Here is a 114916-nt window from a genome sequence, read left to right as displayed (position 1 = left end):
GCCGCGCCGGGGCCATTGTCGATGCCGAGCAAACCCGCCGTATCGAGGCTGCCATCGCCCTTGCCGGGCAAGAGGGCGCTCGTTTGGTGTGTGGTGGCCGACGCCTGACCCTCGACGGTTCGGACAACTACATCGAGCCGACTATCTTTGCCGGTGTCGAGGGCCGCATGAAGCTGGCGCGCGAAGAGGTATTCGGGCCCGTGCTGGCCGTCAGCGCCTTCGACACGGAAGAAGAAGCGGTGCGCCTGGCCAACGACAGCATCTATGGCCTGGCGGCCTCGGTGTGGAGCGATGACTTCAACCAGGTACACCGGGTCGCGCGGGCGTTGAAGGCCGGCACCGTGTCGGTGAACACGGTTGATGCACTGGATGTGACGGTGCCATTCGGCGGGGGCAAGCAGTCGGGCTTTGGCCGCGACCTGTCGCTGCATTCGTTCGACAAGTATTCACAACTCAAGACCACCTGGTACCAGTTGCGCGCCTAAGCGCCTGGCGCACTATTTGCCGTGCCTGTGAGATCGAGCGCCGCCCGCGCGGCGCTCGATCTCACAGGCGCTGCAAATCCACCGGCAGGCACCTGAACGGCCTAACCCCATACTAATTTCCGTAACCCCAGCAAAAAGCTCACGCGCACTCTACACTGCTCCGGATATCAGCCAAGGCAATGCGCCATACATGGAGTACCTGGGATGGGCTACGTGTCGAATGGTCGTGCCTCTGGAAACGCCGGATGGGGTATTTCACTGCAGTGGCTGGTGGCGCTGGCCATTGTGCTGGGTATGCTGCTGCTGGGCGCCGCCCTGGCCTGGCAAGGCTATCGCGGCATTCGCCAGACCCTGGTAGCCGCCGCAGGCGATTCCGCCTTGCAAATGGGTAAGACCATCGACGAGCGTGCCCGGCGCCTGATCGACCCGGCGCAAAGCAGTATCCGCCTGCTTGCCTACAACCCGGCCGCGCACACCCTGGCGCAGCGCCTGGAGCGGTTGCCGCAGCTGGTGGAAACGCTCGACGCCAACCGCATGCTCAGCGCCGCCTACCTGGGCTACCCCAATGGTGATTTCTTGCTGGTACGGCGCTTGCGTGACCCGCAATTGCTGCAACTTTTCAGCGCGCCACCAGGCACGGTGTTTCTGGTGCAAAGCGTCAACCGTGAGGGTGGGGCGGTACAAGGCGAATGGCGCTTCTACGACCGGGCATTGAACTTGTTGCAGACCCAGGCCAAACCCGAGTACCGCTACGATCCGCGCCTGCGTCCGTGGTTCGTCGAAGCCGCAGCACAAGCCACCACCGTGCTGACCCGCCCCTACGTGTTTTTCACCACCCGGGAAGTCGGCCTGACCATGGCCCAGCGCAGCGTCGACGGGGGGACCGTGATCGGCATGGACGTGTCGGTCAATGACCTGGCCAGCGAAACCCAGGACTTGCGCATGACGCCCGGCACCGAGATTGTCGTGGTCGATGACCAGGGCCGCGTGGTGGCCTACCCAGACCTGCAACGGGTGATCGTGCACGAGGGGCAGGGGGTGCGCCTGTCGAGCGTTGGCGAACTGGGTATTGCCAGCTTGCAGCACCTGTTTGCCGACCTGCCGGCAGGCACCCAGCCGCAGCCTTACCTGGTGGATGGCCTGACCTGGTACGGCATGCGCGTGCAACTGACCACCTTGGCCGGGCAGAACCTGCAAGTGCTGATTGCCGTGCCGGCTGATGAGTTGCTGGCCGGCGCACGCAAGGTGTTGTTCGAGCAGTTGCTCTGGACAGCGGCACTGATGGTCGTCCTGCTGGTGCTCGGCGGTGTGATTGGCCGGCGCATCGCTCGGCCGTTGCGGCGTTTGGCCGAACAGGTGCAGGGCCTGGCCGGTTTCGATTTCGGCCGTGAAGTGGGGGTGCATTCGCGGGTGACCGAGGTGCGTGAGTTGAGCCAGGTGCTGAGCCGCATGTCTGGCACCATCGGCAACTTCCAGGCGATTACCCTCACGCTCAGCCGCGAACGCGACCTGGAGCACATGCTTGATGGTGTTCTGAGCCACCTGGTGAAGGCCGCAGGGGTCAACGCCGGCGTGGTGTACCTGTACGACGACGAGCGTGCACTGCTGCGCCTGGCCGCCTCTTGCCGTGGCGAGCAGTACCCGGTTGAACTGGTCGTGGACAAAGGCGACCAGCAGCGCCTGGCCGTTGCGGTGACCCAAGCCCTGGGCTTGCACGAGCATAGCCTGGCCGTGGTGCTCAATGACCGTAGCCAAGCGCTGCTGGGCATTCTGCTGTTGCAACTGGACGAAGCGCCTGGGCGTGCGCAGGCAGGTCAGCCGTTCCGGCGCTTTGTCGAGGAGCTGTCCGGGGTGGCGGCAGTGGCCATCGAGACGCGCCAGCTGGCCGAAGCCCAGCGGCGTCTGATGGATGCCATGATCAAGCTGCTGGCCGACGCCATCGATGCCAAGAGCCCCTACACCGGCGGCCACTGCGAACGGGTGCCCCAGCTGGCGCAGATGCTGCTGGACCAGGCCGTGGCAGCTGACAGTGGCCCCTACGCCAGCTTCAGCATGACCGAGGCCGAACGTTACGAATTCCGTGTGGCAGCCTGGTTGCACGATTGTGGCAAGGTCACCAGCCCCGAGTACGTGGTGGACAAGGCGACCAAGCTTGAGACCCTGTACAACCGCATTCATGAAGTGCGCATGCGTTTTGAAGTGCTCTGGCGCGATGCCGAACTTACCTACTGGCAGGGCCTGGCCAGCGGTGCCGAGCCGCAGGCCTTACGTCGTGCCTTGAGCGTTGCCCAGGCCGAGCTGCAGGTCGACTTTGCCTTCGTCGCCCAGGCCAACATCGGCGGCGAGTTCATGCAGGACGCCGATATCCAGCGCTTGCAACAGATCGGCCAGCGCCGCTGGCTGCGCCATTTCGATAACCGCCTGGGTATCTCCCGTGATGAAGCGGAGCACCTTGCCGGCGTGGCGCAACCTGCGCTACCGGTAGCGGAACCATTGCTGGCCGACCGCCCCGAGCACTGTGTGCCCTGGGGCGCTCGCACGCCGCCGGTGGGCAAGGACGACCCGCGCAATACCTGGGGGTTCGACATGCGCTTGCCAGCCCACGCCAGCAACCACGGCGAGCTGTACAACCTGGCGATCCGCCGTGGCACGCTGAATGACGAAGAGCGGTTCAAGATAAACGAGCACATCGTGCAGACCATCATCATGCTCAGTTCATTGCCGTTCCCGCGCCACCTCAAGCGGGTACCCGACATCGCTGGCAACCACCACGAAAAGATGAACGGCAGCGGTTACCCGCGCCGGCTGGGCGAGCAGGACCTGGGCATTGCAGAACGGGTGATGGCGATTGCCGATATCTTCGAGGCGCTGACAGCGGCCGACAGGCCTTACAAACCGCCGAAGACCTTGTCCGAATCGGTGAAGATCATGGTGTTCATGGTCCGTGACGGGCACCTCGACGGGCAACTGCTGCAGCTGTTCATCAGCAGCGGGGTTTACCGCCAATACGCCGAGCGCTTCCTGCGCGCCGAACAGATCGACGAGGTGGATGTGGCCTACTGGCTGGAGCAGATACGCTGCCCGGCCTGAGCGCTACTGCTTGCCCAGGCGCTTGTACAAGGTAGTGCGCGAGATACCGAGTTCCTTGGCGGCGGCGCTGACGTTACCGGCATGGGCCAGCAGGACGCGCTCGATCACTTCCTGGGTAGCGTCGGCAAGGTTGCACGAGGTCACGTGCGCCTGGCCTTGCAGGTCGTCGGGAAGGTGCTGCAGGTCGATGCACGGTTCGCCAGCGGCCAGCACCCCGACCAGGCGCGCCACGTTGTCCAGTTGCCGCAGGTTGCCCGGCCAGTGGTAGGCCTGCAATTGGCGCCTGGCCTCTGCCGCCAACGGCGGGAAGCCTGGGCGCTGGAAAAAATTGTCGATCAGTTGCGCCTTGTCCAGGCGCTGTTCCAGGGCAGGCAGGGCCACGCGCAGGCCGTCCAGGCGGTAGAACAGGTCCTCGCGAAAGCCGCCGCTGCTCACCAGGCTGGCGAGGTCCTTGTGGGTGGCGGCGATGACGTGGGCCTTCAGCGCCACGCTGCTGGTGCTGCCAACACGGGTGATCTGCCGCTCCTGCAAGGCACGCAGCAGCCGGCTTTGCAGGGCCAACGGCATGTCACCGATTTCGTCCAGCAGCAAGATGCCGTCGCCGGCGGACTCCAGCAGGCCCACGGCGCCGCCTTTGCGAGCGCCGGTGAAGCTGCCTTCGGTGTAGCCGAACAGTTCAGCTTCGATGAGGCTCTCGGGCAGGGCTGCGCAGTTGATTGCAATGAACGGGGCCTGTGGGCAGCAGTGTTCGTGCAGCGCCTTGGCGAACACTTCTTTACCAGAACCGGTCGGCCCGGTGATCAGCACCGGCAGGTTTCCAGCCACGGCCTTGCAGGCATCTGCGAAGCGGGCGTTGACCCGCCGATCGCTGCCCAGCGCCGTGTGGCTGGCCCGCAGTGGCCGTGGCTTGGCGGCAGGCTGCGCCAATAGCCGGCCATACAGGCGAGAGCCGTCGGCCAAGGCCAGCAGCTGCGGCGAGCCATCCAGGCCGTTGTGGCCAGGGCGGTCGAACAGTTGCTCCAGCGTCAGCCCTTCAGGGCGGTAGCTGGGCACGCCCAGCAACTGCTGTGCGGCGCGGTTGGCTGCGTACACCGTGCCATCGTCGTGCACGGCCAGCAGCGCCTGCAGTGGCGAGCCGAGCAGCCTTGGGTCGTGTTGCAGCTCCAGGATGCGGCAGCCCGGCAGGCCGTGGAAGAAATTGTTTTCGGTCGCCAGCGCCGCATGTTTGAGGCGTTCGAGCATGGTCCCGGCATTGCGTGTGCCGATACCGGTCAGGTCCAGCGCCCCGAGCAGCTCGCCATTGACCCCGCGCAATGGCACGCTGACGCAGAAAAACTGGGCAAACTCCTGCAGGTAATGCTGGTTGCCGGCAACGATCGCCGGCAGGCCGTCCATCAGCGTGCAGGCCGGGGCAGTGGTGCCGACGTCGACCTCGCTGACCCGGCGCCCGGTGTGCAGGGCCGACAACGGGCCGTCGATGCCTGATGGCTTGCGGGTCTGGACAATGCGGTTATCCGGGTTGACGCAAAACAGCATCCAGTGCGAATCGCCAATCAGTTCCCATAACCGTTCCAGCTCTGGCTGCACGCAGGCAGCCAGTTGGCTGTCGGCCTCGGTCAGTGGCAGCACATCCAGCTGCCCGTGTGCCAGGCGCGGTTGCCACGGGCTGAGCCCGGCGGCCCTGGAACGCTCCCACGAACGCTCGATAGGTTCCGGCAGCAGCCCGGCGGGCAACGGCAGGCCTTCGGCGAACTGCTGGCGGGCGCTGTGCAACTGGAGTTGTAGGCGATCCATGGGTACACCTTGTGAGGGTTTACAGCACGCTGCTGACTGCGCACGTTGCGCCGCTGCCAGCAGCGCGTCAAGGCTGCCAAGCATCAGAACAGCAGCAGCGCCCGCAGGTTGACCCCGGTGTCCTCCTGGAAACCACCGACCACGCGGGTGTCGTGGGTCAACTGGCCGCTCAACTGCACGGTGCTGCCGACCATCTGCTGAAACTCCAGACGCACTTGCTGCACCTCGGTCTTCTGCCCCGTGTAGTCGCCCGACAGGTGCTGCTTGCCGCCTTCGCTGGCGGAGAAGCCCAGGGCCAGGCGCTGGGCCGGGTTGAAGTCGTAGCGCAGGTTGGTCTGCAACTGGTAGGTCGTGTCCTGGCGCAATGTCTGGCTGCCGCTGCCGGCCTTGTCGTTGCTGCCATAGAACACGGCATCGGCATACCACTCCATGGACCAGCGGCCCCACAGCGGTTCTACCCAGCCCAGTTGCAGGTCGCCTTTCCAGCGGTTTTCGCCCAGGTTCACACCGGCGCCGCGGTCGTATTGGCCCCACGGCAGGTACAGCAGTGGGGTAATGCCGAAGTAGCGGCCGCTGGCGCCCAGCCCAGGCTGGTTTACCAGCCAGAAGGTGGCACCGATGATCGGGTCGGCCATGCCGCTGTTGCTGCCCAGCGACTGCCCGCCAACCTTCACGTCGTAGACATGGCCGAAGGGCAGGAGTATTTGCGGGTCCACGGTGATGCCGGCAATCTCGGTGAAATGGATCAGACGCAGGATGCTGATGTTGGAGCGCAGGCTGGTGCCGTGTGTGGCGTCGGGCGCACCGTCGCCGTTGAAGCGGTCGGCGCGGCTGAATTGCTGGTACCAGGCGGCGACGTTGGTGCCTGGGGGCAGCGCCGTGTAGTCGCCGGCATTCACATCGACAGCCAGGGCCTTGGCTGAAACCAGCACGCAGGCCAGCATGCCCCAGGCAAGGCTGGAGTTCTTTGTCATGTCAGGGGTTCCCTTGTTCTTGTTATGGCGTGGGGCAGCCCTTGGCTGCCCCTGGGGGCGTTACTTCTGGATACGGATGATCGGTTTCAGCGTCAGGCCTTTTTCGCTGTCCTCGGCGGCCTGGTTGATCTGCTCGAAGTCATAGAAACGCACCAGTTTGTCGAAGGCGAAGCGGCCCTGCAGGTACAGGTTGACCAGCTCGGGGATGAACTTCTTCGGCACGCTGTCACCCTCGACGATGCCGCGAATGACCTTGCCGCCCAGCAGCAGGTCGTTGACGTCGAACTGTGCAGTGGTGCCCAGCGGCGGCGCACCGACCACCCCCAGTGCGCCACGGCTGCCAAGGGCATCCACGGCCTGGCGCAGCACTTCCGGGCGCCCCGTGGACTCCAGGGCGAACTGCACGCCGCCGCCGGTGATTTCGCGGATGGCTGCCACCGGGTCGGTTTCACGGCTGTTGACCACGTGGGTGGCGCCCAGCTCCAGGGCCAGCGCCAGACGCGAAGGCACCACGTCGACCGCGATGATGGTGGCGGCGCCTGCCACTTGCGCGGCCAGCACGGCGGACAGGCCCACCGCACCGCCGCCAAAGGCGGCAAAGGCGCTGCCCGGGGTGACCCTGAGCGAGTTGATCACCGCGCCGGCGCCTGTCTGGATACCGCAACCCAGCGGGCCAAGCAGCTCGATTGGCGCTTCCTTGGGCACCCGCACGGTGTTGTTCTCGCGCCCCAGTGCGTAGGTGGCGAACGACGACTGGGCGAAGAAGTGGTCATTCAGGGCGTAGCCTTGTTCATCCTGCAGCGCATGTTCGCCTTCGGGGCCAGCACCACTGAAATTGCGCCCGAAAAAGTCCTGGCAGTAGGCGGCCTGGCCGGCGTCGCAGGCCAGGCAGTGGCCGCAGTAGCCGTAGGTCATCACCACGTGGTCGCCCACGGCCAGGTTCTGTACCAAAGGGCCAACGGCCTCGACGATGCCAGAGCCTTCGTGCCCCAGCACCGCTGGCAGCGGCACGGGGTAGTACTGGTCGCGCACGATCATGTCGGTGTGGCACATGCCGGTGGCGACGATGCGCACCAGCACCTCATCACCTTGCGGCGCACGAATACGCGCCTGTTCCAGCACGAAGGGGGCGCCTTTGCCACGGGTGACGGCAGCTTGAATGGGGCGAAACAGAGGTGTTGTCATTGTTATTGTTCTCCGGGGTTACAGGGGGTAGGCAGGCGCTTGGCCCTTGAGGGTCAGCCATTGCCATTGGGTGAACTCTTCCCAGTTGGCGGCGCCACCGATGCTGCTGCCGTTGCCGGATGCACCCACGCCGCCGAAAGGGTTGATGACCTCGTCGTTGACGGTCTGGTCGTTGATATGCAGAAGCCCGGTGCGCAATTGTTCGCCCAGGCGCAAGGCGCGGCCGGTATCGCGCGACAGGATGGCGGCGCTCAAGCCGTAGTCCGTGTCGTTGGCCAGTTCCACGGCCTGCTCATCGCTATCGAACGGCACCACCACGGCCACGGGGCCAAAGATTTCCTCGTGAAATGCCGGGTTGTCACGCTGCACGTCGCTGAGCACGGTCGGCTGGAAGAACAGCCCGTCAGCCGCACCGCCGGTTGCCAGCGTTGCCCCGGCAGCGCGTGCGGCGTCGACGATGCGCAAGGCGTTGTCACGCTGGGCCGCGTTGATCAGCGGGCCTAGGTGTACCTGGCCGCTGGCCGGGTCGCCCACCGTCAGGCTGCGTGCCTTGGCCACCAGGCGCGCGACGAACGCGTCATAGATGCCCCGTTGCACCAGCACCCGGCCGGTCGACATGCAGATTTGCCCCTGGTGCAGGTACACCCCCCAGGTAGCGTTGGCGATGGCCAGGTCCAGGTCGGCGTCGTCGAGGATGATCAACGAGTTCTTGCCTCCCAGTTCGAGCGAGACTTTCTTCAGGTGGCGACCGGCAGCTTCGCCCACTTTGCGGCCAGCGGCGGTGGAACCGGTGAACTGGATCATCGCCACGCTGGGTGACGCAGTCAGCGCTGCACCGGCCTCTGCGCCGCCCGGCAGCACATGCAGCACGCCTGCCGGCAAACCTGCCAGCTCGAAGATGCGGGCGATGACATGGCCGCCGCACACTGCGGTGCGCGGGTCGGGCTTGAGCACGACCGCATTGCCCGTGGCCAGTGCCGGGGCAACCGCACGCATGGCCAGGTACAGCGGGAAGTTGAATGGTGAAATGACTCCGATCACGCCCAGCGGGCGGCGCCGCGCGATGCTCAGGCGGCCGGCTGTGGAAGGCAGTACTTCGCCTTGGCTGCGCGAGGGAAGGGCACAGGCTTCGTGCAGCGCTTTGATGCTGATGGAGGCCTCGAAGCCGGCCTTGGCCTGGGTCGAGCCACTTTCGCGAACGATCCAGTTGGCGATCTCGGCCTGGTATTGCTCGGCGATAGCGGCGGCCTTGCGCAGGACTTTGGCGCGTTCGTCGTAGGGCAGGGCATACCAACTGCGCTGGGCCGTGGCGGCCTCGCGCGCGCTGTGCTCCACCTGTTTGGCACCGGCGTTGGCCAGGGCACCCAGTGCCACGCCATTGCCAGGGGAGGTAACGGCGGTGGCGGGCAGCTCACCGGGTACCCAGGTACCGGTGAACAGCCGCTCGTTCCAGAGTTCGTTGGGCAGTAAGGTATCCACGCAAAGCATCCTGTGTTGTTGTGTTCACGGATGCTTGTTGCAGGGGGTGTGCCAAGGTGCAGCGGCCATAGAATTCAGGAGCTGCGGGCCTGGCGGTGTTCACAACCTGAACAATCGACGGTTTTGCGAGTGTTCATTTTCTGAACAGGGCGCTGCAAGCCTTTCGGCTTGCCTCACTCGTATCCTTGCGCCCCGGCAATATGCCGCCCGGCCACATAGCCGAAGGTCAGCGCCGGCCCCAGGTTGATGCCGCCCGATGGGTACCAGCCACCAAACACGCTGGCCATGTCGGTACCCGCCGCATACAAACCTGCAATCGGCTGCCCGGCCTCATCCAGCACCCGGGCATTGCCGTCGGTGCGCAGCCCGGCAAAGGTGCCGAAGCAGCCGGGCTGTACTTTCACCGCATAGAACGGCCCGTGCTCGATGGGCGCCACGCAAGGGTTGGGGCCTTTGTGCCCAGGGTCGCCTTGCTTACGGTTGAACGGCGTGGAGCCCCGGCCAAAGGCGGGGTCCTGGCCATTGCGTGCGTGCTTGTTGAAGTCGCTGACCGTGGCCCTTAACCCGGCCGGGTCAATGCCGCAGGCATCCGCCAACGCTTCCAGCGTGGCGCCTTGCTTGAGGTAGCCGCTGCGCACATGGGGCCCCACCGGCAACGGCGCGGGGCGGGCGTGGCCCAGCCCGTAGCGGCGCAGGAACCGATGGTCGCAGACCAGCCACGAACACACCGCTTCATCCTGCGGCACCGCCGCGACCATCGCCGATACATAGTCGTAGTAGCCATGCGCTTCATTGACGAAGCGCTTGCCGTTGGCCAGCACGCCGATAATGCCCGGCTTGCCGCGCTCGATAATGTGCGGAAAATGGCCGACGCTGCCGTCGCGGTGCGGCACCTGCGAAACCGGTGCCCAGGCCACCGGCGATTTCAAGTCGGTGGCAACCACGCCACCGGCAGATTCCCCCAGGCGCAGGCCATCGCCCGAGCAGCCCTTGGGCGGCAGCGCCAGGTTGTCGTGGCCGCTGGCATCGCGGGGGAACAATTGCCGGCGGCGGGCGTTGTCGTTGGGGAAGCCGCCTGCCGCCAGCACTACGGCCTTGGCGCGAATCAGCTGCTCGCCCTGCGGTGTGGCCACCCGTGCCCCGCGCACCTGGCCATCCTCGACCAGCAGGTGCTTGGCCGGCGCCGATTCTTGCAGGTGCACGCCCAGGTCCTGCGCCGATTTGGCCAGGCGCGCCACCAGCGCCACGCCGTTGACCAGGTGCATCGCCCGGCCGTAGCGGGCCAGGTGGTACAGGTGGCGGCCAAAGCGTTTGCACACATGCAGCAGGGCTTTGGGCGAGCGGGTCATGTTGAGAAAAGCAGCAAGGTCGGCGCCGGCCATGATCGGCATGCCCATGAACGAGGTTTCGCGCAGGGTCTTGCGCAAGCGCGGCAGCAGGGCGCCAACCTCGCGGGCGTCATAGGGCGCGGCGATCACCTGGTGCCCGCCCTGGGCTGCCCCCGGTGTGTCGCCATGCATGTCGGGTATACCGTTGCCGTCGGCAAACTGCAACGCCGTGTGCTTCTCGAAAAACGCCACCATGTGCGGGCACGCTTCAAGGAAGGCATCGACGCGCTCGGCGTTGTAGTTAGCCCCCAGTTCATGGCGCAGATAAGTGCGTGGCTGTTCGATGTCTTCTACGATGCCGGCCCTGCGCGCCAGTGGATTGCGCGGCGCCCAGGCCCAGCCACCGGACCAGGCGGTGGCACCGCCAAACACCGGTTCCTTCTCCACCAGGATCACCTTCTGCCCATGCCAGGCAGCCGTTACGGCCGCAGCCAGCCCGGCGGCGCCAGAGCCTATGACCAGTACATCGCATTCGGTTTCGAAGGGAGCGGAAGGCATCACGGGATTCCTGTATTGTTATTGGAACAAGGTTCCATATTCTTGTCGGCAGCGTCTCGGCCTGCAAGGGCAGGCGGGTTGTGCCAGGCAAGTACTGGGCGATCATCGGACATTCACAGTCGCTGGCTAGCGACGATGTGGAATCATCTTCTAGAATTCGCAAAAAAATCAGGGACCTGTGTCATGGCTGGTAGTCAGATCGAACGCGCCTTCAGTCTTGTAGAAAGCCTTGCCGGTGAGCCCCAGGGGCTACCGCTGCAAACCCTGGCCGAGCGCCTGGACATTCCCAAAAGCGCTGCCCACCGCATGCTCACCGAGCTGGTGCGGCTGGGCTATGTGCGACAAAACCGGGAAAGCAGCCGTTATCAGCTATCGGCCAAGCTGGTCGCGCAGGGCTTTCGTTACCTGGCCAGCAGCGGTGCCGACATCATCCAGCCGATTCTCGACCGCCTGGCCCAGGACAGCGGTGAACTGGTACGCCTGGGTGTGATCGAGGGCGTCCGGCAAACCTGGATCGCCAAGTCCCAGGGCGCCCGCTCCGGGCTGCGCTACGACCCGGACATGGGCCGCGATGCGCCGCTGTTCTATACCGCCTCCGGGCATGCCTGGCTGGCCAGCCTGAACGATGAGCAGGCGCTGCAGATGGTGTTGCGCCAAGGCATTGCCGACCCCGCTCAGTTCGGCCCGAATGCACCGCGCTCCACCGATGAGCTGCTCGCCTACCTGCACCGCGCCCGCGAGCGTGGCTACGCCTGGGTCGAGGAAACCTCCGCCATTGGCACGTCGGCCCTCGCCGCAGTGGTGCGCCGCCCGCAAAGTGACGAGGTCATCGGCGTGCTGAGCATCGCCGGGCCCAGCGCGCGCCTGGCACAAAGCCGCCTGCCCGAGCTGGCACCGCTGCTGCTGGCGGCGGCGGACGAACTGTCGGCTGCCAGCCGCGCCAGCGAGTTGTTCGCTTGAAGGCATAAAGCGGTCGATTACCGCACAGTCTGTTGCGCCGGTTCTTCTGAAAAGCTGAACCAGGTTCTAAATTGTTGATCGTTGATTCTGGAACTGAGTTTCAGAATTCACAAAACAACAATGACAAGAGGACAGGCTGTTGAACGCACCCCTTCGTATTGCCTTGATCGGCGCTGGCATCATGGGCCGCCAGCACTACCAGCACTTGCGCAATGTGCCGCAAGCCCAACTGTGTGCCGTGGCCGACCCCGGCCCACAGGCCGAAGCCTTCGCCGCCGAGTGCGGTGTGCCTTGTTTTGCCGACCATCGCCAGATGCTGGAGCGTGTGCGCCCGGAGGCGGTGATCATCGCCAACCCCAACAATCAGCATGTGGCCACCGCGTTGGATTGCGTCGAGGCCGGCGTGCCGGTGCTTGTAGAAAAACCGGTAGGCGTACATCTGGATGAAGTTCGGGCACTGGTAGAGGCTTCGCATCGGCGCAATGTGCCGGTGCTGGTCGGCCACCATCGCCGGCACAACCCGCTGATCGCCAAGGCGCACCAGGTGATCAGCGAAGGCAAGCTGGGCCGGCTGATCAACGTCACCGCGCTGTGGCAGTTGCAAAAGCCCGACAGCTATTTCGAAACCCCCTGGCGTCGCGAGCCAGGGGCGGGCTTTTTGCTGACCAACCTGATCCACGACCTGGATCTGCTGCGTCACCTGTGTGGTGAGGTGGTGCAGGTGCAGGCGTTCACCCGCAACGATGTACGTGGTTTTGCCAACGAAGACAGCGCAGCAGTGCTGCTGCAATTCGCCAATGGCGCGTTGGGCAGCCTGACGGGCTCGGACGCGGTGGCCGCGCCCTGGAGCTGGGAGCTGGACTCTGGCGAAAGCCCGATCTACCCGCGCCAGGACGGTCAGCCGTGTTACATGCTGGCTGGTACTCAAGGGGCGTTGAGCATTCCCCAGCTCAAGCGCTGGCATTACGCCGAGGCCGGTTCGGGCTGGCACACGCCGCTGCTGCAGTGCGAGGAGAGCATCCCCGCTGGCGAGGCGTTGACCCTGCAGTTGCAGCACTTCGTGCGGGTTGCCCGTGGTGAACAGGCGCCGCTGATCGATGCCGCCGACGGTGGCCGCACCCTCGCGCTGATCGAAGCGATCCGCCAGGCAGCCGAAAGCGGCCGGGCCTGCGCGCCCGAGCACATTGGCTGAAGCAACCTTACTCTTTACTGGTGACGATAAATGACTGATCGGATTTTCTCCCTCGCGGCCCTGACGGTACTCGAGCTGTCCCCACCGGACATGGTCGAGGCTGCCGCCCGCGCGGGTTACAGCCACGTTGGCCTACGCCTGGTGCCCGCTACCGAACACGAGCAGCACTTCCCGTTGGTGGCCGATGCCGACCTGCGTCGGCAGACCCAGGCGCGCCTGCGCGACACCGGCATCAAGGTGCTCGACCTGGAGATTCTGCGCCTCAAGCCGGAAACCTGCGTCGCCGATTTCGAACCGATCCTGGCGGTGGGCGCCGAGTTGGGGGGCACCGAACTGCTGGTGGCTGGCAACGACCCGGACGAAGCGCGGCTGACCGAACGCTTTGCCGCTTTGTGCGAGCTGGCGGCGCGCTACGGCATCTACCCGCACCTGGAGTTCATGCCCTGGACCGACGTGCGCGACCTGCGCCAGGCCATGCGAGTGGTGGCCAACGCCGACCACGCCAATGGCTGCGTGCTGGTGGATGCCTTCCACTTCAACCGATCCCACTCATCGTTGGACCACCTGGCGCAGTTGGCACCGCAGCGCATGCGCTATGCCCAGCTGTGTGACGTGGCCGGCCCAGTACCGGCCGACATGGACGAGATTCTGCGCCAGGCGCGTAACGAGCGACGCTTCCCCGGTGATGGCGATGCCGACCTGGTCAGCCTGCTGCGCGGCTTGCCGCCAACCGTGCCGCTGAGCCTGGAAATACCCACACGGCAGTTGCTGGAGCAGGGCATCAGCGGCGAACAGCGCGCGCGCATGGCGCTGGAGAAAGCCCTGGCGGTGTTGGCCAAGGTCTGATTTCGACCGGCAGCGCCCCCTTTTGTAGGAGCGGCCTTGTGTCGCGAAAGGGCCGCAAAGCGGCCCCAGATTCTCAGGCGTGTTGCAGAAATCGCTGGGGCTGCTTTGCAGCCCTTTCGCGACGCAAGGCCGCTCCCACTGTCATGGCCATTATCACCAGCCCAAAAAAAGGGCCCGCAAGGGCCCCGTAGAGAAAAGTGGCTAGCGCCCTCAGGCGCTCTCGACCTTGCGCGGTGCCATGAAGTACATCCACACCAGCGCCAGGAAGTACATGGCCGGGATCATGGTGAACAGCACGGCATAGTTGTTGTGGGTAGCGGTCAACACGCTGCCGACGATTTGCGTCATGAACATCCCGCCAATCGCCGCGCACATGCTGCCAAACCCGAACACCGTGCTCACCAGGTGCTTGGGTGTGTAGTCCATCACCAGGCTCCAGATGTTCGCCGTCCACGCCTGGTGCGCGCCCACGGCCAGCGAGATGGCGGCCACTGCAACCCAAAGGCCACTGGCGTTGGCGGCAAAGATGACGCTGAGCATGGTGCAGGCGAAGATCAGCATCGACACCAGCCGCGCAGTCGTGGCACGCACGCCACGGCCAATCAGCCACGACGACAAGATGCCACCACCGATGCTGCCAAAGTCCGCCGTCAGCCAGATGATGATCAGCGGGATGCCCATCTGGGTCACGTTGATGCCCAGGCTGTACTGCTGGTTGAGGAATGGCGGCAGCCAGTACAGGTAGAACCAGAACACCGGTGCGGTAATCGCATAGGCCACTGCAAACGCCCAGGTGCCACGCAGGCGCAGGATACGGCTGAACGGCACGCGGGTCGGCTCGGGCTCGTCGTCCTGCTGGATGTACTGCACCTCGCTCTGGCGCACGCTGGGGTGGTCTTCGGGGTTGTAGTACTTCAGCACCCACAGCACCACCCATACCAGGCCCAGGCTGCCCATGGCGATGAACGCGGCCTGCCAGCCCCACACGGCGAGGATCAGCGGCAGCAGGGCCGGGGTGACCATGGCACCGACGTTGGTGCCGGCGTTGAACAACCCGGTGGCAATCGCTCGCTCACCCGCTGGGAACCACAGGCGCACGGTCTTGACGCAAGCCGGGTAGTTGGCGGCCTCGGTCAGACCGAGGATGAAGCGGCACACCATGAAACCTGCCGCCGAGGTAGCCAGGCCATGGGCACCGGTGGCCAGGCTCCACAGCAGCACGGCGAAGAAGAAGGCGCGTTTGACCCCGACTTTGTCGATCAGCCGGCCCTGCAGCAGAAAGCCGATGGCGTAACCGACCTGGAACCAGAAATTGATGTTGGCGTAGTCCATCGCCGTCCAGCTCATTTCCTTGGCCAGCACGGGCTGCATGATGCCAAGGGCGGCGCGGTCGATGTAGTTCAGGGTGGTGGCGAAGAACACCAGGGCAAGCATGCCCCAACGGGTTTTGCCGACGCCGAAGGCGCCGCGAAGCTTGTCGCCGATCGAACCCTGGGACATCCGGGGTGCGGCGGGGGTGATCTTGGAGTGGTTCATAAACTGCTCGTTTCTTGAAATTGTATTCAGCTGCGGTGCTACGGGTACGTGACCGGTTCCCAGGCAGGGGGGCACGCAAGGCCGGTGCATGGTGAGCAGTGAAGGCGGCAGCGTCAATTCAAGAGACGGGCTACTGTTCGGTTACCGAACGGTTGCGTTGGCCTGCGGGCGCGGCAGGGATTCACGTCAATAAAGGGTAGAAGGCTTTGAGCCTTGTTGCTGGATGGGCGCAGTTTTGATGAGAAGGGCAGGCTGCCCATTACCCAGCAGCCGTTCAAGGGCTTCCGTTTACCGCGAGGGTTGTTGCAACAGCCACTCAAGGTTGCTCAGATGGAGTAACCCTATGAGTAGCCGTTTCGAAAATCAGGCCTCGCTGTGGTCATATTGAGCTCAAGCCACTCAATGCTCTCCCGGCCAGATACCCAAAGGTCATCCCCGGCCCAAGGGTAATACCGCCGCTCGGGTAGTGCCCACCCATCACGCTGTGCATGTCGTTACCCACTGCAAACAGCCCGGGTATCGGCTGCCCCGCGTGGTCCAGCACGCGGGCCGAGGCGTCTGTGCCCAGGCCGGCGAAGGTGCCAAGGCTGCCTGGCAGCAGTTTTACCGCGTAAAACGGCCCCTTCAGCAGCGGACGCAACGATGGGTTGGGCACTTGCAGCGGTTCGCCCTGGGCCTGGTTGTATGCCGATACTCCTCGCTGGAAAGCAGGGTCTCTACCTTGGGCTGCATATTGGTTGAAGCCTTCTACCGTGCGCTGCAACTGCGCAGCGTCGATCCCACAGCGCTGCGCCAATTGCGCCAGGGTAGCGCCGTTGTGCAAATAGCCACTGCGCTGATAGAAGCGGGTAGGGAAGGGAAACGGTTTGGCCCACCCAATGCCATAGCGCCGTTGCGCAGTGTGGTCACAGATCAGCCAGGCCTCTGGCCGCTCGCCTTGCGGCGTGGCGGCGAACAGCGCGTTCATGAAATCGTGGTAGCAATCGGCTTCGTTGACGAAGCGCCGGCCATCGCGGCGCACGGCAATGAACCCGGGCTTGGCGCGGTCGATCAAGTGCGGGAAATGACCGAAACCGCCATCGCGTCGCGGCACCCGCGACACAGGTGCCCACGCGCCACTATGGACCGCAGTGGTGGGTACCAGGCCACCGGCCTGTTCGCCCAGGCGCAAACCGTCTCCGCTGTTTTCCCTGGGCGCAGCGGAATAATGCTGGTCACCGTCCGGCGCGTGCGGCATCAGCTGCGCGATGCGCTGGCGGTCATGCGGGAAGCCGCCGCAGGCCAACACCACACCACGGCGGGCATGGATGACCTGGCCATCGGCGAACAGTGCGCCGCTGACCCGCCCTTCGCCCAGCAAGCGGCTGGCGGGTTTGTCGGTCAGCAAGTTCACGCCGAGGTCGAGGGCGCTGCGCAGCAGGCGCGCCACCAGCGCGTTGCCGTTGACCAATTGCAGCCCGCGACGGTGCAGCAGCAGGTCGCGCCCATGACGCAACAGGCGTTTGCCCACATGCAGCGCCGCCTTGGGCGAGCGGGTGGCGTTGAAGAAGGCGGCCATGTCGGCGCCCCCGGCAACGCCCATGCCGGCCAGGCTGACGATATCCAGCGGCGGGCGCAGCTTGTGCAGCCAAGGCCCGAGCAGGCGACCGTCATAGGGCAGCGCACACAGCGAGCGCCCGCCGCGTGCACTGCCATCGCCTTCACGCATGTCGGGCATACGGCTACCGCACTGGAACTGCACGGCAGTGTGTTGCTGGAAGAACGCCACCATCTCCGGGCCATGGCGCAGGAACGCGCGTTGGCGTGGGTCCAGCGCGCGGGTGTGGGTTTGCGCTCGTAAGTAACGCTCCGGGGCATCGTCGTTTTCAAGGATGCCCTCGGCGATGGCCAGCGGGTTGCGTGGTATCCACAACCAGCCCCCCGACCAGGCGCTGGTGCCGCCCAGCTGGCTGGCTTTTTCCGCCACGATCACTTGCAGGCCGTGATGTGCGGCGGTTACGGCGGCAGCCAGGCCAGAGGCGCCGGCGCCGATGACGAGTACGTCACAGTCGAGGGGTTGCATGGAAGGGGTCCACTCAGGCATGGGAAGAGGTGGCGTGCGGTTTATTGCAGCGGTGAGAAGCCGGTCGGCCGCAGCAGCCGCGATTGCAGGCGCTGTACCGCACCCAGCTCGCGGTTGCGCCGCGAGAACTCCGCCCAGCGCGGGTCTGCCGCCATGGCTGCGCGGCGAGCCATGCGCTCGTCGAGGCTGGCGTAGCCCCAGATGTGCACCACCTGGTTGACGTCGCCGAACTCACTGGTGAAAAAACCGACCAGGTTGCCCAGGTGTTCGCTTTGCACTTCCAGCGCATGGCTTTGGTACAGGGCCAGCCAGTCGGCCATTTTCAGTGGGTCGAGGGTGTAGGTTCTCAGTTCGTAGTACATGCTGGGGTCTCCGTGTGGGCAGTCGGCGCCTGCAGGCGCGCGGTGATGTGGTTGGCAGCGAGCCAGCCGAAGGTGAGGGCAGGGCCCAAGGTGATGCCGGGGCCGGGGTAGGTACCCTTCATCAATGAGTTCATGTCGTTGCCGACCGCATACAGCCCGGTGATGGGCTGGCCGCTACGGTTCAACACGTTGGCATCGGCGTTGGTCACCAGGCCGCGGGCAGAGCCGAGGTCGCCGGTGTGGATGCGGATGGCGTAGAACGGCCCACTGCTCAATGGCGCCAGGCAGGGGTTGGGCGTGTGTTGCGGGTCGCCCATGTAGCGGTTGTAGCGGTTGCTGCCTTTGCCGAACGCGCGGTCGATGCCATTGCGGGCATCGGCATTGAACTGCTCGAGGGTTTGCGCAAACACCTGTGGGTCGACGCCGATGGCCTGGGCCAGGGCTTGTGGTGTTGAGGCCCGGTACAAGTAGCCGGCGTCGATCAACGCCTGGTTGTTCACCGGCTTTGGCCGCGCCAGACCCAGCCCGTAGCGATTCATCGCTTCGGCATCGCAGACCAGCCAGCAACTGGCAATGCTGTTGGCGAACATGGTCTGCACAAAATGGTGGTAGGAGTCGGATTCGTTGACGAAGCGCCGCCCGGCCGGGTCGATCGCAATCACGCCAGGTTTGGCGCGGTCGGTGACCAGGTGGGGGAAGCGTTCACGCTCACCCCCGGCGTGGCGCAGTTCGGAAACCGGCGCCCAGAAGAAGTTGGCCGCCAGGCCCTCGCCCTCGGCTGCTGCCACGGCCTGGCAAAGGCGCAGGGCGGCACCGTCGTTGGCCGGCGGTGACATGGTCAGGTGCGGCGCCTCTTGGGGCGGTCTGTAGTTGGCGGCCAGTGCGCCAGCAGCGAACCCGCCCATTGCGCACACCACGCCACCACGAGCAGATACCCGCACACGACGGCCCTCGCGCTGTACAACTACGCCAGTGACTACGCCGCGCTCGACGATCAACTCCACGGCTTCGCTGCGCAACCAAAGCTGCGTGCCGTTGGCAAAAGCGCTGGTGGCGAGGCGGGCGATCAATGCATTGCCGGTGGTAAGCCGCGTGCCACGCGGGTGCTGCAGGCGGTCCCGCGCGTAACGCGCCATCAGTTTCAGGCAGTGCCACAGCGACCTGGGCGAGCGGCGAATGCTCAGGAAATGCTGGATATCCACGCGGTTGACCATCATGCCGCCGAACAGCAGCATCCCGGGCGGGGGCATCTGCAGGTCTTTGAAGCGTGCGCCGAGGTGCTTGCCATCGTACTCGACCATTTCCAGCGCGCGACCGAACTGAGTGGCACCGGGGGCATCGGGATAGTAGTCGGGCGAGTGTGGGCGCAGGGCATAGCGCAACTCGGTGTTCTGCTCCAGCCAGCGCAGCGCCTGGTGGCCTTGTTCGATGAAGGCGTTACCCAGAAGAGGGTCGTAGCCGTCGCCGATCACCTGCTTGAGGTAGGTGCGCATGGCCTCGGGGGAGTCCTTGGCTCCGGCGGCGCGGGCTTGATCGGTGCCGTATAGCCACACCGCACCGCCAGATATCGCCGAGGTACCGCCAAAGTGCTCGGCCTTTTCCACCACCAGGACCTTCAGCCCACGGCGGGCCGCCGTGGCGGCAGCGGCAAAGCCACCGGCGCCGCTGCCCAGTACCACCAGGTCGAAGCGGTGTTGCGTGTCGTCAGTGGTCGCCATGGTTTCAGATCTCCAGCGGCGTTACGCCCATGAAGGCGCCAAGGTGGCCGAGTTGGGCGAAGGCCATTTCCGGGCCGGTCTGGATCGCGCAGCCTACTTGGCGTGCGCGGTTCAGCAACGGGGTGATCTCGGGCGAAGTGACCACGTCGGCTACCAGGGTGTCGGGCTGTAGAGTGGCCACTAGGGCGGCGGACAGTGGCAGTTCCGCACTGTTGCCCATGCCGACAGGCGAGGCGTTGGCCACCAGGTCGAAATCTTCCAGCCCACTGAACTGCGTGCTGATCGTAAGCCCGGGGAAGGCGCTGCCGAGCAATTCGCACACCGCACCCATGCGCGCTGTGCTGGGGTCGCTGAGGGTGATGCTGGCAATACCTGCCTCGCCCAGTGCATAGGCGATGGCACTGCCAACACCGCCGCAACCGATCACCAAGGCCCGCTTGCCCGCTGGCTCGAAACCATGCTTGCGCGCAGCGCCCAGGAAGCCTGCGCCGTCCACGTTGTCGCCCAGCAGGCGCCCGTCGCGCTCGCGACGTATCACATTGACCGAGCCCAGGGCCGCTGCGCGTTCGCTCAGGCCGTCCAGGCGGTTGGCCAGGGCCTGCTTGTACGGCACGGTGACCACACAGCCGCGCAGGTTCTGCCAGCCGCGCAGGGTGCCGGCAAAGCTGTCCAACGCTGCCTCATGCAGGTCGATGGGCAGCATGGCGAGGTTGCAATTGTTGTGGGTGAACCAAGTGTTGAAGTTTTCCGGGGACTTCACCTGGGCGATGGGCGAACCGACGATGGCGACCAGTTCAGTGGAACCACGAATCATGCTGACCTCCTTATTGGCGTTGTTATGGCGGCAAGGGTGGGCCAGAGGGGCGTGGGTAACAATGCGCTCATCGGGTATTTAGTGCGATAATCGCAACCATGAGCCGGTTATCGCAGTAATCGGCTGTTTTTGTCCCCTGCTTGCGAGCCGAATGCATGAGCACACCCGCTATTCACCCCCGTGACCTGATCGCGGGCTTGCAGAAAGGCCTGGCGCTGATGCAACTGTTCAGTGCCGAGCAGCCACGCCTGAGCGTGCCCCAGGCAGCCAGGCTGTCCGGCCTTACGCCCAGCGCTGCACGGCGCTTTCTGCTGACCTTGGTACATGAAGGCTTTGCCGAAACGGACAGCCGTGAGTACTGGTTGACGCCCAAGGCCTTGCGCCTTGGCCAGGCGTATGTCGACTCGGCGCAACTGCCGCGCATGCTGCGGCCGATTGTGGAGCAGGTAGCGCGGCAGACGCAGGAGCATGTATCGGTGGGTACCCGCGATGGTGACGAGATCATCCACCTGGTGCGCAGCCGCTACAGCCATGTGGCGTCGTTGTCGATCAGGCCGGGCTCTCGGGTGCCGATGCATTGCACGGCCGGTGGGCGGGTTTGGCTGGCCTGGCTGGATGAGGCGGACCGGGATGAGTACTTCGTGCGTAACCCGCTGCGTGCGTTGACGCCTTACACGCAGACTGACCGGGCACAGCTGGAGGCTGCGTTGCAGCGGGTGAAGGCGCAGGGTTTCTGCATCGTTGATCAGGAGTATGAAATCGGCATGCGGGTACTGGGTGTGCCGTTGCTGGACCGGGCCGGTCAGTTGAAAGCAACGCTGACCATCACGACCCATGCATCACGGCTTAGCGTGGATGAGGTACGGCTGCGCTACTTACCGGCACTGTACGAGGCGCAGGCGCTGCTTCGACCCGTGCTGGATTGAAATGGCCCGGCGGGGGCGTTTCATCGGCTTTTTACAGGGCTAACCCACCCATCAGGCGTTCCCCTGCACCCACTGCACCAGCCGCTCGCCATCGTAGGCATTGTGCTGCCAGGCCAGTTCGCCGGCAGTCTCGCTCTCGCCCTTGAGGATCGCCTGCACAAAGGCCTGATGCTGCTCCAGGATGGTCTCGGGGCTGGTATGCATCAGCAGGTTGGTGGTGTTGATGACCCAGCGCACTTGCTGCTGTACCAGTGCGTACTGGCGGATCAGACGCTGGTGGCCGGTACCTTCGATAATGGCCTGGTGCAGGGTGAAGTCGCATTGGTTGATGGCCTTGCGTGTCCCTTTGGCACAGGCCTTCTGCAGCGCCAGAAACGCCGCTTCGATCGCCTGCAGCACCTGCGCATCGCCTTGCTTGGCCACCAGTGTGGCGGCCAGCCGTTCCAGGCTGCCACGCAGCGTCCAGATTTCCCAGATGTCGTCGGCTGTCAGCTCAGCCACTTGCCAGCCCACATACGGCGTCTGCACCACGATCCCCTCTGTCGCCAACCGGTTTAGGCCGGTGCGCAAGGTGCCGCGGGCGATGCCCAACTGATCGGCAAGTGCCGTTTCGGTAATGCGCTCACCGGGCTTCAGATGCCCCGACAAGATCGATTCACGAAGGCTTTCGGTGGCTTGTTGTTCTGCAGAAAGCTTCGAAACCGGCCGAAGCTGGATGGATTTCATAGACACAGGTCCTGGTGGCGATACGCCCACATATAGCATTCGCCGCCGTTGGCTGTACACCCGGCCGCTCGCACGCGCGCACGGGTTGAGCAGAAACCTTTGGCACGCAGCAGCCAACCTGCTGAAATTACTACCGTTAATTGTTGATTGTTGACAATCAGCAATGTTCGGCCTAGCGTTTCACCGAGCCAGGCCTGGCCAGCGAGACATAACAACAACGACAGCAGTACCTATTCATCAATGCCTACAACTAGAACAAACGTGCATACAAGGTGAAAACATGAAAGAGGCGATCCTTGATGGGGCAGAGCGTGCGCCGGCCCATCAACTCGATGCGATTTACCGCAAGATGTCACTGCGGCTGATTCCGTTTCTGTTCGTTTGCTATGTGCTGGCCTACTTCGCCAGGATCAACGTCAGCTTCGCCAAGCTGGACATGCTGGCTGACCTGCATATCTCCGAAACCGCCTACGGTCTGGGCGCGGGTATTTTCTTCCTGGGCTACCTGGTGTTCGCCGTGCCCAGCAACATGATGCTGGAGCGTGTCGGTGCGCGGCGCTGGATCGGTTTCATCATGGTGGCCTGGGGGTGTCTGACTTCGCTGATGATGTTCATCGAGCAGGCCAGCACCTTCTATGCCCTGCGTTTTCTGATTGGTGTGGCTGAAGCCGGGTTCTTTCCGGGCATCATCTTCTACTTCACGCGCTGGTTCCCCAGCGAGCGGCGCGGGCGGGTCATTGCCTTGTTCATGGCTGCTATTCCGCTATCGGGGATCATTGGAGGGCCGCTGTCGGGCTGGATCATGTCAGCCATGCGGCATGCACCCATGGGCGTGGCGAGCTGGCAATGGCTGTTTCTGTTGTATGGCCTGCCCACTGTCGTGGTTGGTCTGTTGGTCAAACGCTGCCTGCCAGACAGTTACCAGGACGCGAACTTCCTTAGCGCGGCAGAAAAGCGCTTGGTGGGGGACGAACTGACCAGGGATGCCATGCGTCGACCGTCGAGCGCGCAGCGCAGGTCGCTGAGCAGCTTTCTGTTCTCACCGGTGATCTGGTATTTCAGCCTGGTGTACTTCCTGATCGAAATGGGCGAGTACGCCCTGGGTTTCTGGATGCCGACCATCATCCGCAACGCCGGCTTCGACGACTTGCAGTCGGTCGGCCTGCTGACGGCCATTCCTTACCTGGTCGCCAGCGGCGTGATGATCTACATCGGGCGTTCGGCCGACCTGCGCAACGAGCGCAAATGGCACCTGGCGATTCCACTGTTCATTGGCATGGTTGGCCTGATCATCGCTGCGCACTTCGCCCACAGTGGCGTGCTGGCCATGCTCGGGCTGACCTTGGCCACCTGCGGGGTGATGGCCTCCTTCCCTATCTTCTGGACCGTACCCACTGCGCTGTTGGGGGCCAATGCCGCCGCCGGCGTGGCGCTGATCAACTCGATCGGCAACCTGGCCGGCTTTTTCAGCCCGTTCCTGGTGGGCTGGACCGTGGACTTGACCCATAGCACCGACCTTTCGCTGTACGTGGTGGCGGGTTGTGCGTTCCTCGGCGCGGTGCTGTTCGTGCTCGTGCCTAACCGTTTCGGCAGCAGCCAATAAGGAGAAACGACCTATGCAAGCCGTTCAAAGCCTGGAGCAAGACCTGTACAACCAGCCTGAAGTCGCGCGGTTGCGCGAGCAACTGGCGCTGGCCCTGCGCGCCGCCGCCCACCATGGCCTTGCAGAAGGCGTGTGCAACCACTTCAGCGTGACCTTGCCGGGCCGGCCCGACCTGTTTCTGCTCAACCCGCGCGGCCTGATGTGGGAAGAAGTGCAGGCTGACGACATCGTCATGGTCGATGACTTCGGCAAGCGCCTTGCGGGGCGTCATGAAATCGAACCGACGGCGATGTTCATCCATGCCGCGATCCACCGTGTGGCGCGCAAAACCTGCGTACTGCACACGCACATGCCGCACGCCACTGCGCTAAGCCTGACCGAGGCCCGAGCCCTGGACACCACGCTGTCGCAGAATGCCATGCGCTTTCACGACCGCCTGGTAATCGACGACCAATACAACGGCTTTGCCCTGGACCATCGCGAGGGGGAGCGTATTGCCCAGGCCATGAATGGGGCAGACATCGTGTTCCTTGGCAACCACGGAGTGGTGGTGTGTGCCGAGCGCATCGATCATGCCTATGACGACCTGTATTACCTGGAGCGGGCGTGTGAGGCGGAAGTGCTGGCGCGCTCGACCGGCCTGAAGCTGAAACCGGCCGACCCGGGCATGGCGCGGAAGGTGGCGGAGCAGGTCGAAGGCGAGCGCTTGCAGTCCGAACTGTTCTTCCTGGCGCTGGGGCGCAAGCTCAAGTAACCCCGGTGCCCCTGTAGGTGCGAGTGAACCTGCGCCTACAGGGCCCTGTCAGGTGGTCAGAACAGGTTGAGCGGATACTCGGTGATTACCCGTACTTCATCGATCTGCCCGCCGCGGTCCGAGCTGCGGTAGCTGGCCTGGCGCACGCGAAACGACAGATCCTTGGCCACGCCAGCCTGTACCACGTAACGCAACTCGACATCGCGTTCCCAGGCCTTGCCATCCAGGTCGCCGCCACTGCCGTTCTTGAAGTCGGTGCCTTTCACGTAGCGGGTCATGAAGCTCAGCCCCGGTGCCCCGTAAGCGGCCAGGTTAAGGTCATAGCGGGCCTGCCAGGATTTCTCGTTCTCGTAGTCGAAGTCCGAGTACTGCACCGAGTTGGCGAAGTTGTACACGGCGTTGCCATCCGGCCCGTACACGTAGTCGCCGGTGCCGGACACCTTCTGGTAGGCGAGGGTGAAGGCATGCGCGCCCAGCGTCCAGGTGCCGCCCAGGCTCCAGATGCGGTTGTCCAGGTCGCCACTGCGGGCCTGACCGATGCTTTGGGTGTCGTAGGCGTTGAAATCCAGCTTCAGTGACTGGCTGGCGCCCAGCGGCAACAGGTAGCGGGTGTTCACGTAGTACTTGCGAAAGTGCTCGGCAGTCTTGGCGTAGTACAGGTTGCTGGAAAGCCGCTCATTGAAGCTGTAGACCCCACCAATGTAGTCGACTGCGGTCATGCGCCCGCTGTCGCGGGACGACTGGTTGCGGTTGGTCAGGCCGGTGAAGTGGCCCGCATCCAACTGCAGGTTGCGGATTTCCTTGCTGGTGAGCGAGAAACCGTCGACGGTCTCTGGCAGCAGGCGGCTGTCGGAGGTGGCCAGCACCGGCACCGCCATCACTTGTGTGCCGTATTTGAGTACGGTGTTGGACGCACGCACTTTCAGCGCCGCACCGGCCTTGCCGATGTCCTGCTTGGCGCCGTGGCTGTCTTGCTCTAGCAGACCAGTGCCGCCACCGGTGCGGCCATCGCCGGTGTCGAGCTTGAAGGCGTACTGGCCGATCAGGTCGATACCGAAACCCAGCGTGCCTTGAGTGAAGCCGGACTGAAAGGTGCCGATGAAACCCTGGGCCCATTCCTCGCCGTAGTTCTGCCGGGCGCCGCTGGCGCGGTTATCACGCTGCATGTACATGTTGCGTGCCTTGATCGACAGCTTGCTGCCTTCGATGAAGCCTGCCGATTCGGATTGCTCGCTGGCCTGCAACAAGGGGCTGGCGGATGCCAGCAAAAGGGCGGTGACACCGAGTGGGTTGATGCTCATTTCATGCTCCGATTGCTTGTTCTAGTTAAGTGGCAGCGTGATGCAAGGGGTGCCTGAGCCGTTTTTCGGGCGTGCAGAAGCCCTATCCGCGCCTTTGCAGGGCAGAGCGACTTTGCGGTTATTGGTGGCTCAAGCGGGTGGTGCGCCCGCTGGCCGGCACCTGGGGGGCCGGCAGCGGGTCAGGGGGCCTCGGCCTATCGCTCGATCTGGCGATTCCAGCGGGCGTTCCATTCCGGGCGTTGGGTGTTGACCTGGTCCCAGTCGATGGTCACCGCCGTTTGCAGGTAGGTTTGCATGGCTTCGACCTGGCCACGGGTCTTGTCGCTGGTCGGGGTGTTGGGGTTGGACGGGATCTGGTCACCCAGCTCCAGCGCCGGTGCTTGCGCCTCGGGGCTGAGCAGGAACTCGGCAAGCTTTTGTGCAAGCTCGGGCTGGTCGTTGTTGGCGGTGACGCACTCGGCCTGGTTGAGCACCACGGCGCCTTCTTTCGGTGCGGCATACTCCACCGGGATGCCCTTGAGCTTCAGCGCGGTCACCTGGGTAGGGGTGAGCGGGAACAACGCGGCTTCGTCGGTTTGCACCATTTCCGACAGCTTGGCCGAGTTGGGGATGTACTCCAGCACGTTCGGGCCAACGTTTTTCTTCCACGCAGTGAAGCCTGGGTTGACGTCGGTATCGCTGCCGCCGTGCAAGCGGTTGTACATCAGGAAACCGTGCAGGCCAAAGGTGGACGAGGCCATCGACTGGAACACCACCTTGTCCTTGAAGCGCGGGTCGGCCAGGTCGTTCCACGAAGTGGGCGCTGCCCAGCCCTTGGCCTTGAACAGGCGGCTGTTGTAGGCAAGCCCGGTCACGCCCAGGCTGACGGCGGCGGCCTTGTCCTTGATCAGGGCCTTTTCCGGCAGTTGGGCCAGCGTCGGGTTGGGCTTGAGCGTGCTGCACAGGCCCATGCCGATGGCGCGGTACATGATGCCGTCATCCAGCACCATCACATGGATCGACGGCTTGTTCGGGGTGGCCTGGACCTTGGCCAGGATGTCGGCCGAAGTACCGGGGACGATCACCACTTTCACCCCGTTGGCCTTCTCGAACTGGGGCAGGATATTGTCGCTGAACAGCCGCTCCATGGTGCCGCCGTTCATGCCCAGGTACAGCGTGGGTTGAGCCATGGCGGGCAGGCAGGCGAACAGGCCGGGCACGGTGCAGAACAGGGCGAGCAAACGTTGCTTGTGCGTCATGACAGGTTTTCCTTGTAGTGGTGGTTGGGCTGAAAACGGTCGATGGAAAAGGCTGCCAGGCTGATTGCCGGCGCGCCATGGAGTACGCATTGCGCCAGGGCCTCGCCAGCTGCCGGGCCAATCTGGAAGCCGGCGCCGGCAAAGCCGAAGCCATGCAGCAGGCCAGGTTGCAGCAGGCTCGGGCCGAGCACCGGTTCGTCATCGGGCAGGTAGCCCTCGGTGCCGCTCCAGGTGCGAATGGCCTGGGCGCCGGCCAATGCCGGGTACAGCTCGGTGGCGTTGCGCAGGATATCGAGTACGGCGGCTTGCCCAGGGCGCGCGGTGGTCGCGGTCAGGGCGAAGCCACGGCCACCGCCCAGCACGCAGTTGCCGCGTGCCACCTGACGGGCGTAGATGCCACCGCCTTCGACCCCGGTGCTGGCGGTCATGAACAGGGGGAGCGGCTCGGTGACCAGCATGGCCGGGTGGGCTGCGCTCAGCGGCACCGGCTCGCCGTATTGCTCGGCCAACTGCGCCGACCAGGCGCCAGCGCAGTTCAGCAGCCAGGGCGCCTTGAAGCACTGGCCTGAGCTGGTGCGCACAGTGAAGCGCTGGCCGTCGTGGTCCACTTCCAGCACCTTGCACTGCTCATGTACCTGGGCGCCGCTGTGCCGGGCGGCCTGGGCGAACGCGGGTGACACCAGGCGAGGGTTGGCGTGGCCATCCTCGGGGCAGTACGAGGCGCCAACGGCGATATCGCCCACCCAGGGGAAGCGCTGGCGCAGTTCGCGGCGCTCCAGCAATTGCAGGCGTAGGTCAAAGGCCTGGGTCCGCCGGGCATAGGCTTTCAAGGCGTCGAAGTCGGTTTCGCTGCGTGCCAGCTTCAGGTGGCCGCTGCGGGCGTATTCGCCATCGATGCCGATCCACTCGCGCAGTTGCCCCCAAATGGCGTGGGCACGCATCGACAACGGCAGTTGCGCCAACGAGCGGCCCTGGCGGCGTACACCGCCGTAGTTCACGCCGCTGGAATGCGAGCCACAGAAGTCGCGCTCCAGCAGCGCCACCTGCTGGCCACTGCGGGCCAGGGTCAAGGCGGCGCTGCTGCCGACGATGCCGCCGCCGACGATGATGGCATCCACTTCGATCAGCGTCATGGCTTGATCTCCAGGCCGAAGGGCAGGGGCTTGATCGGGGCCTGGCCGCGCAGGCGGCCGACCTGGTCAATGGGGCGACCGCTTTCGCAGGCGATCAGTTCGGCGGCGGCTGCACCGCACACGCGGCCCTGGCAACGGCCCATGCCGACCCGGCACATGGCCTTCACCCGGTTTATTTCCCAGTGCCCGGCGCGCACGGCGGTGCGGATTTCGCCAGCGCTGATCTGCTCGCAGCGGCAAACCGTGAGCAGGTCCGGCGCTTGCCGGGCCCACTGCTGCGGGAATGGGAAGGCTTGTTCCAGGCCTTGGCGAAAGCGTTGCAGGGTGGCCAGGCGCTTTTCCAGCTGCTGCTGGCGTTGCGGGTTGCCAGGCTTGCCCAGGTCGGCCAGCAGTGTCAGGGCGGCCAGTTCCCCGGTCATTTCCGCGCCGTCGGCACCGAGGATGCCGGCGCCGTCGCCGGCCAGGTACACGCCTGGGCTGCTGGCGCGGCCTTGGGCATCACGTACCGGTAGCCAGGCGCGGTTGAGGGTATTCCAGGCAAACTGGCAGCCGAGCAGGTCGGCCAACTGGGTTTCACTGCGCAGGGCGTGGGCGAACGCCACGGCGTCGCAGGGCAGGCTGTGCTGCTGGCCATTTCGTGCCCAGCGCACACCGCTGGCGCGGTGCTCACCATTGATACCCAGCAGCGTCACACCCTGATGCACCGGCACGCCCTTGGCGGCCAGCCAGGCGCGGTAGTACAGGCCCTTGGCGAAGGTGCCTGGCTGCAGCAGCAGGCGTGGCAGGGCGCGTACCTGGGCACTGAACGGCGATGTATCGAGCACGGCGCTGACCGTGGCGCCGGCCTTGGCGTACTGGTAGGCCACCAGGTACAGCAGCGGCCCGCTGCCCGCCAGCACCACCCGCTCACCGATGGCGCAGCCCTGGAACTTCAGGGCAATCTGTGCGGCGCCCAGGGTGTACACCCCGGGCAAGGTCCAGCCAGGGATAGGCAACACGCGGTCGGTGGCGCCAGTGGCGACGATCACTCGGTCGAAGGCCAGCCGGTCGGCCAACTGGCCCTGCTGCAAGGTGTCCAGCACCTGCTGCTCGGCGTTCCACACCAGGGTTTCCGGGCGGTAGTCGATCTGCCCGCGCAACTGCTCAAGTGTGCTGTGCAGGGCCTGTGCCTTGCCGGCCTCAAAGCCATACAAGGCTTTGGCCGGGCGGCGAAAGTTGGCCGGCTGCTGGCGATAGATCTGCCCACCGCCACGGCTGGCTTCGTCCAGCAGCACTGGGTGTACGCCGTGGGCCACCAAGGTTTGCGCGGCGCGGATACCGGCAGGGCCGGCACCGATGATGACGATTGCACTCATGGTCGGCGCCCCGGATCACGGCTCACGCAGTGGCCTGGCTCAAGGAACGTCGAGCAGGCGCGCACCCGGCGGCCGTCCTGCAGGCGTACCCAGCAGTCCTGGCAGGCGCCCATCAGGCAGAACCCGGCGCGTGGCTCGGCGCTGAAGTCACTACCGCGCAGGTGCTCCGAATGGGTCAGGATGGCCGTCAGCAGGGTGTCGCCGTGCATGCCCTGGGCCGGCTGGCCGTCGAGCAGGAAGGGCACAGGCTCGCGGTCGTGTTCGGCCACGCGCTTGAACAGGGGCATAAGGGCATTCCTTGTCATTGCTTGCCCACCAGCACGCGGTCCAGGCCGTATACCCGGTCCAGGGCGATCATGGTCAGGGCGGTGACGGCGATCACCAGGGCCGAAACGGCGGCCATCATCGGGTCGATCGACTCGGTGGCGTATACGTACATGCGTACAGGCAGCGTTTGGGTGGCGGGCGAGGTGACGAAGATCGACAGGGTCACTTCGTCGAAACTGTTGATGAACGCCAGCAGCCAGCCACCGGCCACGCCCGGCAGGATCATCGGCAGTGTCACTTTGCAGAACAGCGTGATGCGGCCGGCGCCCAGGCTTTGTGCGGCCTGCTCGGCGCTGCGGTCGATGCCGATGGCTGCAGCCAGTACCAGGCGCAGCACGTAGGGCGTGATCACCACCACGTGGGCGAACACCAGCCAGGCAAAGCTGCCATTGACCCCCAGCAGGGCGAACAGCCGCAGCAGCGCTACGCCCAGCACCAGGTGCGGGATGATGATCGGCGACAGCAGCAGGCCGTTGACAAAACCTTGGCCAGGGAAGCTGTAGCGGGTCAGCGCCAGGCCCGCCGGCACGGCGATCAGGGTGGCCAACGAGGCCGCCAGGGCGGCGAGTTTCAGGCTGTTGTAGAACGCGTCAAGGAAGTCGGCGCGCTCGAACACGGCGCTGAACCAGCGCAGCGAGAAGCCAGCGGTGGGCAGGCTCAGGGTGTTTTCCGGGGTAAATGCCACCAGGCACACCACCACCAGCGGGGCGAGCATGAACAGCATCACCAGGGCGTGAAAAGACAGGGCCAACGGGCCGTTACGGGTCATCGGTTCAAACTCCAAGTGCGCGTTTGTAGCGGCGTTCGACCAGCCGGTTCCAGCTGAGCATCACCAGCAGGTTGATCAGCAACAGGGCGACCGCGATGGTGGCCCCCATCGGCCAGTTCAGTTCGGCCAGGTACTGGTCGTAGATCATGGTGGCGACCATCTTCAGTCGGCGCCCGCCCAGCAGGCCGGGGATGGCGAACGAACTGGCAGCCAGGCCGAACACGATCAACGTGCCCGACAGCACACCGGGCATGATCTGTGGCAGCACGATGCGGCGGAACACCGTCCACTGGCTGGCGCCCAGCGACAGCGCGGCCTGCTCGGCGGCCGGGTCGAGCTTTTGCAGCGAGGTCCACACCGGGATGATCATGAATGGCAGCATCACGTGGACCAGGCCGATGATCACCGCAAACGGTGTGTACAGCAGCTTCACCGGCTGCCCGCCGAGGGCCGTGATGCCTTGGTTGACCAGGCCATCGGCACCCAGCAGCAGGCTCCAGCCGAATGCCCGCACCACCACCGAAATCAGCAGCGGAGTCAGCACCAGGATCAGGAAGATCGAGCGCCACGGCGCACCCATGCGGCTGAGTACCATGGCCTCGGGGATACCGATCAGCACACACAGCAAGGTGACCAGGGCACTGATCCAGAAGGTGCGGAAGAAGATCTCGTAGTAATAGGTGTCGGTCACCAGGCTCAAGTAATGGCTGAGCGTGTACTGGCCGGCCTGGATACCCGTGGTGTAGTCGAACGCGTTGAACGACAGCAGCACGGTCAGCCCCAGCGGCATCACCAGCAGCGCCAGGAACAACAGCAGGGCGGGGCTGCTCAGGCCGTAGCCCCAGGCGTTGCTGCGCAGTTTTGCGGTACTCATGCCGCCACCTCAGCCGCGTTCAGTACCCGCAGCAGGGCATCGTTCCAGTCCAGGCCAACGTGCGTGCCTTCCTCCAGCGGTGCGTTGCCATCGTTGGCACGAACCACGGCCAGGTTGCCCAAGGCCGTGTCGACGCGGTACAGCCACTGGCTGCCGAGGAAGTAGCGGCAGCTGATGCGGCCCGCCAGCTTGCCGCTGCCGGCGGCGCCAAGGTTGATCTTTTCCGGGCGCAGGCTGAGGGTCAGCGGGCCTTGGGCTGCAGCCTGCGGTTGCCCGCCGGGGCCGGTTACGCCTCGCAGGCGGTTGGCCTTGCCGACGAAGTCGGAAATGAACGGCGTGCCTGGGTGTTCGTAAAGCCGGTAAGGGTCATCGACCTGGGTGATACGCCCGGCTTCCATCACCACCACCCGATCACTGATCGACAAGGCTTCGGCCTGGTCGTGGGTGACCATCAAGGTGGTGATGCCTACCTCGTGCTGAATGCGACAAATCTCGAACTGCATTTCTTCACGCAGGTGCGCGTCCAGGTTGGACAGCGGCTCGTCCAGCAGCAGCACCGGCGGTTCGATCACCAGCGCGCGGGCCAGGGCTACACGCTGACGCTGGCCGCCGGACAGTTCCCGTGGGTAGCGTTCGGCATGTTTGTCCAGGCGTACCAGCGCCAGGGCCTGGTCGACGCGGCGGGCGATGTCGGCATTGGCCACCTTGCGCATGCGCAGGCCAAAGGCGACGTTGTCGCGCACGGTCATGTGCGGGAACAGCGCGTAGCTCTGAAACACCACCCCCAGGCCGCGGCTGGCCGGTTTGGCATGGGTGATGTCACGGCCATCGAGCACGATGCGCCCGCTGGTGACTTCGACGAAGCCGGCGATCATCTGCAGGGTGGTGGTCTTGCCACAGCCGGAAGGGCCGAGCAGGGAGACGAACTCGCCTTTTTCGATGGACAGTGACGAGCTGGCCACTGCCTCCGTGGCGCCATAGCGCTTGCAGAGTTTGTCGATCAACAGAAAGGTCATGGCTGTGCTCCATCGCAAACGGAACCGGGGTCAACCGGCAGTTTCAGGGTGGGCAGAGCGCCAGCGGCGAAAAGCAAAGCTTTTACGGACGTTGGCGCTCGCTTCTGTGGCGGCGGCCGATGTTGTGATATCGCCCTATGGACCGGAGAGTAGGGCAATGATTAGGATGGCGACAAAGGGTAATTTCACTGAGTGACAGCTATTTTGAAATTATTCCACTCATTGGAATTTCTTAGGGTTAAGTGAAAAATGGATTCCGATAAACGAAATGAACAAGGCAAGGAAGTCGGCGTCACTGCGGTGTCCCGTTTGTTCGCCGTGTTGCGTGCGCTGGGTGATTGCGCTGGCGAGGGTGAGAAGGTTAGCCAGCTAGCACAGCGGGTTGGCCTGGCGCAGCCGACCACCCACCGTTTGCTGCGCAGCCTGATCGAAGAGGGCATGGTGGACCAGTGTGCGACCAGCAAGCGCTACCGCCTGAGCCTGGATTTCTTCGCCCTCGCGGCCAAGGCCGGGCAGGCTGGCAACCTACGCGATGTGGTACGCCCGAGCCTGCTGAGGCTTTCGGCTTCATTGGGTGATTCGCTGTTTTTGCTGGCACGTTCAGGGTTCGACGCGGTGTGCCTGGACCGCAGCGAAGGGCCGTACCCGATCCGTACCTTCACCGGTGATATCGGTGGCCGCGTGGCCTTGGGCGTGGGGCAGGGCAGCCTGGCGATCCTGGCCTTCCTGCCCGAGGAGGAGCGTGACGAGGTGATCCGCTACAACTTGCCGCGCTTGAAGGACTTTCATCATTACGACGAAGTGCTGCTGCGTGCCGAGATCGACAACGTGCGCAGCCTGGGCTATGCCGGGCGCAATACCGGCGTGCTCGACGGCATGGCCGGTTTGGCGGTGCCGATCCTTGACCGTAATGGCCATGCGGTCGCGGCCCTGAGCGTGGCGACCATCAGCGACCGCCTGGGGCCCAACCGCATGCCGACCGTGGTGGCATTGCTCAAGCGCGAGGCAGCGGCGATTGGCGAGCGTATCAACCCGTTTGATCCGGTGTTGCGCCGGCCTTCTCATGTGTTTGGTTAGTGCCAAGGCATTGCCGCATCGCCAGAACAACAGTTGGGGCCGCCCTGCGGCCCCAACCAATAGCAGGCCTACTCCACAGCCTCTGCAACACCCTGGTCTTCCCCCAGGAAGCCACCGCTCTGGTGCTGCCACAACCGCGCATAGGTGCCATTCTTCGCCAGCAGTTCGGTGTGGGTGCCTTGCTCGATGATGTGCCCTTCATCCATCACGATCAGCCGGTCCATGGCGGCGATCGTCGATAAACGGTGGGCAATGGCGATCACGGTCTTGCCTTGCATCATTTCATCCAGGCTCTCCTGAATGGCCACTTCCACTTCGGAGTCCAGCGCGCTGGTGGCTTCGTCCAGCAGCAGGATCGGTGCGTTCTTCAGCATGACCCGGGCAATGGCGATGCGCTGGCGCTGGCCACCTGACAGTTTGATGCCGCGCTCCCCCACCAGTGTGTCGTAACCGCTGTTGCCCTGGCGGTCGCTGAGCTGGCCGATGAATCCATCGGCTTGGGCGTTGGCTGCAGCGGCGCGGATCTGCGCCTCGGTTGCATCGGGGCGGCCATAGGCGATGTTGTCGCGAATCGTTCGGTGCAACAGCGAGGTGTCCTGGGTCACCATGCCGATAGCATTGCGCAGGCTGTCTTGCGTGACCTTGGCCACGTTCTGCCCGTCGATGCGGATTTCCCCCTTGTCCACGTCGTAGAAGCGCAGCAACAGGTTGATCAAGGTGGACTTGCCCGCACCGGAGCGACCCACCAGCCCGACTTTTTCGCCTGGGCGAATGTTAAGGCTGAGGTCGTTGAGCACCTGGCGCTCGCCGTTGTAGTTGAAACTGACCTTGTCGAAGCTCACCGCGCCACCGGTGGTGACCAGCTCGGTAGCATCTGGCGCATCCTGCACCTTGGGGCCGCGGGTGAGGGTGGCCATTCCGTCCTGCACGGTGCCGATGTTTTCGAACAGCGAGGTGATCTCCCACATGATCCAGTGCGACATGCCGTTGATACGCAAGGCCATGGCGGTAATTGCCGCCACCGCCCCGGTGCCGACCTGGCCCTGGTGCCACAGCCACAGTGCATAGCCCCCGGCGCCCATGATCAAACCCACCACCAGCGCCTGGTTGACGATTTCGAACTGGCTGACCAGGCGCATCTGACGAAAGCCGGTCTGCTTGAAATCTTCCATGGCCGCACGGGCAAAGTGCGCTTCGCGGTTGGAGTGGGAGAACAGCTTCACCGTGGTGATGTTGGTATAGGCGTCGGACACCCGCCCGGTCATCGACGACCTGGCGTTGGCCTGCTCCTGCCCGACTTTGCCCAGGCGCGGTACGAAATACAGCATCGCCAAACCGAATAGCACGACCCAGGCGATGAATGGCAACATGAGTTTCAGGGCGAAACCGCCGGCCAGGGCAATGATCGCGATGAAGTACACGCCAATCCCAGGGAGGATTTCGATGAGTGTGAACAGCACATCGCGCACTGCCAGTGCTGTCTGCATCACCTTGGTGGTGACCCGGCCGGAAAACTCGTCAGAGAAGAACGACAAGCTCTGGCGCAGCATCAAGCGGTGGAAGTCCCAACGCAGCCGCAGCGGCAAGTTGATTGCCAGCACCTGGTGTTGAACCATGGTGCGCAGCGCCACCAGCCCGACGCTAACCAGCAGGACGATGCCGATGCCCCAGAGTACGCGGCTTTCGTCGGGGCCGACGGTGCCGCCGGCCTGCCACGCCGAAAGCAGGTCGACCACCTGGCCGAGGAAGGCGAACAGCCAGGCTTCATAGATCGATACCCCGGCACTGAGCAGTGCCAGCGCCAGGATGTAGCCACGGGCGCCGCGGGTGCAGGCCCACATGAAGCGCACCAATCCCATTGGCGGCGGTGGCACCTCGTCGGGCGGGAAGGGGTCGAGCCTGCGCTCAAAGATACCAAGCATGCTTGTCTCCGGAATATCGATTTTTACTTAACCGGTAACCATACAGCACAGCGCGGGATTCGCCTTCAGCAGCCAGCACCGATGCAGGCAAAGTGCATCACATCAAGCGCTGTGCAGGGCGCCTGCGGGGCGTCTGTTAACAAAACTTTGCAATTGATTACATTTTCGTCTGATTGCAAATTGCCTTGGTGCTGTAGGATTGACGCGCTTTTATCTTTCGTGATGTTTTTGTCGTTTTATTGACGTAGCTCATGAGGCTTCATCAGCGGGCATGTCACATTCTCCTTTCAAGCCCTTTCGATTTACTTAGCAGAGCCAGTGTTTTGACGTATGCAATGCCGTTGTTGGCGATTTCCGGCCTGAGCGCCGAGAGTAGCCAGCTTCATCAGCAAGGATTGTATTGGTTAGCCTGTGACGCCACCGAAGACGCCACTTTGCTATGCCGCCAGGTGGTCGAAGGCATGCCCGCTCATACCAGGGCAGCCCTGATTGCCGAAACGCAAGCCATGGATGACGTGCTGGGTGCGCTCGACGCCGCATGCGGCCCGGCCGAGCTGGCGCTGTATGAAGCCAACCCGCGTGCCATCCGCTACCTGTTGCATGATCTTTCCCGTCTCGATGCCCCTGGGCGTGTGCTGGTGCTGCTGGCACCGGCCGATGCCTGGGCGGGCACCGAAGTCGAGCACTGGTGCAATGCCCTGCGCCCCGCTTTGGTGGCCGAGGCAGCGCTGCTGCTGGTCATCAGTGGCGGGCAGGGTACCGCCCTGGTCGAGCGCCTGCGTGCAGTCAATCAAAGCGTGGACGGGTTGGCCCAGGTGTACCGTGGCAAAGGTGGGGTGCGCTACCTGCAGCATTTCTGGAGCAACCCGCTCGGCAAGGCTGGTGCGTGTGAACTGCAACTGGAGCGCCGTAATGCGGGTTTTGCCGTTACCGGAGCGCCGCAGGTGCCAGCCGACACCGGTGGCGATGAGCTGCTGTACCTGGCCCAGCGCCCAGTACTGGAAGGCGCACCCGCGTTCTCCGAGCACTGGCAGGTCTGCGAAAGCCTTGATGAACTGAGCGCCAAGGCCAGCCGTGCGGTCTCTGCCACGGTAATATTCGCCATCGATGGTGGGCAGCGCCTGGACCACCTGGCGCGCCAGCTGCACCGCCTGCGCCAGCGGCGTGGCAATGCCTTGAAGTTGGTGGTGCGCGAAATGGCACCCACCCTGCGTTACCAGGACGAACAACTGCTGCTGGCCTGCGGCGCCACCCAGATCGTGCCGTTCGGCGCCAGCTTGTCGCGCTTTTTGACCATGGTCGAAAGCATCCAGGGCTATGTCTGGCGCCGGAACCTGCCAAGCGACTTCGATGCCTTACTGGCCCGCCTGCGGCCGCAGGCCATCTGCGGGCTGGTGGCACCCCGGGCATTCGCCGAAGCGGTGCAAACCATGTGGCAGGGTGTGCGTCACGGTGAAATCGTCCACCAGTTACTGGTGCTGCACCCGGCGCCTGGGCTGACCCCACTGCAGGCTTGCTCGCGCACGGCGTTCCGCCGTGATGGCGACATTGCGTGCGTGGTTGGCGAGGTGTTGTTCCTGTTCCTGTTCGCCTGCCGCTGCGAAGGTGTCGAACAAGCGCTGGATCACATCTTCCAACTGTCGTGGAAAGAGCTGTTCATTAGCCAGGAGGTGCTTGCCGACCTCGACAGCCTGGCCGCCCCGGCGTTTCTCGACAGCAGCTTGCCACAGCCACCCCGGGCCGATCCGGTGGTGCAGCGGCAGGCACAGGCGTGGCCGGCACTGGCCCCGCGCAAGGTCGCTCTGGCCAAGCGGGGGGGGCGCATGAACTTCGTGCAACTGCTGCAGGTGGTCGGCATTACAGCCCTGGTCACATTGGGCCTGGCTTTGTTGATGTTGCGCCTGTGCGCGGCCCTGCGCACTTGGTTGCGCCGTCGCCTTTCCCCCCGTTACCTGAAACCACTGGGCGTACGCCACCGCGCTGTACGCCAGGACCCCCAGAATGACTAATACCACCGTCACCCTCCCGGTACTGGCCCGCTGGCCTGGACTGGGAGGGTGGAACCTCTATTTTTTTGCCAAATTTTTGTTGGTCGCCCTTGGCATGCTCGACTTCCAGGCATTGCCAAACCTGCTGTTCGCTGCGTTTCTGCTGATCCCGTTGCCGGGCAAGTGGCTGCGTATTGCCCGGCAACTGCTGGCGGTACCCATCGCAATCGCGCTGTTCTACCAGGACACTTGGCTACCACCCTTCAGCCGCCTGTTGGCGCAGCCGGGGGTGCTGGATTTTTCGTGGGACTACCTGCTTGAACTGCTGGGCCGCTTCGTCAACTGGAACCTGTTGGGCGCGCTGACGCTGTTGCTGGTGGGTTACCTGTACCTGCGCCATTGGCTGCGCCTGAGCACCTTGAGCCTGCTGGGGCTGGCCTGGTTGGCAGCTGGCGGCTTGCCATCGCTGGGGGCGGGCCAGGCGCCCGGCGTGGTGACGAGCACCCCGGCCGAACCGCTGCCCACCACCGCAGCCGCTGACAATGCCACGCTCGACAGCTGGCTTGAGCGCTTCTTCGCCAGCGAGCGCGAGCGGGTAACGGCGTTTCCTGCCGTGAATGCCGATGAACAGCCGTTCGACCTGCTGGTGATCAACATCTGTTCGCTGGCCTGGGATGACCTGTCCGCCGTGGGGCTGCGCGACAACCCGTTGCTGTCGCGCATGGACGTGGTCTTCGACCAGTTCAACTCGGCAACTTCCTATAGCGGCCCAGCCGCCATTCGCGTGCTGCGTGCCAGCTGTGGGCAGTCGTCGCATGCTGGCCTGTACCAGCCTGCCCCGGAGCAGTGCCTGTTGTTCCAGAACCTGGCCCGGCTGGGTTTCCAGAGCAACACTTTGCTCAACCACAGTGGCCGGTTCGACAACTTCATCGGTGACATTACCCAGCAGCGCATGCCACAACCGGGCATGCGCAATACCGACTTCCCAAGGGCACTGGTGGGCTTCGACGGCTCGCCGATCGCCAGCGACCTGGAGGTATTGCGCCGTTGGTGGGGGCAACGCAAAAGCACTGCGAATGAGCATGTGTCGCTGTTTTACAACAGCATCAGCCTGCATGACGGCAACCGTATCGTCACCGCCGACGGCGGTACCCGCGTGGCCGACTACGCCACCCGCGCCAATCGCCTGTTCGGCGAGCTTGGCACCTTCCTCGACGAATTGGAGCGCAGTGGCCGCCGGGTAGTGGTGGCCATTGTTCCAGAGCATGGCGCTGCGTTGCATGGCGACCGCATGCAGCTGTCGGGCATGCGCGAAATCCCCACGCCGTCGATTACCCATGTGCCAGTCGGGCTGAAGTTCATCGGCATGGGCCAACCTGCCCGCAGCGAGCCGCTGCGGGTCACGGCAGCCACCAGTTACCTGGCGTTGTCCGAGCTGATCTCCCGTGTGTACGCGGGCCTGGGCCAGCAGCACGTGCTGGATGTGCCCGGCCTGCTGACCGACCTGCCAACCACCGAACAGGTTGCCGAAACCGCCGGCGCGCAGGTGCTGAATTACCAGGGGCGCGCCTACATGCGCCTGCAAGGCCAGCCTGACTGGCAGCCCATCCCCAAGGAGCGCCCATGATCACTGGCAAGGCAGACCCGTCCGACCGCAGCGACGACATCGCCCAACTGCGCCAGCACCTGGACATGCCCGAGCTGAACTACCAGGACATCTCGATGCTGGTGGGCGTTCAGCAAGCCCTGCAGCGCTGGCCGTTGCTGGGTGAAAGCTGTCGGGCCAGCAGCCAGGACGGGTTGTACGCGGCTGTCAGGCAGCGCGAGGGCGTTTCGTCATGACCAGCCTGGCCCTGCACGGGGTGCGCGGAGGCCTGGGGCGCAGCGCCTTGTTGGCTGCGCTGGGCTATGCGCTGCAGGGTATGGGCGAGCGGGTGCTGCTGATTGACCTGTGCCCAAGCAATTTGCTCGGCCTGCACTTCAACCTGCCGCTGGATACGTCCGAGGGCTGGGCGCTGGCCGAGCGGGAAGGGCGGCCGGCCAGCGATGCTGTGTATGAGGTGCTCGATGGCCTGTGCCTGCTGCCGTTCGGCAACCTGCCTGGCAGTTCGCGGCACCTTGTGCCTGACGCGCTGGCATGGCGTGCTCGCCAGGCCGAACTGGCTGAGCAGTTCGATTGGGTGTTGTTCGACCTGCCGCAACCGTTGGCCGACAGCGCTGGCAACGGCATCGAGACCGATGTGCGGGTACTGGTGGCTGAGGCCGAAATGGCCAGCCACCTGCTGCTCGGGCGCCGACCGGTTGAGCACTACGACATGCTGCTGGTCAATCGCTACGACCCGGCCAGCCGTTTGCAGAGCGACCTGTTGATGGTGTGGCGCGACCTGTTCGGTGAGCGCTTGCCGATCCAGGTGGTCCACCGCGACGAAGCCTTCCTCGAAGCCCTGGCGTGCAAGGCGCCGCTTGGCCATTACGCCCCGCAGAGCCTGGCCTGCCGGGACGTACAAAGCCTGGCGGTACGCTGCCTGACGAGGCGCGGGCCGTGACCTTGACTCCTCTGTCGGCCTATACGTGGTTCACCGCCCGTGGTGCGCGGCTACCGGTTGCCTGGCTGTTTACCTTGGGCGTGTGGCTGGCCTTTCTGTTCCTGCGCCTGGAGTCACCCGCCTGGCAGGCATTGCTGGCCGAACGCCAACGCCTGTACCCGCAGCTTTCAGGCAAGCGCCCGAGCCTGGGTGACCCGCTACGGCTGCTGATCCAGAGCCTGTGGTTGCTGGTGCGCCGTCAACCGGTGGCACGCACAACAGGGCCTGGCCGCCGAGCATGGGGCGCAGTGCGCTTGCGACTGCGGGGTGTTGGCCAGGTTGGGCGCCATTACCGAGGGCTGCTGATCGATGCACTGCATCGGGTGCCCGCGCGCTACCGCGCCAGTGCTTTCAGGCACGAAGCCTCGGCACGCCTGCGCGGCCTTAGCGTGCTCGCCCGGCGGGTGTTCTACAGCGTGTTGACGGTGTGCGCCGCAAGCCTGGCCCTGCTGTGCGTGACTGAACCGTTCGGCTACCTGGCGCAACTGATGTTCATCTGCCTGTTGCTGGGCATTGCCATGCTGGTGCGACACATGCCGGGGCGCTTCCCGACCCTGATGCTGATCGTGCTGTCGACCATTATCTCGTGCCGCTACCTGTGGTGGCGCTACACCTCGACCCTGAACTGGAACGACACCACCGACCTGGTGTTCGGGGTGATTCTGTTGGCAGCCGAAACCTATTCGTGGTTCGTATTGATCCTGGGTTACATCCAGACCAGCTGGCCGTTGCAGCGCAAACCGGCCAACCTGCCGGCCAACCCGCAGCACTGGCCGACTGTCGATTTGTTGATTCCCACCTACAACGAAGACCTGTCGGTGGTGCGCACCACGGTACTGGCCGCGCTGGGCCTGGACTGGCCGCGCGAGTGCCTGCGCATCTACATCCTCGATGACGGCCGCCGTGATGCGTTTCGTGCTTTTGCCGACGAAGCCGGGGTGGGCTACATCGTGCGGCCCGACAGCAAGCACGCCAAGGCCGGCAACCTCAACCATGCGCTGGGTGTGACCGACAGCGAGCTGATCGCCATCTTCGACTGCGACCACGTGCCGGTGCGCTCCTTCCTGCAAATGACCGTGGGCTGGTTCCTCAAAGACCCGAAGTTGGCGCTGGTGCAGACACCGCACCATTTCTTCTCGCCCGACCCGTTCGAGCGCAACCTCGGCTCGTTCCGCCGTCGCCCCAATGAAGGCGAACTGTTCTACGGCTTGATTCAGGATGGCAACGACATGTGGAACGCGGCGTTTTTCTGCGGCTCGTGTGCCGTGCTGCGCCGCACCGCATTGGAAAGCATCGGCGGTTTTGCCGTCGAGACCGTGACCGAAGACGCCCACACCGCCCTGCGCATGCACCGCCAGGGGTGGTCGTCGGCTTACCTGAGCATTCCGCAGGCCGCGGGCCTGGCCACCGAAAGCCTGTCGGCGCACATTGGCCAACGCATTCGCTGGGCCCGTGGCATGGTGCAGATCTTCCGCACCGACAACCCGTTGTTCGGGCGTGGGCTCAGCCTGTTCCAGCGGGTGTGCTATGCCAACGCCATGCTGCACTTCCTGGCCGGCTTGCCACGGCTGATATTCCTGACCGCGCCGCTGGCGTTCCTGTTGCTGCATGCCTACATCATCTACGCACCGGCGTTGATGATTCTGCTGTACGTGCTGCCGCACATGATCCACGCCAGCCTGACCAACTCGCGCATGCAGGGCAAGTACCGGCAAACCTTCTGGGGCGAGGTGTACGAGACCGTGCTGGCCTGGTACATCGCCCGCCCGACCACGGTGGCGCTGTTCGCGCCGAAAAAGGGCAAGTTCAACGTCACCGCCAAAGGCGGCCTGATGGAGCAGGCGCAGTTCGACTGGCGTATCGCCCAGCCTTACCTGTGGTTGGCGGCGCTCAACGTGGTTGGCCTGGGCTTTGCCGTGTGGCGCCTGTTCACCGGCCCCACGGCAGAAATCGGCACGGTGATCGTCAGTTCGCTGTGGGTGATCTACAACCTGCTGATCATTGGCGCCGCCGTTGCCGTGGCCGCCGAAGTGCGCCAGGTGCGCCGTGCCCACCGCGTGCAGATGCGCTTGCCGGCGGGGCTGGTACTGGCCAGCGGTCATGCCTACCCCTGCACCCTGGTCGATTACTCCGATGGCGGTGTCGGCCTGCAGGTGCAGCAAGGCCTAGAGCTGAAACCGGGGGAACAGGTACGTCTGCTGCTCAATCGCGGCCAGCGTGAGTTCGCCTTCCAGGCGTGTGTCACCCGTACCGTCGGGCAACACGTGGGCCTGGTGTTCCACGCACTTGACCAGCAACAGCGCATCGATCTGGTCCACTGCACCTTTGCCCGTGCCGATGCCTGGCTTGGCTGGAGCGAGCAGCATGAGGTGGAGCGCCCGCTGCGCAGCCTGATCGATGTACTGAAGCTGGGCGGTGTCGGTTACCTGCGCCTGTTCGAGCACATGCCACCCTGGCTGAGGGCGCGCTTGCGCCCACTGCGTACGCTGGCGCTGTGGTTGGCCAGCTATTGGCCCCGCACACCGCGGGCAATCCCTTCCATGAACCCTGTTGATCGAGACGCATGATGACTGGTTATCCCGCGCGTGCCTGGGGCCTGGCGATGGCGCTGCTCGCCGCCTTGTCGCAGAGCGCCGCTGCTACCTCCCAAGCCCCGCTTGCCGAGCCCGCAATACCTACACCCACGGTACCGAACTGGCCGGTTGCGAAAACCTTCGAGCAGCTTGGGCATGCATCCGACAGCCTGCTGCTGGGTGTACGCAACAGCGAGCATATCGAGTTCGGCTTGCGTCGCGACCGCCTGGCCACCGAGGCCAGCTTGCAACTGGACTACACGCCTTCGCCGGCGCTGCTGCCGAACCTGTCGCACCTGCGTGTTTACCTCAATGACGAATTGATGGGCGTGGTGCTGGTGGAGAAGGACCAGCTGGGGCAACGCGTGCGCCGCCAGTTGCCGCTGGACCCGAAGCTGCTCAGCGACTTCAACCGAGTACGCCTGGAGTTCGTCGGGCACTACACCGATATTTGCGAAGACCCAGCGCACAGCGGCCTGTGGCTGAACCTGAACCGCAAGAGCCAGGTGCAGTTGCACGAGCAAGCCCTGGTGCTGGAAAACGACCTGGCGTATTTCCCGTTGCCATTTTTCGACGCGCGCGATACCGGCAAGGTGGAGTTGCCGGTGGTGTTCAGCGGCGTGCCGAGCTTGGGCGAGCAGCGTGCGGCGGCCATCCTGGCGTCCTATTTCGGCAGCCAGGCCGGTTGGCGCAAGGCCAGCTTTCCGGTGCTGTACAACCAATTGCCTGCCCGTGGCGACAAGCCTGCACCGAGCATCGTGTTTGCCAGCAACGACCGCCGCCCGGCGCTGCTCGCCGACCTGCAGCAGTTCCCGCTGGTCGATGGCCCGGTGCTGCAGATGATCGACCACCCCGACGACCGCTTCAGCAAAGTGCTATTGGTGCTGGGCCGTAACGACGACGACCTGGTCAAGGCGGCCTCGGCGCTGGCGGTTGGCAACAACCTGTTCCGTGGCGCGCGGGTGAAGGTGGAGCAGATGACTGCCTTGCAACCGCGCCAGCCCTACGATGCGCCGAACTGGACGCGCACTGATCGGCCGGTACGTTTTGCCGAGCTGCTGGATTACCCTGAGCAACTGCAAGTCAGCGGCCTGCAACCGCGACCTGTGACACTGGAGCTCAACCTGCCACCCGACTTGTTCGTGTGGCGTAACCAGGGCATTGCGCTACGCACCCTGTACCGCTACACGGCGCCGGCGGTGACCGATGAATCGCGCCTGAGCATCAGCGTCAACGACCAGTACATCACCAGCATGCCGCTGGTGGGCAATGACCGGCGCGGCGGTACGCTCGAGCAAATGCGCCTGGCCGTGCTGTCCGCTGACAACACGGCAGTGACCGAGAAGTCGCTGGTACCGGCGCTGAAGATTGGCGACCGCAACCGCATCCGCTTCGATTTCAGCTTTGCCAGTACCCTGGGCAGTGCTCAGCGTGACCGCTGCCAGACCTCGCTGCCGGTAGACGTGCGCGCAGCGATCGACGACAACTCGACCATCGACCTGTCCGGTTATCACCATTACATCGCCATGCCCGACCTGCGTGCCTTCGCCCGCAGCGGCTTCCCGTTCAGCCGCATGGCCGACCTTTCCGAGACCCTGGTCATCATGCCGGCCAAACCCACGGCGATGCAGGTTGGTACGTTGCTCGACACGGTTGGCGGGCTAGCCGGGCAGATCGGTTATCCGGCGCTTGGCCTGCAACTGATCGATGACTGGAAACACGCCGCAACGGCAGACGCCGACTTGTTGCTGATCGGCAACCTGCCCGAGGCTTTGAGCGATGCGCCCAACCTTGGCCTGCTGCTCAGCGCTCAGCGTGACTGGCTGCTGCAGGGGCGCAGCGCAAGGTTACCTGGCGGCCAGCGCTTCGATACCGAGCCGGTGGCTGCGAGCAGCCGCGTGGCAGTCAGTGCGCAGGCGCCGATTGCCGCCATCACCGGCCTGAAATCGCCATTTCACCAACAGCGCAGCGTGGTCGCCTTGTTGGCCAACAGCGACGGCGATTACGCGTTGCTGCGCGATGTGCTTGGCGATGTGGGCAAGCTCGATGCGGTGGCAGGCTCGGTAACGCTGGTGCGCAGCAGTGGCCTGAGCAGCCAGTTTGTGGGCGAGCACTATTTTGTCGGTGCGCTGCCGTGGTGGCTGCTGCTGTGGTTCCATTTGTCCGAGCACCCGGTGTTGTTGGCGGCGATCGCGGCGGTGTGCGTGGTGCTGTTCGCTTTCTTGCTGTGGCGAGCATTGCGCTGGGCCGGCAAGCGCCGCTTGGGTGAGGCGAGGTGATGATGCGCCAGATGCTGGTAGGGTTGGTCGCCCTGGGCCTGCCCGTTTTCGCCAATGCCGAGGCGGCGTGCTCATGGCCTGCCTGGGAACGTTTCAAGGCCGAGCTGGTGAGTGCGGACGGCCGGGTGATCGACCCGAGTGACGCGCGCTTGATCACCACGTCGGAAGGGCAGAGTTATGGGTTGTTCTTCGCCTTGGTGGGCAATGACCGCGACGCCTTCGCCCAGTTGCTGCGCTGGACCGGCAACAACCTCGCCGAAGGTGACCTGGCCAGGCACCTGCCGGCCTGGCTGTGGGGGCGTAACGAGCAGCAGCGATGGCAGGTGCTGGACGCCAACAACGCCAGCGATGCCGACCTGTGGATCGCCTACAGCCTGCTGGAAGCAGGGCGCTTGTGGCAGCAGCCCGCATACACGCAACTGGGCCAGCGCCTGCTGTGGCGTATCGCGGCGCAGACCGTGCGCAAGCTCCCAGGCCTTGGGGTGATGCTGCTGCCAGGTGACTACGGCTTCGAGGACGCCCAGGGTACCCGCCTGAACCCCAGCTACCTGCCGCTGCAGCTGTTCGACCGCTTCAGCGAGGTGGACCCCTTGTGGGGAGAGCTGGCGGCCAATACGCGGCGTTTGTGGTTGGCTTCGTCGCCAAAGGGCTTCGCCCCGGACTGGTTGCTGTGGACACCGGCCGGCAAGCCAGCGGCAGACCCGCAGCATGGCAGTGCCGGTGATTACGACGCCATTCGTGTGTACCTGTGGGTCGGCATGTTGGCCAAGGATGCGGTGCAACGCAACGAATTGGTCGCCCATTACGCGCCGATGGCGGCATTGACCCAGCGCCAGGGGCTCCCCCCCGAGCGCGCGGACGCACGCAGCGGCGAAGCCAGCGGCCAGGGGCCGGCCGGCTTTTCTGCGGCATTGCTGCCATTGCTGGCAGCCTCGCCGGCGCACGTGGCCGGCTTGGCGGCCCAGCGTCAGCGTTTGCGCGATCAGCCGGTCGAGGCCAAGGCGTATTACAGCCAGGTGCTGGTGCTGTTCGGCCAAGGCTGGGATGAGGCCCGTTATCGTTTTGACCCGCACGGCCGCTTGTTGCCGGCCTGGAGCGCGCCATGCAACGAATGATCGGCGTGCTGATGCTGGCGACAGTCACCTGCCAGGCAGCGGCGCAACCCAAGGATGCCGATGAGCAGCGCCAATGGCTGCTGGACCAGGTACGTCGCGGCGAAGCGCTGCACCGTGACGACCTGGTCCGTGATGCACTGGGCCGGCTGCAGTTGCTGGAACCGCGCAATCCGGATGTATTGCTGGCAGCCTTGAGCCTGGCACTGCGCGAAAAGAACAGCAGCGCTGCCGAGCAATTGGGCGCCCGGATCAGTGCCGTGGCACCTGGTAGCCTGCAAGCACGCCAAGCCAGTCGCCTGCTTGAGCTGCAACACCCTGAGTCTGCGCGGCGCTTGCAGCAGGCGCGCCTGTTGGCGGTGACCGGCCGCTATGAAGAGGCACTGGCGGTGTACGAGCAGCTGTTTGCTGGCGAGCCACCCAGCCTGGAGTTGGCCCTGGACTACTGGCGCGTGCGCGGCAATCTGCCGGGCCAGCGCCCTGGGGCGATTCGCCAGTTGCAGCGGTTGGATCAGCAGTACCCAGGCAGTGCCGGGCTGCGCCAGACCCTGGCCGGTTGGCTGTTCGCCGAAAAGCGCGATCGCGAGGCTTTGGCCTTGCTCGATCAGCTGTCACGCGACCCTGGTGCACGGGATGCTGCGGCCCAGCGCGAGTTCGATTACTTGGCGGGGCAAGCGGTGAGTGCCAGCAGCGCGGTGGCCTGGCAAGCCTTTGTCCAGCGCTACCCCGCTTCGCCACTGTTGGCGCAGGCCAGCGAGAATCTGCAACAGCAGCGCAAACTGTTGGCCGACCCGGCCTGGCAGGCTGGTCAACGGGGCAAGGCGCTGCTCGACAAGGGACGTCATGCCGAAGCCGAAGCACAGCTGCGCCGGGCGCTGCGCCAGTACCCAGACGATGCCAGCCTACATGGGGCGTTGGGTTATGCGCTGATGTCGCAAAAGCGATACGACCAAGCCAATGCATCTTTTCGGGCTGCGACTGACAAGGAACAGGACAGCTACAAGATCAGCAAATGGAGCGATATGGTGTCGGCAAGCCGATACTGGGCGGTAATCCAGAGCGGGGACCGTGCGCTTGCTGCAAACGACCTGCCAACAGCGCGCTCACGCTATCAGCAGGCACGCCAGCAGCGTCCAAACGATGAGTTCGCCTTGTTGGGCCTGGCCGATGTGTTAATGGCCGAGGGCAATACAGTTGCTGCCGAACGGCAGTTTCTGCAGGTCCGGCGTATGGCGCCGGATAACGGCATTGCCGTGCGTGGCTTGATGCGCGTTTACCAGGCGCAATCGCCAGACAAGGCGCAGGCCCTCCTGGACAGCCTGCCAGCACGTCAGCAAACGCAGTTCGCCAGCCTGCGCCGCAGCCTGGCGCTGGCGCGCTTACGCCAGCAAGGGGATGAAGCCTTGCAGCGCGAAGACTGGTCGACGGCCAGCCAGGTGCTGAACCAGGCCGCGTCTTTGGCCCCTGATGAGCCTTGGCTGGTCTACCAGTTGGCCAATAGCCTGCGTCATCAGGGGCGCACCGCCGAGGCCGACGCAGCCTTCGCCAGGGTGGTGCAGCACCAGCCACATGACCCGGCAACCCGCTATGCCCACGGTCTGTTCCTGGAGTCCAGCGACCGTGATGCCTTGGCCCTGGACAGCCTGGGAGCGATACCGCAGCCGGCCTGGACCCCGGACATGCACGCGCTTGAGCAGCGTATCCAGCGGCGCATGACCCTGGCCTCGGCGCAGCAGTTGCAGGCGCAAGGCCGCAACGCCGATGCGACAGCCTTGCTTGAAGCCAGCCTGGCGCGTGGCGAAGCCAGCCCGGATGACCTGATGCTGTTGGCCGACTGGGCCGCCGCGCTTGGTGAGCCTGGTAAAGCGCGGGGCTATTACCAGCGTGTACTTGCCGTGCAACCTGGCCGAGCCGATGCGCGCCTTGGGGTGATGGAAAGCGCAGTGGCCGAGGGTAATCTGGCGCAGGCTCGGCACATGCTGGGCGTGCAGGTGCCACAATTGGCTGCCGATGACAGTAATGCCCAGCGACGCCTGGCGGCGGTCTGGGTTGCCTTGGGCGAACACCAGCAGGCGGCCAGGCAGCTCGACCGGGTCGCAGCGCAGCAGACGCGCCCCGATCCGTTGTTACGGCGCGACGCCGCCCGCCTGGTAGTGCAGGAGGACCCGCAACGGGCGCTGGACCTCTATGCGGCAGCCATGGCTGATGCACAGTTGTTGGACCGCGCTGCGCTAGCACCACGGGATGACCGTGCATTGACGCTAGCCAGCCGCGAGCAGGAGGGTGACGACTGGCTGGCGCGCAGCCTGCGCAGTGACGTGGATGCCCTGTATCGCCAGCGCAATACCCACGTGACGCTGATGCACGATTACGGCTGGCGCGCGGACGACGGTACGCCTGGCACTTCCGAACTGAGTAAGCATTCGACCTTGTTGCATGTCGATACCCCTTGGCAGGACGGCACTGCCTTTGCGCGGATAGAGCGCATCGGCATGGATGCAGGCGCGTTCGAGCAGAACGATGAGGGGCGCTACACCCCCGACTTCGGCAGCTGCCAGTTCGTTGGCCAGACCGCCGACGGCAAAACGCTGCCGGCGTGTACGGGCGGTTCGCAGACAGCGAACGGCAGCGTGCTGGCGTTGGGTTGGCAGGGCAGCCGCTGGGCGTTCGACCTGGGCACCACCCAAGGCTATGCCATCAACAATTGGCTGGGCGGCGCAACGGTCAACGGTGACCTGGGCCAGGTTGGCTGGTCGCTGACCGCCTCGCGCCGGCCGATGAGCAATTCCCTGCTGTCGTTCGCCGGGGCACGCGACCGCCCGACGGGCGTGCGCTGGGGCGGGGTCACCGCCAACGGTGCCACGCTGGGCCTGAGCTGGGACCAAGGCGGCGACAACGGGGTGTGGGCCAGCCTGGGGCACCATTGGCTGTACGGCGAGAACGTGGCTGACAACCAGCGTACTCGGGCCATGGCGGGCTATTACCACCGCGTAGTGGAAAAGGCCGACGAGCGTGTGCGTGTTGGCCTGACGCTGATGCACTGGCGCCACGACAAGGACCTGAGCGGCTACAGCCTGGGGCAGGGTGGTTACTACAGCCCGCAGCGCTACAGCTCGGTGGGCGTGCCGGTCAGTTATGCCTGGCGCAACTACGATTGGTCGGTGCTGCTGGAAGGTTCCGTCAGCTGGTCCCAGGCCCACAGTGACAGCAGTCGCTTGTATCCGCACGCGCACGTCAATCGCAAGGTGCTGGCGCAGCATGGCGTTGACTCCAACATCGATGCCATGACTGAAGCCAGCGACAGCAGCGGCTTGGGCTATCGCGTGCGTGGCCTGTTCGAACGGCGCCTGAGTGATCAGTGGGTGCTGGGCGGCGGCTTCGACTGGCAGCACAGCGATGACTACGCGCCTAGCCATGGCATGCTCTACCTGCGCTACCTGTTCGAGCCATGGCGCGGCAACCTGGCATTGCCGGTAACGCCGCTGGAACCCTACAGCGAGTGGCGTTGACTGCATCGACATGGCCAGGGTTGACAGCAGCCCCGACGCACCACCATTATCCAGCCATATCTACGCAACGGGCTTGCCAGCATGTCCATATCCAACCACGCCATTTCCGCTTCGGGCTTCATCGCCCAGGCAGGCGCGTGCGTTGCCGTTGCCAAGAAATCCAAGAAACAGCCGCTCATCTGACCGAGGCGCGCTGTCTCGTCAGGTGGGCTGACGAGACAGAAGGCGCCAGGTATCCCTGCCAGACCACTTCGACTCTTCATCCTCTGACGCTGACTTTCGGTCAACATCAGGAGTTTTTGCATGTCGAATTTCCGTGGTATCTGGATCGCCCTCGTCACGCCAATGCGCGACAACGAAATCGATTTCCCTGGCCTGGAGCGGTTGGTGAAGAAGCTGCTCGAAGACGGCGTGGCCGGTTTTGTGGTGTGCGGTACCACGGGGGAGGCGGCGGCGTTGTCCAAGGCTGAGCAACTGGCCGTGCTGGATGCCGTGTTGGCCTGGGTTGAGCCGGGTAGGGTGGTGATGGGCCTGTCGGGTTACAACCTGCGCGAACTGCTGGGCTTGCAGGCTGAAATCCAGCAGCGTGACATAGGCGGGCTACTGGTTCCCGCACCTTGCTACATCCGTCCTTCGCAGGCCGGTATCGAAGCGTTCTTCGCCACCGTGGCCGATGCTGCCAGCGTGCCGGTGATCGTCTACGACATTCCTTATCGCACCGGCGTGCGCATCGAGCGTGAAACCCTGCGCCGCATCGTGCGCCACCCGCGTATTGCGGCCGTGAAGGACTGCAGTGGTGACAGCGAGACCACCATGGCCCTGATCGAGGACGGCCACGCCCAGGTGCTGGCCGGTGAAGACCTGCAGATTTTCAACAACCTGTGCCTGGGCGGTGCCGGGGCCATTTCAGCCTCCGCGCATGTGCGCGCCGACCTGTATGTGCGCATGTTGCAGCAGGTCGACCGCGGCGATTGGGCGGCTGCGCGTGGCACGTTCTACCAGTTGCTGCCGTGGATCAAGGTGGCCTTTGCCGAGCCGAACCCGGCCGTGGTGAAGGCGGCGCTGCAGATGCAGGGGCTGACGACCGACGAACTGCGTGAGCCAATGCAATCATGCAGCCAAGCCATACGCGACAAGCTCGCAGGTGTCCTGGGCCTGTCCGCTGCCTTGTAGGAGCAGCCTTGTGCTGCGAAGAGGCCCACGCAGCCCACGGAAAAGCCAGGTATCAACCTGGTTTTTTCGCTGCTAATGAGGCTGTTCGACCGCCCTCGATAGTTGAGAGCTTGTATGTCGAGCTTGCAATCGTGTTGGTAGTCACCGAATATTTTACTTGAAGGATGGGATGTCAAGCGCCATGCATGATGGAAATCAAGGAAGTGTAATGACTGACGATCTTATGAATCCAGTGGGTACAGATGGCGAGGAAATAAGTGAAAAACACTTCTCCCGTCTATGTCTAGCGCAGTACGAAGCCGAAACCATCGCGTACTTCAGTAATCAATTGGCACCCCCGGAGCTGGACTGGGTATCGCTTAGGGAATCCGTTGAGCGAGGTGTTCTCAGCCTGGGCTTTGACGCGACCCATGCGCTTTCAATAAGGCAGTATTTGTTGGCGAAGCTGAAAAAAAGCGAGGGTGATTTAGAGGCGCTTGAATTTTTTCGTGAAAAAGTCGAGTGGTTTGTAAACGATAATTGGTCGGATTTTGAAAAGGCGCTAGCAGATAAAGCGTTATCTTGTTTTCGTAAAACTAATAGTGAATTCTTTGGGTTTGCATCGCTACTCGACGAATGGCCATTACTTGTGAGCAGCCCAGCGCTCCTCGATCAAGCGGTCGCCTGCTATGTCGATGATTATTCCAGTGGAGTGTGGCAGCTGCAGGGTTTAGCCATGCTCTGCGGCAACCCGGTTTACCTCCGCCCACTTTTGATCAGGGCATTGACGCTCACTGATCGCAACCCGTCATCCGCTGACAATGTTCAAGCGTTTTCGAATCTTGCGTATAAGTGGACTCCGAAATGTCCGTGGGTTCAACTTCTGCTTCTTCTGTGGGGTGACAGAGAACATGTCAGCGTGGCATTGCCGGCGGACGTGACCTTGGCCTGGGAGAAACTCTCATTTGTCCGGTTCGATCCACACGGCCCGAGGCCGAAGCTCAGGCTGAATAGCCTATGCGCAGAATCAGAGGCCGCTTGGCGTCGTCAGCTCAGAGACGCTGTTGGAAACAATCGCTCGTTAAGAATGGCGGTGACCGAACTGCTTTTATGGTTCGGTCATGTTGACCATGATCGCGCTATTATTTTTGCAGTACTTGAGGTTTGGGGCAATCAAGTGGGTGAGGCCTTGTCTGAGATGGCGAGCCACCCTGACTCACTGGTAAGGCTACGCGCCGAAGCCGTGCGCGGCTTGATCGAACAAGCCCCCGACGCCGCTCAGCTTCTGCAGCAGGCCCAATCTATTCGACTGAACCTGTCGACATCTTCCAACTGTGGCGCTCCCCCGAGGACTTGGTTGGCGGACGCAACGATCGAGCGTCTGATCGAGGCTGAGTTCGAAGCAGGTGCGGCCAACTACAGTCACTGGGTTCCAAAGACTGGGGGCAGTGGAGAAGAAACCCATGTGGCGATGCTTTTCGAAAAGCTCGCAGCAATATTCAAAAACATAAACGATCAAGTCTCATTGCTTGCCAGTCAACGCAAACAGAATGAACACCTCGAGTTTGAGCTGAGCTATCGGATCGTCGGGAAATTCGAAGAGGGTAATCCTCATTTAGCTGCGAAGAAATTTTCAACAGATATATGCCTTGTTTTTGAGGCGCATGACCTGGGGAATCAGCCATTCACGAGCCGCGCTTCGCTCATTCAAGCAAAGCGCCTCCATGGCGGGCATGTGGTTGGCAAGTCTGGTTCTTATCCCATTGACTTTTCACAGCTCCAGAATCTTATTTTACAAACGCCATCAAGCTATTTACTGCTTTTGGGTCCGTGTGCAGTGGCACCCATGCCCGTGATTCCGGTGCGATTGTATCTGGATCTCATTGCCCGAGGGGCATCCCCTACAGGTATCAGCCCTGATTTCGCGTCTAATATTGGTAAAAGCCTGGCCAGCTGGTTGCTTTATGATGTGATTGGGTTGTGGGCCGGGGACCCGAATCCAAAACTTTTAGATAAAGCTAAGGGCTGTGCGGGAAGTGAGCCTTACATTCTTGCGAAGCTAACCGCGAGAAATGTAAAAGTTATTATTTAGGTAATACCCAAGGAGGGAATCACTCAGCCCAGCAGGTTATGTGAGGTTGCTGAGGAATGGTGAGCATGGCGGGGGTTTGCGATGCCTGCACTGTTTTGCAGGGTGCCAGAGCTTTGCGATCTGGCAAGGGCTTTGCCCCTCGTTTCGCGGCACCCTGCACCATCCTTCAGCCTCCAGTTATTGGTTACAACTGTGCGTGCACCTCACTCATCGTGCGCCACCCGCGTATTGCGGCCGTGAAGGACTGCAGTGGTGACAGCGAGACCACCATGGCCCTGATCGAGGACGGCCACGCCCAGGTGCTGGCCGGTGAAGACCTGCAGATCTTCAACAACCTGTGCCTGGGCGGTGCCGGGGCCATTTCAGCCTCCGCGCATGTGCGCGCCGACCTGTATGTGCGCATGTTGCAGCAGGTCGACCGCGGCGATTGGGCGGCTGCGCGTGGCACGTTCTACCAGTTGCTGCCGTGGATCAAGGTGGCCTTTGCCGAGCCAAACCCGGCCGTGGTGAAGGCGGCGCTGCGGTTGCAAAACCTGATTGCAGACGAGTTGCGCCAGCCGATGCAGGCGTGTACGCAAGCCACTCGGGACACGCTGCAACGCGTGCTGGGTTCACTCGGCGCCTGAATCGGCAACCGCGGAGTCTCTACCTGCGCCCTTGCTTACGCTAGCCCGCGGCAAGGGCGCCGACAGGGGGTAAGCGTTAGCTCTGTTTCCATTTGCTCCTCAGGTTTTTTATGGAGGTGCGCAAATTGGCGTTTTGGCCATCGGGCGTCAGTAAACAAACGGAGCCATGGGGTAAACCGAACACCTTCTCGATAGTGGTTTGAATGGTTTTGACCGAGGCATCGCTTCGAGCCACCTTGAAACGCGTGCCGATAGGCTTTTTATCCAGCGCAAGCGCGTTGTCCTCTTCAACGCTTATTTCGAGCTGCCACCGGAAGGGTTTGCTGCACAACGTTCTGCTGGGCTTGCTGACGCGTTCGATTTTTACCTGGTAACCGTCAAATTCAAGGTCGTAGACGATATGGTCTTCAATCCTTTTCACATTGACTGAGTTCCAGGTGGTCCAGTCGACCGACCTGGTGAGAACCTCAATGTGACAAGTTAATGGCTTCTTGTGGTCGTGGTGCAACATCAGCGAGTCTGCCAAATCCAGCCTGCTGCGAGCAGAGTCGGCGATGACTTCATTTTTTGCATTAAAGCAAGTGATCTTTGAGTGGGCGGGCCATTGAAGCATTTTTCAATTCCATGTGGTGTCTATCGGTTACTTAAAGCTCAGCCATCAGTGCGGCGACGATTTTATCGTGCCGAACCTGGATTGCATCTCGGTCCCACAGGCCGCCGGCGCTGACGAACGTAGCGATTTCCCGCTGCTGGAAGGTGTGCTTATAGGTCGCCAGCTTTTCGCTGAATGGGATGTTCCCCACTGCACAGTTGTGGGGTTTGGACAGCAGCAAGTAATTGCCGAGGCAGTTCAGATATTCGCCCTTGAACGTTTCGTCGTAGGTACCGTAACCATGTGGGCGAGCGGCGGGCTCGGTGCTGGGCGCGATATGCTCCAGCTCTGGACGCTCGGTGTCGTTGCTGCGCCGTGGCGCGTAACCGCGCTGGCCTTGTCCTTCCAGGTGGACTTCATACTTCCAGAGCAAATGCCTGGCGATGGAATGCCGGATATTCCATTCTAAAGCCTCTGTCAGCCTTTCATTGTTCCAAAAAGCCCACCAGCCGCTGGTTACGGTCTTGAGGTACTCGATGCGCGCGAGGATAGGGGCTATCGCCGGCGCGTCGCTGGTAAAGGCCTCGTAGACATCATTGATGCGTGACGTGATATCCGCACGGGTACCAATCAGGCGATGACGGATGATCAAGCTTTCAAAAGCGACGCACAGCGCGTTCCTGTCCGGCAGGGGAAGGCCAAAACGATAGGCCTTGAGAATAAAGGGCAATGCAATCGCGATCCCGCCCAAGCTCACCAGTGAGTGAATCGGAAAACTGCTTCGCTCGTCATCGCCGAAGAACTCTGACAAATGCTCGAAACTGATGGCCAGCGAGCAGGTAAAGTCTCGCACAAACTCAAGAGGCGCCTCAGCTGCGAGCATTTTCTCAATCCGCTCCAGCGCGCCACTCTCCCACAGGGTATTGAAATGGACGCGCAAGGTGTACTGCAGCACGTCGTCTTCGTTGATGCGGTATTCAATGGCTGAGATCGACTTGTAGATGGTCTCGAAGCGCTGCTGGACCTCTTCGATCAGGCTGTCTTTCGCTTGCTGATCTTCGCCATGAAGGTGGATGGCATACATGAACTGCGCCTTCACCACCTCAAGGTTGGACGGGCGCTTGCCGCGGTTGTTCTGGAAGATGAACATCTGAATGGCTTCTGCCTCGTCCCGCACCGGGTGCGTACTGCACGAAGCCTGGGACACTATCCGCAGCATGTCCGTCAGGTACGCTTCAGGCTGAGCCCCCAGCTTCTTTTTGAAGAAGTCGAACCCATTGATGAGTCGCTGGGCAGATGTGGTGAGCGAAGCAGGAGCGACAGTTCTGGATTGGTTGATTACATAATCGACAAAGATCTGGTTGTCGTATTCGACCGTCTTCAAGCGGATCTGACTGTCCCGTCTGATCATGTCCTTGTAGCAGTCCTGCTCATCTTCGGTCAGGGCGCGTTTGGCTTGCAAGCACGCGAACAGTGCCGCCAAAAACAGCGTGATCGTGGTCAGGCGCTGCTGGCCGTCGATGACCCGATACTCTCCCTGCGTCTGTTCGAACAGGAAATGGCCGAAGTAATAAGGGCTGCGGGAGTGGCTGTTGCGGTAGGCTTCCAGGTCGGAAAGAAACACCTGTGTCTGGCTGGCGCGGGTCGAACCTTCAACTGGCGTATCCCAGGCATAGGCGCGTTGATAGGCAGGCACCACGATGCGGTTGTTGGCCAGCATGCTGCGAATGGTTGACGAGGCGTCCACGGGGTATGTCCTTATGGGTGGTGGCGTTTTGCCTCATCATCGCTTGAATCAAGTTTTTTTGCATGCCTGGGCACTACATTTCGCGCGTCTCAGGCAGCACCTCGTACGCCTGCCTTGAGGTGTTCGGCGATGCCGCTCATAGCCTGCCGAAGTGGTCGCGCGCCTGATTGACGCGCACCTTGCTTGCTGACGGTGGTATCAAGCAGCCGTAGCCACGGCCGACCTGGCGTCGCCAATCAGGATATCTTCAAAGAATGCCCCGACCGGCTCGGTAGGGTGGCACAACTGAATCTCCAATACCCACACCACTTCGCTGGGCACGATTCCCACCTCGGCCAGCTTGTCCTGGCCATACAACACATGCGGGAAGTCTGCGATGCGGTGCCCGGCCAGGTTGCGCTCCAGCTGCCAGCCTTTGGCCTGGGCACTGCGCTCTGCGAAGTCATAAAGCTCGCGACCGGTCAGCCCACGCCCCCAGGCCTGGCGGGTTTCGTCGAACACTTCATGCAGTGCCTTCACGCAGGCGTGGTGCAGTGGGTGCTGGCCAAACACGAAGGTGTCGCCATAGTCGCCCTCATAGCCATCCCACACCGGGCCCACGTCGACCACGACAATGTCTGTGCTACGTAATACGCGCTGCAGATCAATGCCTTGCCGGGGTGTGCGTACGGTATCGTCGCCAAAACGGATGTAGGTGGGGTGCCAGGTGTGCGACGCGCCCATTGCCTGCAGGGTTTGCGCGGCCATCTCCAGCGCCTGGGCGGTGGTCATGCCGACTTGCAGTTGGCTGGCAATAGCGGCCACGGACCGTACCGACTGCTCGCGGGCCGCGAGCATGCCGTCCAGCGAGTAGCGTGGGCCGACCTTTTCCAGTTCAGGGTGCAGCGTGCTGGCTGCTGAGGCCTGGGTGGCCGCCGCGCCGCTGGCGACAAAGGCCTCGGCGACAAAGCGATGGGGTAGCACGCCCGCCGCAACGCATTGTTCGCGCGCCTGGCTGATCATCGCGGGATTGCCGCAGGCATAGACCTGGGTTTCTTCCCAGTGGTGGGGCTGGCCGAGCGCGACCTGCTGGATGCGTGCCTGGCCCGCGAGTACCGGGTACCAGCGAAAGTGTGGGTGCGCCCCACTGGCCTGGTCGAGAAACGCGTGGTCGTAGAAATCGGCCGTCGATGAGCCACCCCAGTACAGGGCCACCTCGGCGTCGCGAGCCAGGGCAGTCAGCAACAAGGGCTTGATGCCGGCGTAGCCTGTGCCGGTGGCCAACAGCACCAGCGGGCGTTGCTCATCGTGCTGCCAAGTACAGGCGCCCAGCGGGCCTTCGAGCTTTACCGAAGCACCTGCTTGCAGGGTGGGCAGCAGACCTTCGGTGAACAGGCCACCGCTGACCTTGCGGATGTGAAACACCAACTGCCCTTGCTGCTGGGCAGGCAGGTTGGCAATGGAGAAACAGCGGCTGTCGCCGTTGTCCAGCCGGAACCGCACGTACTGGCCGGCCCGGACGTCCAGCGGCTGAGCAGGCTGCAGCACCAGTTCGACGATATCGTTGCTTAGCGCGCGCTGGCCAACAACCTGAGCGTGGGTTTCCAGGGTTGGGGTGTCCAGCGACCAGCCCGGAATTTCCAGGCGCATGTCGCTGCAGGCATGGCTCTGGCACAACAGCATTTCGTCTGGAGCCAAGGGATAGGAGGGGGCCGGTGTATCCGCATCCCGCTGTTTATCCTGATACTGCCCCGACACTACCTTGACCTTGCACGAGCCGCAGGCGCCGCGGCGGCACGAGAACGGTACCGGCAGCCCGCTGGCGAGCATGGCATCGAGCAGCAGTTCGTGGCTGGCGTCGAAGGTTTTGCCCGAGGGCGACAATTCGATGACGTGACGGCTTTGCATGAACACCTCGGGGCAATTGGAGGTTCGATTGTTGCTATAGTCCAGGACCAGCAGAACCTCCAGTTTTGGATAATTCATATGGTCCAGCTTCGTAAATGGCAGCCACTGCTCAAGCTCGATGGGGCGCAGGCTTCGTACCGGCAGATCGTCGAGGGGCTGGTGGCCGCGATCAGCGAGGGCCGCCTGCGCCCTGGCACGCCGTTGCCGGGCACGCGGGAGATGGCGCAGTTGCTGAACGTCAACCGCAAGACAGTGATCCTGGCCTACGAGGAAGCCGAAACCAAAGGCTGGCTGCAAAGCGTGCAGCGTCGGGGCACCTTCGTCAGCCAGCAGTTGGCGCCTGGCACACTGGTCGCGCCGAGTGCCGCCAGGCCGTTTGCCCTGGCGCTGCCCGTGGAGCCCGCCGTTGCCTACTTCAAGGCGAACGAGCAGGCTGCGGCGCAGCAGGGGCGGCCAGGGGCCTTGTTTTTCGACAACGGCGCCTGTGATCACCGGCTGCTGCCGCAGGCTGTTTTGCACCGCTATTACCGCAATGCCTTGCGCAGCAGCTTCACCAGCAACAGCGTGCGCCACGGCAGCGATTGCAGCAGCCTTTACCTGCGCGCCGCCCTGGCCGACATGCTGCGGCACAATCGCAGCCTGAACGTTGGCGCCGAGCATATCTGCCTGACCCAGGGGGTGCAGATGTCGCTGTCGCTAGTAACCAGCGTGTTGCTCAAGCCAGGTGACGTTGTGCTGGTCGAGCGCCTGAGCTATCCCCCGGCGTGGGAGATTTTCCGTCAGCTGGGTGCCCGGCTGGTAACCGTGGACCTGGACCATGAGGGTTGCCGTGTCGATCAGATCGATGCCCTGTGCCGGCAGCACAAGGTGCGAATGATGTACATAACGCCCCATCACCAGTTCCCGACCACGGTCAGCCTGCCCGCCGGGCGCCGGCAGCAGTTGCTGGAGCTGGCGCGACAGCATGACTTCTGCGTGGTCGAGGAAGACTACGACTACGAATACCACTTTTCTGGGCGGCCTTACCTGCCTTTGGCCAGCGACCGCCAGCAGCGCCATGTGATTTACATCGGCACACTGTCCAAACCCCTGGGCAGCACGTTCCGTTGCAGCTACATCGTCGCACCGGTGGAGGTAACAGCCGTGCTGGAGCGCAGGGCCACGCTTACCCTGGGGCAGGGCGATGCGGTGATGCAGCGGATGCTGGCGGACTTGATCAATGATGGCGAACTGAAGAAACACTTGCGCCGGGTCAACCGCGAGTACCGTCGGCGCCGCGAAACCTTGCTGGCGTGTTTGCATGGCGCGTTCGGCGAACAGATCACCGTACAGGAACCCGAAGGTGGGTTGGCGCTGTGGGTGAAGTTCGCCGATGCGATCAACGTGGATCAGCTGGTCGACAACGCGCTGGAGCTGGACCTGGTGGTGCGCAGTGGGCGGCAGTTTTCGCCGTTTGGCCATGCCGAAAATGCGTTGCGCCTGGGGTTCGCTTCGCTGGATGTGGGTGAGATCCGGTTGGCTACCCAACGCCTGGCGGACGCAGCGAAAGCGATTGGCAAGGCGCGGTTTGTGTAGACGCGACACGAGGCCGCTCCCACCGGTCTAGGTGCGCTGCCAGACTTCGCCCTGCTCGCTGACTACCCAAGGCCTGTCTGCCGCATTGATCAGTACCCCGCCAACCCAGCGCTGCGCGGGGTTGTGATCAAGCCAGTGCGCTTTTCCTGCAAGCACTTGCTCGGCAAGCGCGGTCAGCCGCAATGGCCGTTGTGCCCAGGCTTCTCCAGGGCCCTCCAGCAGCAGCGGCTGTGGCGCATGGATCAACGGTTGCAGCAGCACATGGAACATCAGGTCACCCAGGTAAGGCAGCGGATCGTCCTGCATCATCAACTGGCCAAACACGCGGCCAGCCGGTAGCTCGCCACGAGAGGCCAGCACGCCTAACAACAGGCGTTCGGTAAGGCTCAAACCATCATTCGCTCCCGGTAGCTCCTGTAGCTGGCGCGCCAGTGCCCGGCCCAGCAAAGGCAAAGCCGTGTGCTGCTGGCCGGCGAGCGCCGCCCAGGCCTGTGGCGCCGGCGCGGTATAAGCCGCCCATGCCTGGCGTGCCAGGGCCAGGGCATCTTCACCCAGTGCACGTCGTTGTGGCCACAGCCAGGCCAGCAGGTCAGGCGCCAGTTGCCCGATGCCGATGAAGCGCTCGACACCGGGCACTTGGTCAGCTTCGATCAGTTCCAGCCGGCGTGGCAGGCCGGGGAGGCTGGCGAGCACGCGAATCAGGAACAGCTGGTCGTAAGCGTCGGCCTCGCACCACAGTACCAGCTTGCTGTCTGTGCTCAGGCCGGCCAGCGCCGCTCGCTGTGCGGCCTGGCGCTGTTCAACGTCCTCCGCCCGCAGGTTGAACGCCTGCTGCACGTAGTCTCCACGCACCCGCCAGTACCGTTCCTCGGGCAACGCCGGTACCGGGCCCATGACCATGGGGTCGTCGAACATCTGGAATGCACCGGCAAACCCGGCGGTGCGCAGGCTGTGGGCGATGTCGTTGCCGCAGCGCCAGTGCTGCACGGTGGCTTCGTCATCGGCGGCAAAACCGGGGTGGCGTGCGGCAAAGGCCACGGCGTCGGCATGTGCCTTGAGCTTTGGCCAGCTGGCAAAGCCGGCCTCGCGGGCCACCAGCCATTGGGTATCGGCAAGCCGGTAGTCGGGGCCGGGCAGGCCGAGCGTACGCAATTGCTCGCGGGCGTCTTCGGCCTGGTGATTGTTCAGGGCGTTCAGCAAGCGCTTGGCGCGTTTGCGCAAGGCGGGCAGGTCGAGCAGACCGTGCTGACGGGATGCATTGATGGCGGGCATGCCAACTCCTTTGGGGCTCGGTCCGCCGACAAGCCGGGAGCTGGTATGGGAATGTGTTGACGCATGGCTCGGGCAACCCCTTCGCGCGGACCGCAGGCGCAGCCAGCGCCCAGGCCCCGACTTTAACGGTGCAGCACACCGGGTTGCAAACGATAGTTTTCCCATGGCTTGCCGCGCGTCTTATAGTGGTGGGCTTTTCTCAGTCGAAGTCAAAGGAGTGGCTGACATGCGTGTACGTACCCTGCTGGCGGCAATCGGGGCCAGCCTGTCGCTGTCTTCGGCATTGGCCGCGCCCGGCCAGCCAGAGACCGCGCTAAGCGAACGTATTTCAGTGCAGGTCGAAGGCGCTGGGCCGGACGTTATCCTGATCCCGGGGCTGGCCTCATCGCGTGAGGTATGGGCGGGGCTCGCCAGCACGCTGCGCCAGCAGCACCGCTTGCACCTGGTGCAGGTCGCAGGTTTTGCCGGCTCGCCAACGGTGCCCGCTGTGGACGGGCGCGTGGCCGCTCCGGTGGCCGAGGCGGTAGCCGACTACATCCGCCGCCAGCACCTTGAGACGCCGGCCATCATTGGCCATTCACTGGGCGGTGAGGTCGCGCTGATGCTGGGTGCACGCCATCCTGAGCAGGTAGGCCGGCTGATGGTCGTCGATGCGCTGCCGTTCTACACGTTGCTGATCGACCCCAGGGCAACCGCCGAAACGGCCGCACCGCAGGCTGCCGCATTCCGCGATGCGATGTTGGCGGCCCCTGCAGCGCAGGCCGAAGCGATGCAGCGCACGGCCATCGACCGGTTGGTCAAGACCGCAGCGGCACGGCCTGCACTCATTGCGGCGGCGCTGCACTCGGACCGCAAGGCCGTAGCCGATGCCACCCATGAACTGATGACCACCGACCTGCGCCCGGAGCTTGGCGCTATCCAGGCGCCGATAGAGGTCGTATACGCCTATGACCCTATGTATGGCGTACCTGCCTCCAGCGTCGATGCAACCTTCGCCAATGCCTATGCCGGCACGCAGGGCATCAGCTTCAAGCGAATCGATGGCAGCTTCCACTTTGTCATGCTGGATCAACCCCAGGCCTTCACTGAGGCGGTGGTCGACTTTCTCGGTCGCTGAGGCTGGCCTCGGCGCAATCTGTTCGGTTACCGCCCATAACCGCATCCCGGTGCCTCAAGCCTGCGCCAGCTACTCCGATAGCAGCACACCCACCGTCGAATCATCGACCAGAAGTGGTGCCAACAAGGAGTACTGCCCGCATGCTTGCCAACCTGAAGATCCGCACCGGAATGTTCTGGGTGTTGTCGCTGTTCAGCCTGACCCTGCTGTTTTCCACCGTCAGTGCCTGGTGGGCAGCAGTGGGCAGCGACCAGCAGATCACCGAGCTGGACCAGACGGCGCACCAGTCGGACCGGTTGAACAATGCGTTGTTGATGGCGATTCGTTCCAGCGCCAATGTGTCCTCGGGCTTCATCGAGCAGTTGGGTGGCCATGACGAGAGTGCTGGCAAGCGCATGGCATTGTCGGTGGAGCTGAACGACAAGAGCCAGGCGCTGGTCGGCGCGTTTGTCGAAAACGCCCGTGAGCCAGCCCTTCGCACGTTGGCACTCGAGCTGCAGGCTACCTTTGCCGAATACGCCAAGGCGGTTGCCGGGCAGCGAGAGGCGACCCGTCAGCGTTCGCTGGAGCAGTACTTCAAGGTCAACAGCGATGCCGGCAATGCCATGGGCCGGCTGCAAGCGCTACGCCAACAGTTGGTGGGCGCACTGAGCGAACGTGGTCAGCAGATCATGCAGGAGTCCGACCGGCGTCTGGCCCGTGCGCAGTTTCTGAGCCTGTGCCTGCTGGGTGTGACTTTGCTGCTGGCGGCACTGTGCTGGGCTTTCATTGCCCAGCGTGTGCTGCTCCCGCTGCGTGAAGCCGGTCGGCATTTCCAGCGCATTGCCGGTGGCGACCTGAGCGTACCGGTGCAAGGGCAGGGCAACAACGAGATCGGCCAGCTGTTCCATGAGCTGCAGCGCATGCAGCAGAGCCAACGCGACACCCTTGGGCAGATCAATCACTGTGCCCAGCAGTTGGATGCCGCCGCCACGGCGTTGAATGCGGTCACCGAGCAAAGCGCCAACAACCTGCGCCAGCAGGGGCAGGAGCTGGAGCAGGCCGCTACCGCCGTGACCGAAATGACCACGGCCGTGGAGGAGGTTGCGCGCAACGCCATCACCACCTCGCAAACCACCAGCGAGTCCAACCAGCTGGCTGCGCAAAGTCGCCGGCAAGTCGGTGACAACATCGACGGCACCGAAGCCATGACCCGCGAGATCCAGACCAGCAGTGCGCATCTGGAACAGTTGGTCGGGCAGGTGCGGGATATCGGCAAGGTACTGGAAGTGATTCGCTCGGTGTCCGAGCAAACCAACCTGCTGGCGCTCAATGCTGCCATCGAAGCCGCCCGCGCCGGTGAGGCCGGGCGCGGCTTTGCGGTGGTGGCAGACGAGGTGCGCACGCTGGCCTACCGCACGCAACAATCGACCCAGGAAATCGAGCAGATGATCGCCCGCGTGCAAGCTGGCACCGAGGCGGCGGTGGCTTCGATGCAGGCCAGCACCAACCGGGCGCAATCGACACTGGAGGTGACCCTGGCCTCGGGGCAGGTGCTGGAGGGCATCTACAGTGCGATCGGCGAAATCAACGAGCGCAACCTGGTCATTGCCAGTGCGGCCGAGGAGCAGGCCCAAGTGGCGCGGGAGGTAGATCGCAACCTGCTGAACATCCGCGAGCTGTCGCACCATTCAGCGGCGGGCGCGCAGCAGACCAGCGAGGCGAGCAAGGCGCTAGCGGGCCTGGTGGGGGAGATGACGGCGTTGGTGGGGCGGTTCAAGGTTTGAGTGATGGCGGCCACGCCAGCAAGTAACATTAAAACAAGGTGAAACTTATTTAAAGTTCTGCTTGCTGGTTGACTTCGATACTACGCTTGAATAAAGTTCGACCGGCCCTGGGCAAGGGCCTTACTTTCAATCACTGAAGAATTCAATGGACACAGTATCTAGTCGCTGCCTGACCACCGCCGTACGGCCAGGTCAGGCACTTGAACCGGAACACCGGTCCCGACGCCTCGGTCGGGCAAGCCGCGCCAGAGCCTGATGCTCCGCCGTAGCTTGCCGCCGCCGGTGTCCGCCGGTTGGAGGCAAGCTCATGAACCTCACTTCATTCGTTTCATATCGCCTGCTCGCCTGCTTTGCGGCGCAGCAGGCCTGTGCCTGGCCGCGCCGCCTGCACGGGTACCCTGATGACAGCCAGAACCCCCCAAGTAGATGCGGGGCGCTGGCGCGTTAGCACGCCGGAACCCCCAAAACTTCTCACTGAATAAAAGATATCAAACGGTATCGTTGTGCTCGAACTTTTTAAATGAAAAGTTTGCGGGGGCGTATGGCCTGTTGTTTATGACAAAGGAATAAAACCATGGATTGCGCGAGTAGAAAGTTCGCTGCCGAAACAACTTCCGACCCTCGGCAGCGGACAGATTTCTGTCGGAAAGAACCCGTATTCATCTGCGACCCGACATGCCTTCGTTCACCGCCTGAGTGAAACGTCTGTGTGTCGTGCCGCCGCAGCGGCAGGAGCACAGCAACATGACTGTCAAACACCGCGACACCTCATCGGCCAAGACCGAACGCGAAACCCGCTTGTCCACGCGTGCCGCCCGTGAAGCGCGCAATGGCCTGGCTGTCACCCTCGCCAACCTCGATGCCTGCGAGCAGGGCCTGACCGAGCACGAAGCCGCCAAGCGCCTGGAGCGCGACGGGGCCAACCAGGTCGCCCACGACCCGCAACCGCATGCCCTGGTGCAATTGCTCAGGGCCCTGCACAACCCGTTCATCTATGTACTGCTGACCCTGGCCGGGATCAGCTTCGTCACCGACTACTGGCTGCCGCTTCGCGCAGGCCAAACGGATGATGCCGACCTGACCAAGGTCATCATCATCATGACCATGGTCAGCCTCAGCAGCGTGCTGCGCTTCTGGCAGGAGTACCGCTCGACCAAGGCCGCCGATGCGCTCAAGGCCATGGTGCGCACCACTGCCACCGTGCTGCGCCGCGAGCAGGTCGGGCAGGCCCCGCGTCTGCGCGAAGTGCCCATGGACGAACTGGTGGCCGGCGATATCGTGCAGCTTTGCGCAGGCGACATGATCCCCGCTGACATTCGCCTGCTCGAATCACGTGACCTGTTCATCAGCCAGGCGGTGCTCACTGGTGAAGCGCTGCCGGTCGAGAAGTACGACACCCTTGGCCATGTCGCGCAGAAGTCCGCTACCGGGGGCAGCGGTAGCCAGGACAACCTGCTCGAGCTGGCGAACATCTGCTTCATGGGCACCAACGTGGTCAGTGGCCGCGCCCGCGCAGTGGTGGTCGCCACTGGCCCACGCACCTATTTCGGCTCGCTGGCCAAGGCCATTGCCGGCTCGCGCAGCCAGACCGCTTTCGACCGTGGGGTGAACAGCGTCAGCAGCCTGCTGATCCGTTTCATGCTGGTGATGGTCCCGGTGGTGTTCATGCTCAACGGTGTGGTCAAGGGCGACTGGGGCGATGCTTTCCTCTTCGCACTTGCCGTGGCCGTGGGCCTGACCCCGGAAATGCTGCCGATGATCGTCAGCGCCAACCTGGCCAAGGGCGCCGTGGCCATGGCCCGGCGCAAAGTGGTGGTCAAGCGCCTGAACGCCATCCAGAACCTGGGCTCCATGGACGTGCTGTGCACCGACAAGACCGGCACGCTTACCCAGGACCGTATCATCCTCGAACACCACGTGCGCTTTGACGGCCAGCGCGACAGGCACATCCTCGAGCTGGCCTGGCTCAACAGCCATCACCAAAGCGGCATTCGCAACCTGATGGACCAAGCTGTGCTGCATTTCGCAGGGCAGGACCGCCAGTTCCAGGCCCCCTACGCCTATGCAAAGGTCGACGAGCTGCCGTTCGACTTCATCCGCCGTCGCCTGTCCGTGGTGGTGAAGGATGCCCTGGGCGACCACCTGCTGGTAAGCAAAGGGGCGGTCGAGGAAATGCTCGCCATCGCCACCCATGTGCAGGAAGGCGACGGTGTCATTAACCTCGATCCGCGCCGCCGCCAACAGCTGCTGGCCAGTGCCGACGCCTTCAACCAGGACGGCTTTCGCGTACTGGTGGTCGCCACCCGCCAGATCCCGGCGGCCGAAGGCAAGGCGCAGTATCACGCCGACGATGAGCGCGATCTGGTGATCCAGGGCTTCCTGACCTTCCTCGACCCGCCCAAGGAAACTGCCGGCCCGGCCATTGCCGCTCTGCGGGACATGGGCGTGCGGGTCAAAGTGCTGACCGGCGACAACCCGGTGGTGACGTGCAAGGTCTGCCGTGAAGTTGGCCTGGAGCCAGGCCTGCCATTGCTCGGCCAGGACATCGCGCGCATGGACGACACCACCCTCACGCTGCAGGTCGAAGAACGCACGGTCTTCGCCAAGCTCACCCCGCTGCAGAAATCACGCGTGCTCAAGGCCCTGCAGGCCAATGGTCACACGGTGGGTTTTCTTGGCGACGGCATCAACGATGCTGCGGCCCTGCGCGATGCCGACGTCGGTATCTCGGTAGACAGCGGCACCGACATCGCCAAGGAATCGGCCGATATCATTCTGCTGGAAAAGAGCCTGATGGTGCTTGAAGAGGGTGTGCTCAAAGGCCGCGAGACCTTCGGCAACATCATGAAGTACCTGTGCATGACTGCCAGCTCCAACTTCGGCAACGTGTTCTCGGTGCTGGTGGCCAGCGCGTTCATCCCATTCCTGCCGATGCTGGCGATTCACCTGCTGCTGCAGAACCTGATGTACGACTTCTCCCAGCTGTCGCTGCCTTGGGACCGCATGGACAAGGAATTTCTCAGCAAGCCACGCAAATGGGATGCGCGCAACATTGGCCGCTTCATGCTGTGGATCGGCCCTACGTCGTCGATCTTCGACATCACCACCTTTGCCCTGATGTGGTACGTGTTCGCGGCCAACAGCGTCGAGACGCAGGCACTGTTCCAGTCCGGCTGGTTCATCGAGGGGTTGCTATCACAGACCTTGGTGGTGCATATGCTGCGCACGCGCAAGGTGCCGTTCTTCCAGAGCACCGCCGCGCTGCCAGTGGTGCTGGCAACGGGGCTGGTGATGGCGTTGGGTGTCTATATCCCGTTCTCGCCGGTGGGGGCGATGGTTGGCCTGGTGCCACTGCCGTGGGCGTACTTCCCTTGGCTGGTTGCCATCCTGCTGGGCTATTGCGTGGTCGCCCAGGCCATGAAGGCCCTCTATATCCGCCGCTTCGGGCAGTGGTTCTGAACCTGTGCAGCAGCTCAGCCTGGCTGCGTCGCCAGGCTATTGCTGACGTTGCGTCCCAGCACCAGCACGGTGACGAAGCCACAGCCCACCAGCGCCGTGGCCAGGCTCAACAGCACTGCGGTGCCCATATGGTCGACCACTTGCCCGCCGAAGAACGAGCCCACGGCAATGATCACCTGGAACATGGCCACGAACAGCGGCATGCCGCGTTCGACATCCTTGGGCGCCACCACGAACATCCAGATATTGGCGCAGGCCGGGAACGCACCGAAAGCAAAGCCCCACAGTGCGATCAGCATCGCGGCGCCCGTCATGCTGGTGGCGAAGTGCGGGAACAGGGCGGTACTGACTGCGATCATGAGCGCGACCAGCATCAGGGTATGTCGCACGCTGCGGTTGGCGGCAAAGCCGGCGAAGATGTTGCCCATGAAACCGGCCGCGCCGTACAGCAATAGCAACGAGCCGATGGTCGGCCCGTCGAAGCCGGCATTCTGTTTGAAGAACGGTGCAACATAGGTGTACGCCGCAAAGTGCGCCAGGCCGATCAGCAAAACAGCGATCAAGCCGACCCGTGCTTGCGGGTTGACGAACAGCGCTGGCAGGTCGCTGATGCGAATGGCCTTTTCCGGCATCAGCCGTGGCAACAGCAATACCTGCGCCAGCAGCACGGGTACGCCGACCAGGGCGGTGACCAGGAAGGTCATGCGCCAGCCCATCAGGCCACTCAGCCAGGTGCCCACGGGTACGCCCACTACCGTCGCCAGGGTTACCCCCGCCATGATGATGGAGTTGGCCTTGGCTACGCCCATGCCGTCAGGTGCCAGCCGCCCGCTGAGGGCGATGGCGGTCGCCCAGAAGCCGCCGATACTGACACCCAGCAGCACGCGGCCGACCAACAGCAGGTTGAAGTCACCGGCGTAGGCCACGATGGCGTTGGCGATGATCATGATCAGTGTCAGGCCGATCAGCAGGTAGCGCCGGTCCAGCGCCCCCACACCCACCGAGATCAAAGGCGCGGCCAGCGCGGCCATGATACCGGGCAGGGTCACCATCAGGCCGGCAAGGCCGGCACTGATGCCAAGGTCGCTGGCGACATCGTTGAGTACCCCCACCGGGAGGAACTCACTGGTGACCAGGGCGAAGGCGCCCACGGCGACCGAGAGGATGGCCAGCCACTGCTGCGTGACACTCTGTTGATTATGTTCGGGAAGGCCACGAGAGGCCTGGCGGTTGCTTGGCATGGGGTTCGGTTCCATGAGGGATGTCGCCTGTAGCAGGCGCAGGAGCGGGGGGATTTGCAGGCGATTATAGAGACGGCCTGGTCAGGCCGACAGGCAGGCCGCTCGATAGTAATCATCAGCGCCATCGATGAAAGGCCTTGCGTAGAGCGCCCGCGCTCAGCGACCACGCCCTACCAGTGCCGCCCCTGCGCAGGCCAAGGCAATGGCTGTTATGCCCAGCCACTGGGTCAGTGCCAGCACTTCACCGAGGATCAACCAGCCTGCTATCGCCCCCGCAGCGGGCGAAGCGCTGAGCAGCACGCCAAAAATACTGGGCGGCAAGTGCCGCATGGCATACATGTCGAGCAGGAAAGGCACCGTGCTGGAAAGCAGCGCTACGCCCAACCCGACCATAAGCACCCATGGCGCCAGCAACTCGGCACCGGCGTGGTTGACACCAAGTGGTACGCCCAGCAGCGCGGCAAACAACATCCCGGTGCCGACTGCCTGTTTGCCGTGAACCGCCACTTTGCTGCCAAGCATCACATACAGCCCCCAGGCCAATGCAGCCGCGAGCGCGTACATCACCCCGCGCGGGTCGAGGCCCTGACTGCCCGTGCCCCATGGCAGCAAGGTAAGCCCGGCGACCGACAGGGCAATCCACAGCAGGTCGATCCGCCGCCGGGAAGACAGCAAGGCCGCGCCCAGTGGGCCGATGACCTCGATGGACACCGCGATGCCCACCGGGATATAGAGGAATGCCCGGTAAATCAGAATATTCATCAGCCCCATCATTACGCCATAACCCAACAAATGAAGCATGTTGGCCTGGCCCCAGATGCGCCAAGGGCGCAGCACCGCCAGCAAGATGACGGCGGACAAGCCCAGCCGCAGGGCGACAACGCCTTCGGGGCCGATCAATGGAAACAAGGTTTTTGCCAAGGCAGCACCGGTTTGCACCGAGACCAGCGCGGCGATGGCTGCGCCGACAGGGGCGAAGGTTCCAGCAGTTTTTGCGTCCACGCGTGGCTCCAGCATCGGTCGAGGCGACATTTTAGTGCTCGGCCTGCGAAGCAATTACTGTGAAAATGGGCCTCTGACGAGTGAACTGCTTTCTTTGGAACCCGAAAATGAGTGACTGCGCCAACCGTCCGCTGGACGGCTTCGATCACGCGATTCTGCGGCTGCTGCAGCAAGACAACAAAACCTCGCAGCGCGCCATTGCCGAGGAAATCGGCCTGTCCACACCGGCTGTACAGCGGCGTATTGCACAGATGGAGGCGAGCGGAGTGGTCACTGCCAACACCGCAGTCATTGCCTCGGAGTGTGTTGGCCAGATGATCACGGCCATCGTCGAATCACGCTTGCGGGACGATCGCTCGCAGGTGATGGACCGCGCCAAGCGTTATTTCGCCAATGTGGCAGAGATACAGCAGTGTTACTTCGTCAACGGCGGGGTGTCGTTCATCATCGTCATGCTTGCCCGTGACGTGGCGCATTTCGAAAAGCTGGTGAGGCTGCATTTTGCCGATAACGAAGACATCCTGACTTACCGCACGTTGATCGTTCTGGACAAGGTCAAGGTCGGGTTGTCTGTGCCGCTTTGAATGTTTCGCGCGACTGAAATCACTCAGCGCGGCAAACCAATGTTCCGGGCGGCGTCCAGTACCAGGCTGCGCAGCCACTTCTGGTCCAGAGGAAATCGCGTGGGGCACGATTTGCAGGTGCTTTGGGGCTCTTCCAACGCATGACGCAGTTAAAGGCCGATGGTGCCCAGCGGCAGCATCCTGGCAGGCAATCGCGGTCGTGGACACGTCAGTTCTCCTTGCTATGGATGCGGCATCGTCGGCGCAAGACCAGGCCTCTACCTGGCATCACGGCAGCACCTGCTTGCTGCCAGGTTGCCGGTCATGCCGGGACGATACCGCCCAACACCATTTGGGTGACCGTTCGGGTGGCGCGGTCAAAGTCAGCCTTGTCAGGTTCGGCTACGCCTCTGAGCTGCGACATTTGCCAGGCCAGATTGGTGTAGGTGCGTGTCGACGACCAGATGAAGATCATCAGGTGCTCAGGATCACAGGGCGCCAGCCGGCCATGGTCGATCCAGTTGCGCAGGCAGGCGACGTTGCGCTGGGCTTCCTCGTGCAGCAGGTTCTTGCATGCCTCTGGCAGATGCTTGCCCCCTGAGAGCAACTCCTGGCTGAACACGGCGGCGCTGAACGGGTGCTCGCGAATGATGCGGATGCGGGCTTTGATATAGGCCCGCAGGCCTACTATCGGGTCGTCGCTTTTGCGCAGCGCTGCCGAGGCCCTCACCAGCGGATCAACGAAGCTCGTCAGCACCTGCACGTACAGGTTCTCTTTGGATTGAAAGTAGTAGTAGAGGTTGGCTTTAGGTACCCCGGCACGTTCGGCAATATCATGCGAATGAGTGGCGGTGAAGCCGGTCGTGGCAAACGCTTCGCTGGCAGCCTGCAGAATCAGCTTCTGATTCCTGCGCCGAATGCCGGCATTTCCCACGGTGTGATTGGTTGCGCCGAGCAGAGCGTCAGCGCCGTTGTCGGACTCGTTCAGCATTTCGATTTGCAGGCACATCACGGCTTCATCTGGCTTTACGGGTATCGGTGTATATAAAAGTATATAGCGATTGACGTGCTTTTTCCCGGTCCTTTACGCACGTAGCCATTGAAGTGGTGCGATGCTGTCTTTCTCACTCGCGAGCCTGGGTGCTAGAGTTGCCGGCCATGGATCGCTGCACCGGTAATCGGCCCCTCATTGCCTGGGCATTGTATTTCAGTGTCCTGTTCAACGTGCTTTGCTGTGGCCTGGGTCACGGGCAGGCACTGGGCTTGGCGCTCAATGGCTTGGGCGGCGGCTTCTGCAGCCTGGCCAATGACATCTCCACCTCACAGGCCCAGCAACACGGCACATCGTCCACGGCGGACTGGAGCAACCTGTTCGCCTGTCCAACGTGTACGGCGAACTTCCTTACCTTGGTGTTCCTCCTGGGGGGCGCCTGGTTGCTCAGCTGTGCGAACCCAAGGCGGTTTTGCAGCGAGGTGCGCAGCCAGGCGCCTCCACGCTATTGCTGGCCCACGGCCAACCCCCGAGCTTCTCCTTTTTGACGTTGCCGGCGCCTAGGCGCTGATGCGGGCTCGCGCCTGCGTATCGAGCACGATGCCTGGCTGCGCATGCCCGTAGCAGGCGCTGCTATCTGCAACGTCGGTCAAGGATCAACCCTCTCATGACGGTACTGACCTGCGCCAGCCATGCGCCTCGGCATCGCTGGCTTTCGCTTTATCCGCGTGCTCCCCCCTATCTACCTGTCAGAACGGTCCCGAAACGCACACTACCCGCCAGGAATCAAGGCGGGGCCTGTTCAAGGCTATCTGATGCATGGAGCACATGATGTCTCGCCCTTTGGCCACTTCACGCTTTTGCCCCCCGGCTCGCGCTGCACGCTTGAGTGAGTCTCGCTTGCCGTTTCCCGATTACCCCTGCAACGCCCGTACGTTCGTCAAGCTGGACGCGCGACTACTGCCGTACTGGCACACGTTGTTCGACGTGTGCCCAGGCTTGCTCAAGCTAGACCCGCCGGAAGGTCTGGAACTGTTCCGCTGCTTCATGACCTGGGCTTATCGACATCACCCGGCCTTGGATTGGAGCTATTACATCAGCGTCTGCCGTTGGCTGCTGGGCTCACCCTACAAGGCACAGGTAACCGAGACGCACATCGAGGCATTCATGGTCGCGGCGGCTGCCTTATGGATAGCTGCCGACATGTCTGAGGCGCGTGGCCTGGTCCTGGCGTGGCAGCCAATGGCGGATGTGGTGGTGGAATGGAAGCCGGGCATGCGGCCAACCCCCTTCACAGTGGAGCAGACGAACTGCTTGCCCCCTCCGCCCTGGGAGTTTTCCTGGAGCCCACTCAGTGGTAAAGGCCCGGACAGTTTTCGCCGGTGGTTGCCCGTCCCGGGCGCACTAGCGGGGTCAAGGGGGTGATGCGGCTGCGACAATCTACCGCAGCATGGCAGTGGCGCCTGGCATGGCGGACGGCAGCCCTGGGCTTGGCTTTCAGGGTGCGACAGCCTGTCGCAGTTCGGGGGTGCAAGTGGCAAGTGTTAAGTTCAAATCTGGCGTGAAGCGGGTGGCTGAAAAGTTTCAATACAGGCACGCCCCACGACCAAGCCCGGTAACTGCAAGGGCGATATCAATGCATGAAAAGGATATTTTATGCTACAGCAACGAATTACCAGCGATGCCATCGTCACACCCCTGCGCGTTGCAGACGCGCAGGCGGTATCGCAGTATAAAAATGAAGACGTTGTACTGAAGTTTTGCAAGGAGTGGGATGTCACGCGCGAGGAGGCAGAAGAGCTCTTCGAGGAAACCAAGAAATTCCTGTTGCTGGCTGCGCAGTGCCAGCGAGAGTGTTTCAGTGTGTCCATTTACTATCAGTTTCAAGTGATTGATGAAATGTGGCATACCTTTCTTCAGTTCACCGACCACTATTATGCGTTTTGCAATGAATACATGGGTGGGTTTCTTCATCATTTTCCGTTCTCGCGGAACATGCTGAAAGAGGAAATAAAGCACCTGGCCAAGCACAACATGACCTTTGCAACGCAGAAACAACAGGATTTTGCTTTCCAGTTGCGCAAAACCCAGCAAGTGCTGGGCGACGATACGGTCATCAAGTGGTACGGCGAGTATGCGCAGAAGTTTAGCATCGAAAGCCTCAATGCTCGACGTAAGCCGCTGATGCTGGACGACCTGCAAACCGACGAGCAAGGGCGGGTGAACGCAGAGATGCTGAAACTTCCGAAGGAGCAAATTCTCAAGTACATACTGGATCGCAATGTCGTGCTCAACAATGTGTGCGGTTGCTCCGGCAAGGGCTGTGGCGCCGGTTGCATGTGCAATTCCAATCGTAACCATTGATGGACGGGTCGCCCACCCTTGGGTGGGCGATCGACGACAACGAGTGCTACCGTGACCGAAATCGAAAAGCGTACACTTAAAACCGGTATTGCCAGGCAGGTGGGGATCGCTGGCCTGACATTGCTCGCCTCGCTGCTGTTCGTGTCATTCGGTTTGATGATGCGCTTTGCAATCGATCATCCTGAATCAGTCGCGAGCCTTGCCGGCCTGGTTGCATTCTGCGCGGGCTTCCTGGCCATTCGCCTGGCGATGCCCTGCAGCTTTGCCCTCGTGGAGTGGTTGTCACACGGCTACTGCATCAGGGTTGAGTCGCTGCTCAGGGCGGCGTACCTCGACAAGCTTGGCCGCATCTACCTTGAACAACTGGAACAGCTCAACAGGAGCGAGATGGTGGCTACCTATGAAGCCGCCATGTCATCGGTCAGTGCTTATATCAGGGTTATCTGGGGTGAGGCGTTGCCCATCTTATTTCAAACCGTGTTCGTCATTGGCTGTGTCAGCTTCTATTTTGATGGCGTGATTGCAGGCAGTTTCACTCTGGTGGTTGCCACCTATATGGCGGTGGTCATCAAGATGACCAGTGCACGCTTTCCGTTGATCAAGCGAGTTGCAATCACGCAAAAGTATTTGAATGGCGTGCTCCACAGTGTGATCGCGGCAGGGCTCTGCGAAAAACTGTTCAATGCAGGTGGCAGGTTGAAGCATAGGCATGGGGTGGCCGTAGACCGCTACCTCTCAGCGCAGCAGCGTGTTCGCCAGGTATTCTTCAGGTTCGGCATTGTCACCACCCTCGTATCATTTACCGGGAGTGCAATGGTATTGGCGGGGGCCGCATTCAGATTCAACCAGGGCTACGCCACGATGGGCAGCCTGATCATGCTGGCCACGTTTCTTTTTCAAGTATTTCTGCCCTTGAACCGTATCGGTGTGCTGTGGCGCACACTTAACAAGGCGCGCATCGATTTCGTCGTACTTGAGGAATCGCTTGGCCGTATGGCAATGCACGCCGCCGCGGTGCATCACGATCAGCCCGCCGACCCTGCAAGTATCGACATTTCCCTGCACCAACTTTGCAAGAGCAAAGGCGGCAGGCCCATCCTGCAAGGCGTCAGCGCGAACGTGCCTTGCAAAGCAGGCCTGCCCACTTTCGTGACGGGTACCAACGGCACGGGGAAAACGACGCTTGCGCGCCTTATCGCCGGGGTTGACCGCCCTGACAGCGGGTGCATTCGTTTCAATGGCGTCACCCGGCAGCCTGAGCGTTATGGTTTGACGCCCGACTGGATCGCCATGACCAGCCAAACCATGGTCTTTATCGGTGGTACGGTTGCCGAGAACCTTGAGACCTTTCTGGGCCCCGTAGACCTGGACGCATACGCCGTACTGGCAAGTACCCTGTCATTCGACAAGCCGCTGGCGTATGAGGTGGGTGAGCAAGGGCAGAACTTGTCAGCGGGCGAGCGACAGAAGCTTGGCATTATCCTGGCTTTGTTGAAGAAGCCCGCGTTGCTCGTCATGGACGAGCCCACCACCCACCTTGACCCGGCGTCGGTCACAGGCTTGCAACGCCTGGTTGAACAAAAGGCCTTGATCTCCCGCGTACTGATTGTGACCCATGACAGCCATTTCATGAGGCATTTTGACTGCGCGCCGAGATTCGGCTTGACGCAAGGCACCCGCACCACAGATGCTGAAAAACTGATATAGGGAATATTAATGGACCGCATGGATTTTGCGTTACCTGAAATGGACTTCTTCATTCGCTCGGCCTTTCAGAAGAAACCCTTCGTATTCGAGTCGGTCACGGGCCACCAGCTGGTGGGCTGGGGTGAAATCAACAACCTGCTTGAGAAGGATATTCTCGATTACCCCAGAATACGCCTGGCGAACGATGGCATCCCCTCCGAGCGTGGCTTCAAGGGGTTTGTAACCTATACCCTGACGGTGACAGGTGAGACCTCGCCGCATATCAACCGTTACAACCTTCTGAAGCGTTTGCAAACCGGTAGCACATTGATCATTGATCGCTGCCAGGCATTTTTTGAGCGCGCTCAACAAGCGGCAAGCTACTTGTCTACACACCTGCGTTGCCGGTCCGGGGCAAATCTTTATTGTGCCTGGAGTTCAACGCCAAGTTTTGGTGCGCACTTCGACAACCACGATGTAATTGCAGTGCAGATCGAAGGTGTGAAACGGTGGGAAGTCTATGCGCCCACACGTCCCTATCCACTGTTGAATGACAAGAGTTTCGACCAAACGCCTCCCGCCGGCGAGCCCATGCTGTGCCATACCTTGACGCCAGGCCAGGCCATCTATGTACCTGCCGGTTATTGGCATAATGTGTTCACTGAAACTGAGCGTTCGATGCACATTTCCTTCCCTGTTGTACGGCCCCGTAAGATTGACCTGATCAGGATGGTCCTGGAGCGCCTGGAGGCGTCGGCGGAACTGCGCGAACCCATTGCCCACGGCAGTGATGCTATTGGCAATGCCAGGTTGAGTGGGGTGCTTTACGCCTGCCTTGCGAATATTGACATTGATGAGTGGGAGGCGGCAATTGTCGAAGACTGTATGCAGGGAAGAGATATAAAGTTCAACCTGCCTGATATAAGGACCCGAGATGCCTGAAATTTCACTTTCACCGGAAGCGCGAGCGCTCATGATTGGCAAGTTGAAGGCGTATTGTGCCGATACCTTTGAGTTGCAGTTGGGGCAGTTTGAGGTTGAGTTTTTCCTCGATTTCATCGAAGAGGTCTGCGGCCCGGCGTTTTACAACAGTGGCGTTGAGCAAGCGATAAAAACCTATGCGGCATGGAGCGAGCGGGTTCAGGAAGAAATGGACCTGAAGAGGATACTGTGAAGATCTCATCAAATTTGTCGTTGATGCGCAAAGAGTGGTACAACGCTTTTTATACACTGAATATCGAGCAGTTGGATTACTTGGAAGCGGACTGGTTCTTCTCGACGAACGGCATAAAGTTCATGTACAAGAAAAACCAGTTACATAAACTTTCTGTGCTCCGTGGCCAGGACGCGTCAGCTTTTTCTCAGCACAAACGAACGGAGTCGAATGTCGAAGTGCGAGAGCTGGGTAACCTTGCAGCTGTCAGTGGTGTGGCATTCATTGTCACGCCGCAAGGGAGCAAGCAGATAAATTTCGTCGAGAGCTGGATCAAAATCAACGACAGTTGGAAGTTGCAATTTCAATCATTCGAAGGTGAAGGCTGACGCAACAGATCAGGCCAGCACAGCGTGTTCAATCCTGTGCTGGCAAGATCGTTGCGCACTACTCCGTCAGCGAAAATACGGCGAGCTAAGGCGTTACCAGCACATCACACTGCGATTCGTCCAGTACATGCTTGGTGACGCTACCCACCAACAGCTCTTCCAGCGCGCTCGTACCCTGCTTGCCGACCACGATCAGGTCGCATTCCAGCTCCTGTTCCTGCTCGGCAATGCGCCAGCCAGGGTCACCGTGCACCACGATCTGCCGTGCATCGGCTACGCCGGCAGCTTCGCTCAATGCGGCCAACTGTGCCACTGCATCCTGGCGGATGACATTGCGGTAGCGGGTGAGGGTGTCCTGGTCGATATGGGCGAAGCGCACGCTGCCTTCGAACGGGGCTTCGTACGCATGCAGCAGGATGATCTCGGCCTGCGGGGCAATGGCCTTGGCCAGTTGGATCGCGCGCAGCGAAACAGGTGAAAAATCGACGGGAACCAGCACGGTGCGGTAGGCGTCACGAGGTGCCGGCTTGACGACCAACAACGGGCAGGGCATGTGGTTGAGCATTTTTTGCACGGTCGAGCCCAGCAGCAGGCGCCGCGCCACGCTCTGGCCCTTGGCTCCGCACACCAGCAGGTTGCTGTGTTTGTCCTGCACTACCCGGGTGATTTCCGTGATCACCGAACCACTGGCAACCTGCACACCCGCAGAAATGTCGTAGCGCTGGAACAACATGGCGGCCAGTGCGCGGGTTTTTTCGCCGGCGCTGTCCAGTACCCGTTTCAACAGGTCGTCATCAGGCGCCACCAGTTGCTTGAGGCGCTCGAAGGGGGCCGGGTTGGCAACGTACAGCAGGTCCAGTGCGGCCTGCTGCGTGTTGCTCAGGTAGGCAGCGCGCTCTGCTGCGTTGCGGGCATGGGGGGACAGGTCGGTGGCGACCAGTATGTGTTTCAGCGGGCTCATGTGGGGCTCCTTTTCCAAGGCCGCGCACAGTGGTCGAAGGCAAACCTTGAACAATGTGCGCCTGGCGGTGCTTGAGTCATTCCTTGCGTGCAGCCATCGTCGCGCGAACCCGGCGCGAGGGCTTGATTTGGGTCAATGGAGTGTAGGTGCAGCGGCGGATCATGCCAGCAACAGCATCCGCAGCACCCCGGTCACGACAATGGCGAACACCACCACCGGCAAGAGCGAAAACCGTGTGGCTGCGTACACCGTGAGCCCCAGCGCAATCAGGTCGGCCGGCTGCCCGGAAACGAACTTGGGAGCGATCACGGCAATCAACACGCAGCCGGGCGCGGCGTTCAGCACCTGGGTCAGCTGTGGCCCCAGGGTGCGCTTGCGCAGCAGCAAGAAGCCCAGCGCACGGGTCAGGTAGGTGGCCACGGCCATGCCCAGGATGGTGACCAGCGTCGAAACGTCCATCATGGCTTGGCCCACAGGTAAGCGCTCACCAGGCCAGCCACGGTACCCGCAAGCACGTACCAACCACCGGGGATCAGCAGGTAGAACAGCGCTGCGGTGAGCAGGCTGAACAGCCATGGCACGGCGGCATGTACGCCTTTCCACATGCCTTTGAGAAGTACCAGGAAGACTGCCGCGAAGGCCATGTCGAAGCCATAGCTGCGAAGGTCGCCGAGCAGCGGCCCGGCCTGCGCGCCCAGGCTGGTGAACGTGACCCAGGTGGCCCACAGGCTCAGCGACACGCCCATGAAATAGCGCAGGCTGAAGCCACCGCGCTGGCGCGCATCGGCCAGGCCCATGGCCCAGCTCTCGTCACACATGAAGAACAGCGCCCCCAGTGCCTTGGGTAATGGCAGGTGGCGCAGGTACGGCGCCAGTGTCGCGCCCATCAGCAGGTGGCGGCTGTTGACCAGCAAGGTCATGGCGACAATCACCAGGATTGCCGGCGGTGAGGTCCACAGCTCGATGGCGGCGAACTCCGAGCCGCCACCGAAGTTGAGGCCGGTCATCAACGCCACTTCGCCGGCTGCCAGCTGGTGCTGGGAAGCTTGCGCGCCCAGTACCAGGGCGAAGGGGATGAAGCCCAGCAGCACCGGCAGGGCGGCAACGGCGCCCCGGCGCAATTCGCTTTGCGGTGTGGTGGCAGGGGGGTCGTTCAGTACAGGTTCAAGGGTATTCATGGTCACCTCCAGTGGAGGAAAATTATTCCAATGAATCGCTGAAATTGGCTTGCGTAGTTGCACTGATACGCAGAGCATTTGGCATCTGCTACCGAATACTTAAAAAAAGAGAACGTTCAATGCCAATCAAGCTCGATGCCATCGACCGCCGCATCCTGCGCGCGCTGCAGCGCGACGGCAGGTTGCAGAATCAGGAACTGGCCAAACAGGTGGGGTTGTCTGCTTCGCCGTGCCTGCGACGGGTGCGGCTGCTGGAGGAGGCTGGGGTGATCGAGCGTTATGTGGCATTGCTGGACCCGGCCAAGGTCGCGCTGGGCCTGACCCTGTTCGTGCGCGTATGGCTGAAGCGTCAGGACCAGGACACCACCGATGAGTTTGTCGAGGCCGTGCGCCAATTGCCCGAAGTGGTGGAGTGCCATGTGATGGCGGGCGACTGCGACTTGTTGTTGCGGGTGGTGGCGGCTGACCTGGAAGCCTATCGGCGCTTTCAGATCAAGCACCTGACCAGCCTGAGCGTGGTGCAGAACGTGAAGACCGAAGTACCGATGGAAAAAATCAAGCTGACCACCGAGCTACCGGTGTAGCTGCGCGGGTGCCAGCCATCACAGCCCCGCGCTGGCGCGCACCATCGCGTAGGCCTGGCGCACCAGCGGGTTGACGGTGTTGGCCCGCACCCACAAGTGGTAGGTGACATCGGGTAGCGCCGGCAGGCCGTCGCTTTGGCCGAGCACACGCATGTCGGGGCCGACCATCTCCTGGCTGCGCGCAGTAATGCCCAGGCCGGCGCGCACCGCTGCCTTGACGCCGATCAAGTTGGACGCCAGGTACGCCTGGCGCCAGGCGATACCGGCCCGTTCCAGGGCCTCCAGGGCCAGTTTGCGGTACAGGCTGGGCTCGTCCACCAGCACCAGCGGCAACGGCTCGCTGGGCAGGTGCTGATACTGCGCCGCGCATATCCACCACACCGGCGAGGTACGCAGCGCAAAGCCTTCCAGGCCCGGTGCGGTGCGGGTTGAAATGACCATGTCGACCTTGCCGCGCTGCAAGTCTTCCATCAGGAACGGGCTGCGGCCAACGTCGATTTCCAGGCGCAGGTTGGGCGCCGAGCGGGCGATGTGGCTGAGCAGTGGCGGCAGGATGGTGTCGGCGATGTCGTGGGGCGAGCCGATCCGCAGCACGCCGCTGGGGCCATCCAGCCGCAGGCCCGCGAGCGCCTCGTCATTGAGCGCGAGCATTTGCCGGGCGTGGCGCAGCAACTGACGGCCAGCGTCGGTCAGCGACTTGTGGCGGCCTTGCTTGCGCAATAGCGGTACACCTACCTGTTGTTCCAGGCGTTGCATGTGTTGGGTGACCGAGGCCTGGGTGCGGCCCAGGTTGCGGCCGGCTTCGGCGAAGCTTGAATGGTCGGCGATGGCGACGAACGTACGAAGCAGGTCGAGGTCGAGGGTGCTCATGGAGTGGGCCAGGCAGCGTTGGGGGAGAGGGGCGCACAGTGCTTTTACATTAATGATGCACGGCTAAAGATAATGAATATTTATCTATTGTTGGGTGCTTGATCAAGAGGCTATCTGTGTGACCCCTATTTTTCGGGGCTTATACCCATTTTGAAAGTTTTCCGTTCATTCAGTGTTATAACGATAGGCGATATTTGAATTTCCCCTCATCCCTGCAACTTTCTAGCATGCGCGCTCATTGGCCGGGTGTTCCGGCTGCCGGGACGAGGAACCCCCATCATGTCGCTGTCCACCATTGCCCGTCGCGGGCTGCTCGCATCGTTGCTGGCCACCACCACGCTGGCCGCCAGCGGCCTGGCCCAGGCCGATGCCACCCTGGACAAGGTCCAGCAACGCCACAAGCTGGCCGTGGGCGTGGTGTTGTCCGGTGGCCCGTTCGGGGCCATCGACCCAGCCACCCGCGAACCGGTCGGTTTCAGCGTCGACCTTGCGCGTGACCTGGCGCGCCAGCTGGGCGTGGCGGTCGACCTCATTGCGGTGCAGCCGGCCAACCGTGTGCAGTTCCTGCAGCAGGGCAAGGTCGACCTGCTGATCGCCAACATGGAATGGACCCCCGAGCGCGACAAGTTGCTGGGCCACGTGCCCACGCCGTTCTACCGCGTGGGCGGTACCGCGGCGCTGGCCAAGGACAGCCCGATCAACACCTGGGCCGGGCTCAAGGGCCAGCCGGTGTGCACTTCGCAGGGCAGCAGCTACACCCAGGCGCTGGTGGAGCTGGGTGCCGACATCAAAGCCTTCAAGACCTCGGCCGAATCGCTGCTGGCCCTGCGTGGCAACAACTGCGTGGCTGCCGTGCACGATGCCACGCTGATCAACCCGCTGCTGGCCAAAGGTGGCGAGTGGAGCGGCTACCGCGCCCTGGCCCCCGAACTCAACCCGGCGCCATCGGTGATCTGGACGCGCCTGGGTGAGACCGACACCCAGCAGCGCCTAGACCCGTTCGTCAAGCAGTGGCACCGCAGCGGCTGGCTGATCGAGCGTGAGCAGGCCAACCACATCACCCCGGCCTCGCCGGCGTTGGTGGAACTGCGTGCCAAGTTGCAGGGCGAAGGCGCCTGATGAGCGAGGTTCTGCACGGGCTGGTCGGGCAGCTCGCCCGGCTTGGCCTGAATTACGGCTTTCTGTTCGAACCTACGCCAGCGGCAAACTGCTCGAGGGCGCGTTGACCACGGTCTACCTGTGCCTGTTCAGCGTGGTCGGCAGCCTTGTGGTTGGCGTCTTGCTGGCGGCGGCGCTTACGTCCGCACGTCGCTGGTTGGCCTGGCCGGCGCGGGCCTTTATCGAGGTCACTCGTAATACGCCGACGCTGGTGCAGTTGTACTGCGCGTTCCTGGTGCTGAACATGCTGATCAACCAGAGCCTGGGCAACGCCAACCCGATGACGCCCTTTGCCTGGGTGGTGCTGGTGATATCCCTGCACAAAGGGGCGTTTCACGCCGAGGCCTTGCGCGCCGGCATCGAGGCGGTGCCGGCAGTGACCCTGGAGGCGGCCAGCTCACTGGCCTTCAGCCGCCGCCAGCAACTGCTGCAGGTACAGCTGCCGCTGGCCGTGCGCTTTGCCTTGCCGGCGCTGGTCAACAACCTTATCGACCTGGTGAAGATGACCGCCGTGGCGTCGGCGATCGCTGTCAACGATATTACCTATGCCTCGATCATGATCTGGACCCAGGGCGACAATGTCATCGAACTGATGATTCTGATCCTGGCGTTCTACGGCCTGCTCAGCTTCGCTGTCAATTGTGCCGGTCGCGCCGTGGAAGCGCGCCTGAGGATGCCGGGTTATGGCCATTGAGAACCTCGCCACACTGTGGCATTGGTCACCGACCCTGGGGGCGGGCCTGTTGCAGAACATCCAGATCAGCGTTGGCGCCATTGGCCTGGGCACATTGCTGGGCTTGCTGATAGGCGTTCTGTCGCTGTCGCCCTTGGCGCCACTGCGCGGTGTCGCACGGCTGTGGGTGCAGGTGTTCCGTAACGCGCCGTGGCTGGTGCTGATCTACTTCACCTCGTACGTGTTCCCGTTCGAAATCCAGGTGGCCGGCACCTGGCTGGCCTTTCCCGACTGGCTCAAGGTCACGATCGGCCTGGCCCTGCCTGCCAGTGCCAACGTTGCCGAGATTTTCCGTGGTGCGGTGGCTTCTATCCCGGCTACCCAGTGGGAGGCTGCGCGTTCGCTGGCCTTCAGCCGCGTGCAGATCTTCCGTTCGATCATTCTGCCGCAGTGCCTGCGGCGCATGTTGCCGCCCTGGATGAACTTGTACGCGGTAGTGACCATGGGCACCGCGCTGGCTTCGCTGGTGGGGGTGCACGACCTGATCGACAGCGCGCAGATTGCCGCCAACACCGTCAACCGCAGCGGCTTCACCGTGCTGGTGTACTTCAGCGTGCTGGCGTTGTTCTTCGCCTACTGCTACCCCATTGCCCGCCTGACCCAACGCCTGGAGCGCCGCTATGCCTTCTGAACCCTTGATCCAGTTGCGCGACGTGCACCTGGCTTTTGCCGACAACCCGGTGTTGCGTGGCATCGACCTTGATGTGCAGGCGGGCCAGGCGGTGTCGATCATCGGCCCGTCCGGCTCGGGGAAGTCGACCATCCTTCGCTGCATGACCGGCCTGCTGCGGCCGCAGCGTGGCAGCATCTGCATTGGTGGTACCCAGGTCGAGCGTTTGCGCGGCGAGGCGGAGCTGATTGCCCTGCGCAAACAGGTGGGCTTCGTCTTCCAGCAATACAACCTGTTTCCCCATTTGAGTGTGCTGGACAATTTGCTGATCGCCCCGACCAAGGTGCTTGGGCGCAACCGCGCCGAGGCCCGCGAGCAGGCCCTGGCGCTGCTCGACAAGGTGCGCCTGGGCCACAAGGCAGCAGCCTTCCCAGGTGAGCTGTCGGGTGGCCAGCAGCAGCGTGTTGCCATTGCCCGTGCCTTGGTGATGCGGCCCAGGTTGATCCTGTTCGATGAAGTGACCTCGGCGCTGGACCCAGAGATGGTTGGCGAAGTGCTGGCGGTGATCCGTGAGCTGACCGAGGAAGGCATGACCTGCGTGCTGGTCACCCATGAAATGCGCTTTGCCGAAGAGATCAGCGACCAGGTGTATTTCACCGAGCATGGCCGGATCGTCGAGCATGGCAGCGCCGAACAACTGTTCCGCGCCCCGCAACACGAGCGTACCCGTGCCTTTCTGCAGCATGCGCTGGGTGAGGGCGGCCAACGCCCGAGCCGCCCGGCGCCCGATGTTTTCAGCAACCTGGGGCGCTACAGCCTCAGCGTGTGACCTCCGCTAGCCAAGAAGAGAAACCGATAATGTCCCGTGAATCCGTGATCCAGCCGTTTCTGGCGCAAGTGCGCGCTATCCATGAGCGTGGTGTCGACCGCGCCGCCCTGCAGCAGATCGTCCGCTTGCTCGAAGGCCTTGCCGAGCGCCGCGAACTGTTCAATTTCGAGCGCTTCCCGGCACCGGACGCGACCACCGGCGAGACCCAGTTCCGCTACCGCCTGAACGATGATGGCGAGTCGCCGACCCTGTACGTCAACTCGCTGCTGCCGGGCAAGGCGACCCTGCCACACAACCATGAGACGTGGGCAATCATCGTTGCCGTCGAGGGGCAGGAACTGAACCGGGTGTATCGCCGCGAAGATGACGGCAGCGACCCGGCCCGTGCACGCCTGGCGCTGGAGCAGGAGATCGTGGTGCAGCCAGGGACCTCCGTGGCGTTCCTGGGTGAAGACCTGCATGGCATTCGTGTGGAGGGAGATCAGCCGACCTTGCACTTTCACCTTTATGGTCGGCCGCTGGAGTCGCTGGAGAACCGTTACGGGGTCAAGGACGACGGCAGCGTGGTGAACTACAACAAATCACAGATGGCGCCTTCGATCGCGGCATACGGCCTTTGATCCGTATTGCCTGAGCTCAACCCTGCAAACGACCACGGACTGCGTCCCATGACTCCCAGCATCACCCCCGCGCTACTGCATGACTGGCTGTTCGACGGCCACGAAATCGCCCTGTTCGACCTGCGCGAGCACGGCCAGTACGGCGAAGCTCACCTGTTCTACGCCGTGAACCTGCCGTACAGCCGGCTGGAAATCGAGGCCCCGCGCCTGGCGCCCAACCCGCTGGTGCGTCTGGTGGTCTACGACGCAACCGGCGGCGAACTGGCGCAGCGCGGCGTGCAGCGCCTGCAGGCGCTGGGCTACAAGGCCGTGCATTGGCTCGAAGGCGGTAGCCAGGGCTGGCAGGCCGCTGGCTTTGAATTGTTCGCCGGTGTGCACCTGCCCTCCAAGGCCTTTGGCGAACTGGTCGAACATGCCTGCCACACCCCACGCATCAGCGCCCAGGAGCTGGCCGAATGGCAACGCCAGGGCAAGCCGCTGGTACTGCTCGATGGCCGGCCACTGGACGAGTTCGCCAAGATGAACATCCCCGGCGCCACCTGCTGCCCCAACGGTGAACTGGGCTACCGCCTGGAGGACCTGGTGCATGACCCCCAAACACCGGTGGTGATCAACTGCGCAGGGCGTACCCGCAGCATCATCGGCGCGCAAACCCTGATCAACCTCGGCATCGACAACCCGGTCTATGCCCTGGAGAACGGCACCCAGGGCTGGTACCTGGTCGACCTGCCACTGGAGCACGGGGGGCGACGCGGGTATCCGCCGCATAGCGGCCAGGCACTGGGGCGGCAACGGGCACGCGCCACGGGGTTGGCGCACAAGGCCGGGGTGCAGTGGGTGGCAGCGGCGCAGGTACAGGCCTGGCAGCAGGACGCACAACGCACGCTGTTCCTGTGCGATGTGCGCACCCCGGAGGAGTTCACCGCTGGCAGCCTGCCCGGCGCGCAGCATTGCCCAGGCGGGCAACTGGTGCAGGGCACCGACTTGTACATTGGCGTGCGCAAGGCGCGCGTGGTGCTGTTCGATGGCGACGGCGTGCGTGCCCCGGTGGTGGCCAGCTGGCTGCGGCAGATGGGGCATGATGCGTACGTCCTCGAAGGCGGCCTGGGCAGTGGCTTGGCATTGCCGGCACAGCCGCCGCTGGCGGTAACCTTGGCCGAAGCCAGCGCTGCAGAACTGGAGGGCGCCTTGCTGCTGGACCTGCGCCCGAGCACGGCCTACCGCCAGCGCCACCTGCGCGGCGCGCAGTGGGCGATCCGCCCAGGGCTGGCCGAGCAGGTGCGTGAGCAGTCTGGGCGCCTGGTGTTCATTGCCGACGACCCTCGCGTCGCCGAGTTGGCTGCCAGCGAACTGCCAGATACACAACGTCGCGCTGCGCGCCTGTTCCCCCAGGCGTTGCTGGCCGAGTGGCCGCAGGCCGCGGACGACACCTCGTTGCCAGACGCCGCCTGCATCGATTTCCTGTTCTTCGTCCATGACCGACACGCCGGCAACAAGGAGGCGGCACGCCGCTACCTGGCCTGGGAGACCGGGCTGATCGCACAGATGAGCGCCGCCGAGGTTGCCAGCTTCACCCCCCTGACGCACAGCGACCCGATCGCTACACGGCTGGTGCATGCCGGGCGTGGCGAATCGGGCCAAGGGGCCCACGGCGTCAACCCACCGGTCAGCCGCCTGAGCACCGTGCTGTTCGACAGCGTCGCCGAACAGCGTGAAGCGCGCAGCCATCGGGACCAGCAACGGGTGCTCAGCTACGGTGCCCGTGGCAACCCCACGGCCTTTGCCCTCGAAGACCTGGTCAGCGAACTGGAAGGCGGCTACCGCTGCAAGTTGTTCGTTACCGGGCTGCAAGCCATCACTCAGGCCTTTCTCGCCTACTTGCGCCCCGGCGACCATGTGCTGCTCAGCGATGGGGTGTATGGCCCGGTGCGGCGCCTGGCGCGCGAGCTGCTGCAGCCGTTCGGTGTGCAAGTCAGCTATTTCGCCGCCGATGGCCACGGCCTGGAGGCCGCGTTGCGCCCGAACACCCGCATGGTCTACAGCGAGAGCCCGAGTTCGTTGCTGTACGAGCTCAATGACCTGCCGGCCATGGCTGCGTTGTGCAAGCCGCGCGGGATCCTGCTGGCGGTCGACAACACCTGGGGTTCGGGTTACTTGTACCAGCCGTTGGCATTGGGCGCAGACATCTCGGTGATGGCCCTGACCAAGTACGTGGGCGGGCACAGCGACGTGATGATGGGCAGCGTGTGCACCACCCAAGAGGCCTTCGCCGCGTTGTCGCGCAGCAGCGATACCTGCGGCTGCACGGTCAGCCCGGACGATGCTTGGTTGGTGCTGCGTGGGGCGCGCAGCCTGGCCAGCCGCATGGTCGTGCACGCGCGCCAGGGCCTGGAGATCGCCCAGTGGCTCCAGGCACGCGAGGACGTGGCGCGGGTGTATCACCCGGCGTTGCCGGAGCACCCGGGGCATGCCCTGTGGCGCCGCGACTTCAAGGGCAGCAATGGCCTGCTCAGCCTCGAACTGGCCGACGCCAGCCTGGGCCGGGCAGAAGCGTTCATCGATCGCCTGCGCCTGTTCGGCATCGGTGCCTCCTGGGGTGGCTACGAGAGCCTGGTGACCCTGGCCGAGCTGGGTGAGCGCAGCTTCGCAACCCCGGTGCGTGGTGCATTGGTGCGCCTGCACGTGGGCCTGGAAGAGGTCGGCTCGCTACAGCGCGACCTCGACCAGGCGCTGCGCTGATCAGGCCCAGTCGGCGCGGTCTGCCAGCAACCTGGCCTGGCGCAACAGCTCGTCGTCTGGCGTCGCGCTGGCGATGGCCAGGCGCAGTTGCCCAAGGAACCGCCCCTGGATAGAGGCGATCGTGCCCGAGAACAGGCTCACCCCATCGCCCAGCGCGGCACCGATGGCCGCCAGATCGGGCTTCAGCCCTTTGCCGCCGGTGTAGTGCAGGTCGAGGTAGCGTTTGTCGGCAGCAATGGCCTGTGCTGCAGGCGCGGCCTCGCCGAGCAACGTGCGGCTGACGGCGTGCTGCGGGTTGCCGAACACTTCCCACACCGCGCCCGTTTCGACGATGCGGCCTTGTTCCAGTACCGCTACACGGTCGCACAGATCACGGATTACCTGCATTTCGTGGGTGATCAGGACGATGGTCAGGCCCAGCCGCTGGTTGATGCTGCGCAGCAGGTCGAGGATCGCCTGGGTGCTTTCCGGGTCCAGCGCCGACGTCGCTTCGTCGCACAGCAGAATCTGCGGCTCCAGCACCAGCGCCCGAGCAATGCCGACGCGCTGCTTCTGGCCGCCGGACAGTTGCGCGGGGTAGGCGCCGCCACGGCCGGCCAGGCCGACCAGGCGCAACAGCTCCGCCACCCGGGCGCTGCGCTGTGCTTGCGGCACCCCGGCCATGCGCATTGGCAGCTCGATGTTCTGGGCGACCGTGCTATTGGCCAGCAGGTTGAAGTGCTGGAAGATCATCGCCACCTTGCGCCGCAGCGCGTGCAAGGGCTTGCCTTGCAGCCCGGCGATGTCCTGGCCGTCGATCAGTACCTGGCCGGCGCTGGGTGCTTCCAGGCGGTTGAGCAGGCGAAGCAGCGAGGACTTGCCCGCGCCGCTGCGGCCGATGATGCCGAACACCTCGCCCCGGCGCACTTGCAGGTCGATGGCGTCGAGCGCGCTGACGGCGCCATAGCGTTTGTGGATGCCGCGCAGGCACAGGTGCGCGTCGGTTGGCTGGATTTGCTGCTGGTAACGGCTCATGTTCGGGTTCCATGCCCTCCGTCACCAGAGGGCGTCAGGGGTCAGAAACCAGGGGCGATCTGGCCTTTGTAGCGGGTCAGGATGAAGTTGCGCACTTCAGGGGAATTGAGTGCCTTGGCCAGCTTCTGGATACCCGGGTCCTGCAGGTTGTCGGGGCGGGCGACCAGGTATTCCACGTACAGGTCCTTGCCTTTTTCAACAATCAGCGCGCTGTTGGTATCGATGCCGGCCTCCAGTGCGTAGTTGGCGAAAACGAAGGCCAGGTCGACCTGTTTCACCGAGCGGGCCAGCATGGCGCCTTCCAGTTCGCGGATCTTCAGGTGGTGGGGGTTGTCGGTAATGTCGCGCTGAGTGGACTGCGGGTTGGCCGGGTCTTTCAGCGTGAGCAGCCCGGCCTCGGCCAGCAGTACCAGGGCACGGCCAGTGTTCACCGGGTCGTTGGGAATGGCGACGCTGGCGCCATCGGGCAGCTCGGCAAGGGTTTTGTACTTGGCCGAATAGGCGCCGAATGGCTCGATGTGCACGCCTACCACCGGCACCAGGTCGGTGTGCCGGGTCTTGTTGAAGTCGTTGAGGAATGGCCGGTACTGGTAGTAGTTGGCGTCCAGGTTCTTCTGCGCCAGTTGCAGGTTGGGCTGGATGAAGTCGTTGAACACTTTGATGTCCAGGTCGACCCCTTGCTTGGCCAGGGCCGGTTTGACGAACTCGAGGATTTCCGCATGCGGTACCGGCGTGGCGCCAACCACCAGGTGTTCGGCGGCCTGGGCACTGAAGGCGAGGAAAGCGGCGAGGGCGGTGAGGGTCTTTTTCATGGTCAGTACCTGAGAAGAGTCGGGGTTCAGCGGCGGGTGAAGTGTCTTACCAGGCGGTCACCGCTCATCTGCAGCACCTGCACCAGCAGGATCAGCAGCAGCACGGTGACCACCATCACATCGGTCTGGAAGCGTTGGTAGCCGAAGCGGATCGCCAGGTCGCCCAGGCCGCCGCCGCCGATCACACCGGCCATGGCGGTGTAGTCGACCAGCACGATGGCGGTGACGGTGACCGCCGCGATCAGCCCGGTGCGCGCTTCGGGCAGCAAGGTGTAGCGGATGATCTGCGCGATGCTGCCGCCCATGGCCTGGCTGGCTTCGACCAGGCCACGGTCCACTTCGCGCAGCGCGGTTTCTACCAGGCGGGCGAAGAATGGCGTGCAGCCGACCACCAGCGGCGGGATGGTGCCCTTCACGCCCAGCGACGTGCCGGTCAGCAGGGTGGTCAGCGGAATCAGCACGATCAGCAGGATGATGAACGGCAGCGAGCGCAGCACGTTGACCACCACCGACAGGCTTCGGTACAGCGGGCCGTGCGCCAGTAACTGGCGCTGCCCGGTCAGGTACAGCAGTACGCCAAGGGGCAGGCCGAAGAGCACGGTAAAGCCCAGTGCGGCGCCCAGCATGCTGAGCGTTTCCAGGCAGGCCTGGGCGATTTCCGCCCAGTCGACGTTGGTCAGCAGGTCATTCATTGGCGTGGCCTCAGTTCCAGTCATGGCGAGGCGGCTTGACGCCGTTCAGTGCCCAGTTACCGACCAGGTGGTACTTCCAGCGCACCGGGTCGTGCAGGGTGTGCACGCGGGCGTTGCGCCAGTGGCGGTCGAGATTGTGCCGGGTCAGCGACGAGCGCGTGCCGCCCAGTTCGAACAGGCGGTTACTGGCTTCGATGGCGGCCTCGGTGGTCAGTACCTTGGCCTTGGCCACTGCAATCGAAGCCAGGGCCACGTTGTTTTCATCAGGGGCGGGTTTGGCCGCATCCAGGGCCTGGCCTGCACGTTCGAGCAGGGCTTCGGCGGCTTCCTGACGAATCTCCAGCGAGCCGACCTGGATGATGGTCAATGGGTCTTCGCTGGCCTTGTCGACCTGGGCATCGATCCACGGCCGGGCATGCTCACGCACGAAGGCGAGGGTGTCGTCCAGCGCTGCGCGGCCGATGCCGGCGTCGATGGCCGCTGTGGTCAACTGAGCGAAGGGGCCGGCGAGGGTCGGGCTTTCGTAGGAGCGGTAGCTGGGGAACAGGTTGAATGCCGGCACCCGCAGGCCGTCGAGCAGCACCGTGCCGCTGGACGTGGTGCGCTGGCCCATGCTGCTCCAGTCATCGACGATCACCAGGCCGGCGCTGCCTCGTTGCACGAAGGCCAGTTGGGCACGGTCCTGCTCGTCCAGGGCCAGCACGCCGAGCCAATGGGCGTACAGCGAGCCGGTGCAGTAGCCTTTGCGCCCGTCGATGCGGTAGCCATCGCCCTCGGCGACCAGGCGTGTGCGAATGTCCTGGACGGTTTTGCCGCCGGTTTCCGACAGGGCGTTGGCAAATCGGTGCCCTTGCAATACCAGATCGTAGAAGTAGCGTTGCTGCTCTGGCGTGCCTTGCAGGCGTATGTCTTCGAGCAGGCAATAGTGGTTTTGCGGAATTTGCCCAAGGGATGGGTCGGCAGCGGAGACGATGGCGATCACGCGGGCAAGCGTGGCGAACGATACTTCGGCGCCACCGTAGGCCCGCGGCACGGTGATGCCCCATAGCCCGCTGTTGGAAAAGGCGTCGACGATGTCGACCGGTACTTCGCGGTTGCGGTCGCGTTCGGCTGCGCCCTCGCGCAGCAGTTCGGCGACTTGATGGGCGACGGCAAGCGCCTCGGCGTCATCGCGAATGATGTGCGCCGCTGGCGTGCGGATTTCGTAGTTGGCGGATACGGTAGGGGCAGGCATGAGCAACTCGTCGTGTAGGCGGATACCTTCACGTTGCAGCTGCTGTGCCAACCTTTAAAGCCAATGAAATCAGGCTTTTAGCTTAGTGTTTCGAGGGGTATCTGCCTGAAAACCCAACTAACTGTTGTTGCACTGTCGGCCCTGCAACAGCAGCAGTTCACTGAGCTTGTCCATGGCCGGTGTCGCCTGGCTGCCTTTACGGGTAACCAGCTCGTAGGGGTCGCTGACCGAGCCCATGCTCAGGGGCAGAATGCTGACCTGTTGATTCATCGCACATTGCCGGGCCACGTCGATCGACACCAGAGCGACGAAGTCAGGGCGGTTTTGCAACAACGACAAGGTTGCCAGGATCGAGGTGGTTTCAACCAGGTGCAGCGGGAAGCGCAGCCCGGCATCGTGGAACTCGCGCTCCAGTTGCACGCGCATCGGCATGTTGGCCCGGTACACGATCCAGCGGCTCTCGGCCAGCTCGTCAAGGCTCAGGCTTGCCGCATGCTTTAACGGGTGGTCGATGTTGGCGATGACCGCCAGCGTCTCATCCTGGACAAAGGTGCTGGCGAACAACTGTGGCGTGTTGCTGACGCTGGTGCGGCACAGGGCGATGTCCAGGCGGCCGCTCTCGATCTGCGCCAGCAATGACTGGCTGGTGTCCTCGATGATTTCGAACGACATCTGCGGCTGGATGCCGGCCAGCTGAGACACGGCTTTCATCAGCAACGGCACGGCGCCCATGATCGCCCCCACCGCCAGCCGGCCGCCAACCCCACGCAGGATGGCATCCAGGTCATGCCGCAGGTTGGCGATATCAGTCTGTACCACGCGGGCGTAGCGGATGGCGCAGTGCCCCGCGGCCGTAGGCTCCAGCCCGCGGTTGGTGCGGTTGAACAGCACGGTGCCGAAGGTGGTTTCGATTTCCTGCAATGCCTTGCTGGCACCAGGCTGGGTAAGCCCGACGCTGCCTGCTGCACCGAGCAGCGAGCGGTGCTCGTCCAGCTCGATCAACAAGCGCAGGTGGCGGGCGTGCAGGCGGGACATGATCGAATTGAGCGAGGGGGTCATCGGGTATGCATCCTGGTTATACCGATATGGATTGTTCTCAATACCATGGCCAGCCGTGCATTCCTATACTGGCGCTGCACAGCGTCGCTTCCCTTGCGGTTGAGACGCCCAGAACAATAAAGCCAGGAGCCTGCCAAGCCTTATGTCCCTGATCAACTACGTCACCCAGATTCAATTCGAAATCGGCGCCATCGCCCGCTTGCCTGCCGAGTGCGAGCGCATTGGTATAACCAGGCCTTTGATCGTGACCGACCGAGGCGTGCGCGCTGCCGGTATTGTCGATACGGCGTTGAACACCTTCGGCGACAGCACCGCGCAACTGCCGATCTATGACGGTACGCCACCCAACCCCAACGAGAATGCCGTGCGTGAAGCCGTGGCCATGTTCAAGGAGTGCGGCTGTGACGGCATCATCGCCATTGGCGGCGGTTCGGCGATCGACCTGGCCAAAGGGGTGGCGGTGTGTGCCCGACACGATGGCCCCTTGAAAAGCTTTGCGGTGATCGAGGGCGGCCTGGCCCGCATCACCCCGGCAACCGCGCCGGTGATTGCGGTACCGACCACCGCCGGCACGGGCAGCGAGGTAGGGCGGGGCGCCATCCTGATTCTGGATGACGGGCGCAAGGTGGGGGTGATCTCGCCCCATGTGGTGCCCAAGGCTGCCATCTGTGACCCGGCGTTGACCCTTGGCCTGCCGGCACAGCTCACGGCTGCCACTGGCATGGATGCGATTGCCCACTGCCTGGAAACCTTCATGGCCCCTGTATTCAACCCGCCTGCCGACGGTATTGCCCTTGACGGCCTGTGGCGCGCCTGGCGCTTCATCGAGAGCGCCACCCGCGAACCGGGCAACCTGGACGGGCGCATCAACATGATGAGTGCCTCGCTGCAAGGTGCGTTGGCTTTCCAGAAGGGCCTGGGCTGCGTGCACAGCCTTAGCCATGCGCTGGGCGGGATCAACCCGCGCCTGCATCACGGTACCCTCAATGCGATCTTCCTGCCTGCCGTCATCACCTTCAACCGCCAGGCCGAAACGGTGCTTGACGAGCACAAGATGCAACGCATCGCCCAGGCGATGGGGTTGGCGGACGACAGCCAGATCGAAGAGGCCATCCGCAACATGACCCGCACGCTGGGCCTGCCGACCGGGCTGCGCGAGCTGGGCGTCAGCGAGGACCTGTTCCCGCGCATCATCCAGGGCGCGCTGGCCGACCACAGCCACCGCACCAACCCGCGCGAAGCGTCTGCCGAGGACTACCAGGGGTTGCTTGCAGCGTCCATGTAAGCCGTTACTCGCGGTTCTTCCAATAACAACAAAAGTGAACGCCCATGAATAGCAAATATGCGCAAGCCGAGCTTGCAGGTTCGCCGGAAGCGGTCGCCAGCGCGAACCCCTTCAGAAAGTACCAGGTCATCACCGTCAGCCTGTTGCTGGTGATTGGCATCATCAACTATGTCGACCGCAGTGCGCTGTCGATCGCCAACACGTCGATCCAGCGCGACATGGGTATCACGCCGTCACAGATGGGCATTCTGCTGTCGGCGTTTTCCCTGGCGTATGCCTTTTCGCAACTGCCCCTGGGCATGATCATCGATCGCCTGGGCAGCAAGATCTCGCTGGGGGCGGCCTTGTTGGGCTGGTCGGTGGCGCAGACGGCTTCCGGCCTGATCAACAGTTTCTCAGCGTTTATCGGGCTGCGGGTGGTGCTGGGGATTGGCGAAGCGCCGATGTTCCCGTCGGCGGCCAAGGCGCTGGCAGAATGGTTCGAGGCCGAAAAGCGGGGGACGCCGACCGGCATCGTACTGTCATCGACCTGCATTGGGCCGTGCCTGGCGCCGCCGTTGCTCACGTTGCTGATGGTCACCTGGGGGTGGCGCGGCATGTTCATCGTCACCGGGGTGTTTGGCATCTTGGTCGCCGCCTGCTGGTTCGCCTTCTACAAAAGCAAGGCGCGCTACCTGGCCGAACTGCCTGCCGAAGAGCGTGAGCGGCTGCTGGCGACCCAGGCGTGTAAACAGCCGGAGGCAAGTGCCAGGCCGAGCCTGCGGGCACAACTGGCGGCGTGGGCCGAGTTGTTCCGCCACAAGAGCACCTGGGGCGCTGTATTGGGCTTCATGGGGGTGATCTACATGCTGTGGCTGCACCTGACCTGGTTGCCGGGCTACTTCGAACGTGAGCATGGCTTGAGCCTGTACCAGACGGCCTGGGTGGTTTCGCTGGCCTATGTGTTCGGTGCGCTGGGCACCATTGTCGCGGGACGCATCTGCGACCGCCTGGTGAAAAACGGCGCCAGCGTGCTGGGTAGCCGCAAGCGGGTCGTGGTGACGGCGTTGTTCGCGGCGGCGGCATTTACCGTTCCGTTGTCGTTCGGTAGCGGTTTCATGCTCAGCGTGGCATTGCTGTGCTGCGCGTTGTTCAGTGTGAACATGGCCAGCTCCACCGCCTGGATGATCGCCAATACGGTGGTTGACAGCCAGCGTGTGGCCTCGTTTGGCTCGATCCAGAACTTCGGCGGCTACCTGGCGGGCTCGGTGGCACCGATCGTGACCGGGTTCAGCATCCAGCAGACCGGGTCGTTCGCTTCGGCATTCCTGATCAGTGCAGCGGTGGCGGCAGTGGCGGCGATGGCTTATGTACTGTTGCTGAAGCAGCCGGTTTCAACGGATCAGTGATCGTCATGCCGATTCATAACGGCTTGTTATGCCAGGCATCATGACAATATATTTACCCTCATCAATTTCAGGCCCTAGCATCTGTTGCCCGCCATCGCCCATTTCCATGAGGTTTTGATGAACAGTTCGCTCTTCGTACACCAACGCACCGCAGCCCTGTTAATGCAGCACTGGCGCAGTGGTGACCTGCTGACGGAACTGCCCGCCAGCCTCAAGCCTGAGACGTTGAAGCAAGGTTATGACAGCCAGGACCAGTTGTTTGCCGCTGCCGCTGGCCAGCGCGCAGGTTGGAAGCTGGGCGTCGGCAGCCCCGCAGCCATGCGAGCAGCCAACTTGTCGCGGCCACTGATTGGCCAGCTGGAGGCGGGGCGTTGTCATGCGGATGGCGCACACATCCAACTGCCGGCCATTACACCGGTGACCATCGAGTGCGAGATCGCCTTCGTGCTTGACCGTGATATCCCGCCACAAGCTGGGCGGGCCCCGGTCAGTGAGGACATCCGCGCTACCTGCGTCACCTTCGAAGTGGTGCGCTCGCGCTTTGTCGACCGCAAGGCGGTCGGCTGGCCGAGCTTTGTGGCAGACAACGTAGGCTTCGAGGCGCTGGTGGTCGGCAGCAGCCTGGGCGCAGGCATCGCTGTACCGCTGTTGGCCGACCTGGCCGAAACCACCGAGGTGCACGTAGACGGTGAATTGCGGGCGCGTGGCCTGTCGGGCGAAGCGGCGACCGACCCGCTGGTGTCACTGGCCCACCTTTATGCACATGCCGCCGAACGCGGCGAGACCTTGAAGGCAGGTGATGTGGTGACCACGGGGGCCATGTGCCAGCCCTTTGACCTGGATGGAACCGGGTATCGGATAAGCGCCAGGTTCCTTGGCCAGGTGCTGTCGTTCACGCTGTAACGGCCGACCATTGCTCGAACGCCGCCTGCATCCTCTGCCGGGTCTGTGGGTCGGCGGGGATCAGGTGTTCGATGCGCAGTGATTCCACCGTGATATCCAGCGGCATGCCGAAGGTGGTGAACGTGGACAGGAACCTCAGCTCGCCATAGGGGCTATGCACACGCGTCAGCAGCACTGGTGTGGCAGCCGTTTCGAGCGGGCTGCCCGGAATCGGCAGTTTGCCCAAGCGCTCTGCCAGCGCCGGGTTGCCTGCCGCCTCCCTGGACGCACGTTGCCAGGCAGCGCTGCGAATTTCTTGCGCATTGGCCAGATGATCGCCCAGGCCGCCGGGGCAGAGCAGTGTCTGCAGCAGGTTGAGGCCTGTGGCCGGCTGTGCTGTAACGCCGGCCATCGCCAACAAGAGCCCGGTACTGGTATTGGCGGCGATGACGTCCCAGTTGCTGTCGATGACGATCGCAGGTGCGGGGTTGTTGACCTGCAGGATGTGTTCAATGGCGGCATGCACCAGCGCCAACTCGGGCGCATCGAGTGGCGAGGCCGCGTAGCGGGGCGCGTAGCCGGCAGCGACGAACACTTCATTGCACAGCTCCAACGGCGCGCCAAGGGCCGAAAGCAGCGCATGCAAGGTGCTCGGGCTGGCCCTGGCGCGGCCGGTCTCCACGCAGCTCAGATGGCGCTGCGACAGCCCCGCCAGCAGCGCCAGGTCCAGCTGGCTGAGGCTGGCCTGCCGACGCAGGTGGCGTAGATGCTGGCCTGCCGAAGTATGTGGGGCAGGGCTATTGCGATGGAACAGGTGCTGATTCATGCGTGGCCTGATCGTCCTTGAGTGCAATGTACATGACCTCACTGGTCATTGAGCGCCAACAACCCTACCACTACTGTGCCCGCAAACCCTACCAAGGAGAACGATATGGGCTTGCGTATCTGCGCGCTGGCAGTGCTGATGCTGTTTTCGCTGTATACCGGCTGGACGATGCTGATTGCCGAGCAATCACTGCTGGCGTTCGGGCTGGCGCTGTTGTCCCGGCCGGACACTGCCCAGGTAGTCATCGACCTGTACCTCATGGCGGGGCTGGCTTGCCTGTGGATGGTCAAAGACAACCGACTACGGGGCAGTGCCGGCGTCGCGGTGCTGCCTTACCTGCTGCTGACCGTTGTCTTCGTTTCGCTGGGGCCGTTGTTGTACCTGGTGATACGAGGCGTTGCCGGAGGGCGACAGCCATGAGCGGTGCCTTGCAGGTGTACGCGTTGTGCGTGGTCGTGCTGTTTCTCAAGATGTTGTTGGTTTCCTGTTATCAGGGCTATCACCGCTTGCGTTTCGTGGCCTTCACCAACCCGGAGGACGCCGCTGTATTCAAACGCGCCGCACAGGCCACGGAACGCCCGCAGGTGTTGCGTGCAGCCAAGGCATGGGCCAATGACCTGGAAAATATCCCGTCCTTCTTCGCCCTTGGTGGCTTGGCCATCGCCCTCGACACACCGGCGGCGCTCGGTGCCTGGTTAAGCATCGTGTTCACCTGCGCCAGGGCCCTGCACACTTGGGCCTATCTGGCGGGGGTGCAGCCCTGGCGAACGCTGTTCTATGGCGTCGGGGTGGTCTGCCTGTTGGGCTTGTGCGCAATCATCGTGCTGAAGGTACTGAAGGGTTTGCTTCACTGATTCTGGCGAAAGAGCAAAGTTTGCATGAGTCAACTTGATGCTTTCCCGCATTGCTACTAATACTTAGGTACTGCCGGGAGAGGGATGATCATGCAGACGCGCTTTGTGGTGGTTCCAGCGGTGCCGCTCAAGAAAGAAATCTATCCACGCAACCTTGGCTTTCCCGCCACATTGGCGGCGGGCTATGACTTGTATGACACGCAAGAAAAGCTGCGTCTGAGCCTGCACTACCCGACACGCGCCGAAGCTGAGTTTCAATGTGCATGCCGCAACCGTTGTCGGGATGCCGACGAGGCGGATATCGCGGGAATTGGTTGAGCCCAGTGCAACATTGATACATGCAGAAAACCAAGGGCCGCCAGGCGGCCCCAATGCGTTGGGCTGACAGGCGTCAATAAATCTGCGGCACGATGATATCCATCGGCGTCGGGTTGCGAATGTAGTCCTCCTTCCTGACCCGTTGCGGCAGCTCGATCATCGGCACCTCCACTTCTTCATAAGGCATTTGCCCCAGCAGGTGGTGGATGCAGTTGAGCCGGGCTTTTTTCTTGTCGTCGGCCTGTACCACCCACCAGGGTGCCTCGGCGATGTGGGTGCGTTCGAGCATGATTTCCTTGGCCTTGGTGTAGGCCTCCCAGCGCCGGCGTGACTCCAGGTCCATGGGGCTGAGCTTCCATTGCTTGAGCGGGTCGTGCAGGCGGCTGAGAAAGCGCAGGTGTTGTTCCTGGTCGGAAATGGAAAACCAGTACTTGATCAGCTGGATGCCTGAGCGGGCGAGCATGCGTTCGAACTCCGGTACCGTGCGGAAAAACTCCTCGTACTGGTCGTCGTTGCAAAAGCCCATGACCTTTTCCACGCCGGCACGGTTGTACCAGCTGCGGTCGAACAGCACGATTTCGCCTGCCGCCGGCAAATGCGGAACATAACGCTGGAAGTACCATTGCGTGCGTTCGCGATCATTGGGGGCGGGCAGGGCGGCCACCCGACAGACACGGGGGTTGAGGCGCTGGGTGATGCGCTTGATCACGCCACCTTTGCCAGCCGCGTCACGGCCCTCGAACAGGATCACCACCTTGTGGCCGGTCTTGACCACCCAGCTTTGCAGCTTTACCAATTCCCCTTGCAGGCGGAACAGCTCGCGAAAGTAAGTCCTGCGTGCGGCTTTTTCGCTGCCATCCTCGACATGTTCATCAAACAGCGCATTCAGGTCATGGCCGTCTTCGGCCAGTTCCAGTTCCAGTTCTTCATCGCTGTGGTCAAGCAGTTCGCGGTGGATGCGCCGCATCAAGGCGTGTTCTGTGGCGGTCATGGCAAAGGCTCTCGTTAGCGGAAATGGCCAAGTGATAGTCCGCTTCGGTTACCAAGGCATGACATCAAGTTGCCGTCATGGCACAGGTAAAGCGCTCTAACACGCGGATGCCATTCAACAGTCACAAAGCTGTAACACAGCTGATGCAAAGTGTGCCGGCCATCACACGGAGCACTTTTTGATGAAACGCCTGATGAAGTCTGCTGCACTCGCCGTTGCGGTTTCCCTTTGCGCCACTTCGGCAGCCTTTGCTGCAGAAAACGTCCGCCTGACTGGTTCCGGCGCCAGCTTCCCTGCACCGATCTACCTGACCTGGTTCAAGGACTTCAGCAAGAACACCGCTGGCGTCACCGTTGACTACCAGTCCAAAGGGAGCGGGGCGGGTGTTCAGGACTTCCTGAACAAAACCGTCGACTTCGCCGCCAGCGACTCGGCCATGAGCGAAGCAGACATTGCCAAGGTTGGCGAAGGCGTGCAGTTGCTGCCAATGACCGCCGGTGAAATCGTCCTGGCTTACAACCTGCCGGGCAACCCGAAAGGGCTGAAGCTGCCGCGCGATGTGTACTCCAACATTTTCCTCGGCAAGATCACCCAGTGGAACGACCCGCAAATCGCCGCGGCCAACCCTGAGCTGAAACTGCCTGCCACCCCGATTACCGTGGTCGTGCGTGCCGACTCCAGCGGTACCACTGCGGTCTTCACCAAGCACCTGTCGGCCATCAACGCTGACTTCAAGCAAGGGTTGGGTGAAGGCAACACCGTCAACTGGCCGGCCACCGACAAGTTCATCAAGTCGCCGAAAAACGATGGCGTAACCGCCACCGTCCGCCAGACCCCAGGTGCCATCGGCTACATCGAGTACGGCTTCGCCAAGCTGGCCAAGGTCGACTTCGCCGTGCTGCAGAACAAGGCTGGCCAATACGTCGTGCCGAATGCCGAGAGCGGTGCCGAAGCACTGGCTGCGGTGAACATGCCGGAAAACCTGGTGGCTTGGCTGCCGGACCCTGACGGTGCCAAGTCCTACCCGATCACTTCCTACACCTGGATGATCTTCCGCAAGGACAACGGCAACCCGGAAAAGGCCAAGGCCATGCGTGAAATGGTCGAGTACAGCCTGACCAAAGGCCAGACCATCGCCGACTCGATGGGTTACATCCCGCTGCCTGCGTCGGTCGTCGACCAGGTGCGTAAAGCGTCCGCCAACATCCAGTAATACCCAGGCGCTCCCGGTATTGGCATGACGCCATGCCGGGGGTGTTTGTCCCTTGTCCCGGAACTCGCCAATGAACACACCCTTTGCCATACCGGATAACCCAGACTCCGCGTGCCAGCCACCGTCTGCGAAAGACTTCCTGGTCGATCGCACCTTCCGTGCGCTTGCGCGCATTGGTGTGGTGCTGGTGCTGGCGCTGGTCTTCGCGCTGGTCTACGAAGTGGGCCGCAAGGCACTGCCTGGCATCGAAAAGCACGGCTTTGACGTGCTGTTTGGCAGCGTCTGGGACGTCAACCAAGGCAAGTACGGTATTCTGCCAGCGATCTGGGGTACGCTTTACAGCGCCTTGATCGCCCTGTTGATCGCCGGTTTCTTCGGCGTCAGCATGGCCATTTTCCTTACCCAGGATTTTCTTCCGGCCAAGCTCGCCGCGGTGTTTCGCACCATCGTCGAGCTGCTCGCCGCCATCCCCAGCGTGGTCTATGGCCTGTGGGGCATCTATGTGGTCATCCCGGCAATTCGCCCGCTGACCGCCTGGTTGAACAGCGAGCTGGGCTGGATCCCGTTTTTCGGTACCTCCCTCAGTGGCCCCGGCCTGCTGCCAGCGGCGCTGGTACTGGCGATCATGATCCTGCCGACCATCGCTGCGGTTTCCCAGGATGCGCTGACCAGCGTGCCGATGAAAACCAAGCAGGCTGCCTATGGCATGGGGACTACCCATTGGGAAGCCATCCTCAAGGTGATGGTGCCATCGGCCGCTACCGGCATCTTCGGATCGCTGGTGCTGGGCCTGGGCCGTGCGCTGGGTGAAACCATGGCGCTGGCCATGCTGGTCGGCAACGCCAACACCATTTCCCTTTCCTTGTTCGCCCCGGCCAATACCCTGGCGGCGCTGTTGGCGCTGAACTTCCCGGAGGCCGGCCCCAACGAGGTCGAAGTGCTGATGTACGCGGCACTGGTGCTGATGTTCATCACGCTGCTGGTGAACGTGCTCGGCTCGATGATCATGCTCTACGCCCAGCGGGGTAACAAACAATGACTGACCTGACGACCCCTGTGGCCGCGTTGCCCAGCCTGCAGCGCAAGCTGGAAGGCCGTGCCCTGCGCAGCCTGGTATTGACCACCCTGGCCTGGCTGGCGGCGCTGGTGGCCAGCGTGCCGCTGATTTCCGTGCTGTACATGCTGATCACTCGTGGTGGTGCACGCCTTAACCTGGAAGTGTTCACCGAGTTGCCGCCCACCGGCTTCGAGATGGGTGGCGGTTTTGGCAACGCCATGGCCGGCACGTTCGTCATGGTCGGTATTGCCGCCGCTATCGCGGTACCGGTCGGTATCCTGGCCGCGGTGTTCCTGGCCGAGCTAGGCCCGGACAGCAAACTGGCCAACGCCGCGCGCTTTGCCGCCAAGATGCTTACCGGCCTGCCGTCGATCCTGGCCGGCGTGTTTGCCTACGCCCTGGTGGTGATGACCACCGGTACCTACTCGGCACCGGCAGGCGGTGTGGCCCTGGCGGTGCTGATGCTGCCGATCGTGGTGCTGACCGCCGAAGAGTCGATGAAGATGGTGCCCAAGATCATGAAGGACGCTGCCTACGGCATGGGCTGCACCCGCGCCCAGGTGATCTGGAAGATTGTTTTGCCCACCGGCCTACCGGCCATCCTCACCGGCGTGATGCTGGCCGTGGCCCGCGCCGCTGGTGAAACCGCGCCACTGCTGTTCACCGCACTGTTCAGTAACTACTGGATCTACCACGACGGTAGCCTGGCGGTCATGAACCCTACGGCCTCGCTCGCCGTGCTGATTTACAACTTCTCCGGCATGCCGTTCGACAACCAGCTCGAGCTCGCCTGGGCGGCCTCGCTGGTGCTGGTAATGATCGTGCTGGTCATCAACATTCTGAGCCGAGTCTTCGGCAAGCCCAAGTATTGAGAAAGGGAGCATCCAACTTGAACGTATCCACTGCGCAAAGAGCCGCTCCCATGGTCAGTGAAGCTACCCCGATCGTCATGGACTGCAAGCTGGACAAGATTTTCTACGGCAATTTCATGGCCGTGCGTGACAGCCATGTACCGATCCGCAAGAACGAGATCACCGGCTTCATCGGGCCGTCGGGCTGCGGCAAGAGTACCGTGCTGCGTAGCCTGAACCGCATGAACGACCTGGTGAAGGGCTTCCGCTTCGAAGGCCATGTGCACTTCCTGGGCCAGGACGTTTATGGCAAGGGCGTTGACCCGGTGGTGGTACGCCGCTACATCGGCATGGTGTTCCAGCAGCCCAACCCGTTCTCGATGAGCATCTTCGACAACGTCGCCTTCGGCCTGCGCCTGAACCGCTACAAAGGCGACTTGGGTGACCGCGTGAAGCACGCCTTGCAAGGCGCCGCGCTGTGGGACGAAGTGAAGGACAAGCTCAAGGTCAGCGGCCTGTCGCTGTCCGGTGGCCAGCAGCAGCGCCTGTGCATTGCCCGTGCCATTGCCACCGAGCCAGAAGTGCTGTTGCTGGACGAGCCGTGCTCGGCGCTCGACCCGATCGCTACCCGCCGGGTGGAAGAGCTGATGGTCGAGCTGAAGAAGGACTACACCATCGCGCTGGTGACCCACAACATGCAGCAGGCGATTCGTGTGGCCGACACCACGGCGTTCTTCTCGGTCGATATCTCCCAGGGCACGCGCACCGGCTACCTGGTCGAGATGGGCCCTACCGCGCAGATTTTCCAGAACCCGCGCGAACAACTGACCAGCGACTACATCAGCGGCAAATTCAGCTGAGCCATGCATGCCCAAGGTGGCCGGGTGTCGCAGCCAGGGAGGTTGCAACATCTGTCCGCGTTACCTTCCGTTAAAGTGTTACCCAGGATTTCCAATGCGAGCGATGCGTCGTCTTGATCTGTCAGCGGTAGAGCGCGCACTGCGCGAGGTGCAGGGCCGCTTTGCAGAACTCAGCCAGCATTTCACCGAACCGCGCGACCCGTTCACCGACGAGGTGCTGCTGAATGTGCTTGAAGGCTATGCCCTGATTGACGACTATGTCGCTCGCGGTATCGACCTTTTCGACCTGCAACAGCTGAACCTGATGCTGGAAATCAATGCCACCGTGCTGTGCGGCAGCGACCCGGCCCGCCGCCTGGAGTTCGCCCCGCACCTTGCCGCAACCGAGGCGCACTTTTTCAACAACGTGGAAGGTGGCATCAAGGATTTGTACAACTGGTACTGCTCGTACCGCAGCGATTCGATCTGGAAGCGGGCAGCCGGTGTGTATGTACGTATCCTCAGCAAACCGCAGCTGTTCATCGAAGGCAACAACCGCACCGGTTCGCTCATCGTCAGCTACTTGCTGATGCGTGCCGGGCTGCCGCCATTCGTGCTGTCGCTGGATAACGCCGAGGGTTACTTCAACCCGTCCTCGGTCATACGCAACTCCGCTAAACACGGTGTCAAGGCTTTGTACGAACTCCCCAAGATCAAGAAAAAGTACGCCGCTTTCCTTGAAGCGAAGGCGCCTGAGCCCGGCAAGTTCTTCCTGAGCGGCACACCCGTGCCCGCCTGTGAGGGGCGCCGCTGATGCAACGGTCATCCATGTTCGCACGCGGGCGCCAAGCCATCGAACGCAAGCTCAAGCGTGGCCAGGTGCGCATTTCGTTCGATATCGACGACACGCTCGCCTGCCTGCCCGAGCACGCCGCCGCCGAAGACAGCAAGCTGCCAACCTTCGTCCACCGCTGGCTCGGCGAGCCCCTGCGCAGCGGCACCCGTTCGCTGATTCGCGATCTGCGCCGCCAAGGCTGCAGCATCTGGATCTACACCTCGTCGGGGCGCACCCCGGCTTACATCCGCCGCTGGTTGATGCTGTACGGCATCCATGTCGATGGCGTGGTCAACAGTGACCGGCACCAGCACATCCTGGCGCAGAAAGGCCTGGAAAATTCGCCGTCCAAGCTGCCATCGGCGTTCGACATCGACCTGCATGTCGATGATTCCGAAGGTGTGCGGCTGGAGGGCGTCGACCACGGTTTTCGCGTGGTGGTGGTGTGCCCGAAGGATGAAAACTGGGCGCAGAAGGTGATGGACGCGGCGGCCGATGTGCAGGCGCGGCTGGCCTGGCAACAACCGCACCGTTATGAGATGCCCGTGCGCCAACGCTCGCAGGCGCTGGCTTCCTGAAGTAACGCGATAAGGGGGCCGCAAGGCGGCCCCCAGTTCGTTCAGGCGTATTGATACCCGCCTGCTACTGATGTGTACACCCTAAGTCTTGCGTCCCGGCCCAGGCAGGTACTGGGTCCGAATCATCACGCCATACCCGCCGCTCCAAAGCACCCACCCAATCGCGCCAAAGCAGCGTATCTGGCAATTTGCCCACTTCTGATAATCGCCTCCGACATCCAGTCCCCGTTTGGAGCGCGCCATGCACAACAACAATAAGCACCTGCCGCCTCGTTTCCTCGCCGCCGCCATTGCCAGTGTTTCTGCCCTGGGCCTGAGCGGTGTCGCCGAGGCCGAGATCATGCTGTACGACAAGGACCAGACGACGTTTTCCACCGATGGCTATATCAACGCCTTCTACGTCAACAGCAAGGTCGACCGTGAGGGCGAACAGTTCGACCGCCGCCAATCGCGGGTGAAAATGGGTTTCTTGCCCAACTACCTGGGTTTCAACATGGGCAAGCAGGTGGATGACCTCAAGCTCGGTGCGCGTGCCTCGTTCTGGGTAACCATCAACGACAGTGAAACCAACGGCACCGACACCGCCATCGACGTGCGTCAGTTCTACGGCACGGTGGCCAACCCCGAATGGGGCGAGGTGCTGATCGGCAAGGACTTCGGGCTGTTCGCTCGTTCCAACATCCTGCTCGACGAACTGCTGGCCGGTTATGGCCAGGTCAGCGACACGCTGGGGCTGGTGGATGGCGGCGGGGTTTCGTTCGGCAACATCGGCAGCGGCTACCCGTACCCGTTCCCCACCTCGCAGATCACCTACCGCACCCCGGTGATGGACGGCCTGCGGGTGGCGGTGGGCATCATGGACCCGGTGGACACCAACGACAGCAGCCCCACCGGCAAGGCCTACCAGGAAAACCCCCGCACCGAGAGCGAGATCACCTACCAGTTCGACCTGGGTGGCGCGCAGATCTACAGCTGGGTCAACGGCAGTTACCAGACCTCTGACAACACGGACTCGACAGTAGAGACGATCACCTCCAAAGGGGTGGGGTACGGGGTGCAGGCGAAAATGGGCGGCTGGTCGCTGACCGGTTCTGGGTTCCAGGCCAAGGGCATCAACCCATTCTTCACCAACAATGCTGGCGAACCGGTGTTGCGCAATGTCGACAGTGACGGCTACCTGCTGCAGGGCTCGTACAAGTTCGGCAAGAACCGCGTGGCGCTGTCCTATGGCAAGACCAAGGACGATGGCAATGGGGCGGTGGGCAGCGGGGCAGACTACGAAACCCGCGGCGTGGCGTTGTTCCACGACATCAACGACAACCTCAAACTGGTGGCCGAGTACAACCAGTTCTCCATTGACGGGCATGACACCAGTGCCCAGAACGAAGACACCGATACCTTTGCGGTGGGCGCGGTGCTGACCTGGTGAGTGGTGGGGGCCGCGAAGCGGCCCCTGCAATGACAGGCTGACAACAGTACTCCCATGGAACCGCCCACCCGCTACCCAAGTAGCATTCGTCCCCCGTACCCACCTTCGTACACTGATCCCTCAGCCACCCCGCGCCGGAGACCACGATGCAGCAGGCCCAAAACGACGGTGTGGTCAGCGCCATGTCCCAGGCAACCGACGCACGGCTGGCAGCTCAGGACCTGGCGCGGCAGTTGCTGCACCCGCACTTGGGTTTCGTGTTGTTCTTCTGTTCCGCCGAATACGACTTGCAGGCCTTGGGCGAAGCGTTGGAGCAGGATTTTGGCGGTATTCGACTGGTCGGTTGCACCAGCGCCGGCGAAATCACCCCGCAAGGCTACGGCCGTAATTGCGTGACGGCGGTGGGCTTCGATCACCGGCACTTTTCCATCGCCACCGAGTTGATCGATGAAATGGAGCGCTTCAGCCTGATCGATGCGCAGCAGATGGTCGAGCGCCTGGTCGGCACCTGCCGCAGCAATACCCTGGCGCCCATCAAGGGCCACAGCTTTGCCCTGACCCTGCTCGATGGATTGTCCAGCCGCGAGGAGATGGTGCTCGCGGCCCTTAGCGCAGCACTGGGGGAAATCCCGCACTTCGGTGGATCGGCCGGTGATGACAACTACCTGAACCGCACCCATGTGTACTACGCCGGAGCATTCCACAACGGCGCAGCGGTGGTGGTGCTGGTCAACACCTGGCTGGACTTTGAAGTGTTCACCACGCACCACATTCTGCCGCGCCAGGAAAAACTGGTGGTCACCGGGGCCGACAGTGCTCAGCGCCGGGTTTTCGAACTGAATGCCGAGCCCGCTGCCGAGGAGTACGCCCGCCATATCGGCGTGCCGGTGGCCGCACTTGATCACCGGGTGTTCGCCGCCCACCCGCTGGCGGTACGCATTCACGATCAGTACTACGTGCGGGCGATCCAGCAGGTGCACCCGGACCTGAGCCTGAGCTTCTACTGCGCGGTGGAGAACGGCATCGTGCTGACGGCCATGACCCCAGGCCCGTTGTTGCCGAACCTGCACCAGCTATTCGACGGTTTGCACCAGCGGCTCGGCCCGTTGCTGCTGACCATCGGTTGTGATTGCTTCCTGCGGCGCCTGGAACTGGAGGCCCGGCACGGCCTGGAGCCAGTCGGTGCGTTCCTGCGCGAGCAACGGGTGATTGGCTTCAACACCTACGGAGAACAGTTCAATGGCATGCACATCAACCAGACCTTTACCGGGGTCGCCATTGCCCGCAACCGGCCGCCTGTCGGTCGCTGAACTGCAGGCCGAGGTTACCCGGCTGCAGCATCAGAACCACAAGCTGCAGCGCATCAACGGCGCGCTGATCGAACGCATCGAGTCCGGGGTAACCCGTGGCAACGACCCTTACGCCGCTTTCCAGCATTCGGTGGTGCTGGCCGAGCAGGTGCGTGAACGCACCGATGCGCTGAACCAGGCCATGGCGGAACTCAAGGCCGTCAACCGCTTGCTCAGCGAGGCCCGGCAGCGTGCCGAGACTGCCCACCAGCACCAGATTCGCCTGATCACCGACAACGTCCCGGCACTGATCGCTTACCTGAACGCAGATCTGGTCTATGAGTTCACCAACAAGGTTTACGAAGAATGGTATTGCTGGCCGCACGGCGTGATGCTTGGCCAGAGCCTGCGTGAGGCCCACAGCGAGCAGCATTACCAGCGCCTGGAAGCCTATGTGGCACGTGCGCTGGCGGGGGAGAGCGTAACCTTCGAGTTTGCCGAAACCAATATCAACGGCCAGGAGCGCTACATGCTGCGCTCCTACGTGCCTAACCGCCTGGCCAGCGGCGAAGTGGTGGGTATTTTCGTGCTGATCCGCGACATCACCGAACGCCGCAACACCGCCCAGGCGCTGCACCAGGCCTATCAGCACCTTGAGCAACGGGTGCGCGAACGCACCGCCGAGCTGACCAGCCTCAACGACCAGTTGCTGCGCGAAATCGAAGAGCGCAGCCAGGCGGAATCGCGCCTGCGCGAGGCCAAGCGCGAAGCTGAACAGGCCAACCTGTCGAAAACCAAGTTTTTGGCCGCAGTCAGCCATGACCTGCTGCAACCGCTGAACGCGGCGCGGTTGTTCACCAGCGCGCTGCTCGAACGCCGTGAGCCGCAGAACGCTGGCCACCTGGTGCGCAATGTCAGCAACTCGCTGCAGGATGTGGAGAACCTGCTCGGCACCCTGGTGGATATATCCAAGCTCGATGCCGGCGTGATCAAAGCGGATGTCGCCCCGTTCGCTCTCAGCGAGTTGATGGACAACCTAGCCGCCGAATACGCCCAGGTGGCGCGCAGCGAAGGGCTGGCGCTGCACTTCGTGGGCTGTTCTGCCGTGGTGCGCAGCGACATCCAGTTGCTGGCGCGCATTCTGCGCAACCTGCTCAGCAATGCCATCCGTTATACCCGCAGCGGGCGTGTGGTGCTGGGGTGTCGGCGCCTGCGTGGTGGCCTGCGGATCGAGGTATGGGACAGTGGCATCGGCATTGCCGAGGAGCACCTGGAAGACATGTTCCTGGAATTCAAGCGCGGTGATGTGCAACGCCCGGACCAGGACCGCGGGCTGGGCCTGGGCCTGGCGATCGTGGAGAAGATCGCCGGCATCCTCGGCCACCGGATCCGCGTGCGTTCGTGGCTTGGCAAAGGTTCTGTGTTCGCGGTCGAAGTGCCGCTGAGCGCCACGGCACCCAAGGCCCAACCGAGCCAGGCGATGTGCGAGCCGATGCTCGAGCGCCTGCGTGGTGCACGGGTGTGGGTGCTGGATAACGATGCGGCGATTTGCGCCGGCATGCGCACCTTGCTGGAGGGTTGGGGTTGCCAGGTGGTCACCGCGTTGTCGGAGGAAGACCTGGCGCGCCAGGTGGACAACTACCACGCCGAGGCCGACCTGTTGATTGCCGACTACCACCTGGACAACGATTGCAATGGTGTCGATGCGGTGGCGCGGATCAATGCCCGCCGCGCCCAGCCGCTACCGGCACTGATGATCACCGCCAACTACAGCAACGACCTCAAGCAACAGATCCGTGAGCTAGGCCACACCCTGATGCACAAGCCGGTGCGGCCGATGAAGCTCAAGACAGCGATGAGCCATTTGCTGGCCGGTGCAGGTCAACGCCGTAGGTAATCGGCGAAATCGATATCGCCGGCACTCAGGATCGCCTGCACCCGGTTGTGCACATTGAGTTTGCGCAATATCGCCGAAACGTGGGCCTTGACCGTGGTTTCGGCGATATCCAGGGTGTAGGCAATCTGTTTGTTCGATTCGCCTTTGGTCATGCGCTCGAGCACCAGCAGCTGCTTGCGGGTCAGGGCCTGGAGCATTTCCGGCGGGAAGCTCGGGGCGTCGTTGTGGCGCCGGCTGGTGCTGCTTTTCTGGGCGCGGATGATGTCGGGTGGCAGGTACACATTGCCATTGAGGATTTGCTCGATCGCTTCGATCATCTGTGAGCGTGGCGAGGACTTGGTGATGAAACCCACGGCGCCGTAGGTAATGGCCTGCAGCACGATTTGCTTTTCCTGCTCGGCCGAAACGATCACCACCGGCGTGGTCGGTGCCTCGTTGCGCAGGGTGATCAGGCCGTTGAGGCCATGCATGCCGGGCATGTTCAGGTCGAGCAGGATCAGGTCGAGGTCGTCGTGTGCCTGAGTCAGTGCCAAGGCGCTGTCCAGGTCGGCGGTTTCCATGACTTCACTGCCCTGGAAACCATCGCTGATGACGTTGTGGATGGCTTCGCGAAACAGGGGGTGATCGTCGGCAATCAAAATTTTGTACATGGCCTTTTCACCTTGTTTTTATTGGATGGAGCGGGGCACGCATGCGCAGGCAGGCAATTCAGGGGAAGGGCACTGGTTGCGCCGGCTGCAATGGCAGGTTGGCTTGCTGCCAGGCATCCACGCCGTCGCGGTACCAATACAGGTTGTTATAGCCCAGGGCTTTCGCGCGTTTTACCGCGTTCCAGCTTAACCAGCAATCGGAGCGGCAGTAAAACACCAGTGGTTGCTCCGGGTGACCGGCGCTGGCTTTGTGCAGGTTACGCACGAAGTAGTCCTGCCAGGCCTGGGTCAGTTCGCCGTCGCCGGTGTTGGCCAGCCATAGGCTGCCGGGGAGGTTGGCGTGCGGCTCGTCTTCGATGAAGCGCCCTTGCAGCCATTGGCGGCGATAGACGTCGATCAGCACCGGCTTGGGGGTTTGGCCCAGCAGGTGCTGCAGCGTGGCGGTGTCGATGACCTGGCCGCCTTCGACCTGTTGCGGGGTCGGGCTGCGGTAAAGGGTGGCGCGATAGCCCTCGGCGGTAAACAACGGCGCGGTGTCGGCGTGGGCGATACCCAGTGACAGACACAGCGTAAGGGCAGCCAGCAGGGGGCGCGGGGCACGTGGCATGGTTTTATCCTTTTTGTTATAGGCCCATTACATGCCAGTGGTGGTGCGTTGTGAATGCGACGATCAGACAGCAAAGGCAGTACTAAAGTAGTAGGCGGCCGCCGCCACAAGAAAGGCGCACTCACAGGCCTGGTTGATCAGCGGGGCTTGCGCAGCGCCGCATGCTGGGGGTTGAAGGTGAGTATCGCCAGCAGCGTGAACAATGCGGTCAACCCGAGGCACACCACCAGTGCCAGCAGGTTCAGGCGCTCATAGAGCGCATACCGCACCAGCTCCACGGCATGGCTGAACGGGTTCACAGCGCACAGCCAATACAGCCACTGGCTGGCCTCGCGCATCTTCCACAGCGGATACAACGCTGAAGACAGGAAAAACAGCGGGAAAATCACGAAATTCATCACCCCGGCAAAGTTCTCCAGTTGGCGAATCGCGTTCGACAGCAACAGCCCCAGGGCGCTGAGCATGAAGGCCACCAGCAACAAGGCCGGCAACGCCAGCAGCAAGCCCGCAGCCGGTGGCTGCACGCCGTACAGCCAGGCGATGGCGAGGAAGGCATAGACTTGCAGCAGGGATATCAACGAGGTCGCCAACAGCTTGCTGGCCAGCAGAAACGGCCGGGGTAACGGGCTGGTCAGCAATACGCGCATGCTGCCCATCTCGCGGTCATACACCATCGACAGTGAGCCCTGCATGCCGTTGAACAACAGAATCATGCCGGCCAGGCCCGGAATGATGTACACCTCGTAGGGGATGTAGGTGTCGTAAGGCTCGATGATGGCAATGCCCAGCGCCGCGCGAAAGCCGGCTGCGAACACCAGCAACCACAGCAGTGGGCGCACCAGGGCGCTGAGCAGGCGCGTGCGCTGCAACACGAAGCGCAGCCATTCGCGCAGCATGATGCCGTTGAAACATTGCCAGTAGGCGTTCATTGGGCGTCGGCTCCTGAAGGGGTGCTGGTCAGGCGGGCAAAGGCGTTGTCGAGGTCGCCGCCGTGCTCCAGGCTCAGCGCATCGGCCGTGCCACTGGCCACCAGGCGCCCCTGATGCAGTATCAACAGGTCATCGCTGGGCTGCACTTCGTCCAGCAGGTGGGTGGCCCACAACACACTCAGTTGCTGCTCGCGGCACAGCCGACGCAGGTGCTGGTTGAGCGCCAGGCGGCTGGCCGGGTCGAGGCCCACACTGGCCTCGTCGAGCAGTAGCAGGCGTGGTTCATGCAGCAGCGCGCGGGCAATTTCCACCCGGCGGCGATGGCCGATGTTCAGCTCGCGCACTCGATCGCGCCGGCGCTCGCCAAGGCCTTGGCGGGCCAGTTCGGCTTCGACGCGCTGGTCGCTCTGGCGCCGCGACAGGCCATGCAACGCGGCGTGGTAGCGCAGGTTTTGTTCAACGCTCAGGTCCAGGTCCAGGGTGCTTTGTTGAAACACCACGCCCAACTGGCGCAATGCCGGGCGTGCAGCGTTGCGCAGCGAGCAGCCGCACACGCGGATGTCGCCGTGCTGCAGGTCGTACAGCCGGGTAAGCAGGGCGATCAAGGTCGATTTGCCGGCACCATTGGGGCCCAGCAACGCGGCAAAACGCCCGGGCGCCAGGCTGAAACCGACCTGCCGGAGTGCCTCGCGCGCGCCATAGGCAAAGCTCACGTCACTTACATCGAGGGCGTTCATGGTGTCACCACCACACCCCAGGGGTAGCGCCCGACCTTAACCGACTTGAGCACCTTGAGGTTCTTCACATCGATGACCGAAACGTCGCCGCTGACACCGTTGGTGGCCAGCAACTGGCTTTGGTCCGGAGTAAAGGCCAACTGCCAGACTCGCCGCCCGACCAGCAGGTAGTCGAGTACCTCGTAGGTCTTGGCATCGATCACCGCCACATGATTGGCCGGGCCCAGGGCGACGAAGGCGTACTTGCCATCGGCGCTGAGCTTGATGCCCACCGGCTGGACCTTGTCCGGGTGCACGCCCTTGATCTGGAAGTTCAGGGTTTTCAGCACCTGGCGCGTGGCCACGTCGAGGATGGTCACCGTGCCGCCGATTTCCGCCGAGGCCCACAGTTTCGAGCCGTCCTTGTCGAACTCGACGAAGCGCGGGCGTTGATCGACCAGGGTGCTGTCGGCCAGGGTCTGGGTGCTGGTGTCGATCCAGTGCAGCATGTTGGTGGTTTCGCTGGTGTTGACCGCCCATTTGCCGTCGGGGCTGACCGCCATGCCTTCAGGTTCGATGCCGACGTCGATCTGCCCGAGCACCTTGTCGGTCACGGTGTCGATCACCGTCACCAGCGCATCGTCTTCGTTGGACACATACAGCCAGCGGTCATTGGGGTGCAGGGCGAACTGCTCGGGGTCCTTGCCGGAGGGCAGCTCCTTGATGATCTTGCGGGTGGCCACGTCCATCACTTGCACCCGGTCCGAATCGCTGGCGCAGATGTACAGCAGCTTGTTGTCGTGGGACAGCAGCAGGCCGCGCGGGCGCTGGCCCACCGGCAGGGTTTCGGTGACTTGCAGTGTTTGCATGTCGATCAGGCTGAGGCTGTTGTCCTTTTCGTTGGAGACCCAGGCGGTGGCCGCCGTGGCGTGCCCGCAGGCCAGCGCCAGGGCGCCCGACAGCAGGCTGGGGTAGAGCAGGGCCCGGTGGAAGAGGGGGCGGCGCATGGCAAATTCCTTATTGTTGTGGTTGTTGGGTCAGGGGTAGCTGCACGTCACTTCGGGCTTGTCGTAGCCCAGGCTGTCCATTTCATTGAAGGGATGCAGGAAGCCCTCCTGCGGCGAGGTGCTGACCAGGGCCCGCGGCTGCACCAGCGCAATCGGCTGGCGCAGTTCACCGTTCCATGGGCGGTAACTGAGCTTGCGGCCCTTGAAGCCGTCCAACGGCAACTGCTCGCTGAGCAGCAGTTGCTGCAGCGCGCGTGGTTCGGCCTGGCGCAGCTTGCTGGCCGCGCTGGCGACGCTGCGCACAGCCATCCAGGCGGCGAAGTCGCGGTCGTTCATCCAGCGCCCGGCCTGGGCCTCGAAGCGCTTTTGCAGCTGGGCCGCACCGAAGGTTTCCACGGTCTTGTGCCAGCCCGTGGGGGTCAGGCCCTGGGTGCCGGCCACCGGGCGCGGGTACCAGGTCTGGTAGGGCAGGTATTCGCCGAAGTCGCCGCGTTCGTCAGCCACCAGCACCACGTCGTATTCGGCGGTTTGGGTGAACAACGGCATGTCGGCCTGGGCGCTGCGGCGCTGGTCGTTGTCGAAGGTCCAGGTTTTTTCCGCGACCAGTTGCACACCAAAACGCTTCAGTGCGCGGCGCAGGGCGTCGGCGTAGGCTTTGTCGTCCTTGGTCTGGCCGACCACCAGCAGCGCCCGCTGCCACTTGCGCAGCACCAGGAACTGCACCAGGGCATCGGCCAGCATGGCCCGGCCCGGCAGGCTGTGCAGCACATTGCCCAGGCACTGGCTGCTGCGCAGGCTGTCGTCAGGGCTGCCGGCATTGAACAACAGGCTGTCGGGCAGGGCGGCGGACAGCGCGCGCAGGCTGGCTGCTGGGGCGTTCACCACGAACAGGCGCAGGCCTTGGTCATGCTGGGCGTTGGCGGCCTGCAGCAGGGCCTCGGGGCTGTCGACCGTGGCGCTGGTCAGCTGGAAGTGCTGTTTCAGGAAGCGCCCGGTGCTGTTGCTGTCGACAATCGCCAGTTCCGCCCCTTGCAGGCCGGCGTCGGCAGGCTCGGGGATGATGTTGGACAGCAGTGGGCCGGGGTCGGGGCGATAGCCCAGGTAGCCAATGCGCACCTGCAACGGTTCTGCAGCGCACACCAAGGGCGCCGACAACGTCGCGGCCAGGGCCAGCAGGCAGGTCAAGGCAAGTTGGGCAGGCTGGCGCATAACACACTCCACGGCAGATGGCGCCAGCATAGGAACCCCGCCGGGAGGGGGAAATATGCAGAAAGTAGCGCTCGGCCGGTACCAAGGTAGTAATTCACCGCGCAGGCCACGGTTTTACGATGGGCCGCAGCGCCCCGAGGAGAACCGCCCATGCGCCTCATCAACCTGTCTGCCCTGTGGCGTATCAACCTTTGGGTCACCTTCTGCTTTGCCCTGGTGACGCTGGCGTGCGCCGGGGTGCTGTTGCACCAGGCGGTGGCGGACGTCGAGCGTGAGTTGCAGTCCGCCGAAGCCGTGGTGGCGTACCTTGGCGACACTGCCGAGCGTGACCCGGCGAGCCTGCAACCCGGCCTGACCGAGCGCTTGCGCCATGTGCGGGTGCACTGGCTGGCGCCGGGTGAAGCTGCACAGCTTCCACACCAAGGCGGTGTCGATGCCTGGCTGGGGCGTCAGCTGTTCGGCGAGCGCGATCACAGCAGTCGGCTGCTGGCGCTGAGTGACGGGCGCCGAGTGTTGATAGCCGTGGATGCGCGGGATGAAATCGACGAAGTCTGGGATTCGCTGCAGCAACTGCTGAGCCTGTGCGGCTTGGCCCTGTTGTTGAGCCTGTTGACCATCCGCTGGGCGGTGCGGCGTGCCATGGGCCTGCTGGAGGAATTGCTGGGTGCCTTGCGCCAGGTTTCAGGCGGGCAATTGACAGCACGCCTGCGCGAAGCCGGCCTGCCGGAAGCGCGCCAGTTGGCGGAACACTTCAACCGCATGGCTGCCACGCTGGAGCAGGCCCAGGCTGACAATGCCCACCTGACCCAAGCCCTGTTGGCGGTGCAGGAACAAGAGCGTACCCAGCTGGCGCAGACCCTGCACGATGACCTGGGGCAGTACCTGGCCGGCATGCGTGCTCAGCTCTGCCTGTTGCGCATGGTGGCCGATCAGCCTGCGGTGGTGACGCAGACGGCGCACGCCCTCGAATTCAATTGCGAGCGCTTGCAGCAGGGTTTTCGCGCGCTGGTGCACAACCTGTACCCCGTGGCGCTGCACTACATGCCGCTGGCCGAGGCTTTCGGCCTGCTGGTGAGCCAGTGGCAGGCCAGCCAGGGCATCGAATGCCGGCTACGGGTTGGCGAGCACTTGCCGGCGCTGCCTGGGCCGAGCAGAACGCACTTGTACCGCTTGCTGCAGGAGGCGCTGACCAACGTCGCCCGGCATGCCGGCGCCAGCCAGGTGCGGGTACGTCTGCAGCGCAGTGCCAAGGGTTTGCGCCTGTTCATTCGCGACAATGGCTGCGGCGCACGCCCGCCCCAGCGCCCAGGGCTAGGTTTGCACTCGATGGCCGAGCGCGCCCGTAGCCTGGGCGGGGAGCTGCGTATTTTCAGCCGCCCGGGTGGCGGCTGGGCGCTGGCCCTGAACATTCCCAAGGAGGTGTGATGAATATCGTGTTGGTGGATGACCATGCCGTGGTCCGCCAGGGCTACGCCAGCCTGCTGCGGGCGGTGCTGCCGTTGATGCAGGTGCGTGAGGCTGCCAGTGGTGAAGAGGCGCTGGCCCGGGTGCAGGAGCAAGTCCCCAACCTGGTGATCATGGACTTTGGCCTGCCCGGTATCAGTGGCCTGGAAACCACCCGCCGCCTGCGCCAGCGCCTGCCGCAACTGCGGGTACTGTTTTTCAGCATGCACGACGAGCTGCCGCTGGTGCGTCAGGCGCTGGACGCGGGGGCCTCGGGCTACCTGACGAAGAACTCGGCGCCCGAGGTGTTGATCGAGGCGGTGCAGCGGGTGATGGCCGGGCATGCCTACATCGAGCAGCCTCTGGCCACCCAGTTGGCGTGCACGTCACAGCAGAGCGCCAGTGATCCACGGTTGCAGCGCATGACCCAGCGCGAGCTGGAGATTTTCACGATGCTGGCCAAGGGGACGCCGATGCGGGTGATTGCCGAGCAGTTGTGTATCAGTGCCAAGACCGTGTCCAACCACCTGACCTTGCTCAAGAGCAAGTTGCAGGTCAGCTCGCATGCCGAGCTGGTGCACCTGGGGATCGACCTTGGGGTGGTAC

The 114916-nt window shown here is 63.1% G+C and carries 98 protein-coding genes and 2 pseudogenes (1 of these 100 cut by a window edge); 56 read left to right on the top strand and 44 right to left on the bottom strand.

Translation table 11 applies throughout. The features are described from left to right. A protein-coding gene (locus tag APH35_RS06080; protein ID WP_060514414.1) for an aldehyde dehydrogenase crosses the window boundary here: on the top strand, nucleotides 1-485 show its 3' portion. 1009 nt of this gene lie to the left of the window's left edge; only the last 485 of its 1494 coding nucleotides appear in the window; its start codon lies beyond the left edge, outside the window; the stop codon is at nucleotides 483-485. 204 nt (nucleotides 486-689) lie between these two features. Then, the gene (locus APH35_RS06075; RefSeq protein ID WP_060514413.1) at nucleotides 690-3575 is read left to right on the top strand and encodes an HD domain-containing phosphohydrolase; all 2886 of its coding nucleotides are present in this window, start codon (nucleotides 690-692) and stop codon (nucleotides 3573-3575) included. Between the two features lie 3 nt (nucleotides 3576-3578). Here the strand turns inward: APH35_RS06075 and APH35_RS28155 are convergent, their stop codons facing one another. From APH35_RS28155 to APH35_RS06050, 5 genes are all read right to left on the bottom strand, one after another. Next, nucleotides 3579-5369, bottom strand: a complete 1791-nt coding sequence (locus APH35_RS28155) for a sigma-54-dependent Fis family transcriptional regulator (RefSeq protein ID WP_082425713.1) — start codon at nucleotides 5367-5369, stop codon at nucleotides 3579-3581. Between the two features lie 83 nt (nucleotides 5370-5452). Next, nucleotides 5453-6343: a transporter gene (locus APH35_RS06065; RefSeq protein WP_060514412.1), complete on the bottom strand. Its 891-nt coding sequence runs from the start codon at nucleotides 6341-6343 to the stop codon at nucleotides 5453-5455. A gap of 60 nt (nucleotides 6344-6403) precedes the next feature. Then, nucleotides 6404-7528: an NAD(P)-dependent alcohol dehydrogenase gene (locus APH35_RS06060; protein ID WP_060514411.1), complete on the bottom strand. Its 1125-nt coding sequence runs from the start codon at nucleotides 7526-7528 to the stop codon at nucleotides 6404-6406. Between the two features lie 18 nt (nucleotides 7529-7546). After that, nucleotides 7547-9016, bottom strand: a complete 1470-nt coding sequence (locus tag APH35_RS06055; protein ID WP_176729437.1) for a benzaldehyde dehydrogenase — start codon at nucleotides 9014-9016, stop codon at nucleotides 7547-7549. A 164-nt stretch (nucleotides 9017-9180) separates the two neighbouring features. Further along, nucleotides 9181-10893, bottom strand: coding sequence for an FAD-dependent oxidoreductase (locus APH35_RS06050; RefSeq protein ID WP_060493855.1), 1713 nt, complete (start codon nucleotides 10891-10893; stop codon nucleotides 9181-9183). 183 nt (nucleotides 10894-11076) lie between these two features. Between APH35_RS06050 and APH35_RS06045 the strand changes: the two genes are divergently transcribed. From APH35_RS06045 to APH35_RS06035, 3 genes are all read left to right on the top strand, one after another. Further along, a complete protein-coding gene (locus APH35_RS06045; protein ID WP_012272863.1) occupies nucleotides 11077-11853 on the top strand; it encodes an IclR family transcriptional regulator in 777 nt (258 codons plus the stop codon). Between the two features lie 139 nt (nucleotides 11854-11992). Beyond that, the gene (locus tag APH35_RS06040; protein ID WP_071984461.1) at nucleotides 11993-13045 is read left to right on the top strand and encodes a Gfo/Idh/MocA family protein; all 1053 of its coding nucleotides are present in this window, start codon (nucleotides 11993-11995) and stop codon (nucleotides 13043-13045) included. Between the two features lie 30 nt (nucleotides 13046-13075). Continuing rightward, nucleotides 13076-13891: a sugar phosphate isomerase/epimerase family protein gene (locus APH35_RS06035; protein ID WP_060514409.1), complete on the top strand. Its 816-nt coding sequence runs from the start codon at nucleotides 13076-13078 to the stop codon at nucleotides 13889-13891. A gap of 210 nt (nucleotides 13892-14101) precedes the next feature. On the opposite strand, the gene APH35_RS06030 is transcribed toward APH35_RS06035, so the two are convergent. The 5 genes from APH35_RS06030 to APH35_RS06010 form a co-directional block, all read right to left on the bottom strand. After that, the gene (locus APH35_RS06030; RefSeq protein WP_012272860.1) at nucleotides 14102-15427 is read right to left on the bottom strand and encodes an MFS transporter; all 1326 of its coding nucleotides are present in this window, start codon (nucleotides 15425-15427) and stop codon (nucleotides 14102-14104) included. A 379-nt stretch (nucleotides 15428-15806) separates the two neighbouring features. Further along, nucleotides 15807-17489: an FAD-dependent oxidoreductase gene (locus tag APH35_RS06025; protein WP_060514408.1), complete on the bottom strand. Its 1683-nt coding sequence runs from the start codon at nucleotides 17487-17489 to the stop codon at nucleotides 15807-15809. A 41-nt stretch (nucleotides 17490-17530) separates the two neighbouring features. Further along, the gene (locus APH35_RS06020; RefSeq protein WP_012272840.1) at nucleotides 17531-17851 is read right to left on the bottom strand and encodes an NIPSNAP family protein; all 321 of its coding nucleotides are present in this window, start codon (nucleotides 17849-17851) and stop codon (nucleotides 17531-17533) included. Further along, nucleotides 17836-19569, bottom strand: a complete 1734-nt coding sequence (locus APH35_RS06015) for an FAD-dependent oxidoreductase (protein WP_060514407.1) — start codon at nucleotides 19567-19569, stop codon at nucleotides 17836-17838. Before APH35_RS06015 ends, APH35_RS06020 begins: the two co-directional genes overlap by 16 nt. A 4-nt stretch (nucleotides 19570-19573) precedes the next feature. Beyond that, a complete protein-coding gene (locus APH35_RS06010) occupies nucleotides 19574-20383 on the bottom strand; it encodes a shikimate dehydrogenase family protein (RefSeq protein ID WP_012272838.1) in 810 nt (269 codons plus the stop codon). 155 nt (nucleotides 20384-20538) lie between these two features. Between APH35_RS06010 and APH35_RS06005 the strand changes: the two genes are divergently transcribed. Further along, on the top strand, nucleotides 20539-21309 hold the full coding sequence (locus APH35_RS06005) for an IclR family transcriptional regulator (protein WP_012272837.1): 771 nt from the start codon (nucleotides 20539-20541) through the stop codon (nucleotides 21307-21309). Between the two features lie 51 nt (nucleotides 21310-21360). On the opposite strand, the gene APH35_RS06000 is transcribed toward APH35_RS06005, so the two are convergent. Then, nucleotides 21361-22035, bottom strand: coding sequence for a GntR family transcriptional regulator (locus APH35_RS06000; protein WP_012272836.1), 675 nt, complete (start codon nucleotides 22033-22035; stop codon nucleotides 21361-21363). A 280-nt stretch (nucleotides 22036-22315) separates the two neighbouring features. Here APH35_RS06000 and APH35_RS05995 point away from each other — a divergent pair, with 280 nt between their 5' ends. After that, nucleotides 22316-23638, top strand: a complete 1323-nt coding sequence (locus APH35_RS05995) for an MFS transporter (RefSeq protein WP_012272835.1) — start codon at nucleotides 22316-22318, stop codon at nucleotides 23636-23638. A gap of 13 nt (nucleotides 23639-23651) precedes the next feature. Beyond that, a complete protein-coding gene (locus APH35_RS05990; RefSeq protein ID WP_060493691.1) occupies nucleotides 23652-24392 on the top strand; it encodes an aldolase in 741 nt (246 codons plus the stop codon). Between the two features lie 56 nt (nucleotides 24393-24448). Here the strand turns inward: APH35_RS05990 and APH35_RS05985 are convergent, their stop codons facing one another. From APH35_RS05985 to APH35_RS05950, 8 genes are all read right to left on the bottom strand, one after another. Then, nucleotides 24449-25693 (bottom strand): OprD family porin, encoded by a 1245-nt coding sequence (locus APH35_RS05985; protein WP_060514406.1) that lies wholly within the window; start codon nucleotides 25691-25693, stop codon nucleotides 24449-24451. Nucleotides 25694-25887: 194 nt separating this feature from the next. Further along, the gene (locus tag APH35_RS05980; RefSeq protein ID WP_012272832.1) at nucleotides 25888-26931 is read right to left on the bottom strand and encodes a polyamine ABC transporter substrate-binding protein; all 1044 of its coding nucleotides are present in this window, start codon (nucleotides 26929-26931) and stop codon (nucleotides 25888-25890) included. Continuing rightward, a complete protein-coding gene (locus APH35_RS05975; protein WP_012272831.1) occupies nucleotides 26928-28064 on the bottom strand; it encodes an NAD(P)/FAD-dependent oxidoreductase in 1137 nt (378 codons plus the stop codon). Before APH35_RS05975 ends, APH35_RS05980 begins: the two co-directional genes overlap by 4 nt. Then, the gene (locus tag APH35_RS05970; RefSeq protein ID WP_060514405.1) at nucleotides 28061-29419 is read right to left on the bottom strand and encodes an FAD/NAD(P)-dependent oxidoreductase; all 1359 of its coding nucleotides are present in this window, start codon (nucleotides 29417-29419) and stop codon (nucleotides 28061-28063) included. Before APH35_RS05970 ends, APH35_RS05975 begins: the two co-directional genes overlap by 4 nt. Then, nucleotides 29416-29706 (bottom strand): (2Fe-2S)-binding protein, encoded by a 291-nt coding sequence (locus APH35_RS05965; RefSeq protein ID WP_012272829.1) that lies wholly within the window; start codon nucleotides 29704-29706, stop codon nucleotides 29416-29418. Before APH35_RS05965 ends, APH35_RS05970 begins: the two co-directional genes overlap by 4 nt. Before the next feature lie 14 nt (nucleotides 29707-29720). Beyond that, nucleotides 29721-30515 (bottom strand): ABC transporter permease, encoded by a 795-nt coding sequence (locus APH35_RS05960; RefSeq protein ID WP_019471212.1) that lies wholly within the window; start codon nucleotides 30513-30515, stop codon nucleotides 29721-29723. A gap of 4 nt (nucleotides 30516-30519) precedes the next feature. Then, nucleotides 30520-31389, bottom strand: coding sequence for an ABC transporter permease (locus tag APH35_RS05955; protein WP_060493694.1), 870 nt, complete (start codon nucleotides 31387-31389; stop codon nucleotides 30520-30522). Beyond that, nucleotides 31386-32405: an ABC transporter ATP-binding protein gene (locus APH35_RS05950; protein ID WP_060514404.1), complete on the bottom strand. Its 1020-nt coding sequence runs from the start codon at nucleotides 32403-32405 to the stop codon at nucleotides 31386-31388. Before APH35_RS05950 ends, APH35_RS05955 begins: the two co-directional genes overlap by 4 nt. Nucleotides 32406-32654: 249 nt before the next feature. Here APH35_RS05950 and APH35_RS05945 point away from each other — a divergent pair, with 249 nt between their 5' ends. After that, entirely contained in the window at nucleotides 32655-33482 is an 828-nt protein-coding gene (locus APH35_RS05945) for an IclR family transcriptional regulator (RefSeq protein ID WP_012272825.1), read from the top strand. Nucleotides 33483-33550: 68 nt separating this feature from the next. Here the strand turns inward: APH35_RS05945 and APH35_RS05940 are convergent, their stop codons facing one another. Beyond that, nucleotides 33551-35404, bottom strand: coding sequence for an ABC transporter ATP-binding protein (locus APH35_RS05940; RefSeq protein WP_012272824.1), 1854 nt, complete (start codon nucleotides 35402-35404; stop codon nucleotides 33551-33553). A 335-nt stretch (nucleotides 35405-35739) separates the two neighbouring features. Between APH35_RS05940 and bcsE the strand changes: the two genes are divergently transcribed. The 11 genes and pseudogenes from bcsE to APH35_RS05880 all read left to right on the top strand — a co-directional run. After that, nucleotides 35740-37413 carry a cellulose biosynthesis protein BcsE gene (bcsE, locus tag APH35_RS05935; RefSeq protein WP_082425712.1) on the top strand — a complete coding sequence of 558 codons (1674 nt, stop codon included), beginning with the start codon at nucleotides 35740-35742 and terminating at the stop codon, nucleotides 37411-37413. Further along, the gene (gene bcsG / locus APH35_RS05930) at nucleotides 37406-39019 is read left to right on the top strand and encodes a cellulose biosynthesis protein BcsG (RefSeq protein WP_060514403.1); all 1614 of its coding nucleotides are present in this window, start codon (nucleotides 37406-37408) and stop codon (nucleotides 39017-39019) included. The genes bcsE and bcsG overlap by 8 nt, the downstream gene beginning before the upstream one ends. After that, entirely contained in the window at nucleotides 39016-39234 is a 219-nt protein-coding gene (gene bcsR, locus APH35_RS05925; protein WP_012272820.1) for a cellulose biosynthesis protein BcsR, read from the top strand. The genes bcsG and bcsR overlap by 4 nt, the downstream gene beginning before the upstream one ends. Beyond that, nucleotides 39231-39938 (top strand): cellulose biosynthesis protein BcsQ, encoded by a 708-nt coding sequence (gene bcsQ / locus APH35_RS05920; protein WP_060514402.1) that lies wholly within the window; start codon nucleotides 39231-39233, stop codon nucleotides 39936-39938. Before bcsR ends, bcsQ begins: the two co-directional genes overlap by 4 nt. Further along, nucleotides 39935-42544: a UDP-forming cellulose synthase catalytic subunit gene (bcsA, locus tag APH35_RS05915; protein WP_060514401.1), complete on the top strand. Its 2610-nt coding sequence runs from the start codon at nucleotides 39935-39937 to the stop codon at nucleotides 42542-42544. The genes bcsQ and bcsA overlap by 4 nt, the downstream gene beginning before the upstream one ends. Then, nucleotides 42541-44829, top strand: a complete 2289-nt coding sequence (gene bcsB / locus APH35_RS05910; RefSeq protein WP_082425710.1) for a cellulose biosynthesis cyclic di-GMP-binding regulatory protein BcsB — start codon at nucleotides 42541-42543, stop codon at nucleotides 44827-44829. The genes bcsA and bcsB overlap by 4 nt, the downstream gene beginning before the upstream one ends. Then, nucleotides 44829-45944, top strand: coding sequence for a cellulose synthase complex periplasmic endoglucanase BcsZ (gene bcsZ, locus APH35_RS05905; RefSeq protein WP_060514399.1), 1116 nt, complete (start codon nucleotides 44829-44831; stop codon nucleotides 45942-45944). The genes bcsB and bcsZ overlap by 1 nt, the downstream gene beginning before the upstream one ends. Further along, nucleotides 45932-49450 carry a cellulose synthase complex outer membrane protein BcsC gene (bcsC, locus tag APH35_RS05900; RefSeq protein WP_060514398.1) on the top strand — a complete coding sequence of 1173 codons (3519 nt, stop codon included), beginning with the start codon at nucleotides 45932-45934 and terminating at the stop codon, nucleotides 49448-49450. Before bcsZ ends, bcsC begins: the two co-directional genes overlap by 13 nt. Nucleotides 49451-49753: 303 nt before the next feature. Then, the gene (gene dapA / locus APH35_RS05890) at nucleotides 49754-50623 is read left to right on the top strand and encodes a 4-hydroxy-tetrahydrodipicolinate synthase (RefSeq protein ID WP_060514396.1); all 870 of its coding nucleotides are present in this window, start codon (nucleotides 49754-49756) and stop codon (nucleotides 50621-50623) included. 208 nt (nucleotides 50624-50831) lie between these two features. Further along, the gene (locus APH35_RS05885) at nucleotides 50832-52694 is read left to right on the top strand and encodes a hypothetical protein (protein WP_060514395.1); all 1863 of its coding nucleotides are present in this window, start codon (nucleotides 50832-50834) and stop codon (nucleotides 52692-52694) included. A 209-nt stretch (nucleotides 52695-52903) separates the two neighbouring features. After that, a pseudogene (locus APH35_RS05880) lies at nucleotides 52904-53320 on the top strand (dihydrodipicolinate synthase family protein); the annotation flags it as partial. A 76-nt stretch (nucleotides 53321-53396) separates the two neighbouring features. On the opposite strand, the gene APH35_RS05875 reads toward APH35_RS05880, so the two are convergent. The 3 genes from APH35_RS05875 to APH35_RS05865 all read right to left on the bottom strand — a co-directional run bounded on the left by APH35_RS05875 (nucleotide 53397) and on the right by APH35_RS05865 (nucleotide 57624). After that, nucleotides 53397-53933, bottom strand: a complete 537-nt coding sequence (locus APH35_RS05875; protein WP_060514394.1) for a hypothetical protein — start codon at nucleotides 53931-53933, stop codon at nucleotides 53397-53399. A 31-nt stretch (nucleotides 53934-53964) separates the two neighbouring features. Continuing rightward, nucleotides 53965-55659 (bottom strand): DUF262 domain-containing protein, encoded by a 1695-nt coding sequence (locus APH35_RS05870; RefSeq protein WP_060514393.1) that lies wholly within the window; start codon nucleotides 55657-55659, stop codon nucleotides 53965-53967. Nucleotides 55660-55857: 198 nt separating this feature from the next. After that, nucleotides 55858-57624: an NAD(P)H dependent flavin oxidoreductase family protein gene (locus APH35_RS05865; RefSeq protein ID WP_060514392.1), complete on the bottom strand. Its 1767-nt coding sequence runs from the start codon at nucleotides 57622-57624 to the stop codon at nucleotides 55858-55860. Here APH35_RS05865 and pdxR point away from each other — a divergent pair, their 5' ends adjacent. After that, nucleotides 57625-59121 carry a MocR-like pyridoxine biosynthesis transcription factor PdxR gene (gene pdxR, locus APH35_RS05860; RefSeq protein ID WP_060494553.1) on the top strand — a complete coding sequence of 499 codons (1497 nt, stop codon included), beginning with the start codon at nucleotides 57625-57627 and terminating at the stop codon, nucleotides 59119-59121. A 27-nt stretch (nucleotides 59122-59148) separates the two neighbouring features. On the opposite strand, the gene APH35_RS05855 is transcribed toward pdxR, so the two are convergent. Beyond that, nucleotides 59149-60393: a DUF1835 domain-containing protein gene (locus APH35_RS05855; RefSeq protein WP_060514391.1), complete on the bottom strand. Its 1245-nt coding sequence runs from the start codon at nucleotides 60391-60393 to the stop codon at nucleotides 59149-59151. A 226-nt stretch (nucleotides 60394-60619) separates the two neighbouring features. Between APH35_RS05855 and APH35_RS05850 the strand changes: the two genes are divergently transcribed. The 3 genes from APH35_RS05850 (at nucleotide 60620) to mgtA (ending at nucleotide 66735) form a co-directional block, all read left to right on the top strand. After that, a complete protein-coding gene (locus tag APH35_RS05850) occupies nucleotides 60620-61510 on the top strand; it encodes an alpha/beta fold hydrolase (protein WP_060494555.1) in 891 nt (296 codons plus the stop codon). Nucleotides 61511-61650: 140 nt separating this feature from the next. Then, a complete protein-coding gene (locus tag APH35_RS05845) occupies nucleotides 61651-63276 on the top strand; it encodes a methyl-accepting chemotaxis protein (protein WP_060514390.1) in 1626 nt (541 codons plus the stop codon). A gap of 744 nt (nucleotides 63277-64020) precedes the next feature. Further along, nucleotides 64021-66735, top strand: a complete 2715-nt coding sequence (mgtA, locus tag APH35_RS05840; RefSeq protein ID WP_060514389.1) for a magnesium-translocating P-type ATPase — start codon at nucleotides 64021-64023, stop codon at nucleotides 66733-66735. Nucleotides 66736-66749: 14 nt separating this feature from the next. On the opposite strand, the gene APH35_RS05835 is transcribed toward mgtA, so the two are convergent. Then, the gene (locus tag APH35_RS05835) at nucleotides 66750-67976 is read right to left on the bottom strand and encodes an MFS transporter (RefSeq protein WP_060514422.1); all 1227 of its coding nucleotides are present in this window, start codon (nucleotides 67974-67976) and stop codon (nucleotides 66750-66752) included. Nucleotides 67977-68132: 156 nt separating this feature from the next. After that, nucleotides 68133-68978 (bottom strand): EamA family transporter, encoded by an 846-nt coding sequence (locus APH35_RS05830; RefSeq protein ID WP_012272802.1) that lies wholly within the window; start codon nucleotides 68976-68978, stop codon nucleotides 68133-68135. 107 nt (nucleotides 68979-69085) lie between these two features. Between APH35_RS05830 and APH35_RS05825 the strand changes: the two genes are divergently transcribed. Further along, nucleotides 69086-69562, top strand: a complete 477-nt coding sequence (locus APH35_RS05825; RefSeq protein WP_060514388.1) for an Lrp/AsnC family transcriptional regulator — start codon at nucleotides 69086-69088, stop codon at nucleotides 69560-69562. A 301-nt stretch (nucleotides 69563-69863) separates the two neighbouring features. On the opposite strand, the gene APH35_RS05820 is transcribed toward APH35_RS05825, so the two are convergent. Further along, nucleotides 69864-70550, bottom strand: coding sequence for a TetR/AcrR family transcriptional regulator (locus APH35_RS05820; RefSeq protein ID WP_082425708.1), 687 nt, complete (start codon nucleotides 70548-70550; stop codon nucleotides 69864-69866). A 149-nt stretch (nucleotides 70551-70699) separates the two neighbouring features. Between APH35_RS05820 and APH35_RS28150 the strand changes: the two genes are divergently transcribed. From APH35_RS28150 to APH35_RS05790, 7 genes are all read left to right on the top strand, one after another. Continuing rightward, nucleotides 70700-71080: a DUF2946 family protein gene (locus tag APH35_RS28150; protein ID WP_177335352.1), complete on the top strand. Its 381-nt coding sequence runs from the start codon at nucleotides 70700-70702 to the stop codon at nucleotides 71078-71080. A gap of 283 nt (nucleotides 71081-71363) precedes the next feature. Further along, the gene (locus APH35_RS05815; protein ID WP_012272798.1) at nucleotides 71364-71957 is read left to right on the top strand and encodes a putative natural product biosynthesis protein; all 594 of its coding nucleotides are present in this window, start codon (nucleotides 71364-71366) and stop codon (nucleotides 71955-71957) included. Nucleotides 71958-72188: 231 nt separating this feature from the next. Continuing rightward, a complete protein-coding gene (locus tag APH35_RS05810) occupies nucleotides 72189-72896 on the top strand; it encodes a hypothetical protein (RefSeq protein ID WP_012272797.1) in 708 nt (235 codons plus the stop codon). 51 nt (nucleotides 72897-72947) lie between these two features. Next, the gene (locus APH35_RS05805) at nucleotides 72948-74603 is read left to right on the top strand and encodes an ATP-binding cassette domain-containing protein (RefSeq protein WP_060514387.1); all 1656 of its coding nucleotides are present in this window, start codon (nucleotides 72948-72950) and stop codon (nucleotides 74601-74603) included. Between the two features lie 9 nt (nucleotides 74604-74612). Next, on the top strand, nucleotides 74613-75524 hold the full coding sequence (locus APH35_RS05800) for a JmjC domain-containing protein (RefSeq protein WP_060514386.1): 912 nt from the start codon (nucleotides 74613-74615) through the stop codon (nucleotides 75522-75524). Beyond that, nucleotides 75517-75756 (top strand): DUF2164 domain-containing protein, encoded by a 240-nt coding sequence (locus APH35_RS05795; RefSeq protein WP_012272794.1) that lies wholly within the window; start codon nucleotides 75517-75519, stop codon nucleotides 75754-75756. The genes APH35_RS05800 and APH35_RS05795 overlap by 8 nt, the downstream gene beginning before the upstream one ends. Next, nucleotides 75753-76124 carry a DUF4440 domain-containing protein gene (locus tag APH35_RS05790; protein WP_081336931.1) on the top strand — a complete coding sequence of 124 codons (372 nt, stop codon included), beginning with the start codon at nucleotides 75753-75755 and terminating at the stop codon, nucleotides 76122-76124. The genes APH35_RS05795 and APH35_RS05790 overlap by 4 nt, the downstream gene beginning before the upstream one ends. A gap of 85 nt (nucleotides 76125-76209) precedes the next feature. Here APH35_RS05790 and APH35_RS05785 read toward each other — a convergent pair whose 3' ends face one another. The 3 genes from APH35_RS05785 to APH35_RS05775 all read right to left on the bottom strand — a co-directional run bounded on the left by APH35_RS05785 (nucleotide 76210) and on the right by APH35_RS05775 (nucleotide 78263). After that, nucleotides 76210-77085 carry a universal stress protein gene (locus tag APH35_RS05785; protein WP_060493501.1) on the bottom strand — a complete coding sequence of 292 codons (876 nt, stop codon included), beginning with the start codon at nucleotides 77083-77085 and terminating at the stop codon, nucleotides 76210-76212. A gap of 159 nt (nucleotides 77086-77244) precedes the next feature. Next, the gene (locus APH35_RS05780) at nucleotides 77245-77547 is read right to left on the bottom strand and encodes an AzlD family protein (RefSeq protein ID WP_012272791.1); all 303 of its coding nucleotides are present in this window, start codon (nucleotides 77545-77547) and stop codon (nucleotides 77245-77247) included. After that, the gene (locus tag APH35_RS05775) at nucleotides 77544-78263 is read right to left on the bottom strand and encodes an AzlC family ABC transporter permease (RefSeq protein WP_012272790.1); all 720 of its coding nucleotides are present in this window, start codon (nucleotides 78261-78263) and stop codon (nucleotides 77544-77546) included. The genes APH35_RS05780 and APH35_RS05775 overlap by 4 nt, the downstream gene beginning before the upstream one ends. Before the next feature lie 119 nt (nucleotides 78264-78382). Here APH35_RS05775 and APH35_RS05770 point away from each other — a divergent pair, with 119 nt between their 5' ends. Continuing rightward, nucleotides 78383-78847, top strand: coding sequence for an Lrp/AsnC family transcriptional regulator (locus APH35_RS05770; protein ID WP_012272789.1), 465 nt, complete (start codon nucleotides 78383-78385; stop codon nucleotides 78845-78847). An 18-nt stretch (nucleotides 78848-78865) separates the two neighbouring features. Here APH35_RS05770 and APH35_RS05765 read toward each other — a convergent pair whose 3' ends face one another. Further along, nucleotides 78866-79717, bottom strand: coding sequence for a LysR substrate-binding domain-containing protein (locus tag APH35_RS05765; RefSeq protein WP_012272788.1), 852 nt, complete (start codon nucleotides 79715-79717; stop codon nucleotides 78866-78868). A gap of 279 nt (nucleotides 79718-79996) precedes the next feature. On the opposite strand from APH35_RS05765, the gene APH35_RS05760 reads away from it, so the two are divergent. The 6 genes and pseudogenes from APH35_RS05760 (at nucleotide 79997) to metC (ending at nucleotide 86406) form a co-directional block, all read left to right on the top strand. Continuing rightward, nucleotides 79997-80836, top strand: coding sequence for a transporter substrate-binding domain-containing protein (locus APH35_RS05760; RefSeq protein ID WP_060514385.1), 840 nt, complete (start codon nucleotides 79997-79999; stop codon nucleotides 80834-80836). Next, nucleotides 80836-81569 (top strand): annotated as a pseudogene (locus APH35_RS05755) (ABC transporter permease subunit). The gene APH35_RS05760 and the pseudogene APH35_RS05755 overlap by 1 nt, the downstream one beginning before the upstream one ends. Next, nucleotides 81559-82239, top strand: coding sequence for an amino acid ABC transporter permease (locus APH35_RS05750; protein ID WP_012272785.1), 681 nt, complete (start codon nucleotides 81559-81561; stop codon nucleotides 82237-82239). The pseudogene APH35_RS05755 and the gene APH35_RS05750 overlap by 11 nt, the downstream one beginning before the upstream one ends. Continuing rightward, the gene (locus APH35_RS05745; protein ID WP_060514384.1) at nucleotides 82229-83047 is read left to right on the top strand and encodes an amino acid ABC transporter ATP-binding protein; all 819 of its coding nucleotides are present in this window, start codon (nucleotides 82229-82231) and stop codon (nucleotides 83045-83047) included. The genes APH35_RS05750 and APH35_RS05745 overlap by 11 nt, the downstream gene beginning before the upstream one ends. A 29-nt stretch (nucleotides 83048-83076) precedes the next feature. Further along, the gene (locus APH35_RS05740) at nucleotides 83077-83667 is read left to right on the top strand and encodes a cysteine dioxygenase family protein (RefSeq protein WP_060493504.1); all 591 of its coding nucleotides are present in this window, start codon (nucleotides 83077-83079) and stop codon (nucleotides 83665-83667) included. A 48-nt stretch (nucleotides 83668-83715) separates the two neighbouring features. After that, on the top strand, nucleotides 83716-86406 hold the full coding sequence (gene metC / locus APH35_RS05735) for a cystathionine beta-lyase (protein WP_060514383.1): 2691 nt from the start codon (nucleotides 83716-83718) through the stop codon (nucleotides 86404-86406). Here the strand turns inward: metC and APH35_RS05730 are convergent, their stop codons facing one another. From APH35_RS05730 to APH35_RS05710, 5 genes are all read right to left on the bottom strand, one after another. Next, nucleotides 86407-87420 carry a methionine ABC transporter ATP-binding protein gene (locus tag APH35_RS05730; protein WP_060514382.1) on the bottom strand — a complete coding sequence of 338 codons (1014 nt, stop codon included), beginning with the start codon at nucleotides 87418-87420 and terminating at the stop codon, nucleotides 86407-86409. It abuts the gene before it with no gap. Between the two features lie 41 nt (nucleotides 87421-87461). Beyond that, entirely contained in the window at nucleotides 87462-88232 is a 771-nt protein-coding gene (locus APH35_RS05725; protein ID WP_012272780.1) for a MetQ/NlpA family ABC transporter substrate-binding protein, read from the bottom strand. 26 nt (nucleotides 88233-88258) lie between these two features. Next, complete coding sequence (locus APH35_RS05720; RefSeq protein WP_060493507.1) at nucleotides 88259-88924, bottom strand: methionine ABC transporter permease; 666 nt, start codon at nucleotides 88922-88924, stop codon at nucleotides 88259-88261. 10 nt (nucleotides 88925-88934) lie between these two features. Further along, the gene (locus APH35_RS05715; RefSeq protein WP_060514420.1) at nucleotides 88935-90158 is read right to left on the bottom strand and encodes an SfnB family sulfur acquisition oxidoreductase; all 1224 of its coding nucleotides are present in this window, start codon (nucleotides 90156-90158) and stop codon (nucleotides 88935-88937) included. Between the two features lie 117 nt (nucleotides 90159-90275). Next, nucleotides 90276-91217, bottom strand: coding sequence for a LysR family transcriptional regulator (locus tag APH35_RS05710; protein ID WP_060514381.1), 942 nt, complete (start codon nucleotides 91215-91217; stop codon nucleotides 90276-90278). 142 nt (nucleotides 91218-91359) lie between these two features. Between APH35_RS05710 and APH35_RS05705 the strand changes: the two genes are divergently transcribed. The 3 genes from APH35_RS05705 (at nucleotide 91360) to APH35_RS05695 (ending at nucleotide 94793) form a co-directional block, all read left to right on the top strand. After that, nucleotides 91360-92502 carry an iron-containing alcohol dehydrogenase gene (locus APH35_RS05705; RefSeq protein ID WP_060514380.1) on the top strand — a complete coding sequence of 381 codons (1143 nt, stop codon included), beginning with the start codon at nucleotides 91360-91362 and terminating at the stop codon, nucleotides 92500-92502. A 44-nt stretch (nucleotides 92503-92546) separates the two neighbouring features. Continuing rightward, nucleotides 92547-93890: an MFS transporter gene (locus APH35_RS05700; RefSeq protein WP_060514379.1), complete on the top strand. Its 1344-nt coding sequence runs from the start codon at nucleotides 92547-92549 to the stop codon at nucleotides 93888-93890. A gap of 117 nt (nucleotides 93891-94007) precedes the next feature. Further along, the gene (locus tag APH35_RS05695) at nucleotides 94008-94793 is read left to right on the top strand and encodes a 2-keto-4-pentenoate hydratase (RefSeq protein ID WP_012272774.1); all 786 of its coding nucleotides are present in this window, start codon (nucleotides 94008-94010) and stop codon (nucleotides 94791-94793) included. On the opposite strand, the gene APH35_RS05690 is transcribed toward APH35_RS05695, so the two are convergent. Next, entirely contained in the window at nucleotides 94783-95598 is an 816-nt protein-coding gene (locus APH35_RS05690; protein WP_012272773.1) for a helix-turn-helix domain-containing protein, read from the bottom strand. The genes APH35_RS05695 and APH35_RS05690 overlap by 11 nt on opposite strands. Before the next feature lie 105 nt (nucleotides 95599-95703). Here APH35_RS05690 and APH35_RS05685 point away from each other — a divergent pair, with 105 nt between their 5' ends. From APH35_RS05685 to APH35_RS05675, 3 genes are all read left to right on the top strand, one after another. Further along, nucleotides 95704-96018 carry a hypothetical protein gene (locus APH35_RS05685; protein ID WP_060514378.1) on the top strand — a complete coding sequence of 105 codons (315 nt, stop codon included), beginning with the start codon at nucleotides 95704-95706 and terminating at the stop codon, nucleotides 96016-96018. Further along, nucleotides 96015-96452 (top strand): MAPEG family protein, encoded by a 438-nt coding sequence (locus APH35_RS05680; RefSeq protein ID WP_060493511.1) that lies wholly within the window; start codon nucleotides 96015-96017, stop codon nucleotides 96450-96452. Before APH35_RS05685 ends, APH35_RS05680 begins: the two co-directional genes overlap by 4 nt. An 84-nt stretch (nucleotides 96453-96536) precedes the next feature. Next, nucleotides 96537-96770 carry a hypothetical protein gene (locus tag APH35_RS05675; RefSeq protein ID WP_012272770.1) on the top strand — a complete coding sequence of 78 codons (234 nt, stop codon included), beginning with the start codon at nucleotides 96537-96539 and terminating at the stop codon, nucleotides 96768-96770. A 73-nt stretch (nucleotides 96771-96843) separates the two neighbouring features. Here the strand turns inward: APH35_RS05675 and ppk2 are convergent, their stop codons facing one another. Beyond that, on the bottom strand, nucleotides 96844-97761 hold the full coding sequence (gene ppk2 / locus APH35_RS05670) for a polyphosphate kinase 2 (protein WP_012272769.1): 918 nt from the start codon (nucleotides 97759-97761) through the stop codon (nucleotides 96844-96846). A 181-nt stretch (nucleotides 97762-97942) separates the two neighbouring features. On the opposite strand from ppk2, the gene pstS reads away from it, so the two are divergent. From pstS to APH35_RS05625, 9 genes are all read left to right on the top strand, one after another. Further along, nucleotides 97943-98974 carry a phosphate ABC transporter substrate-binding protein PstS gene (gene pstS, locus APH35_RS05665; RefSeq protein WP_012272768.1) on the top strand — a complete coding sequence of 344 codons (1032 nt, stop codon included), beginning with the start codon at nucleotides 97943-97945 and terminating at the stop codon, nucleotides 98972-98974. 70 nt (nucleotides 98975-99044) lie between these two features. After that, entirely contained in the window at nucleotides 99045-100013 is a 969-nt protein-coding gene (gene pstC / locus APH35_RS05660) for a phosphate ABC transporter permease subunit PstC (protein WP_004574212.1), read from the top strand. Beyond that, nucleotides 100010-100903 carry a phosphate ABC transporter permease PstA gene (gene pstA, locus APH35_RS05655; protein ID WP_012272767.1) on the top strand — a complete coding sequence of 298 codons (894 nt, stop codon included), beginning with the start codon at nucleotides 100010-100012 and terminating at the stop codon, nucleotides 100901-100903. Before pstC ends, pstA begins: the two co-directional genes overlap by 4 nt. A 50-nt stretch (nucleotides 100904-100953) precedes the next feature. Next, entirely contained in the window at nucleotides 100954-101742 is a 789-nt protein-coding gene (gene pstB, locus APH35_RS05650) for a phosphate ABC transporter ATP-binding protein PstB (protein WP_012272766.1), read from the top strand. A gap of 94 nt (nucleotides 101743-101836) precedes the next feature. After that, nucleotides 101837-102535: a hypothetical protein gene (locus APH35_RS05645; protein WP_012272765.1), complete on the top strand. Its 699-nt coding sequence runs from the start codon at nucleotides 101837-101839 to the stop codon at nucleotides 102533-102535. Beyond that, complete coding sequence (locus APH35_RS05640) at nucleotides 102535-103134, top strand: hypothetical protein (RefSeq protein WP_012272764.1); 600 nt, start codon at nucleotides 102535-102537, stop codon at nucleotides 103132-103134. Before APH35_RS05645 ends, APH35_RS05640 begins: the two co-directional genes overlap by 1 nt. A 241-nt stretch (nucleotides 103135-103375) precedes the next feature. Next, the gene (locus tag APH35_RS05635; protein ID WP_012272763.1) at nucleotides 103376-104563 is read left to right on the top strand and encodes a porin; all 1188 of its coding nucleotides are present in this window, start codon (nucleotides 103376-103378) and stop codon (nucleotides 104561-104563) included. Between the two features lie 146 nt (nucleotides 104564-104709). Further along, nucleotides 104710-105873, top strand: coding sequence for a nitric oxide-sensing protein NosP (nosP, locus tag APH35_RS05630; protein WP_060514377.1), 1164 nt, complete (start codon nucleotides 104710-104712; stop codon nucleotides 105871-105873). Further along, entirely contained in the window at nucleotides 105842-107749 is a 1908-nt protein-coding gene (locus tag APH35_RS05625; protein WP_012272761.1) for a PAS domain-containing hybrid sensor histidine kinase/response regulator, read from the top strand. The genes nosP and APH35_RS05625 overlap by 32 nt, the downstream gene beginning before the upstream one ends. On the opposite strand, the gene APH35_RS05620 is transcribed toward APH35_RS05625, so the two are convergent. The 6 genes from APH35_RS05620 to APH35_RS05595 form a co-directional block, all read right to left on the bottom strand. Beyond that, nucleotides 107734-108399: a response regulator transcription factor gene (locus tag APH35_RS05620; protein WP_012272760.1), complete on the bottom strand. Its 666-nt coding sequence runs from the start codon at nucleotides 108397-108399 to the stop codon at nucleotides 107734-107736. The genes APH35_RS05625 and APH35_RS05620 overlap by 16 nt on opposite strands. 58 nt (nucleotides 108400-108457) lie before the next feature. Then, a complete protein-coding gene (locus APH35_RS05615; protein WP_060514376.1) occupies nucleotides 108458-109006 on the bottom strand; it encodes a PQQ-dependent catabolism-associated CXXCW motif protein in 549 nt (182 codons plus the stop codon). A gap of 137 nt (nucleotides 109007-109143) precedes the next feature. Next, nucleotides 109144-109935, bottom strand: coding sequence for an ABC transporter permease (locus tag APH35_RS05610; RefSeq protein ID WP_012272758.1), 792 nt, complete (start codon nucleotides 109933-109935; stop codon nucleotides 109144-109146). Then, nucleotides 109932-110672, bottom strand: coding sequence for an ABC transporter ATP-binding protein (locus APH35_RS05605; RefSeq protein WP_012272757.1), 741 nt, complete (start codon nucleotides 110670-110672; stop codon nucleotides 109932-109934). Before APH35_RS05605 ends, APH35_RS05610 begins: the two co-directional genes overlap by 4 nt. Continuing rightward, the gene (locus APH35_RS05600; RefSeq protein WP_060514375.1) at nucleotides 110669-111658 is read right to left on the bottom strand and encodes a YVTN family beta-propeller repeat protein; all 990 of its coding nucleotides are present in this window, start codon (nucleotides 111656-111658) and stop codon (nucleotides 110669-110671) included. The genes APH35_RS05605 and APH35_RS05600 overlap by 4 nt, the downstream gene beginning before the upstream one ends. Nucleotides 111659-111688: 30 nt before the next feature. Beyond that, nucleotides 111689-112867, bottom strand: a complete 1179-nt coding sequence (locus APH35_RS05595) for an ABC transporter substrate-binding protein (protein WP_060514374.1) — start codon at nucleotides 112865-112867, stop codon at nucleotides 111689-111691. A gap of 150 nt (nucleotides 112868-113017) precedes the next feature. On the opposite strand from APH35_RS05595, the gene APH35_RS05590 reads away from it, so the two are divergent. Next, entirely contained in the window at nucleotides 113018-114292 is a 1275-nt protein-coding gene (locus tag APH35_RS05590; protein WP_012272754.1) for a HAMP domain-containing sensor histidine kinase, read from the top strand. Further along, on the top strand, nucleotides 114292-114916 hold a 625-nt coding region (locus APH35_RS05585; protein WP_060514373.1), incomplete at its 3' end, for a response regulator transcription factor. The genes APH35_RS05590 and APH35_RS05585, both read left to right, overlap by 1 nt.

Origin of the sequence: Pseudomonas sp. NBRC 111132, assembly GCF_001320565.1 — a bacterium.
GTDB lineage: Bacteria > Pseudomonadota > Gammaproteobacteria > Pseudomonadales > Pseudomonadaceae > Aquipseudomonas > Aquipseudomonas putida_P.
Note: the sequence above shows the minus strand (reverse complement) of the source record. Positions and strands in the feature narration are given on the sequence as shown.

Bases quoted from the DNA above. Each gene is read 5' to 3' on its own strand.
- APH35_RS06075 (WP_060514413.1), top strand. From the start codon at position 690: ATGGGCTACGTGTCGAATGGTCGTGCCTCTGGAAACGCCGGATGGGGT.
- APH35_RS28155 (WP_082425713.1), bottom strand. From the start codon at position 5,369: ATGGATCGCCTACAACTCCAGTTGCACAGCGCCCGCCAGCAGTTCGCC.
- APH35_RS06065 (WP_060514412.1), bottom strand. From the start codon at position 6,343: ATGACAAAGAACTCCAGCCTTGCCTGGGGCATGCTGGCCTGCGTGCTG.
- APH35_RS06060 (WP_060514411.1), bottom strand. From the start codon at position 7,528: ATGACAACACCTCTGTTTCGCCCCATTCAAGCTGCCGTCACCCGTGGC.
- APH35_RS06055 (WP_176729437.1), bottom strand. From the start codon at position 9,016: ATGCTTTGCGTGGATACCTTACTGCCCAACGAACTCTGGAACGAGCGG.
- APH35_RS06050 (WP_060493855.1), bottom strand. From the start codon at position 10,893: ATGCCTTCCGCTCCCTTCGAAACCGAATGCGATGTACTGGTCATAGGC.
- APH35_RS06045 (WP_012272863.1), top strand. From the start codon at position 11,077: ATGGCTGGTAGTCAGATCGAACGCGCCTTCAGTCTTGTAGAAAGCCTT.
- APH35_RS06035 (WP_060514409.1), top strand. From the start codon at position 13,076: ATGACTGATCGGATTTTCTCCCTCGCGGCCCTGACGGTACTCGAGCTG.
- APH35_RS06030 (WP_012272860.1), bottom strand. From the start codon at position 15,427: ATGAACCACTCCAAGATCACCCCCGCCGCACCCCGGATGTCCCAGGGT.
- APH35_RS06025 (WP_060514408.1), bottom strand. From the start codon at position 17,489: ATGCAACCCCTCGACTGTGACGTACTCGTCATCGGCGCCGGCGCCTCT.
- APH35_RS06020 (WP_012272840.1), bottom strand. From the start codon at position 17,851: ATGTACTACGAACTGAGAACCTACACCCTCGACCCACTGAAAATGGCC.
- APH35_RS06015 (WP_060514407.1), bottom strand. From the start codon at position 19,569: ATGGCGACCACTGACGACACGCAACACCGCTTCGACCTGGTGGTACTG.
- APH35_RS06010 (WP_012272838.1), bottom strand. From the start codon at position 20,383: ATGATTCGTGGTTCCACTGAACTGGTCGCCATCGTCGGTTCGCCCATC.
- APH35_RS06005 (WP_012272837.1), top strand. From the start codon at position 20,539: ATGAGCACACCCGCTATTCACCCCCGTGACCTGATCGCGGGCTTGCAG.
- APH35_RS06000 (WP_012272836.1), bottom strand. From the start codon at position 22,035: ATGAAATCCATCCAGCTTCGGCCGGTTTCGAAGCTTTCTGCAGAACAA.
- APH35_RS05995 (WP_012272835.1), top strand. From the start codon at position 22,316: ATGAAAGAGGCGATCCTTGATGGGGCAGAGCGTGCGCCGGCCCATCAA.
- APH35_RS05990 (WP_060493691.1), top strand. From the start codon at position 23,652: ATGCAAGCCGTTCAAAGCCTGGAGCAAGACCTGTACAACCAGCCTGAA.
- APH35_RS05985 (WP_060514406.1), bottom strand. From the start codon at position 25,693: ATGAGCATCAACCCACTCGGTGTCACCGCCCTTTTGCTGGCATCCGCC.
- APH35_RS05980 (WP_012272832.1), bottom strand. From the start codon at position 26,931: ATGACGCACAAGCAACGTTTGCTCGCCCTGTTCTGCACCGTGCCCGGC.
- APH35_RS05975 (WP_012272831.1), bottom strand. From the start codon at position 28,064: ATGACGCTGATCGAAGTGGATGCCATCATCGTCGGCGGCGGCATCGTC.
- APH35_RS05970 (WP_060514405.1), bottom strand. From the start codon at position 29,419: ATGAGTGCAATCGTCATCATCGGTGCCGGCCCTGCCGGTATCCGCGCC.
- APH35_RS05965 (WP_012272829.1), bottom strand. From the start codon at position 29,706: ATGCCCCTGTTCAAGCGCGTGGCCGAACACGACCGCGAGCCTGTGCCC.
- APH35_RS05960 (WP_019471212.1), bottom strand. From the start codon at position 30,515: ATGACCCGTAACGGCCCGTTGGCCCTGTCTTTTCACGCCCTGGTGATG.
- APH35_RS05955 (WP_060493694.1), bottom strand. From the start codon at position 31,389: ATGAGTACCGCAAAACTGCGCAGCAACGCCTGGGGCTACGGCCTGAGC.
- APH35_RS05950 (WP_060514404.1), bottom strand. From the start codon at position 32,405: ATGACCTTTCTGTTGATCGACAAACTCTGCAAGCGCTATGGCGCCACG.
- APH35_RS05945 (WP_012272825.1), top strand. From the start codon at position 32,655: ATGGATTCCGATAAACGAAATGAACAAGGCAAGGAAGTCGGCGTCACT.
- APH35_RS05940 (WP_012272824.1), bottom strand. From the start codon at position 35,404: ATGCTTGGTATCTTTGAGCGCAGGCTCGACCCCTTCCCGCCCGACGAG.
- bcsE (WP_082425712.1), top strand. From the start codon at position 35,740: ATGCCGTTGTTGGCGATTTCCGGCCTGAGCGCCGAGAGTAGCCAGCTT.
- bcsG (WP_060514403.1), top strand. From the start codon at position 37,406: ATGACTAATACCACCGTCACCCTCCCGGTACTGGCCCGCTGGCCTGGA.
- bcsR (WP_012272820.1), top strand. From the start codon at position 39,016: ATGATCACTGGCAAGGCAGACCCGTCCGACCGCAGCGACGACATCGCC.
- bcsQ (WP_060514402.1), top strand. From the start codon at position 39,231: ATGACCAGCCTGGCCCTGCACGGGGTGCGCGGAGGCCTGGGGCGCAGC.
- bcsB (WP_082425710.1), top strand. From the start codon at position 42,541: ATGATGACTGGTTATCCCGCGCGTGCCTGGGGCCTGGCGATGGCGCTG.
- bcsZ (WP_060514399.1), top strand. From the start codon at position 44,829: ATGATGCGCCAGATGCTGGTAGGGTTGGTCGCCCTGGGCCTGCCCGTT.
- bcsC (WP_060514398.1), top strand. From the start codon at position 45,932: ATGCAACGAATGATCGGCGTGCTGATGCTGGCGACAGTCACCTGCCAG.
- dapA (WP_060514396.1), top strand. From the start codon at position 49,754: ATGTCGAATTTCCGTGGTATCTGGATCGCCCTCGTCACGCCAATGCGC.
- APH35_RS05885 (WP_060514395.1), top strand. From the start codon at position 50,832: ATGACTGACGATCTTATGAATCCAGTGGGTACAGATGGCGAGGAAATA.
- APH35_RS05875 (WP_060514394.1), bottom strand. From the start codon at position 53,933: ATGCTTCAATGGCCCGCCCACTCAAAGATCACTTGCTTTAATGCAAAA.
- APH35_RS05865 (WP_060514392.1), bottom strand. From the start codon at position 57,624: ATGAATTATCCAAAACTGGAGGTTCTGCTGGTCCTGGACTATAGCAAC.
- pdxR (WP_060494553.1), top strand. From the start codon at position 57,625: ATGGTCCAGCTTCGTAAATGGCAGCCACTGCTCAAGCTCGATGGGGCG.
- APH35_RS05855 (WP_060514391.1), bottom strand. From the start codon at position 60,393: ATGCCCGCCATCAATGCATCCCGTCAGCACGGTCTGCTCGACCTGCCC.
- APH35_RS05850 (WP_060494555.1), top strand. From the start codon at position 60,620: ATGCGTGTACGTACCCTGCTGGCGGCAATCGGGGCCAGCCTGTCGCTG.
- APH35_RS05845 (WP_060514390.1), top strand. From the start codon at position 61,651: ATGCTTGCCAACCTGAAGATCCGCACCGGAATGTTCTGGGTGTTGTCG.
- mgtA (WP_060514389.1), top strand. From the start codon at position 64,021: ATGACTGTCAAACACCGCGACACCTCATCGGCCAAGACCGAACGCGAA.
- APH35_RS05835 (WP_060514422.1), bottom strand. From the start codon at position 67,976: ATGCCAAGCAACCGCCAGGCCTCTCGTGGCCTTCCCGAACATAATCAA.
- APH35_RS05825 (WP_060514388.1), top strand. From the start codon at position 69,086: ATGAGTGACTGCGCCAACCGTCCGCTGGACGGCTTCGATCACGCGATT.
- APH35_RS05820 (WP_082425708.1), bottom strand. From the start codon at position 70,550: ATGTGCCTGCAAATCGAAATGCTGAACGAGTCCGACAACGGCGCTGAC.
- APH35_RS28150 (WP_177335352.1), top strand. From the start codon at position 70,700: ATGGATCGCTGCACCGGTAATCGGCCCCTCATTGCCTGGGCATTGTAT.
- APH35_RS05815 (WP_012272798.1), top strand. From the start codon at position 71,364: ATGTCTCGCCCTTTGGCCACTTCACGCTTTTGCCCCCCGGCTCGCGCT.
- APH35_RS05810 (WP_012272797.1), top strand. From the start codon at position 72,189: ATGCTACAGCAACGAATTACCAGCGATGCCATCGTCACACCCCTGCGC.
- APH35_RS05800 (WP_060514386.1), top strand. From the start codon at position 74,613: ATGGACCGCATGGATTTTGCGTTACCTGAAATGGACTTCTTCATTCGC.
- APH35_RS05795 (WP_012272794.1), top strand. From the start codon at position 75,517: ATGCCTGAAATTTCACTTTCACCGGAAGCGCGAGCGCTCATGATTGGC.
- APH35_RS05785 (WP_060493501.1), bottom strand. From the start codon at position 77,085: ATGAGCCCGCTGAAACACATACTGGTCGCCACCGACCTGTCCCCCCAT.
- APH35_RS05780 (WP_012272791.1), bottom strand. From the start codon at position 77,547: ATGATGGACGTTTCGACGCTGGTCACCATCCTGGGCATGGCCGTGGCC.
- APH35_RS05775 (WP_012272790.1), bottom strand. From the start codon at position 78,263: ATGAATACCCTTGAACCTGTACTGAACGACCCCCCTGCCACCACACCG.
- APH35_RS05770 (WP_012272789.1), top strand. From the start codon at position 78,383: ATGCCAATCAAGCTCGATGCCATCGACCGCCGCATCCTGCGCGCGCTG.
- APH35_RS05765 (WP_012272788.1), bottom strand. From the start codon at position 79,717: ATGAGCACCCTCGACCTCGACCTGCTTCGTACGTTCGTCGCCATCGCC.
- APH35_RS05760 (WP_060514385.1), top strand. From the start codon at position 79,997: ATGTCGCTGTCCACCATTGCCCGTCGCGGGCTGCTCGCATCGTTGCTG.
- APH35_RS05750 (WP_012272785.1), top strand. From the start codon at position 81,559: ATGGCCATTGAGAACCTCGCCACACTGTGGCATTGGTCACCGACCCTG.
- APH35_RS05745 (WP_060514384.1), top strand. From the start codon at position 82,229: ATGCCTTCTGAACCCTTGATCCAGTTGCGCGACGTGCACCTGGCTTTT.
- APH35_RS05740 (WP_060493504.1), top strand. From the start codon at position 83,077: ATGTCCCGTGAATCCGTGATCCAGCCGTTTCTGGCGCAAGTGCGCGCT.
- metC (WP_060514383.1), top strand. From the start codon at position 83,716: ATGACTCCCAGCATCACCCCCGCGCTACTGCATGACTGGCTGTTCGAC.
- APH35_RS05730 (WP_060514382.1), bottom strand. From the start codon at position 87,420: ATGAGCCGTTACCAGCAGCAAATCCAGCCAACCGACGCGCACCTGTGC.
- APH35_RS05725 (WP_012272780.1), bottom strand. From the start codon at position 88,232: ATGAAAAAGACCCTCACCGCCCTCGCCGCTTTCCTCGCCTTCAGTGCC.
- APH35_RS05720 (WP_060493507.1), bottom strand. From the start codon at position 88,924: ATGAATGACCTGCTGACCAACGTCGACTGGGCGGAAATCGCCCAGGCC.
- APH35_RS05715 (WP_060514420.1), bottom strand. From the start codon at position 90,158: ATGCCTGCCCCTACCGTATCCGCCAACTACGAAATCCGCACGCCAGCG.
- APH35_RS05710 (WP_060514381.1), bottom strand. From the start codon at position 91,217: ATGACCCCCTCGCTCAATTCGATCATGTCCCGCCTGCACGCCCGCCAC.
- APH35_RS05705 (WP_060514380.1), top strand. From the start codon at position 91,360: ATGTCCCTGATCAACTACGTCACCCAGATTCAATTCGAAATCGGCGCC.
- APH35_RS05700 (WP_060514379.1), top strand. From the start codon at position 92,547: ATGAATAGCAAATATGCGCAAGCCGAGCTTGCAGGTTCGCCGGAAGCG.
- APH35_RS05695 (WP_012272774.1), top strand. From the start codon at position 94,008: ATGAACAGTTCGCTCTTCGTACACCAACGCACCGCAGCCCTGTTAATG.
- APH35_RS05690 (WP_012272773.1), bottom strand. From the start codon at position 95,598: ATGAATCAGCACCTGTTCCATCGCAATAGCCCTGCCCCACATACTTCG.
- APH35_RS05685 (WP_060514378.1), top strand. From the start codon at position 95,704: ATGGGCTTGCGTATCTGCGCGCTGGCAGTGCTGATGCTGTTTTCGCTG.
- APH35_RS05680 (WP_060493511.1), top strand. From the start codon at position 96,015: ATGAGCGGTGCCTTGCAGGTGTACGCGTTGTGCGTGGTCGTGCTGTTT.
- APH35_RS05675 (WP_012272770.1), top strand. From the start codon at position 96,537: ATGATCATGCAGACGCGCTTTGTGGTGGTTCCAGCGGTGCCGCTCAAG.
- ppk2 (WP_012272769.1), bottom strand. From the start codon at position 97,761: ATGACCGCCACAGAACACGCCTTGATGCGGCGCATCCACCGCGAACTG.
- pstS (WP_012272768.1), top strand. From the start codon at position 97,943: ATGAAACGCCTGATGAAGTCTGCTGCACTCGCCGTTGCGGTTTCCCTT.
- pstC (WP_004574212.1), top strand. From the start codon at position 99,045: ATGAACACACCCTTTGCCATACCGGATAACCCAGACTCCGCGTGCCAG.
- pstA (WP_012272767.1), top strand. From the start codon at position 100,010: ATGACTGACCTGACGACCCCTGTGGCCGCGTTGCCCAGCCTGCAGCGC.
- pstB (WP_012272766.1), top strand. From the start codon at position 100,954: ATGGTCAGTGAAGCTACCCCGATCGTCATGGACTGCAAGCTGGACAAG.
- APH35_RS05645 (WP_012272765.1), top strand. From the start codon at position 101,837: ATGCGAGCGATGCGTCGTCTTGATCTGTCAGCGGTAGAGCGCGCACTG.
- APH35_RS05640 (WP_012272764.1), top strand. From the start codon at position 102,535: ATGCAACGGTCATCCATGTTCGCACGCGGGCGCCAAGCCATCGAACGC.
- APH35_RS05635 (WP_012272763.1), top strand. From the start codon at position 103,376: ATGCACAACAACAATAAGCACCTGCCGCCTCGTTTCCTCGCCGCCGCC.
- nosP (WP_060514377.1), top strand. From the start codon at position 104,710: ATGCAGCAGGCCCAAAACGACGGTGTGGTCAGCGCCATGTCCCAGGCA.
- APH35_RS05620 (WP_012272760.1), bottom strand. From the start codon at position 108,399: ATGTACAAAATTTTGATTGCCGACGATCACCCCCTGTTTCGCGAAGCC.
- APH35_RS05615 (WP_060514376.1), bottom strand. From the start codon at position 109,006: ATGCCACGTGCCCCGCGCCCCCTGCTGGCTGCCCTTACGCTGTGTCTG.
- APH35_RS05610 (WP_012272758.1), bottom strand. From the start codon at position 109,935: ATGAACGCCTACTGGCAATGTTTCAACGGCATCATGCTGCGCGAATGG.
- APH35_RS05605 (WP_012272757.1), bottom strand. From the start codon at position 110,672: ATGAACGCCCTCGATGTAAGTGACGTGAGCTTTGCCTATGGCGCGCGC.
- APH35_RS05600 (WP_060514375.1), bottom strand. From the start codon at position 111,658: ATGCGCCGCCCCCTCTTCCACCGGGCCCTGCTCTACCCCAGCCTGCTG.
- APH35_RS05595 (WP_060514374.1), bottom strand. From the start codon at position 112,867: ATGCGCCAGCCTGCCCAACTTGCCTTGACCTGCCTGCTGGCCCTGGCC.
- APH35_RS05590 (WP_012272754.1), top strand. From the start codon at position 113,018: ATGCGCCTCATCAACCTGTCTGCCCTGTGGCGTATCAACCTTTGGGTC.